At 32.1% G+C, this 115343-nt stretch carries 106 protein-coding genes, 1 rRNA gene and 2 pseudogenes (1 of these 109 running past the window's edge); 71 read left to right on the top strand and 38 right to left on the bottom strand.

Annotated features, from left to right (window positions below; translation table 11 throughout):
* The 3 genes in view from IAI10_RS09235 to IAI10_RS09225 are tightly spaced (at most 19 nt apart) and all read right to left on the bottom strand, a layout consistent with a single transcriptional unit that may run on beyond the window.
* Nucleotides 1-311, bottom strand: partial view of an ABC transporter ATP-binding protein gene (locus IAI10_RS09235; protein ID WP_315673020.1) — the 5' end (the start) only. Its footprint begins 484 nt before the window's first position; only the first 311 of its 795 coding nucleotides appear in the window; its start codon is at nt 309-311; its stop codon lies off the left edge, out of view.
* A gap of 6 nt (nt 312-317) precedes the next feature.
* Entirely contained in the window at nt 318-1061 is a 744-nt protein-coding gene (locus IAI10_RS09230) for an HlyD family efflux transporter periplasmic adaptor subunit (RefSeq protein WP_315673019.1), read from the bottom strand.
* A gap of 19 nt (nt 1062-1080) precedes the next feature.
* Nucleotides 1081-1695 carry a TetR/AcrR family transcriptional regulator gene (locus tag IAI10_RS09225; RefSeq protein WP_315673018.1) on the bottom strand — a complete coding sequence of 205 codons (615 nt, stop codon included), beginning with the start codon at nt 1693-1695 and terminating at the stop codon, nt 1081-1083.
* Between the two features lie 206 nt (nt 1696-1901).
* Between IAI10_RS09225 and IAI10_RS09220 the strand changes: the two genes are divergently transcribed.
* The 4 genes from IAI10_RS09220 to IAI10_RS09205 all read left to right on the top strand — a co-directional run bounded on the left by IAI10_RS09220 (nt 1902) and on the right by IAI10_RS09205 (nt 6190).
* Entirely contained in the window at nt 1902-2468 is a 567-nt protein-coding gene (locus IAI10_RS09220; RefSeq protein ID WP_315673017.1) for a CDP-alcohol phosphatidyltransferase family protein, read from the top strand.
* Nucleotides 2469-2479: 11 nt separating this feature from the next.
* The gene (locus IAI10_RS09215; RefSeq protein WP_315673016.1) at nt 2480-3748 is read left to right on the top strand and encodes a ferric reductase-like transmembrane domain-containing protein; all 1269 of its coding nucleotides are present in this window, start codon (nt 2480-2482) and stop codon (nt 3746-3748) included.
* Between the two features lie 31 nt (nt 3749-3779).
* Nucleotides 3780-5051, top strand: coding sequence for a ferric reductase-like transmembrane domain-containing protein (locus IAI10_RS09210; RefSeq protein ID WP_315673015.1), 1272 nt, complete (start codon nt 3780-3782; stop codon nt 5049-5051).
* Nucleotides 5052-5188: 137 nt separating this feature from the next.
* Nucleotides 5189-6190 carry a rhodanese-related sulfurtransferase gene (locus IAI10_RS09205; RefSeq protein ID WP_315673014.1) on the top strand — a complete coding sequence of 334 codons (1002 nt, stop codon included), beginning with the start codon at nt 5189-5191 and terminating at the stop codon, nt 6188-6190.
* Nucleotides 6191-6200: 10 nt separating this feature from the next.
* Here IAI10_RS09205 and IAI10_RS09200 read toward each other — a convergent pair whose 3' ends face one another.
* Entirely contained in the window at nt 6201-6941 is a 741-nt protein-coding gene (locus IAI10_RS09200) for a YoaK family protein (protein ID WP_315673135.1), read from the bottom strand.
* Nucleotides 6942-7079: 138 nt separating this feature from the next.
* Between IAI10_RS09200 and IAI10_RS09195 the strand changes: the two genes are divergently transcribed.
* The 3 genes from IAI10_RS09195 to IAI10_RS09185 all read left to right on the top strand — a co-directional run bounded on the left by IAI10_RS09195 (nt 7080) and on the right by IAI10_RS09185 (nt 10052).
* Nucleotides 7080-8042, top strand: coding sequence for a LysR family transcriptional regulator (locus IAI10_RS09195; RefSeq protein WP_315673013.1), 963 nt, complete (start codon nt 7080-7082; stop codon nt 8040-8042).
* Between the two features lie 149 nt (nt 8043-8191).
* Nucleotides 8192-8641, top strand: coding sequence for a DUF6323 family protein (locus IAI10_RS09190; RefSeq protein ID WP_315673012.1), 450 nt, complete (start codon nt 8192-8194; stop codon nt 8639-8641).
* A complete protein-coding gene (locus IAI10_RS09185) occupies nt 8634-10052 on the top strand; it encodes a DUF6179 domain-containing protein (protein WP_315673011.1) in 1419 nt (472 codons plus the stop codon). Before IAI10_RS09190 ends, IAI10_RS09185 begins: the two co-directional genes overlap by 8 nt.
* Nucleotides 10053-10136: 84 nt before the next feature.
* Here IAI10_RS09185 and IAI10_RS09180 read toward each other — a convergent pair whose 3' ends face one another.
* The 3 genes from IAI10_RS09180 to IAI10_RS09170 all read right to left on the bottom strand — a co-directional run bounded on the left by IAI10_RS09180 (nt 10137) and on the right by IAI10_RS09170 (nt 13898).
* Nucleotides 10137-10616 carry a YbaK/EbsC family protein gene (locus tag IAI10_RS09180; RefSeq protein WP_315673010.1) on the bottom strand — a complete coding sequence of 160 codons (480 nt, stop codon included), beginning with the start codon at nt 10614-10616 and terminating at the stop codon, nt 10137-10139.
* 197 nt (nt 10617-10813) lie between these two features.
* The gene (locus IAI10_RS09175) at nt 10814-12844 is read right to left on the bottom strand and encodes a thioredoxin domain-containing protein (protein ID WP_315673009.1); all 2031 of its coding nucleotides are present in this window, start codon (nt 12842-12844) and stop codon (nt 10814-10816) included.
* Nucleotides 12845-13439: 595 nt separating this feature from the next.
* Nucleotides 13440-13898 (bottom strand): peroxiredoxin, encoded by a 459-nt coding sequence (locus tag IAI10_RS09170; RefSeq protein WP_315673008.1) that lies wholly within the window; start codon nt 13896-13898, stop codon nt 13440-13442.
* Nucleotides 13899-14078: 180 nt separating this feature from the next.
* Here IAI10_RS09170 and tlp point away from each other — a divergent pair, with 180 nt between their 5' ends.
* The 10 genes from tlp (at nt 14079) to IAI10_RS09120 (ending at nt 25892) form a co-directional block, all read left to right on the top strand.
* Nucleotides 14079-14309 carry a small acid-soluble spore protein Tlp gene (gene tlp / locus IAI10_RS09165; protein WP_315673007.1) on the top strand — a complete coding sequence of 77 codons (231 nt, stop codon included), beginning with the start codon at nt 14079-14081 and terminating at the stop codon, nt 14307-14309.
* Between the two features lie 225 nt (nt 14310-14534).
* Entirely contained in the window at nt 14535-15608 is a 1074-nt protein-coding gene (locus IAI10_RS09160; protein ID WP_315673006.1) for an iron-containing alcohol dehydrogenase family protein, read from the top strand.
* Nucleotides 15609-15957: 349 nt separating this feature from the next.
* Complete coding sequence (locus IAI10_RS09155; protein ID WP_315673005.1) at nt 15958-16632, top strand: DUF5680 domain-containing protein; 675 nt, start codon at nt 15958-15960, stop codon at nt 16630-16632.
* 249 nt (nt 16633-16881) lie between these two features.
* Nucleotides 16882-18756, top strand: a complete 1875-nt coding sequence (gene htpG, locus IAI10_RS09150) for a molecular chaperone HtpG (RefSeq protein WP_315673134.1) — start codon at nt 16882-16884, stop codon at nt 18754-18756.
* A gap of 338 nt (nt 18757-19094) precedes the next feature.
* Complete coding sequence (locus IAI10_RS09145; protein WP_315673004.1) at nt 19095-20150, top strand: HD-GYP domain-containing protein; 1056 nt, start codon at nt 19095-19097, stop codon at nt 20148-20150.
* Nucleotides 20151-20179: 29 nt separating this feature from the next.
* Nucleotides 20180-21112 carry a LysR family transcriptional regulator gene (locus tag IAI10_RS09140; RefSeq protein ID WP_315673003.1) on the top strand — a complete coding sequence of 311 codons (933 nt, stop codon included), beginning with the start codon at nt 20180-20182 and terminating at the stop codon, nt 21110-21112.
* 19 nt (nt 21113-21131) lie between these two features.
* Complete coding sequence (locus IAI10_RS09135; protein WP_315673002.1) at nt 21132-22241, top strand: 5-methyltetrahydropteroyltriglutamate--homocysteine S-methyltransferase; 1110 nt, start codon at nt 21132-21134, stop codon at nt 22239-22241.
* Nucleotides 22242-22343: 102 nt separating this feature from the next.
* Nucleotides 22344-23480, top strand: coding sequence for a 5-methyltetrahydropteroyltriglutamate--homocysteine S-methyltransferase (locus IAI10_RS09130; RefSeq protein WP_315673001.1), 1137 nt, complete (start codon nt 22344-22346; stop codon nt 23478-23480).
* Nucleotides 23481-23767: 287 nt separating this feature from the next.
* The gene (locus IAI10_RS09125) at nt 23768-24997 is read left to right on the top strand and encodes an NAD(P)-dependent oxidoreductase (protein ID WP_315673000.1); all 1230 of its coding nucleotides are present in this window, start codon (nt 23768-23770) and stop codon (nt 24995-24997) included.
* A gap of 205 nt (nt 24998-25202) precedes the next feature.
* Nucleotides 25203-25892: a GNAT family N-acetyltransferase gene (locus IAI10_RS09120; RefSeq protein WP_315672999.1), complete on the top strand. Its 690-nt coding sequence runs from the start codon at nt 25203-25205 to the stop codon at nt 25890-25892.
* A 13-nt stretch (nt 25893-25905) separates the two neighbouring features.
* Here IAI10_RS09120 and IAI10_RS09115 read toward each other — a convergent pair whose 3' ends face one another.
* Entirely contained in the window at nt 25906-26313 is a 408-nt protein-coding gene (locus IAI10_RS09115; RefSeq protein WP_315672998.1) for an NUDIX domain-containing protein, read from the bottom strand.
* A 234-nt stretch (nt 26314-26547) separates the two neighbouring features.
* Between IAI10_RS09115 and IAI10_RS09110 the strand changes: the two genes are divergently transcribed.
* From IAI10_RS09110 to IAI10_RS09050, 13 genes are all read left to right on the top strand, one after another.
* Entirely contained in the window at nt 26548-27183 is a 636-nt protein-coding gene (locus IAI10_RS09110) for a GyrI-like domain-containing protein (protein WP_315672997.1), read from the top strand.
* A gap of 30 nt (nt 27184-27213) precedes the next feature.
* Entirely contained in the window at nt 27214-27885 is a 672-nt protein-coding gene (locus tag IAI10_RS09105) for a DinB family protein (RefSeq protein WP_315672996.1), read from the top strand.
* A gap of 145 nt (nt 27886-28030) precedes the next feature.
* The gene (locus IAI10_RS09100) at nt 28031-29119 is read left to right on the top strand and encodes a GerAB/ArcD/ProY family transporter (protein WP_315672995.1); all 1089 of its coding nucleotides are present in this window, start codon (nt 28031-28033) and stop codon (nt 29117-29119) included.
* Complete coding sequence (locus IAI10_RS09095; protein ID WP_315672994.1) at nt 29116-29292, top strand: hypothetical protein; 177 nt, start codon at nt 29116-29118, stop codon at nt 29290-29292. The genes IAI10_RS09100 and IAI10_RS09095 overlap by 4 nt, the downstream gene beginning before the upstream one ends.
* Before the next feature lie 52 nt (nt 29293-29344).
* Nucleotides 29345-30952 carry a spore germination protein gene (locus IAI10_RS09090; RefSeq protein ID WP_315672993.1) on the top strand — a complete coding sequence of 536 codons (1608 nt, stop codon included), beginning with the start codon at nt 29345-29347 and terminating at the stop codon, nt 30950-30952.
* 13 nt (nt 30953-30965) lie between these two features.
* Nucleotides 30966-32135: a Ger(x)C family spore germination protein gene (locus tag IAI10_RS09085; RefSeq protein WP_315672992.1), complete on the top strand. Its 1170-nt coding sequence runs from the start codon at nt 30966-30968 to the stop codon at nt 32133-32135.
* A 268-nt stretch (nt 32136-32403) separates the two neighbouring features.
* Nucleotides 32404-33489 (top strand): endospore germination permease, encoded by a 1086-nt coding sequence (locus IAI10_RS09080; protein WP_315672991.1) that lies wholly within the window; start codon nt 32404-32406, stop codon nt 33487-33489.
* Between the two features lie 107 nt (nt 33490-33596).
* Nucleotides 33597-34301, top strand: coding sequence for a M15 family metallopeptidase (locus IAI10_RS09075; protein WP_315672990.1), 705 nt, complete (start codon nt 33597-33599; stop codon nt 34299-34301).
* A gap of 81 nt (nt 34302-34382) precedes the next feature.
* Nucleotides 34383-35093, top strand: coding sequence for a response regulator transcription factor (locus IAI10_RS09070; protein ID WP_315672989.1), 711 nt, complete (start codon nt 34383-34385; stop codon nt 35091-35093).
* Between the two features lie 115 nt (nt 35094-35208).
* A complete protein-coding gene (locus IAI10_RS09065; protein WP_315672988.1) occupies nt 35209-36195 on the top strand; it encodes a HAMP domain-containing sensor histidine kinase in 987 nt (328 codons plus the stop codon).
* A 36-nt stretch (nt 36196-36231) separates the two neighbouring features.
* Nucleotides 36232-36873 carry a lactate utilization protein gene (locus tag IAI10_RS09060; RefSeq protein ID WP_315672987.1) on the top strand — a complete coding sequence of 214 codons (642 nt, stop codon included), beginning with the start codon at nt 36232-36234 and terminating at the stop codon, nt 36871-36873.
* A gap of 39 nt (nt 36874-36912) precedes the next feature.
* Nucleotides 36913-37716, top strand: a complete 804-nt coding sequence (locus IAI10_RS09055) for an MBL fold metallo-hydrolase (protein WP_315672986.1) — start codon at nt 36913-36915, stop codon at nt 37714-37716.
* A gap of 272 nt (nt 37717-37988) precedes the next feature.
* Complete coding sequence (locus IAI10_RS09050; RefSeq protein ID WP_315672985.1) at nt 37989-39239, top strand: arylamine N-acetyltransferase; 1251 nt, start codon at nt 37989-37991, stop codon at nt 39237-39239.
* Nucleotides 39240-39275: 36 nt separating this feature from the next.
* Here IAI10_RS09050 and IAI10_RS09045 read toward each other — a convergent pair whose 3' ends face one another.
* The 4 genes from IAI10_RS09045 to IAI10_RS09030 form a co-directional block, all read right to left on the bottom strand.
* A complete protein-coding gene (locus IAI10_RS09045; protein WP_315672984.1) occupies nt 39276-40514 on the bottom strand; it encodes a HAMP domain-containing sensor histidine kinase in 1239 nt (412 codons plus the stop codon).
* Complete coding sequence (locus IAI10_RS09040) at nt 40501-41190, bottom strand: response regulator transcription factor (protein ID WP_315672983.1); 690 nt, start codon at nt 41188-41190, stop codon at nt 40501-40503. The genes IAI10_RS09045 and IAI10_RS09040 overlap by 14 nt, the downstream gene beginning before the upstream one ends.
* A gap of 100 nt (nt 41191-41290) precedes the next feature.
* A complete protein-coding gene (locus IAI10_RS09035) occupies nt 41291-41764 on the bottom strand; it encodes a DUF4342 domain-containing protein (protein ID WP_315672982.1) in 474 nt (157 codons plus the stop codon).
* A 195-nt stretch (nt 41765-41959) separates the two neighbouring features.
* Nucleotides 41960-42271: a hypothetical protein gene (locus IAI10_RS09030; RefSeq protein ID WP_315672981.1), complete on the bottom strand. Its 312-nt coding sequence runs from the start codon at nt 42269-42271 to the stop codon at nt 41960-41962.
* A 73-nt stretch (nt 42272-42344) separates the two neighbouring features.
* On the opposite strand from IAI10_RS09030, the gene IAI10_RS09025 reads away from it, so the two are divergent.
* Both IAI10_RS09025 and IAI10_RS09020 read left to right on the top strand, forming a co-directional pair.
* Nucleotides 42345-42806: a hypothetical protein gene (locus IAI10_RS09025; protein WP_315672980.1), complete on the top strand. Its 462-nt coding sequence runs from the start codon at nt 42345-42347 to the stop codon at nt 42804-42806.
* Between the two features lie 84 nt (nt 42807-42890).
* Entirely contained in the window at nt 42891-43307 is a 417-nt protein-coding gene (locus tag IAI10_RS09020) for a hypothetical protein (protein WP_315672979.1), read from the top strand.
* A gap of 399 nt (nt 43308-43706) precedes the next feature.
* On the opposite strand, the gene IAI10_RS09015 is transcribed toward IAI10_RS09020, so the two are convergent.
* From IAI10_RS09015 to IAI10_RS08995, 5 genes and pseudogenes are all read right to left on the bottom strand, one after another.
* Entirely contained in the window at nt 43707-45119 is a 1413-nt protein-coding gene (locus tag IAI10_RS09015; protein ID WP_315672978.1) for an aspartate ammonia-lyase, read from the bottom strand.
* A gap of 338 nt (nt 45120-45457) precedes the next feature.
* Nucleotides 45458-47284, bottom strand: coding sequence for an LTA synthase family protein (locus IAI10_RS09010; RefSeq protein ID WP_315672977.1), 1827 nt, complete (start codon nt 47282-47284; stop codon nt 45458-45460).
* A gap of 136 nt (nt 47285-47420) precedes the next feature.
* Nucleotides 47421-48299, bottom strand: a complete 879-nt coding sequence (locus IAI10_RS09005) for a VIT1/CCC1 transporter family protein (RefSeq protein ID WP_315672976.1) — start codon at nt 48297-48299, stop codon at nt 47421-47423.
* 123 nt (nt 48300-48422) lie between these two features.
* Nucleotides 48423-49468: pseudogene (locus IAI10_RS09000) on the bottom strand (PocR ligand-binding domain-containing protein).
* A gap of 123 nt (nt 49469-49591) precedes the next feature.
* On the bottom strand, nt 49592-49900 hold the full coding sequence (locus IAI10_RS08995; RefSeq protein WP_315672975.1) for a helix-turn-helix domain-containing protein: 309 nt from the start codon (nt 49898-49900) through the stop codon (nt 49592-49594).
* A gap of 229 nt (nt 49901-50129) precedes the next feature.
* Between IAI10_RS08995 and IAI10_RS08990 the strand changes: the two genes are divergently transcribed.
* The 4 genes from IAI10_RS08990 (at nt 50130) to IAI10_RS08975 (ending at nt 54149) form a co-directional block, all read left to right on the top strand.
* A complete protein-coding gene (locus IAI10_RS08990; RefSeq protein WP_315672974.1) occupies nt 50130-50756 on the top strand; it encodes a nitroreductase family protein in 627 nt (208 codons plus the stop codon).
* A gap of 155 nt (nt 50757-50911) precedes the next feature.
* Nucleotides 50912-51811: a hypothetical protein gene (locus IAI10_RS08985; protein ID WP_315672973.1), complete on the top strand. Its 900-nt coding sequence runs from the start codon at nt 50912-50914 to the stop codon at nt 51809-51811.
* Nucleotides 51812-51885: 74 nt separating this feature from the next.
* Nucleotides 51886-52785, top strand: coding sequence for a M15 family metallopeptidase (locus tag IAI10_RS08980; protein ID WP_315672972.1), 900 nt, complete (start codon nt 51886-51888; stop codon nt 52783-52785).
* A 263-nt stretch (nt 52786-53048) separates the two neighbouring features.
* Nucleotides 53049-54149: an amidase domain-containing protein gene (locus IAI10_RS08975; RefSeq protein WP_315672971.1), complete on the top strand. Its 1101-nt coding sequence runs from the start codon at nt 53049-53051 to the stop codon at nt 54147-54149.
* Between the two features lie 97 nt (nt 54150-54246).
* Here IAI10_RS08975 and IAI10_RS08970 read toward each other — a convergent pair whose 3' ends face one another.
* Nucleotides 54247-55572, bottom strand: a complete 1326-nt coding sequence (locus IAI10_RS08970) for a replication-associated recombination protein A (protein WP_315672970.1) — start codon at nt 55570-55572, stop codon at nt 54247-54249.
* 228 nt (nt 55573-55800) lie between these two features.
* Here IAI10_RS08970 and IAI10_RS08965 point away from each other — a divergent pair, with 228 nt between their 5' ends.
* From IAI10_RS08965 to IAI10_RS08935, 7 genes are all read left to right on the top strand, one after another.
* Nucleotides 55801-56625, top strand: a complete 825-nt coding sequence (locus IAI10_RS08965; RefSeq protein ID WP_315672969.1) for a hypothetical protein — start codon at nt 55801-55803, stop codon at nt 56623-56625.
* Entirely contained in the window at nt 56594-57613 is a 1020-nt protein-coding gene (locus IAI10_RS08960; RefSeq protein ID WP_315672968.1) for a spore photoproduct lyase family protein, read from the top strand. Before IAI10_RS08965 ends, IAI10_RS08960 begins: the two co-directional genes overlap by 32 nt.
* Nucleotides 57614-57616: 3 nt before the next feature.
* On the top strand, nt 57617-58312 hold the full coding sequence (locus IAI10_RS08955) for an SDR family oxidoreductase (RefSeq protein WP_315672967.1): 696 nt from the start codon (nt 57617-57619) through the stop codon (nt 58310-58312).
* A 12-nt stretch (nt 58313-58324) separates the two neighbouring features.
* A complete protein-coding gene (locus tag IAI10_RS08950) occupies nt 58325-59275 on the top strand; it encodes an alpha/beta hydrolase (protein ID WP_315672966.1) in 951 nt (316 codons plus the stop codon).
* Nucleotides 59275-60207: an alpha/beta hydrolase gene (locus tag IAI10_RS08945; protein WP_315672965.1), complete on the top strand. Its 933-nt coding sequence runs from the start codon at nt 59275-59277 to the stop codon at nt 60205-60207. Before IAI10_RS08950 ends, IAI10_RS08945 begins: the two co-directional genes overlap by 1 nt.
* Before the next feature lie 187 nt (nt 60208-60394).
* Nucleotides 60395-61273 (top strand): NAD(P)-dependent oxidoreductase, encoded by an 879-nt coding sequence (locus IAI10_RS08940; protein ID WP_315672964.1) that lies wholly within the window; start codon nt 60395-60397, stop codon nt 61271-61273.
* Between the two features lie 191 nt (nt 61274-61464).
* Complete coding sequence (locus tag IAI10_RS08935; protein ID WP_315672963.1) at nt 61465-62202, top strand: CpsD/CapB family tyrosine-protein kinase; 738 nt, start codon at nt 61465-61467, stop codon at nt 62200-62202.
* A 144-nt stretch (nt 62203-62346) separates the two neighbouring features.
* On the opposite strand, the gene IAI10_RS08930 is transcribed toward IAI10_RS08935, so the two are convergent.
* Nucleotides 62347-62724: a PH domain-containing protein gene (locus IAI10_RS08930; protein ID WP_315672962.1), complete on the bottom strand. Its 378-nt coding sequence runs from the start codon at nt 62722-62724 to the stop codon at nt 62347-62349.
* 144 nt (nt 62725-62868) lie between these two features.
* Between IAI10_RS08930 and IAI10_RS08925 the strand changes: the two genes are divergently transcribed.
* From IAI10_RS08925 to IAI10_RS08905, 5 genes are all read left to right on the top strand, one after another.
* Nucleotides 62869-63513 (top strand): hypothetical protein, encoded by a 645-nt coding sequence (locus tag IAI10_RS08925; RefSeq protein WP_315672961.1) that lies wholly within the window; start codon nt 62869-62871, stop codon nt 63511-63513.
* A 149-nt stretch (nt 63514-63662) separates the two neighbouring features.
* Nucleotides 63663-64007 (top strand): PadR family transcriptional regulator, encoded by a 345-nt coding sequence (locus IAI10_RS08920; protein ID WP_315672960.1) that lies wholly within the window; start codon nt 63663-63665, stop codon nt 64005-64007.
* Nucleotides 64008-64011: 4 nt separating this feature from the next.
* Complete coding sequence (locus tag IAI10_RS08915) at nt 64012-64569, top strand: DUF2812 domain-containing protein (RefSeq protein WP_315672959.1); 558 nt, start codon at nt 64012-64014, stop codon at nt 64567-64569.
* A gap of 12 nt (nt 64570-64581) precedes the next feature.
* A complete protein-coding gene (locus tag IAI10_RS08910; protein WP_315672958.1) occupies nt 64582-65313 on the top strand; it encodes an ATP-binding cassette domain-containing protein in 732 nt (243 codons plus the stop codon).
* The gene (locus IAI10_RS08905) at nt 65306-66484 is read left to right on the top strand and encodes an ABC transporter permease (protein ID WP_315672957.1); all 1179 of its coding nucleotides are present in this window, start codon (nt 65306-65308) and stop codon (nt 66482-66484) included. The genes IAI10_RS08910 and IAI10_RS08905 overlap by 8 nt, the downstream gene beginning before the upstream one ends.
* A 97-nt stretch (nt 66485-66581) precedes the next feature.
* Here IAI10_RS08905 and IAI10_RS08900 read toward each other — a convergent pair whose 3' ends face one another.
* Together IAI10_RS08900 and IAI10_RS08895 are read right to left on the bottom strand one after the other, a co-directional pair.
* The gene (locus IAI10_RS08900; RefSeq protein ID WP_315672956.1) at nt 66582-67937 is read right to left on the bottom strand and encodes a PFL family protein; all 1356 of its coding nucleotides are present in this window, start codon (nt 67935-67937) and stop codon (nt 66582-66584) included.
* A 31-nt stretch (nt 67938-67968) separates the two neighbouring features.
* Nucleotides 67969-68238, bottom strand: a complete 270-nt coding sequence (locus IAI10_RS08895; protein ID WP_315672955.1) for an ACT domain-containing protein — start codon at nt 68236-68238, stop codon at nt 67969-67971.
* A 469-nt stretch (nt 68239-68707) separates the two neighbouring features.
* Between IAI10_RS08895 and IAI10_RS08890 the strand changes: the two genes are divergently transcribed.
* Nucleotides 68708-71038 carry an AAA family ATPase gene (locus IAI10_RS08890; RefSeq protein WP_315672954.1) on the top strand — a complete coding sequence of 777 codons (2331 nt, stop codon included), beginning with the start codon at nt 68708-68710 and terminating at the stop codon, nt 71036-71038.
* Between the two features lie 90 nt (nt 71039-71128).
* On the opposite strand, the gene nadC is transcribed toward IAI10_RS08890, so the two are convergent.
* From nadC to IAI10_RS08860, 6 genes are all read right to left on the bottom strand, one after another.
* On the bottom strand, nt 71129-71968 hold the full coding sequence (nadC, locus tag IAI10_RS08885) for a carboxylating nicotinate-nucleotide diphosphorylase (RefSeq protein ID WP_315672953.1): 840 nt from the start codon (nt 71966-71968) through the stop codon (nt 71129-71131).
* Nucleotides 71925-73262 carry an L-aspartate oxidase gene (locus IAI10_RS08880; RefSeq protein ID WP_315672952.1) on the bottom strand — a complete coding sequence of 446 codons (1338 nt, stop codon included), beginning with the start codon at nt 73260-73262 and terminating at the stop codon, nt 71925-71927. Before IAI10_RS08880 ends, nadC begins: the two co-directional genes overlap by 44 nt.
* A complete protein-coding gene (gene nadA, locus IAI10_RS08875; protein WP_315672951.1) occupies nt 73252-74157 on the bottom strand; it encodes a quinolinate synthase NadA in 906 nt (301 codons plus the stop codon). Before nadA ends, IAI10_RS08880 begins: the two co-directional genes overlap by 11 nt.
* 101 nt (nt 74158-74258) lie before the next feature.
* On the bottom strand, nt 74259-74501 hold the full coding sequence (locus IAI10_RS08870; RefSeq protein WP_315672950.1) for a hypothetical protein: 243 nt from the start codon (nt 74499-74501) through the stop codon (nt 74259-74261).
* 2 nt (nt 74502-74503) lie between these two features.
* The gene (locus IAI10_RS08865) at nt 74504-75007 is read right to left on the bottom strand and encodes a dihydrofolate reductase (RefSeq protein WP_315672949.1); all 504 of its coding nucleotides are present in this window, start codon (nt 75005-75007) and stop codon (nt 74504-74506) included.
* Nucleotides 75007-75801 (bottom strand): thymidylate synthase, encoded by a 795-nt coding sequence (locus tag IAI10_RS08860; RefSeq protein WP_315672948.1) that lies wholly within the window; start codon nt 75799-75801, stop codon nt 75007-75009. The genes IAI10_RS08865 and IAI10_RS08860 overlap by 1 nt, the downstream gene beginning before the upstream one ends.
* A gap of 695 nt (nt 75802-76496) precedes the next feature.
* Here IAI10_RS08860 and IAI10_RS08855 point away from each other — a divergent pair.
* From IAI10_RS08855 to IAI10_RS08845, 3 genes are all read left to right on the top strand, one after another.
* Complete coding sequence (locus IAI10_RS08855; protein WP_315672947.1) at nt 76497-77414, top strand: tetratricopeptide repeat protein; 918 nt, start codon at nt 76497-76499, stop codon at nt 77412-77414.
* Nucleotides 77415-77480: 66 nt separating this feature from the next.
* Nucleotides 77481-78362 (top strand): SDR family oxidoreductase, encoded by an 882-nt coding sequence (locus IAI10_RS08850; RefSeq protein WP_315672946.1) that lies wholly within the window; start codon nt 77481-77483, stop codon nt 78360-78362.
* Between the two features lie 106 nt (nt 78363-78468).
* Nucleotides 78469-80247 carry a M3 family oligoendopeptidase gene (locus IAI10_RS08845; protein WP_315672945.1) on the top strand — a complete coding sequence of 593 codons (1779 nt, stop codon included), beginning with the start codon at nt 78469-78471 and terminating at the stop codon, nt 80245-80247.
* Between the two features lie 45 nt (nt 80248-80292).
* Here the strand turns inward: IAI10_RS08845 and IAI10_RS08840 are convergent, their stop codons facing one another.
* Nucleotides 80293-80880, bottom strand: coding sequence for a GDSL-type esterase/lipase family protein (locus IAI10_RS08840; RefSeq protein ID WP_315672944.1), 588 nt, complete (start codon nt 80878-80880; stop codon nt 80293-80295).
* A gap of 184 nt (nt 80881-81064) precedes the next feature.
* Here IAI10_RS08840 and IAI10_RS08835 point away from each other — a divergent pair, with 184 nt between their 5' ends.
* Together IAI10_RS08835 and IAI10_RS08830 are read left to right on the top strand one after the other, a co-directional pair.
* Nucleotides 81065-81337 carry a hypothetical protein gene (locus IAI10_RS08835; RefSeq protein WP_315672943.1) on the top strand — a complete coding sequence of 91 codons (273 nt, stop codon included), beginning with the start codon at nt 81065-81067 and terminating at the stop codon, nt 81335-81337.
* Between the two features lie 136 nt (nt 81338-81473).
* On the top strand, nt 81474-86777 hold the full coding sequence (locus IAI10_RS08830) for a diguanylate cyclase (protein ID WP_315672942.1): 5304 nt from the start codon (nt 81474-81476) through the stop codon (nt 86775-86777).
* A 170-nt stretch (nt 86778-86947) separates the two neighbouring features.
* Here the strand turns inward: IAI10_RS08830 and IAI10_RS08825 are convergent, their stop codons facing one another.
* Together IAI10_RS08825 and murI are read right to left on the bottom strand one after the other, a co-directional pair.
* Complete coding sequence (locus tag IAI10_RS08825) at nt 86948-87250, bottom strand: STAS-like domain-containing protein (protein ID WP_315672941.1); 303 nt, start codon at nt 87248-87250, stop codon at nt 86948-86950.
* Nucleotides 87251-87559: 309 nt separating this feature from the next.
* Entirely contained in the window at nt 87560-88339 is a 780-nt protein-coding gene (gene murI, locus IAI10_RS08820; RefSeq protein WP_315672940.1) for a glutamate racemase, read from the bottom strand.
* A gap of 336 nt (nt 88340-88675) precedes the next feature.
* Between murI and IAI10_RS08815 the strand changes: the two genes are divergently transcribed.
* From IAI10_RS08815 to IAI10_RS08795, 5 genes are all read left to right on the top strand, one after another.
* On the top strand, nt 88676-90766 hold the full coding sequence (locus IAI10_RS08815) for a glutamine synthetase III (protein WP_315672939.1): 2091 nt from the start codon (nt 88676-88678) through the stop codon (nt 90764-90766).
* Nucleotides 90767-90961: 195 nt separating this feature from the next.
* Nucleotides 90962-91624, top strand: coding sequence for a hypothetical protein (locus IAI10_RS08810; RefSeq protein ID WP_315672938.1), 663 nt, complete (start codon nt 90962-90964; stop codon nt 91622-91624).
* 24 nt (nt 91625-91648) lie between these two features.
* Nucleotides 91649-92167 (top strand): peptidylprolyl isomerase, encoded by a 519-nt coding sequence (locus tag IAI10_RS08805; RefSeq protein ID WP_315672937.1) that lies wholly within the window; start codon nt 91649-91651, stop codon nt 92165-92167.
* 16 nt (nt 92168-92183) lie between these two features.
* Nucleotides 92184-92567: a DUF3783 domain-containing protein gene (locus IAI10_RS08800; protein WP_315672936.1), complete on the top strand. Its 384-nt coding sequence runs from the start codon at nt 92184-92186 to the stop codon at nt 92565-92567.
* A 1-nt stretch (nt 92568) separates the two neighbouring features.
* Complete coding sequence (locus IAI10_RS08795; protein ID WP_315672935.1) at nt 92569-93255, top strand: helix-turn-helix transcriptional regulator; 687 nt, start codon at nt 92569-92571, stop codon at nt 93253-93255.
* Nucleotides 93256-93277: 22 nt separating this feature from the next.
* Here the strand turns inward: IAI10_RS08795 and IAI10_RS08790 are convergent, their stop codons facing one another.
* Nucleotides 93278-95098 (bottom strand): SpoIID/LytB domain-containing protein, encoded by a 1821-nt coding sequence (locus IAI10_RS08790; protein ID WP_315672934.1) that lies wholly within the window; start codon nt 95096-95098, stop codon nt 93278-93280.
* A 246-nt stretch (nt 95099-95344) separates the two neighbouring features.
* On the opposite strand from IAI10_RS08790, the gene IAI10_RS08785 reads away from it, so the two are divergent.
* Complete coding sequence (locus tag IAI10_RS08785; protein ID WP_315672933.1) at nt 95345-97144, top strand: heme NO-binding domain-containing protein; 1800 nt, start codon at nt 95345-95347, stop codon at nt 97142-97144.
* A gap of 79 nt (nt 97145-97223) precedes the next feature.
* On the opposite strand, the gene IAI10_RS08780 is transcribed toward IAI10_RS08785, so the two are convergent.
* Nucleotides 97224-98144 carry a radical SAM protein gene (locus tag IAI10_RS08780; RefSeq protein WP_315672932.1) on the bottom strand — a complete coding sequence of 307 codons (921 nt, stop codon included), beginning with the start codon at nt 98142-98144 and terminating at the stop codon, nt 97224-97226.
* A 109-nt stretch (nt 98145-98253) separates the two neighbouring features.
* Nucleotides 98254-99315 carry a transporter gene (locus IAI10_RS08775; protein WP_315672931.1) on the bottom strand — a complete coding sequence of 354 codons (1062 nt, stop codon included), beginning with the start codon at nt 99313-99315 and terminating at the stop codon, nt 98254-98256.
* Nucleotides 99316-99453: 138 nt separating this feature from the next.
* On the opposite strand from IAI10_RS08775, the gene IAI10_RS08770 reads away from it, so the two are divergent.
* From IAI10_RS08770 to IAI10_RS08740, 7 genes are all read left to right on the top strand, one after another.
* Nucleotides 99454-100554, top strand: coding sequence for a hypothetical protein (locus tag IAI10_RS08770; RefSeq protein WP_315672930.1), 1101 nt, complete (start codon nt 99454-99456; stop codon nt 100552-100554).
* Between the two features lie 123 nt (nt 100555-100677).
* Nucleotides 100678-101607 carry a TIGR01212 family radical SAM protein gene (locus tag IAI10_RS08765; RefSeq protein ID WP_315672929.1) on the top strand — a complete coding sequence of 310 codons (930 nt, stop codon included), beginning with the start codon at nt 100678-100680 and terminating at the stop codon, nt 101605-101607.
* 92 nt (nt 101608-101699) lie between these two features.
* Entirely contained in the window at nt 101700-102797 is a 1098-nt protein-coding gene (locus IAI10_RS08760; protein WP_315672928.1) for a sn-glycerol-3-phosphate ABC transporter ATP-binding protein UgpC, read from the top strand.
* A 224-nt stretch (nt 102798-103021) separates the two neighbouring features.
* Nucleotides 103022-103963 (top strand): helix-turn-helix domain-containing protein, encoded by a 942-nt coding sequence (locus IAI10_RS08755; protein ID WP_315672927.1) that lies wholly within the window; start codon nt 103022-103024, stop codon nt 103961-103963.
* A gap of 1 nt (nt 103964) precedes the next feature.
* Complete coding sequence (locus IAI10_RS08750) at nt 103965-104672, top strand: 2-phosphosulfolactate phosphatase family protein (RefSeq protein WP_315672926.1); 708 nt, start codon at nt 103965-103967, stop codon at nt 104670-104672.
* A gap of 14 nt (nt 104673-104686) precedes the next feature.
* Entirely contained in the window at nt 104687-104872 is a 186-nt protein-coding gene (locus tag IAI10_RS08745; protein WP_315672925.1) for a hypothetical protein, read from the top strand.
* Nucleotides 104873-104900: 28 nt separating this feature from the next.
* A complete protein-coding gene (locus tag IAI10_RS08740; protein WP_315672924.1) occupies nt 104901-105356 on the top strand; it encodes a hypothetical protein in 456 nt (151 codons plus the stop codon).
* Nucleotides 105357-105415: 59 nt separating this feature from the next.
* Here the strand turns inward: IAI10_RS08740 and IAI10_RS08735 are convergent, their stop codons facing one another.
* Complete coding sequence (locus IAI10_RS08735) at nt 105416-106591, bottom strand: class I SAM-dependent rRNA methyltransferase (RefSeq protein WP_315672923.1); 1176 nt, start codon at nt 106589-106591, stop codon at nt 105416-105418.
* Between the two features lie 234 nt (nt 106592-106825).
* Between IAI10_RS08735 and IAI10_RS08730 the strand changes: the two genes are divergently transcribed.
* Nucleotides 106826-108379 (top strand): ABC-F family ATP-binding cassette domain-containing protein, encoded by a 1554-nt coding sequence (locus IAI10_RS08730; protein ID WP_315672922.1) that lies wholly within the window; start codon nt 106826-106828, stop codon nt 108377-108379.
* Between the two features lie 32 nt (nt 108380-108411).
* Here the strand turns inward: IAI10_RS08730 and thrS are convergent, their stop codons facing one another.
* Nucleotides 108412-110322 (bottom strand): threonine--tRNA ligase, encoded by a 1911-nt coding sequence (gene thrS, locus IAI10_RS08725; protein WP_315672921.1) that lies wholly within the window; start codon nt 110320-110322, stop codon nt 108412-108414.
* Nucleotides 110323-110749: 427 nt separating this feature from the next.
* Nucleotides 110750-110806 (bottom strand): hypothetical protein, encoded by a 57-nt coding sequence (locus IAI10_RS24660; RefSeq protein ID WP_396334361.1) that lies wholly within the window; start codon nt 110804-110806, stop codon nt 110750-110752.
* On the opposite strand from IAI10_RS24660, the pseudogene map reads away from it, so the two are divergent.
* Nucleotides 110781-111632: pseudogene (gene map, locus IAI10_RS08720) on the top strand (type I methionyl aminopeptidase); the annotation flags it as partial. The gene IAI10_RS24660 and the pseudogene map overlap by 26 nt on opposite strands.
* 70 nt (nt 111633-111702) lie before the next feature.
* On the opposite strand, the gene IAI10_RS08715 reads toward map, so the two are convergent.
* Together IAI10_RS08715 and IAI10_RS08710 are read right to left on the bottom strand one after the other, a co-directional pair.
* Nucleotides 111703-112125, bottom strand: a complete 423-nt coding sequence (locus tag IAI10_RS08715) for a hypothetical protein (RefSeq protein ID WP_315672919.1) — start codon at nt 112123-112125, stop codon at nt 111703-111705.
* 123 nt (nt 112126-112248) lie between these two features.
* A complete protein-coding gene (locus IAI10_RS08710) occupies nt 112249-112992 on the bottom strand; it encodes an NAD-dependent protein deacylase (protein ID WP_315672918.1) in 744 nt (247 codons plus the stop codon).
* 620 nt (nt 112993-113612) lie between these two features.
* Between IAI10_RS08710 and IAI10_RS08705 the strand changes: the two genes are divergently transcribed.
* Both IAI10_RS08705 and IAI10_RS08700 read left to right on the top strand, forming a co-directional pair.
* Nucleotides 113613-114584: a GNAT family N-acetyltransferase gene (locus tag IAI10_RS08705; RefSeq protein ID WP_315672917.1), complete on the top strand. Its 972-nt coding sequence runs from the start codon at nt 113613-113615 to the stop codon at nt 114582-114584.
* Nucleotides 114585-115236: 652 nt separating this feature from the next.
* Nucleotides 115237-115343, top strand: a 16S ribosomal RNA gene (locus tag IAI10_RS08700); the annotation flags it as partial.

The raw sequence follows: 115343 nt of genomic DNA, 5'->3' as shown, positions 1-115343 counted from the left end.
TAGAAATTTAGATTTTCATTAACGGTAAGATCCTCATATAAACTAAATTTTTGCGACATATAACCTATTTTCGCTTTAATTTTTTCTCTATTCTTTCTTACATCGTAGCCAAGAACATAGGCAGTGCCGCTGGTAGGAGGAAGAACACCGCAAAGCATTCTTATAGTAGTAGATTTTCCAGAGCCATTAGGTCCTAAAAAACCATATATTTTTCCTTTTGGAACATTGAAGCTTATATTATCTACAGCGGTAAAATCAGCAAATTTTTTAGTAAGGGACTTTATTTCAATAGCATTAGTATTAGAATCCATAATAAATCACCTTACCTCTACATCTATAAGAGTTCCAGGGGAATATTGAAAATCATTAGGAAGCTTTACCTTTACTTCAAATACGGTATTATTTTTTTCATCCTTGGTTTCTGTATTTTTAGGAGTAAATTCCGCTTCGGGGGATATAAAGGAAATTTTGCCAGTCCCAACTTTGGAAGAGTTGTAATATAGATTTAATTTATCATTGAGCTTTATTGCATTACGTTTTGATTCTTGCACATATATTTTTATATATTTGCTGTTTGTATCTAAAACTTTAGCTATATTGCTGCCAGCTTGAACTATTTCACCCGCATTAACCAAAACATCAGCAACTATTCCATCATTTTGGCTTTTTATAACGCTTTTAGAAAGATTTAAATCTGCTAAATCATAATTTGCCTTTGCCTGCTTCAAAGAGCCTTCAGCCTGTTTCTTTTTATTATCATCAACAGAAGATGTCAGACTGTCGTATTGAGCTTGAGCTGCTTCTAGTGCTCCTTCAGCTTGATTCTTCTGCAACTGTAAGGCATCGGGATTTATTTTTGCAGCAATGCTATCTTTCTTTATATCGCTGCCTTCCTGTAAATCTACTTCATTTAATTTTCCGCTTATCTCAGAGGTTATATAGTAGCTGTTGCATTCTACAGTACCTGTGTATTTATCCTTATTTAAGTCTTTATTTGTACATGCTGCTAAGCTAAAGCATATGGAGACCAATAGAACATAAACTATCTTTTTATTTGCCAATTTAAACAACTCCTTTAAATTATTGCTTAGATATTCCGTGTAAAAACAAATCTACCATTTCATCTACTTGTTCTTCAGTGTTGAGCTTTACTAAGCCAGGAAAGAGGTGATTTTGAATTAAGTACATGCCAACCATTCCTATTAAAGTTCTTATCGCTATAAGTACATTGATGCTTCTGAAATTTTCCGAAACTATACCTTCTTCAATGAATTTTGCCAGTACATTTTTGCCAGCATGAACAAAATGCATAGTTACTGCTTCTTTTAGCTCTTGCTGATACTGTATTTCTGTCAAGATTATCCTATATACATCAATGTTTTTTTCAATTAATTTTATTCTGTCTAAAATTAGAATTTTTAATATTTCTTTTGGTGGCTTATCTTTGTTCTCAATTAATATATTTCCGACTTGTTTTTTTATCAATTCATCTGATAGCATTTGGGAGTAAGAAACAAATACTTTATTTAATAACTCTTTTTTATTTTTAAAGTATCTAAACAAGGTTCCTTCAGCTATGCCTGCCTCTTTAGCTATTTCACTGGTAGTAGCAGCATTAAAACCTTTCTCAGAAAATGTTTTAACCGCCGCTCTTAAAATTTCTTCTTCTCTGTTTTCCGCTGCTTTTCTTGCCATAGGGTCTAAAAGCCTCCTTTAGAATTAATGAGTGAGCACTCACTTATTATTATTATATATCTTGGTAGACATTTGTAAATACATTTTATGAAAAAAATTAACTTTTTTCTCAGCTTTTTTTAAGGAAACTCTCAGCTTAGATTAAATAAGGTTTTATATACTTTATCTATAAATAAAAAGTGTTTTTGTATAAGGGAGTTAGAAAAATGAGAAAGTTAATTAAATTTTTGCCTAATAGTATTACCGTTTCTAGAATTTTAATGACTTTTGTATTTGGATATAGTGCGTATTTACATGGGCATAATATTTTTTTATTAGCATTATTTTTAACTATATGCATATCTGATTTGTCAGATGGTAAAATAGCTAGAAAATTTCAGATTACTTCCGTTTTGGGAGCTAAATTGGATGTATTTGCAGATTTATTTTACATGTTAGTAGCCTATTCAGTATTTATAAGCTTGAAAATAATACCAGTGTGGTTTTTAACTTTTATATGCATTAAATTTATAGAGTTTACTATTACATCAAAAATAATAAGATTTTATGATACTACATCAGAAAATCCTTTTGTATTTGACAAAGTAGGAAGAATAGTTGCAGCAGTATTTTATATAATCCCTGGATTAGCTTGCATGTTTGATAGCTCAGCATATTTTATTAATTTAATTTTATATGTTACTTTAGCGGCTGGAATATACTCCTCTTATATGAGAATAAGAAGATGCTTTGTCCTATCTCCAATAAAAACTGTAGAGTTAACTATTAAATAGAGGTGTATGATATGAAAAAAAAATTAGGAATTTTAATAATTTTATTAAGTGTAATAATAACATATGTTTTTTGGTCCTTTGAAACTCCTACAAGAGTTATACCGTTGGTAACACAATATTCTCAGTTGCTTGCATCAATTTCTATGATATTCTTTGCAGCAATTAACTTTATATCTACTAGACATGAAGTTTTAGACAAGCTATTTGACGGAATGGATAAATCCTATATTTATCATAAATACCTTAGCATGTCAGCTTTGCTGTTAGTATTTATGCACGACTTAACTATAAGCATAGGAAAAAGAGTTCAGCATCAAGATGGAATAAGAATACCAAGAGATCCATATGCCATGTTTGGCAGCTTTAGCTTATATCTATTTATAATTTTAATTGCTACTGCTATTTTAGCTAAGAAATTAAATTACAGCAGGTGGAAGAACATTCATAAATTTATGATTTTTGCTTATGCTATGGGTATATATCACTACTATGGGAGTGCAGATTATGCTACATTAGGGTTAAGTCCATACAGTTTATGGATGGATGCTGTGAATTTAATAGGAATAGCTTCAGCTGTATATAGCGTATTTTTATATGAAATTATTGCTTTTAAATACAGATTCAAGGTTTCAAGCTTAAACATAGTGGCTAAAGATACTCTAGAGATTACAGGCAAGAGCTTAGGAAACAGCATAAGCTTTAGACCAGGACAATTTGCATTCCTAAAAGCAGTGAATGAGAATAATAAGTTTCTTTCCCATCCATTCACTATAAGTGAGGCACCTATCGAAGGAGAGATACAATTTACTATAAAAGGACTTGGAGATGACACAAAGAAGCTATTCGAAACCCTTAAGGTTGGAGACGAGTTTAAGGTAGCAGGACCTCATGGTAAATTCAATTACAGGGAAGGTGTTAAAAATCAAATCTGGATTGCAGGAGGGATTGGAGTTACTCCATTTAGAAGTTTTATGCAAGCTGGAGTTTCACAAAATTATTCTGTAGATTTCTTCTATGCTTATAATAATCCGGAGGAAGGTGCTTATACGGAAGAATTAGAAGCTTTGGCAGAAGATGAAAATGTGAGATTGCATTTATTTAATTCAAAAGAAAGAGGGTATGTAACTGTAGAGGCTATAAGCAATTATGTGAATAAGAATGAACCTATAGATGTTTATTTCTGCGGGCCAAAGCCTATGAGAGAAATACTTAAAAAGCAATTTAAAAATAGCGCACTTAATATAAAGGGCTTTCATTATGAACATTTTCAATTTAAATAAATAGCTATGTTTTAAAATTAGGGAGGTTAACATGAAAAAGAAATTTGGAATTTTGGTAATTATCTTGGGCATAATAATAACTTTTGATACTTGGATTTTCACAAAGCCTAATGAGAATATATCAACGATGTCTCAGTATTCTCAGCTTATAGCTTCTATAGCCCTGGTGTTATTTGCCATGATAAACTTTATATCCACTAGGCACAAAAGCTTAGATGATATATTTGATGGAATGGATAAATCATATATATATCATAAGTATCTAAGTATTTCTGCACTTTTACTAGTCTTAATCCATGATATAACAATCTATATAGGAGAAGGCTTTGCATTTGGAGATATGCTGAAAGCTCCATTAGACAAATATGCTTTGCTTGGAAGAATAAGCATGTATCTCTTTATATTCTTAGTTATAATCGCTATTGTAGCTAAAAAGCTAAATTATCAAAGATGGAAAAATATCCACAAGTTTATGATTTTAGCTTATGCTATGGGAATATATCATTATTACGGCAGTGCCAATTACGACACGTTTTCTTTAAGTTCCTATAGCATATGGATGAATCTAACTAATCTAATAGGTATAGCCTCTGCTATATATAGTATATTCTTATATGAAGCTGTTGCCTTTAAATATAGATTTAAAGTTGAAAAGCTTCAATTAGTTGCAAAGGGCACTCTTGAAATAACAGGAAAAAGTATAGGAAGAAGCATGAAGTTTGTACCAGGCCAATTCGCATTTTTGAAAATACCTAATGGGAAAAGCAAGTTTAACTCTCATCCCTTTACTATAAGTCAAGCTCCGAGAAAAGGACAGATACAATTTACTATAAAGGGTCTTGGAGATGATACCAATAAATTATTTAAGACTATCAAGCTTGGGGATGAATTTAAAGTGGCTGGGCCTCACGGAAAATTTGATTATAAGGAAGGAAGAAAAAATCAGATCTGGATTGCAGGAGGAATTGGAGTTACTCCTTTTAGAAGTTTCATGCAGGCTGGAATCCCTAAGAATTACTCTGTAGATTTCTTCTATGCTTATAATAATCCAGAAGAGGGAGCTTATACTGCAGAACTAAGTTCTTTGGCAAATGATGAAAATGTAAGATTACATTTATTCAATTCACAAAAGAATGGGTTCCTTAATGTAAATGCAATAAAAAAATATATGAATAACATAGGAGCACCTATAGATGTATATTTCTGCGGACCCCAGCCTATGAGAAACAGCCTAATGCAGCAATTTGAAGATAGTGATCTAAACATAAATGATTTTCATTACGAACATTTTCAATTTAAATAATAAGCTATGCTTTAAACACAATTCATAACTTTAATAATAATTTTTATCAAATGATATAAATTATTATTTACAATTCCGTATTATTAATATATTATATATTCTGTATTAAATGAAACGGATAAAATGAGGTGAGAGTTATGAGTGAAAAACCATATAGGGTTTTATTGTATTATAAATTTGTAACAATAGAGGATCCGCAGAAGTTCGCTGAGGAGCATCTAGCTTTCTGCAAGAAGCTTGGTTTGAAAGGCCGTATATTAGTGGCAAAAGAAGGTTTAAATGGAACAGTATCGGGTACTTATGAACAGACTCAAATATATATGGATGTGCTTCATGAGGATCATAGATTTTCTGATATGGTGTTTAAGATAGATGAAGAGGATAATATGGCTTTTAGGAAAATGCATGTTAGAGCTAGAAAAAGCATTATAACCCTTCTTCCAGAGGATGATGTTAATCCTAATGAAAAAGTAGGAACTTATCTTAAACCAGAGGAATGGTATGAAATGCTTCAAAGGGATGATGTAGTCATAGTGGATGGAAGAAATGGCTATGAATATGATCTTGGACATTTCAGAGGAGCCATAAAGGCAGAGGTGGAAAATTTTAAGGAATTTCCTGAATGGATTGATGAAAATCTATCTGAACATAAGGATAAAAAGATAATGACCTACTGCACTGGAGGCATAAGATGCGAAAAGCTTACGGGGGTGTTTTTAGAACATGGTTTTAATGAAGTTTATCATCTGGAAGGCGGCATAGTGACTTATGGTAAAGATGCAGATATTCAGGGAAGACTATGGGATGGAAAATGTTATGTATTTGATGATAGAATAGCTGTACCAATAAACCATACTGAGGAGGATGTTGTTATTTCAAAATGCATCCACTGCGGTGAAGCTACAGACAGATATATTAATTGCACTAATGACGATTGCCATCATCAGCATTTTTGCTGCGAAGCTTGTGAAGAAAAATATGAAGGCTTTTGCTCAGAGGAGTGCAGAGAATATATAAAAACTCACCCTCAGCGGGATGCTAGGGTGAGACTTAAACAAAAGCTAAAAATGTATAATGCTTACGGACAGCATCATCTTAAAGCTAAAGAAGTATCTGAAAAATTGAAGAAGCTAAGTTAATAAATTTTTGTTAGGAAGCCTTGGAGTTATCATCCATGGCTTCTTCAATTTCTGTTTCATTTATATTTAGTAATATGAATGAAAGTATAAGCACAATCACCGCAGCCCATATGGATTTAGCACCAACATTAAGAGTGAGGATTCCCCCCACAATAGCGCCTATGAAAAAGAAAAATATGACAGTAAAATATCTAGCTGATTTTATTAAAGCTTCTCTATCTTTTTTGGTAAAGGCAGAATAAGCAGCGATGGAAGCTGAACGAAGATTACCTGTGCAAAAGGTAGTAGCAAAAGGTACGTTAATCAATTTCTTAAAGGCGCAATATTGAAGAGACGCCACAAAAGAAATGCTGATATTTACTATATCATTTGGTACAGTATTTGGCACAAAACCTATTATAAAAAGAATTGCAGCTTCTATTATTAGCGTAGTACAAGGCAAGTCTCTTAAAAGTACTAAAGGAGGATGTTCTCTTAAAGTTTCAGACACAATGACACCGACAATAAAGGCTAATATAGGAAGTACATGAGTAAGGCTTTCTCTCCAGTTTCCGCTGATAGCACTTGAAGCTACCATGATTATATTACCTGTCTGTGCATTGGCAAAGACACCACCTCTGCCTATAAAAGTATATGCGTCTAAAAATCCTCCTACCGCTGCCAGTAGTATTCCAAGAGTAAGCGATTCTGCAGTTATCAAAGGAATATTTAGTTTCTTTTTTATATTAAAATGTATATTATTAACCAAAATTAAGGACTCCTTTCAGAGATGTAAACAAAAATTAGACCATAATTATTATACATCCCTTTTTGCTATATGTATAATACTATTAATATTATATAATTAATAGTATAAAGCTATAATCACTTTAGGAAGGAAGGATTTTTTATGGATTTTCATCAATGGGAATATATAATAGCTGTGGCTGAAGAGAAAAGCATTTCCAGAGCGGCAGAAAAACTTTATATATCACAGCCTTCTCTAAGTCAATATATAATAAGATTGGAAAACAGCCTGGGAGTAAAATTATTTAATAGAAGAGGAAATTCGATAACTCTTACCTTTGCAGGAGAGAAATACATAAGAACTGCTAAAAATATTATTAATTTAAATGAACAGCTGCAAAAGGAATTAAGCGATATCGTTGATTCTAAAATGGGAAGAATAAGGATAGGAATTCCAATACAAACTGGAAGGTATGTACTCCCTCTAATATTACCTGAGTTTCACAAGCAGTTTCCTGAGGTGGAAATAGTTATAGAGGAGGATGTTAAGGCTAAACTGGAGGAGCTTTTGATAAGTGATAAGATAGACATAGCCATAATATATCTTCCTATTCAATATGAACAGCTGGATTATGAAGCAATAACCCGAGAAAAAATATTTCTTGTAGCTCCAGAAAGGTATGAAAATTACATAAAAAATGATGGAAACAAAATTGGAAACATTAATTTTGATTCCTTCAAGCAAGAAAATTTTATACTTTTTAGGGAAGGTCAAAAAATGCGAGAAGCCTCTGATGAAATATTTAAAAAAGCTGATTTCAATCCCAAAGTACTTTTTGAGGTTACTAATCTTGATACGGCTCATAGAATTGCGATTCAGGGGATGGGATGTACTTTTATACCAGAGAATATTTTAAGTATTTTAAATATAGAGAAAGATAACAACTATTTTCTTATGGAGGATATAGAGTTTATTCTTGCTATAGCTTATAGGAAGGGAGAATATATATCTAAGGTTACCCAAGGCTTTATAGATATCTCAAAGAGTATTATGGCTAAAAAGTATGAAGATAAGATAGCTTATGAAAATTATATAAAAGTTTATATAAAAAATCGCAATAAATAAAGCAAGCTAAAAAATAGCTTGCTCTTTTTTATTGCAATCGAATTTGACAAAAATTAAATAAGTCATTATAATATATAACACAATATAAAATACCAATTATATCATAGCATATAACAAGAAAAAAGTCAATACTTTTGAGGAGGATTTTTATGAATCTGCCAGATTTTTTTAATCCACAAAAACTTTCAATAAGCCAGAGAAATATTGATGAAATACTTTCTTTAAATAAAGAAATGCACAAAGATTCTTTAACACTTGCAGAAGATGATGCCAAAGCAATTCTTAAAACTAGAGACAAATTACTAAACAACCTAGGAAGAGTTGATATTAACCTTGATACAACCAAAAAGATAATTATTTCCTTTAGCAGTTCTGCTTTTATCAATGATGAAAATTACTTATTTATATTAAATGATCTTCAAGAAGCTTTTTACTATATAAAAAATGAAACGGAAGATGCTATAGGAGATGATAAAATAATTGGATTGATGAAAGATGCTTTTGAAAATCAATGTGAAGGCTCTATAGAATTATTGAATGTAAATTTGGAGAAGTTTGCAAGAAATTTTAGAAGTGGAAGGATAAGTGATAATGAATAATATTGCTTGCGATAAAGATATTTTTAACCTGCAGAACATGGATAAAAATCAGTATGTAGTTTCATTAATAAAATCAGGGATGAAAATGGGGAAATTAGAGAATGAGGGACTGATGAGAATTCAGCTAGAGTTAATGGAATTACTTAAAGAGCATATAATGGACTACACCAATGGGGAAAGTTCATCCGTTACTGTTGAAACTACAGAAAGTCTTATGAACTCAATTTTATACGGTTTAGATTTTTACCTTTTAAGAATTAATGATCATCAACAGGCATTGGAAGAACTAAAAGAGAAGAATATGAAAAGTATGTATGAAAACGCATTAATAATGCTGCAGGATTATGTTAGGGACACAAAACAGCTTTATCTAAGGACAAAGAGAGACAGATTAAAAGTTGAAGTTGAAGCCTACAATTCTACGATAGATGAAGGTATAGAGATTTTTTTTCAAAAGTATAATATAGTTTTTTCCGCTCATAATGCCATGGCTAGTATTGATTATCCCTTAGTATTTGATGATATGAGGGTTAGGGGAATATCCTATATGGGTAATTATTTAGAAAACCTCAACATAGAAACAAAATTTTGCAAATTGTTTTCAGAGGAAACTATAAATAAGCTGCTTGAAGGCTTTGGAAGATTATGCAGGCTCAATCATAGAATCGAATTGATAAATATCTTTGAAGTTTTACTGAATAACTCTATATTTTCGGGTATGTGTGGAAAAAATGCAGATGAACTTTTTATTTCATATGAAGAATTCTATCAATTAAACAAGAGGATTATAAATATTGATGTCTTTTCAGTAAATTTACTTGTAGATAAAGCTGTGGAAAAAATAATTATTGATATGAAAATAGAGGATAAGAAGCTTATTGATTATATAACCAGCTACAAGGAATTATTTAAGAAGCGAATAAGCAACGCACTTAAAAATAATTGTTTGAATTCACTTGTTGTTATAGAGCAAGCTGAAGCTAAGAAATGTGAGTTTACTTTCGATAATGGACAAAGAATGGAGGATGCAGCTTTTAAGAAAATAATTAACAAACTATTAGAAGCGGGAAATATAGAAGAAAAAATTGATATTATAGATTCTGAAATTAATTCCCTTCAAGATTTTATTGATATGTTAGAAGGGGACTGTATTTTTGAAAATGAATATATGGAAATATTTAAGGCTTTGGGAGACATAGAATTAACCATATTGACAAAGATTGTTTTTTATGAGGAGCTTAGAGATTTTTCAAGGGATTTTAGGTGGCTTCTATCAATGGGAGATAGTAGTATGAAAGAAGAATGGAAAAGATATTTTACTAAATTTTTGGAGAGTCTGGATGAGAAAAAAGTTAAAAACATTGAAAAACTAATTAATGAAGTGGATTATGAGGAAATTAAGTTTTATTGATAAAATCATAATAATATTATAAAAAAGTTTTAAATAAGCTAAGGGATATAACTTATCTAAAACTTTATTTTAAAGTTAGCAATTTTACTTGATGCAAATTATATCACCGTTTGTGATTTCTTTTAATATACTTGGAGTCAATTTGAAAACTGCATGTGGAGTACCAGCTGCCGCCCATATTTCATCATATTGAAATAAATCTTCATCTATTACTGTGATGATGGGTTCCTTGTGGGCTATTGGCGGTATTCCACCTATTACAAAGCCTGTGTGCTCTAGGACAAAATCTGCATCAGCCTTTTCAAGCTTTTCACCTAGATGCGCTTTAACAGCTTTTTCGTTTACTCTATTAGAGCCGCTGGCCACTATTAGTATCGGCTTGCCAGATACCTTGCCTTTAAATATCAAGGATTTAGCGATTTGACTTACGGTGCAGCCTATGGCATCAGCTGCTTCCTGAGCTGTACGAGTGGAATCTGAAAGTTCTACTACATCTAGCTCATAATTAAATTTGTTAAGTACCTCCTGAACTTTTTGAGCGCTTTTACTTAATACAGATGACATGCTTATGCTGTTGTGGAAACCTTATGAATTTAAATAAAGGTTTTACAACAATTCACCTCCCTTATCTTAAACTAATAGCTGTATTGATATAGTAGTATGAAAAAGCCTAAATTAATAATAAATTTTCAGCTTATAGCTTTATTATACAACTAAATTAGCAAAAATAAGCAATAAATTTTGATAAAATGTGTTACTGATTATCTGATTAGCTTTTTTAAATCTTCCAGCCTTGTAACAGGTTCACTGCAAGTATAATTTTCACATACATAAGCTGTTGATTTACCATCTACAGCGGAATAATTTGAAATAAAATTAGATATTTTCTTGATTTTTTCATCTTCTAGAGAATAATATATGGAAGAAGAGAATGGGGAGTAGATGCTGTTTATATAATTTATAAATTCCTTTGAAGTTTCTTCATTTTCACCTTTGACTATTACTATTTCCTTTGTCTTGCTGCGAGATAGCAGAAATGCTGTTAGACATAGAGAATAAGCCATAGGATGGCTGGATATTTCTCTTCCAAAGGCTTTGAAGACTTCTTCTGCCTTATCCTCTAAATCATATCTGCCTGTAAGCCTAGATAAATTTATAAAATTTAAAGCGGCAGCAGAATTAGCGGATGGGATAGCGCCGTCGTATATTTCCTTTGGTCTTGAAATAAGTTTTTCTCCGTGACTTCCATAAAGAAATAATCCTCCGCTTTTCTCATCCCAAAAGTATTTGATGAGATCTTCATTAAGCTTCAAAGCTTTTTCCAGATAATCAGAATTATAGGTAGCTTCATATAATTCTATAAGTCCCCATATTAAAAAGGCGTAATCTTCTGCATAGGCATTAAGAGCTGAATTGCCATCTCTATACCTTGCCATAAGAAGTCCGTTTTTATCTATTAAATTTTTAAATATAAAATTCACTGATTTCTCGGCAGCAGAAATATACTCATCTTCCTTTAGTGTCCTTCCGCAATAGGCTAGAGCGGCAATCATAAGCCCATTCCAGGAAGTGAGAATCTTATCGTCCTTGTGTGGATGAACTCTTTTTTCTCTATATTTAAATAATATATTTTTACAGCTTTTTATAAATTCAGCGTCTTCTTTTGGAATAGATTTTTTTATTAAATTAGGAATGTTTTTTCCTTCAAAGTTTCCTGTTTCGGTTATATTGAAATAATCAGAGAATTTGTTTCCAGCTTCTCTTCCGAGTAAATCAATTATCTCAGCTAAGCTCCATACATAAAACTTACCTTCAATGCCTTCTGAATCAGCATCTTCTGCACAGTAGAATCCTCCCTCTTCTGAAGTCATATCTCTTAATATATAATCTATTATTTCTTTAGCAATACCCGAATATTTTCTATCTCTAGTGGCTTTAAAGGCTTCAGTATAGGTAAAGGCAAGCAGAGCATTATCATACAGCATCTTTTCAAAATGGGGAACAAGCCATTTCCTATCTGTAGAATATCTGCTAAAGCCTCCTCCAATGTGATCATAGATTCCGCCAGAATACATAGAATCCAGAGTCTTAGTGGCTATTTTTAAAGCATCTTCATCTTTGAAGGCATGAGAGTATCTCATGAGAAAAATTAAATTATGCGGTGTTGGAAATTTTGGAGAAGAACCAAAGCCTCCATAATAATTATCAAAATCATCTTTGAATTGATTAAAGGCTTCGCCAAAGATTTTTTCAGCTAGCTGTCCTTTTGAGCTCGCATCTGTAACTAATGCATTGGCTATTCGCTCACTAGACTTTAATAAAGCTTCTTTATTTTTTTCCCAGGTGTTAGTCACCTCGTTAAGAATATTTATTAAGCCCTTCATTCCCATTCTTCTATTTTTAGGAATATAGGTAGCAGCAAAAAACGGCTTTTGTTCTGGAGTCATAATTATGGTTAGCGGCCAGCCTCCGCTGCCTGTAAGAGCTATGCAGGCGTTCATATAGATTTGGTCTATATCTGGTCTCTCTTCTCTGTCCACTTTTATAGCTATAAAATTTTTATTTAGTATATCAGCCACTTCATTATCTTCAAAGCTTTCGTTTTCCATTACATGGCACCAATGGCAGGTGGAATAGCCTATAGAAAGAAATATAGGTTTATCTTCTGATTTAGCCCTGTCAAAGGCTTCGTAATTCCAGGAATACCAATTCACAGGATTATAGGCGTGTTGGAGAAGATAAGGACTTTTTTCATTAATCAATGGATTCGGCATTTTATTTTTAATAGGCATATCATCACATTCTTTCATAATATTTTGGATCTGTTTTAAAATGTTGATATTATCTTTGGAGTTTCAGAGCAATCAAAGTCTTTATCAACATTTTTTTAAAATATAGCCAACATTTTTAGTAGTATTTCCATTTAAATTAGAATTAACTAATTTAATTGAATGTATGTATGCTAAAATAAATAATAGTTTATAATGAATTATCATAAGCACTTAAATTATAATAAATTGCAGAATATTACTGTAAAAAGCATAAATATATTAATAATTGCTAGTAGAAATACTATTAACAGTCTATTAGATGAGTTAGTATGCTTTAGCTTTATACATATCCTAATGCTAGAAAACAGCACCACTAAATATAGAACTATCAAGATGAATCCGAACATATAATTTTCACTCCTCACAAGTAACTAAAATTTGAAATTATTTTAAAATAATACTTCTTAATATAACATTTACTTATTTTATAAGTAAATGCGATTGCAAAAAAGTATAAAATTAGCAAAAATCCTATTTAGATTTAATAGCGGAGAAGATGAAAAAACAGAACTATCATAAAAAATAGTTCTGTTTTTTATATGTAGATTTCAAAGAATTACTTTAGCCTGCTTAGGATATCATCTATATGACCATCTACTTTAACTTTTCTGTATATTTTAAATACTATGCCAGTTTCATCTATTAGAAAGGTACTTCTTTCTATTCCTATACTTTTTTTCCCATACATATTTTTTTCTTTTAATACCTCATAGAGATTACATACTTCCTCCTTTTCATCTGAAAGAAGAACAAAAGGTATATTTAATTTATCAATAAATTTATCGTGAGAGTTTAGGCTGTCACGGCTAACACCTAGAATAACAGCATTTAAATCGTTAAAATCATCAAAATTGTCTATAAAGCATTGCGCTTCCTTTGTACAGCCTGGAGTATTATCCTTTGGATAAAAATATAATACAACCTTTTTACCTGCATAATCTTCTAGGGAATGCTCTTTTTTATCAGATCCTATTAGTGTGAAATTAGGAGCCTTTATGCCTTCTTTAATTTCCATATAAATCACCGCCTTAAAATATTACTATAATTATTATATAATAATAATTATTATTTATCAATATGCTTAAAAAAATTTGATTTATGAAAAAACAGAAAAGCATAATCAGAAAAACTGTTGAACATAATAAGAAATAAAGGAAGACACCTTTAATAATTTTTACGAAGGAGATGTGGATTCATGAAAAGCAAACCAGATGATAGACGGGACAATGTGGATAGAATTCAAAGAAACATAAGTAATACTATAGAAAATATTCATTTAACAGATGAAATGATAGAAAAAACAGATGATGCTAAAACAAGACAGGATTTAGAAGAAAAAAATGATAGAAGACAAGAAGCTTTGGATGGAATGCGAGTAGAAATAAAAGATGAAGCAATAGCTAAAAAAAGAGGATATAAATGTTAAAGCTCCGCTTAGCTGGAGAGGATATGTTTTAAAATGTTGATATTATCCTTACAGGTTCTTAACGATTATAAATCTATATCAACATCACTTTAAAATATAGCTTTATTAAAAAATGCGTATAAATTCTTTGAATTTTATATGCATTTTTTATTTTTGTGATAATATTGGTATTAAATTCGCAATTATGTTAGAATGGTAATATTAAGTAACGAAAGAGGGGCTAATATGGGGAATTATAGTGTTTTTTTGCCAAGTTATACAGTCGGTACAGATGCTTATGATGAAGTCAAAAAAATTTGTGTTAACTTTGGAAAAAAGATAGTTGTCATAGGAGGAAAAACAGCTTTAGAAAAGGCAAAGCTGAAGCTTCAGGAATCAATTTTAGGTACTTCATTAGAGATAATCGACAGCTTATGGTATGGAGGAGATTCTTCCTATGAAAATGTGGAACTTCTAAAAAACAATTCTGTAGTACTTGAAGCAGACATGATTTTTGCTGTAGGCGGAGGAAGAGCATTAGATACCTGTAAGGTACTAGCTGATCAATTGGGTAAGCCTATATTTACCTTTCCTACCATAGCATCTAATTGTGCTGCCTGTACATCAGTGTGTGTTATGTATGACAGCGAAGGAGTATTCAAGGAATTATATTTTCCAAAGAAACCTGCTAATCATGCTTTCATATGTACTGAAATAATTGCAGAAGCACCTAAGGTATTTTTGTGGGCTGGCATTGGGGATGCCTTAAGCAAACAATATGAATGTACCTTTTCTTCTAGAAATGATGAGCTTGAGCATTTTAATGCTCTTGGAGTTCAAATAAGCAGAATATGCACCGAACCTTTATTGAAAAATGGTGAACAAGCTCTGAAGGATTGTGAAAATAAGGTTGCCAGCTATGAGTTAGAGCAGGTAGCGCTAGACATCATAATAAGTACAGGACTTGTATCAAATCTTGTTATAAATGATTACAACAGCTGCTTAGCACATTCGATATACTATGGTATGACTCAGTTAAAGCAGATTGAAAAAAATCATTTGCATGGAGAAGTTGTTTCTTATGGAGTTTTAGTTATGCTTCTGTGTGATAAACAGTTTGATGAATTAAAAAAAGTATATGAGTTTAGCAAAAGAGTTGGACTTCCTACTAAGCTATCAGATTTAGAGGTAAATGAGGATGAATTGCCTATAGTAATTAATAAAGCCCTTGAAACTGGAGATATAGTTCATGTGCCTTATAAAATTACTTATGAAATGATAGAAGCTTCAATTTTAAAATTGGAGGAATATACTTTATAGCGTTGCAAGGAGCTGTCGCAAAGAGATTATTTATTCTATCCAATTAAGAAGCAAGAGGTAAAAATTAATAGTTATTGAGGAAATCGTCTCTTTGTGAGTCGATTTTTTTTACCTTTATTTTTACTTATCTATATAACTAGCTATCGCGATATCAAGATAGCTAGTTTCCTTTTTCTACCGTTTTATCTACAGATATGCTTATAATTGACGTAATTTCGCTACAGCTTCAATGTTTTTGGAGTAGTTCTGTAGCAGTTTTTTATTGCAACTCTAGGTTGTCAAATTTGCAAATTTTGCTTTATAGAAACAGCAAATATATATTGGTATACTTTAAGCAGAGGTGATTTAAATGAGTTTTCAGGAAAAATTACAGAAGCTACGAAAAGATAAAGGATTTTCACAGGAGGATTTAGCAGAAAAATTAGGAGTATCCAGGCAGGCTGTGGCAAAGTGGGAAAGCGGACAGTCCTATCCTGAAATAGATAAAATTATTTCCATCAGCAAGCTTTTTAATATAACTATAGATAATTTGTTAAAGGATTTTCAAAAGAAATGTGAAGAAAATAAAGCAGAATCAATTAATAAAATAGATGATGCCATGCTGGAATTTTTGTGTAGAGCTAAGAAGGCCACTTATGCAGGAGAAATGAACGAAGCTGAAAGTTCAAGGCCTAAATCTAAGGATTTTCAATATTCTGAGGGAAGGTTTAAATATATAGATACTTATCTAGGAGGAGAAAAGTTTGCTGGAGAAGAGGCAGTTTGGAAGGAGGGTGACCCAATATGGGCAATGAATTATGTAGGAAGAATAGTAGCAGAAGGGTTTTCTGGAAAGTTCCTAAAAGAAGCCTTAAAGCTTTCGAGTAAAGAAAGACCTTATAGGGGGCCGGCTATATACGAAAATGGAGATTATAAATATCACTGCATTGTTACTGGAGATATGGAATGGTTTCAAGGCTATGAGGAAATTTATTATGCAGATATAAAGGTGTATGAATGTTTTTTTCATGGAGGAAGCATCTAAAGTTGTACTTTGGTGTGGAAACCTTAAATTGTTAAAAATACATATTGACAAAGAAAAAATAATTGATAAAATAAAGTTAGCACTCAATAGTTAAGAGTGCTAATAACAAGAATCTTAATGCTTGCTATAATGCTATTTAATTGAACAGAAAAGTAGTAGCAGCGGCTTATTTAAGTACAATAACCACGCCATTACAATTCTGGGCGTGGTTTTATTTTGAAAATATTTAATAAGAAAGGACATGGTAAAATGGCTTTAAAGGAGTTCCAAGCAGAATCAAAGAGACTTTTAGATTTAATGATTAATTCAATCTACACTAACAAGGAAATATTTTTGAGAGAGCTTATATCAAATGCCAGTGATGCTATTGATAAGAGCTATTATCGCTCACTAGTTGATGAGAATGTAAGCTTTAATAAGGACGATTTTTACATAAGAATAACAGCAAACCAAGAGGATAGAACCGTAACTATTACAGATACAGGCATAGGAATGACCAAGGAAGAATTAGAAAATAACTTGGGAACCATAGCTAAAAGCGGATCTTTTGCTTTTAAAAATGAAAGTGAAGCAAAAGAAGGAGTAGATATAATAGGTCAATTCGGAGTAGGCTTCTACTCAGCCTTTATGGTGTCAGATGAAATTGTCGTAAAGAGCCGTTCTATAGATTCAGCACAAGGCTACAAGTGGCAATCTAAGGGCGCTGAAGGTTATGAAATAGAGGAATTAGATAAACAGGAAATAGGAACTGAGATAATCCTAAAGCTGAAGGCTGATACAGAGGACGAGAAGTATAGCGATTATTTGGAAGAATACAAACTTAGAAGCTTAATTAAAAAATATTCGGATTTTATAAAATATCCTATTAAGATGTTAGTAAAAAAGAGTAAATTAAAAGAAGGCAGCGATAAGGAATACGAGGATTATTTTGAGGATGAAACCTTAAACAGCATGGTGCCAATCTGGAGAAAGAACAAAAATGAGCTTACTCAGGAAGATTACGATAGATTCTACATGGATAAACATTTTGGTTTCGATAAACCTCTTAAGACCATACATGCCAGCGTGGAAGGTTTAGCAAGCTACAACACTATATTATTCATACCAGCTAAGCCTGCTTATGATTTTTACACAAAAGAATTTCAAAAGGGCTTAGAGCTTTATTCTAACGGAGTATTAATAATGGAGAAGTGTGCAGATTTACTTCCAGATTATTTCAGCTTCGTGCAAGGTTTGGTCGATTCTGCAGATCTTTCCTTAAATATTTCAAGAGAAATGCTTCAGCAGGACAGACAGCTTAAATTTATTGCTAAGAGAATAAAAGATAAGATAAAGAGCGAGCTTTTATCCATGCTTAAGGATGAAAGAGATAAATATGAAGAATTCTATAAGAGCTTTGGAAGACAATTAAAATATGGTGTGTATTCTGACTTCGGAATGAACAAAGAAGATTTACAGGATCTTATAATGTTCTATTCTTCTACAGAAAAGAAATTGGTAAGCCTTGATGAGTATGTTTCACGCATGAAGGAAGATCAAAAATATATATATTATGCTTCTGGCGAAAGCGTAGAAAGAATAGATAGACTTCCTCAGACTGAAGTAGTTAAGGATAAAGGTTTTGAAATATTATATTTCACAGATGATGTAGACGAATTTGCTATAAGAATGCTTATGAAATATAAGGAAAAAGAATTTAAGTCCGTGTCCAGCGGAGATTTAGGCTTTGAGGCTGATGAAAAAGAAAGTCAAAAGGAAACAGAGGAAAATAAGGACGTATTTGCTTTCATGAAAGAAGCTTTAGCTGGCAAGGTTAAAGACGTTAGAGCCTCTAAGAGATTAAAGAGCCATCCTGTATGTATATCTAATGAGGGTGAAGTTTCAGTAGAAATGGAAAAAGTTTTAAATATGATGCCCGATAATAATAATGTCAAGGCAGATAAGATACTTGAAATAAATACAAGTCATGAAGTGTTTAATTCTATTAAACAGGCTTATGCTGAGGATAAGGATAGATTGAAGCTCCTTTCTAATTTATTATACAATCAGGCATTACTAATTGAGGGATTAACTATAGAAGACCCTGTACAATTTGCTAATGATGTATGCAGCTTAATAAAATAAAGCTATGTTTTAAGAGGGAATCAGCACTGATTTAAAACAGATTCTAAAATAATTACAAATAAATATATTACTTGAGTTAAAAAAACTGGGTTTCTTAAATTGTAGAAATCCAGTTTTTTTAAGTATAGGCTAATATTAAAACATTGACAACGTTGTCATATAAGCGTAAGTATATAAAATACATAATATTACAATTTTATGTATTTTTCTTTGTATGAGTTAAAAAATGGGTAGTATATTTCCAATATATATGATATCATTTTAAATATAAAAATATATATAATTATAAAAACAATTTAAATTTGATATTATTTGTTGAATTTGGAGAGGTGTAGCATATGATTGAAGCTCTAAAGCAAAGTAAACCAGTTATTAGCTGTAAAGCAGGAGACATTATAGCGGAAGATATTTTAATTAATGGAGTAAAGCTTTTAGGAAAAGATACTTTACTAAATAATTACATTATTGATAAACTTAGGGATAATGGAATTTACAAAATATGTACATATAATTTGCAGGAAGATCTTAATTTAGAGGATTCAAGTATTATATTATCTAGTTTGACACAACAATATAAATTGTATATAAATGCTATAAGGGATATTTTTAAAGATTTGGTTACGAAAAATGAAGTGGATTATGATACAATTGGAAAATTAGCTGAATCTATATCTGAAAATTTGAAAAATAGCACTTATATAGTTCAATGCCTTACTTCACTTAGAGAAACGGATGAATACACTTACTCTCACAGCTTAAATGTGGCTTTTTATTGCATGCTTACAGCAAAATGGATGAATATGAGCATGGATGAAATTTTGGAAATCATAAAAGCTGCATTGCTCCATGATATAGGAAAGATGAAAGTTCCTAACGAAATTTTAAACAAACCTGGAAGATTATCTAGCAGCGAATTTGACGAGATGAAAAAACATACTATTTTTGGATATGATATTATTAATGATTGTGATGAGATATGCAGAAATGTGAAGCAGTCAATATTGATGCATCATGAGAGAACAGATGGATCTGGATATCCTTTTGGAAAGGTAGCTGAAGAAATTCCTACTTTTGCCAAGATTATTGCTATAGCAGATGTATTTGATGCTATGACAAGTAATCGTGTATATAAGAGGAAAACTACTCCGTTCAGTGCCTTTAAAATGTTTTCTTCAGAGGGATTAAAGCTGTTTGATATAAAAATAATGCATACTTTTATGGAAAAGGTATCTGTTTATTACATTGGAATGAAAGTTAAGCTTAATAATGAAAAAGAAGGAGAAATAGTGTACATACCTCCTAAAGATATATTATATCCTATAGTAAGGATTGATGATGAATTTATCGATTTTAGAGCAAATAAGGAATTATGTATCACAGATATATATAATTAAAATATAGCTTGCATTAAAGGGGTGATATTTTGACGCTTCAGCAAATTAAATATGTTATAGAGATAGCTAATTGCGGTTCCATGAATGAAGCGGCAAAACATTTATTTATCTCCCAGCCAAGCCTTTCGAATTCTATAAGAGATTTGGAAGAAGAACTTGGAATATCAATATTTGAACGTACTAACAGAGGAATCAGCATCTCTGAAGAGGGAGCTGAATTTTTATTGTATGCCAAACAGGTATTGGAGCAGACAGAATTTATAGAAAATAGATATCATGGAAGCAACAGAAAGCCTATAAGGTTTTCTATAGCTGCTCAGCATTATGCGTTTATCGCGGAGGCTCTTATTAATTTAATCAATGAAAGAGCTTATAGCGAATATGAGTTTAAGCTAAAAGAAATGCGAACTTATGAAATCATAGAAGATGTGAAAAACCTGCGCAGTGATATAGGAATTTTGCAGCTTAGTGATACAAATGCAAAAATTATGAACAAAATTTTCAGCGACAATAACTTAAGGTATACTCCATTGTTTAATACAAATCCTCATATTTTTATAGGTGATCAGCATCCACTAGCTGATAGGGAAAGCGTAAGTTTAGATGAACTTGTAGAATTTCCTTATATAGTCTTTGATCAAGGAAATAGTTCTCCCCTGTATTTCTCTGAAGAGATGGTGAATATAAATATACCGTCTAAGAGTATAAAGGTAACAGACAGAGCTACCTTATCAAATTTATTAATTGGAACTAATAGTTATACAGTAGGTACTGGCATCGTTGTTCCAGCTTTAAATGGTGATAGAATAAAGTCTATATTGATAGAAGATACTCCAATTGTTACTATAGGATGGATCACGCATAAAGATATAAAACTTAAAAAAGCTGCTATAAGGTATATAGAGATATTGAATGATGTAGTTTCATCTAATTATTTTGATTTAAATAATTGTTTGCTTTAAGTTAAGGGAGGGGTTTAATTTGGAAAAGAAAATTAAGAAGCTTCCCTTTCACTATGATATAGTAGGAAGTTTTCTTCGTACGGAGGAAATAAAAGCTGCTCGTTTTGAATATGAGAATAAAAATATTACGGCTTCAAGGCTTAGGCAAATTGAAGATATAGAAATTATGAAGCTGGTGGAGAAGCAAAAACAAATAGGGCTTAAAGCAGTGACTGATGGGGAATTTAGAAGATCTTGGTGGCATCTGGATTTTTTTAAAGGGATTAAAGGTGTAGAAAAGATAAGCTTAAACCAAGGGATAAATTTTAAAAGCCCCAAAACTAAGGCAGAAACCGTTAGAATCAAGGATAAGATTTACTATGAAATCCACCCAATGCTGGAAGACTTCAAGTATCTTAAAAGTATAGCAGGGGAATGCATACCTAAATTTACTATTCCAGCTCCGTCTCTGTTTCATTTTGTGATAAGCAATAATGAAAACAAAGCATATAGAGATAATGAAGAACTATTCAGTGATATAGTTAAGGTTTATAGTGAGGCATTGAAGGATTTTTATGCTGCCGGCTGCAGATATATACAGTTAGATGATACTACCTGGGGAACACTTTGCAGCGAAAGACATAGACAACATTTCAAAAGCAAAGGAATCGATCCAGATACACTGGCTAAAGAATATAGTTCATTAATTAATGAAAGTATCAAGGAATGTCCAGAAGATATGCTCATAGCAATGCATGTATGCAGAGGAAATTTAAGGTCAGCTTGGTTTGCTTCTGGAGGATATGAACCTGTAGCTAAAGAGCTTTTTGGTAAGGTAAATGTGGATGGCTTTTTTCTTGAATATGACGATGAGCGTTCGGGAGACTTCGCTCCTTTAAGGTTTATTAAAAATCAATTTGTAGCTTTGGGGCTCATAACCACTAAGCATGGCGGCTTGGAAAGCAAGGAGCATATAAAAGCAAAAATTTCAGAGGCGGCTAGGTATGTGGATATAAAAAACCTTTGCCTAAGTCCCCAGTGTGGCTTTGCATCAACAGAAGAGGGAAATCTAATAACTGAGGAAGAACAATGGGATAAAGTTAAACTTGTAATAGATACTGCTAATGAAGTTTGGAATGACCTGCTATAGTTAATAGCTATAGCAGGTCATAGTTTTTTGGAGTTACCTTGCTTTAGGCTGCTTGTGCTATGATTAATGTAAATTAAGATTTGAGAATAAGGAGAAAAGACAATGAGTAAGGTATTTGAAAATGCAGTGAAAAGGAATAAGACACCTTTTAGATATGATATAGTTGGAAGCTTTTTAAGACCGGCAGAACTAAAAAATGCCCGCCAGGCTTTTAAAAATGGTGAAATATCCGAGGAAGCTTTGAAGCAAATAGAGGATAAAGAGATTGTAAAATTGGTAGAAAAGCAAAAAGCTGTGGGGCTAAAGGCGGTAACGGACGGGGAGTTCAGGAGATCCTGGTGGCACCTTGATTTTATGTGGGGTTTGGATGGAGTAGAAAAGCTTGTTATTGAACAAGGTTATAGATTTAATGGACTTGAGACTAGAGCTGAAACTGCAGGACTAACTGGAAAAATAGATTTTTCAAATCATCCTTTTGTAGAGCACTATAAGTTCTTGAAGAGCATAGCTGGAGATGATGTGATAGCGCGTCAGAGCGTACCAGCTCCAGCACAGTTTTTGTCAGAGCTTCAGAGAGCTGAAAACAAGGACAAAACTAGAGCAATATATAAAAATATAGAAGATTTAGTGGCAGATATAGCTGCAGCTTACAGAAAGGCAATAAAGGCTTTTTACGATGCTGGCTGCAGAAGTCTTCAGCTAGACGATTGTACTTGGGGAATGTTTTGCGACAAGAAGTATTGGGAGGCTAGACAACAGGAAGGTGTGAGCATAGAAGATATAGCCAAGCTTCATGCTCGTGTAAATAATGAGGCTATAAAAGATCATCCAAGTGATATGGTGATTACTATGCATGTGTGTAGAGGAAATTACCATTCTACCTGGGCTGCTTCAGGCGGTTATGAACCTATAGCAGAGATATTATTTGGCGGAGTTAACGTAGATGGATTTTACTTGGAATTTGATACAGATAGAGCTGGCGATTTTAACCCTTTAAGGTATATAGGAGAAAAACAAGTGGTGCTTGGACTTGTAAGTTCTAAAATTGGCCAGCTTGAGGATAAGGAAGAGATCGTTAAACGCATAGAAGAAGCTTCTCAATATGTGAATATAAATAATATTTGCTTAAGTCCCCAGTGCGGCTTTGCATCAACAGAAGAAGGCAATATTCTGACGGAAGAGCAGCAGTGGAATAAATTAAGATTCATTAAAGAAATTGCAGATGAAATTTGGAAGTAAAAACCATTAAGATTATAAGTAATAAGTAAGAGAGAATAAGTAAGAGTTAAAAGTTATGATTAAAATCGGCTTCTCCCAAAGACGATTTCTTACATAAACTCTTCACTGTTCGCTCTTACTTTTTAATTTTTACTTATTAACTGTTTAAAAAATTTCATATTACGAATTGCAATTATCTATATTAAGGCTTTACTTATGTTTTATAATCGGCTACAATTTCTATAGATATTTTAAGTTTGTACAATTTTAATTAGGGTATACTTTAATTTAAAAGAGAGGGAAATAAAATGAATTTATTGGATGAAGCTAACAGATGTCTACTATGTAAAAATCCTATGTGCAGAAAGAACTGCCCTATAAATACTCCTATTCCGGAGATTATAGATCTTTACAGAGAAGGAAAGCTTAAGGAAGCAGGAGAAATACTATTTGACAACAATCCTCTTTCCGTGGTGTGTGCTTTAGTTTGTCCACATGAAGATCAATGCAATGGGCATTGCGTGAGGGGAGTAAAGAGTGCACCTATAGATTTCTTTAAGATAGAAGAGGAGATATCTAAGGAATATTTAAAGAGTGTTGAATTTGAAAACATACCTAAGAAAGATGATAGAATAGCCATTGTTGGTGGTGGACCAGCAGGTATAACTGTAGCTTTTATACTTGCCAGAAAAGGATATAAAGTAACTATTTTTGATTCACATGATAAAATAGGTGGAGTTTTAAGATATGGAATACCAGCTTATAGATTGGGTAAGGATTTTATTGATACCTTTGAAGAAAAATTAATCAGCTTAGGAGTTAAGATAAGACCAAATACTCTAATTGGACCAGTCATAGGGATAGATAGACTTTTAGAGGATGGATATAAAGCGGTATTTATCGGTACTGGAGTATGGAATCCTAAACCTTTAAATATAAAGGGCGAAACCTTAGGAAATGTACATTATGCCATAGATTATTTAAAGTCTCCTAGCGTATATAGACTAGGAAAAAAGGTTGTAGTAATAGGAGCAGGAAATGTGGCAATGGATGCAGCTAGAACTGCTAAGAGAAATGGTGCTGAAGTTACTATAATATATAGAAAAGGCTTGGAAAATATGCCGGCTACTAAAAAAGAAATAGCAGAAGCCAAAGAAGATGGCGTAGAATTTTATTTATTTAAAGCGCCTAAGGAAATAACAGAAGAAGGAATAAAGCTGGATGCAACTGAGAATGTAGTAAATGAAGCTACAGGGAGAATAGAAACAAAAATCATGGCTGGAAAAGAAGAATTTTTCTCCTGTGATTCAGTAATCATTGCAGTTAGCCAAAATCCAAGGACTAATATAGTATCAAATACTACAGAACTTAATACGGACAAATATGGATTAGTTATAACTGATGAAAAAGGAAATACCACTAAAAAAGGAACCTTTGCGTCAGGAGATGTAGTTACAGGTGCCAAGACCGTAGTTGAAGCAGTAGCAAAAGCAAAAATAGTTGCTGATACTATTGATGAATACTGTAAAAACAATTAATTGAAATTATAAAATTTGCTGAACTAAATCTATTTTAGTTCAGCTTTTTACGTGGATAAACTTTATTCTTGCCAAGAATGGAATATAAATATAAACTAAAGACATATTACTAAGGATTTAAATAAGAGTTTATTTTGGAAAGTGCTGATTATTATAAATTTTCAAGGTGAACTTAATTATGCGAATGTAAGGAGACAAGAAAAATATGCTGGAAAATAACTTTTTGCTAAATGTGGATATGCTGGAGTGCATAAGAAAAAATACAGCGGATGTAATTTTTTCCTCGGAAAAAGGAACCCTTATATATGATAAAGTATCAAAAATTTATATGATGTCTACTGAGGAGATAAAAACAGCTAAATTAATCATAGAAAAAATAGCAGAGGATGTTCAAGAAATAGTATCCCATCAGAAATTTTATAATGATCTGTTAATAGATAAATTTAATTTTACTAGAGAAACTCCCTGCTATAATTCTGTATACACAAATAAAAAAGCTATAGAGATAGAAAACATGGATATTCAAATAAAAACTCTCACAGAAGAATACATAGAAGAAATTGAAAATAATTATTCGGGTAAGGACTTATGCTCCAGCGGATATGTAGAAAGAAGAATAAAGGCTGGTGCAATGGAAGGCGCCTTCCTCGATAGCAAGCTATGCGGTTTCATAGGAACCCATATGGAAGGTTCTATAGGTATGCTGGAAGTGCTGCCGCAGTATAGAGGAAGAGGCATAGGCAAAGCCTTGCAGGCAGCAGCTGCAAACAAAGCGCTGGAACATGGAAGATACGTATATGGACAAGTAGTTGAAGGAAATAGTGTATCAAGAAAGCTTCAGGAAAGCTTAGGCTTTGAGCTTTCTGTAAGTAAGGTTTATTGGCTTTCTAAATAAGAAAGCCTTGTACTTAGAAGTTATCCTTAAAGTGCTTAAATAAAACAGGGGTTATAGCTGGATAAGTGAGATTTTCAGGCAGCTCATCAAAGCACTCAACTCTTTCCATTTCACTTTCAGGCAATTCTCCGAGTTCTTTTATATGGGCAAAAAACACCATCCCATATCCAGTGGAATCATCATCTCCAGCCCAGTAGTCAAATACAGGTTTTATGTCGTAGGAGACAGCACCAGTCTCTTCAAATAATTCTCGCTTTGCAGCCTCTAAAGGAGTTTCATTTAATTCTATGTGTCCACCAGCTGTTTCAAAGGTAGTCCTTTTTTTATGTTTGCACAAAAGCCATTTATCATTGAGTTTAGCTATTATAACCACGTATTTATATTTTTTTAAAGAATTCAATTCACATGCATGACATTCCATAGCATTCACCTCATCGCTAAAATCTTATGTAATTAATTTATATAGTAACCTATAAACTTATAATTGGCAAACCACAGTAAGCACTGATTTAAAACAATCCTTAGAGTTTTAGAGCCATCAAAGCCTTTATCAACATTCTCTTAAAACATAGCTTTTTAATATGAAGTGCTGTTGTCATATTTTGTTTGGTAGTATTGATATATAGTTATGATTATTATAAGGAGTTGAATTTGTATGGGAGAAAAGTTTGATTATAAAAAAGAATTTAAGGATTTATATTTGCCTAAGGTTAGACCTTCCTTGGTGAATGTACCTTCAATGAATTTTATAATGCTGGATGGTAAAGGTGACCCCAATGGAGAAGAATATCAGGCGGCTATACCAGCACTTTATTCAGTGGCTTTTACAATTAAAATGAGCAGAAATCCTTTCATTAGAAAAGAAGATTATTTCGATTATGTAGTTCCGCCTTTGGAAGGATTATGGTGGATAGAAGGAAAGGAATTTTCTTTTGACAAAAGAGAGAATTGGCTTTGGACCTCTATGATAAGGCAACCCGAATTTGTTACAGAGGAAATATTTAAGGCAGCGCTAGAAGAATGTAAAAATAAGAAACCTGAGATAGATTTATCTGGGGTTAGATTTGAAGCTTTTAATGAAGGTGATTGTGTACAAATGCTCCATGTGGGACCATATTCTGCAGAGCCAGCTTCTCTAGGCACTATGAGGAAGTACATGGAAGAAAATAATTTGAAGGATGCTACAGGAAAAATAAGAAAGCATCACGAAATATATCTATCAGATCCAAGAAGAACAGCCTCAGACAGCTTAAAGACTGTTTTAAGACATCCAGTGGAAAAAATAGATTAGAAATAATGAAAGAGAAAAGTGGTGAGAAGTGTGGATTTAAAGGAGTGGAATGACAAATTAAAATATCTAAAAACCATTGTGAAAACAACAGAAGAGTTTGATAATGCTATAAATTTATTTTTGGAACTACACTCCATGGTTTTTCCTGGGGAAATGTCTGATACCAAAGAGCATACTTTTGAAGACGAGCTGTGGCAGGGGCTTGAGGAAGACAGAGTTAGAAGAGCTGTCAATGAAAAAGGAAGAACCATAGCGTATGGAATATGGCATTCTTCAAGAATAGAAGATATAACTATGAACATATTAGTAGCAGATGGGGTGCAAGTTATAAATAAAGATAATTGGCTTGAAAGAATCAATGCTTCCATATGCGATACGGGAAATGAGCTAAGCTCAGAAGAGATACTTGAGTTTAGTAAAAATATAAACATAAATGAATTAAAAAATTATAGGATAGCTGTTGGAAAAAGGTCTGAGGAAATAATAAGAGGTCTGAGATTTGGGGATTTCGAGCGAAAAATACCCAAGGAAAGGCTTGAGAGGGTTATGGATGAGAAGGCCGTAGCAAATTTGCCTAGTGCTAACTGGCTTATAGATTTTTGGGGTAAAAAAGATGTGGCTGGAATTTTATTCATGCCTGTTACAAGGCACCATGTAGTGCATTTAAATGAAAATATGAGAGCTAAAAAAGCTAAATTTTAAAAAAGAGTGAAATTGAAAACATTTGGTTAAGAAAAGGAATTCTACAGGGATTCCTTTTTTATGTATACATATTTTTATATTATATTGTTAAAAATAGATATTGATATATATTTTACAGAATATATGTGTTAAGAAGGAATTATATATGGTACGAATAAGCAGTCATCAGTTATTTACCTTAGCTTTAGCTTTTGAGATAGGAAGTACAACTATTTTTGTATTAGGGATTGAAGCAAAACAGGATGCATGGTTGGTTATTATACTAGCTACCCTTATAGGAATAGCATCTACCTGGATTTATACTAAACTGCAAAACAACTTTCCTAATAATAATTACTCTGAAATAATAATTAAGATACTGGGAAGTAAGCTTGGAACTCCATTAGCTGTTTTATACTGCTGCGAGTGGTTTTGGCATTCTGCGAGAAATCTTAGAGAATTTGGTGAACTCATAATAATAACTACTCTGCCAAATACTTCTCTGATTTTGATATGCTCTCTGATTTCATTAGTAAGTGCATATACACTTACTAAAGGAATTGAAAGTTTAGCTAGAGCCAGTGAAATACTCCTTCCAATCATAGTGATTTTTCTTATTACTTCTTATATTCTTATATTTATTTCAAAAAATGCAGATTTGAAAAATATTACTCCATTTTTTGCTGGAGGCTTGAAACCTATAATTAAAGCTGTACCAGAAGTAGTCATGTTCCCCTTTGGAGAAAGCTTAGTATTTAATATGTATTTTAACTTAGCAAATAGAAAAGAAAAAGTAAGTAAAACTATGCTGCTAGTTATTTTGCTGTCTGGAATAATTCTATGCTGTTCTACAATTGTTATTATATTGTCACTTGGAGCTAAGTACGCTTCTATAGCAACTATACCCTTGGTGGAAGCCATAAGGCTTGTCAATATAGGAGACATAATAACTAATATTGATGCAGTTGGAGTAACAATTATATTCTTAGGTGGATTTTTTAAAATATGCACTTATGCTGGGGGAACTATAATGGGGATAAACACTATATTTAATATAAAAAATAGAAAAGTAACTGTAGTAGTGTTTCATTTAATATTGTTAGTATTCTCTATAAAATTTGAACCAAGTTATGCATATCATAAATGGATGTTTCCTTTTGATATTAATAATTTTGCAATTTATTACTCAAATCTATTTCCACTTTTATTGATTGGTATACTTTGGATAAAGAAAAGAAGGGCAAAACAAGGATGAAAATATTAGAATACTTTAAGACCCTATTGGAAGGAAGAGGGTGGTACGCAGCTTTCATGGTTATATCTGCATTGGTGTATACATGTATATTAATATTATATTTCGCAATGCAGCTTCTATTATTGATTTTAGGAGTCAAGATTAATAATAAAGCTGATGGTAAGAAAGAATAGTATTAATCTGTTAAGAAATATTAATGATATAAATTAAAGGCAGGTATGTTTTATGTTTAGATATTTGTATAAAAAAATAAATTTTTTTAAGTTAAAAAGAGAAAACGAGGAGCGCTTTGATTATAGGAATGATAATTCTAATGGAAAGGGCATAAAACTATCAACAGATTTGAAGCAGAACTTAGTAATGCTTAAAGATATACTTGGAAATAGTACAGATATAATCTATAGGGAATTCTACTTTGGAGAAAACAGTCAAGTGCATGGTGCACTAATATTCCTTGAAGGCTTGTCTAATAAGCAGATGATTAATAACAATATAATGAAGCCCTTAATGTATGATTTGAAGCTTTGGAATGTAAGTAAATCTCTTTCTAAAAACTTAGATTACATAGAAAATACCATGGTTTCAGCAGGAAATGTGAAAAGAATATGCTATATAAATGAAATAATTGACGCTTGCTTATCTGGTGATACTATTTTTTTAATGGAAAGCTGTAATGAGGCCATAGACATACATTCTAAGGCATGGGAGGGCAGGGGAGTTGAGGAACCAAAAACAGAAGCTGTGGTAAGGGGGCCTAGAGAAGGTTTTACAGAAACTATGGCTACTAATATGGCGTTGATTCGAAGAAAAATAAAAAATCCTAATCTTGCCTTTGAGACTATGCAAATTGGTAAGCAAACTAATACAAGTGTATGTTTAATTTATCTTAAGGGGGTAGTAAAGCCTAAATTAGTCACTGAAGTAAAAAATAGATTAAGAAAGATAAACACTGATGCAATCTTAGAATCTGGATATATTGAGCAATTTATAGAAGATGATTCATCATCTATTTTTCCCACCATAGGAAATTCCGAAAAGCCAGATACTGCCGCTGCTAAGATACTGGAGGGAAGAGTCTGCATTTTAGTAGATGGTACTCCTTTTGCGCTTACTGTTCCCATGCTTTTTGTAGAGGGTTTTCAAAGTGCTGAGGATTATTATTCAAGACCGTTTTTCGCAAGCATGTTAAGAGCTTTAAGATTTATTTGTTTTGAAATAACCGTATTGGCTCCTGCTACCTATGTTATGCTTACAACCTTCCATCAAGAATTAATACCTACAACTCTGCTATTTACAATGGCTGCAGGGAGAGAAGGAGTCCCTTTCCCTGCAATAATGGAAGCTGGATTAATGGTTATCACTTTCGAAATACTTAGGGAAGCTGGAGTTAGGCTGCCAAGGCCTGTTGGTCAAGCGGTTAGCATTGTAGGAGCTCTAGTAATAGGTGAAGCTGCTGTTTCGGCAGGTTTAGTAGGTGGATTGATGGTTATTGTAGTGGCTCTTACAGCAATTGCTAGTTTCGTGGTCCCAGTATATACGGATGTGTGTGCTATCCTGCGAATAGTGTATTTGATATTAGCTGGGACTTTAGGGATTTTTGGAGTAGGAGTAGGCATGTTGGCTATTCTTGTACATATAGTATCTCTAAGATCTTTTGGCTCACCATATTTATCTCCATTGGCACCTCTTACTGATGAGGATATTAAAGACAGTTTTTTCAGAGCACCTTTATGGAAGATGAATACTAGACCTAGAGTGATAGGATGGCATAATAGCACAAGGGAAGAAGAGGGCTTTGAAGCAAACTCATCCAGTAATAAAAATTCAAATTAGCAGGGAGAAACCAATGAAAAGATATATTAAATTGATAGCTTGCATATTGATAATAGCTAATCTTACAGCTTGCTCCAGTGCACAGGAATTAAATAAACTGGCAATAGTGACTGGAGTGGGAGTGGATAAAAGTAATGAAGAAAATAAAATAAAACTTACAGTTCAAGTGCCTAAAGTAGCTAATTTTAATATTACATCTAAGTCAGGTGGGACTACTGGAGCAGAAAATGCTTCTATAAATTTAACAGAGGAAAGTAAAACCATATCTGGGGCATTAAAAGATTTTAATAGAGTTATGAATAGAAAACTGTTTTTTTCACACAATCAGGTTATAATATTTGGAAACAAAATGGCTGAAAGCGGAATAGAAGAATATATCGACTTTTTTTTGAGAAATAGAGAAACACGGATATTAGTATGGATATTGGTGTCAAATGGAGAAGCGGATAAGATATTGGATGTAAAGCCTTCCTTAGATATGACTTCTGGACGAAACATAGGAGAACTTATAAAAAATGAACAAAAAGCATCCCAGGTTCCAGCAGTAGATTTAAGAGAATTTACTTCTAAGCTTATAAGTAAAACCACTGCGCCTATTGCACCAATCATTGAGATAGATGAAGAGAAAAAAAATAAGGGCGTTATTATTTCAGAATCTGCAGTATTTGATAAAGGTAAGATGGTAGGCAAACTAAATTACAAAGAAACCAGAGGGTTATTATGGGGAGTTAACAGAGTAAAAAACGGTATCATAACAGTAAATGCAAAACAGGATGAGAAAGAAGCTGTCCTAGAAGTCACAAAATCCAAGAGCAAAATAATACCTAATATAAAGGATGGAATAGTATCCATGAACATTAAAATTGAAGCTGAGTGCGATTTAGGTGAACAAACTTCCTCAGAGGATTTAAGTACGCCTAAGGGATTTAATATGCTTGAAGAAAAGGCAAGTGAAGAGGTAAGAAAAGAGGTTATGTCTGCAGTAGATAAATCAAAGCAGTTAAAAGCAGACACCTTCGGATTTGGGGATATTATATATCAGCACTATCCCAAACAGTGGTCCAAAATGGAATCAAATTGGAGTAAGATTTTTCAAAATATAGAGGTTCAAGTGGATGCAAATATAAATATAAGAAGATCTGGAAGAATAACAAAGCCTGCCACCTATAAGGGAGAATCATAAGAAGAGGTGATTTTTAATGGTATTAGCTATTATAGTGTTTTTTCTGATTTCTGCTGTAATGGAAACAAAAAAATTAATTATTAAATGCTACTACAGAGAACTAAAGTTTTTTTATGTATTTTTAGCTGCGGCTTTTATTATTAGCATACTATTTACTCAGGGAATTCACACCCCAAGTCCGGAAGTACCTATTCAGCATTTAGTAAAGGATATATTACACCTAAATTATAAATAATATTTTTAACATAAATCCATAGGAGAAGTTGCTATGAAAATTGAAAAGGGTATAATTTCTGTTTCACAATTAACATTTTTGATTATAGGGCTTTTGCAGGCAGCTACGCTTACTGTATCTTTTATTGGCGGAATTGCCAAGCAAAATATATGGTGGATATGTATTGTTGCTTCAATACTCACCTTAGCATTATTATTAATATACCTTTCCATAATAAGCAAATACTCAGATAAGAATATCATAGAAATAAATGATATAGTATATGGAAAATATCTAGGGAAAGTAATATCTATTAATTATATAATATATTTCACATTTATAGTAATTGTTAATTTAAGATATATAGCAGATTTTTTTAGCACGTATCTTTTTGCAGGTACACATATAGTAATATTTATATTAATTATGGCCGCATTATGTGCTTATGCAGTAGAAAAAGGCATAGAAGTAATAGCTAGAATTGCTCCGATAATAGCAATTATAGGCTTTTTCATATATATAGTGGTTGCAGCACTTAACATTAAGCAAATGAAATTAAGCAATTTTCTTCCTCTTTTTCAAATAAATCTAAAAGATTTCATACAAAGTGTAAATATAATTGTCAGCATTCCTTTTGGTGAGATTTTTGTATTTACAATGATTTTTAACTGTACAAATGATAAAAGTAAGATAAAAAAAGGAGCTATAATTGGTGCAATAATTGGGTTTGTATATGCATTCTTAATAATTGTAAGAAATCTAGGCGTATTGGGTGAACTAGGAAGCATGGATATAGCACCTTCCTATCAAGTAGCAAAATTAATAAATATAGGTGAAGTTATTACTCGGGTAGAAATACTGATAGGTGTAATATTAATGTTTGTTATATTTTTAAAGACCTCTATATTTTATTATGCTTCTGTTATAAGCCTGGCTCAATTGTTCAAATTAAGAGAATACAATATATTCATTATTCCCATAGGTGCTATTAGCTCCGTTTATGCCTTATTAGTAAACCAAAATCAAGCTGATTATTCTTATTATGCCTCTAATATATACCCAATACAAGCATTGCCAACCTTAGTTATCATACCTATAGTCACTTTAGTTGTGATGTATGTGAGAAAATTACCTAGTTAATGTAAGTGAATCTTTAGGTTTCTTAAGATTTATTTATAAATATCTTAAAAAAATGCCTCTAAAATTTAGTTATAACATTTTATGACTATTTATTTGGAGGTATTTTAATGAAGAAAAAATGTAGTATGATAAAAGTAGTAATATTACTTTTCATGGTTATTTTACCACTAGCTTTGCTTATTGGTAACCAACTTAATAATATTCTATCGGGTGATGATGAGAAAAACATGCATGTTATTAACCAAGATAGTAATTTAATATTAGTAAACAAGGAAAATCAGTTACCATCAAATTACATACCGAATGATTTAGTGAAAGTTAATATCAATTTTTATAAAACTGCTGCGGATGAAGAGAAACATATGAGAAAAGAAGCAGCTAAGGCTTTGGAAGCTTTATTTAATTCAGCTAGTAAGGATGGAATAATTCTATATGGAGTAAATGGATATAGATCTTATTCTACTCAGAAAGCTTTGTATAAGGAAGAAATGCAGAAGAATGGTAAGGACTATGCTGAAGAGTATGTGGCAAAGCCTGGAGATAGTGAGCATCAAACAGGCCTTGCCATGGATGTAACCAATAAAAATTATTCTACCAGCTTTGAAACGACTAAAGAGGGAAGATGGCTAGCAAAAAATTGTTACAAATTTGGATTTATAATAAGATATCCACTGAATAAACAAGAAACAACTGGGTATAATTATGAGCCATGGCATATTAGATTTGTAGGCATTGATGCTGCTAAATATATTTTTGACAAAGGACTTGTTTTGGAGGAATATCTTAAACAAAAAAATAGCCTCCCGAACTGAAGGAAGTTTTAAATTAGTGTAAAAATCAACACTGATTTAAAACAGAACCAGAAATGAAAATTGAAGCAAAGGGGGATTTATATGAACGAGAAAATTTTGGTGGTAGATGATGATAAGGAGATATTAAACCTGGTGGGGATATATTTAAGCAATGAGGGTTATGAGGTATATAAAGCTTTAAGCGGATATGAGGCTCTAAACATAGTGAAAAAAGATAAATTGCACTTAGTAGTTTTAGACATCATGATGCCTGACATGGATGGTATGGAAGTATGCAGGCAAATAAGAAGGGAAGCCAATATCCCTATTATAATGCTTAGTGCAAAGGGCCAAAACACTGATAAGGTAGCAGGACTACTTACTGGTGCAGACGATTATATCACTAAGCCTTTTGATCAATTGGAGTTTATTGTTAGAGTAAAAACTCTCCTAAGAAGAGCTTATCTGTTTGATAGGGTAAACAAGGCTCCTAAAGATGAGGATTTGATTCAGCTTGGACTATTAACTATAAGAAAATCAACCCACCTTGTTTTTGTAGAGGATGTTAAGATAAATCTTACTGCTAAGGAGTTTGATATATTAGTACTTCTTGCAAGCAGTCCTGGAAGAGTTTTTAGTGCAGAAGAAATATTTGAACATGTATGGAAGGAAAGGTATTTCCAAAGCAATAATACGGTAATGGTTCATGTTTGCAATCTTAGAGACAAGCTTCAGGATAAGCTAAAAGGAGAAAGCATAATTCATACTGTGTGGGGAGTTGGGTATAAAATTGAAAAAGACAGAGATTTATAAAATAGAAGGTCGAATCCTATTAATGATTTTTTACTGTTTTTTATTAACAATCATAACCTATTTTGTTTTTTTGCGAATTTACGATAGAGTTATAACAAGAGTCATTATGCAATATATGCCAAGCTTAATGGAGAATTTATATAGAGTAAAAAATCTATTTGATTTTGTGTTTAACAGCTATGCTTTAGGAATTATTATTTTTATACTGTACTTCCACATATTATTTCGCAAAAAAATAATTTGTTTTTTGAAAATAAATAAATCAGTAAAGCTAATGTCTCAAGGAGATTTTGAAATTAGAATAAATGGAATTGATGATGAAAACTTCGGAGATTTAGCGAAAAGTATAAACGATATAATGAATAAGTTTAATAATAGCTTGCAGGAGGAAAAAAGAAGTGAACAGACAAAGATAGATCTTATAACCAGCGTATCTCATGACTTAAGAACTCCATTAACCTCTATACTTGGATATCTGAATCTAATAAATGAAGATAAGTATAAGGATGAAATAGCTCTTAGGTATTACGCAGATATTGTATATTCCAAAGCTAAAAGATTAAAAAATCTTATTGATGATTTATTTGAATTGACTACTTTAAATAATTATGGATTCAGAATCAATAAAGAAAAAATAAATTTAGTAGAATTTATAAATCAGCTTATCATGGAACATAGATTAGAGTTTCAAAGTATGAATATGGAGTGCAGAACCTATTTTCCCCAAGCGAAAGTGGAAATATTCGGTGATGGTAATAAATTAGTAAGAGCTTTTGAAAATCTCATTTCTAATAGCATAAAATATTCTAAATGCAGTCCTTTCATGGATATCTATGTTAATACTGAAGAAGATTTTATAAGGATAAGCTTTATAAATTATGGTGATCCTATACCTCCACTAGATATTCCATATGTATTTGATAGATTTTATAGATCTGAAAAATCAAGATCTGAGGCAACAGGAGGCTCAGGTTTAGGATTAGCAATAACTAAAAATATTATTGAACTTCATGATGGAAAAATAGAAGTTAAGAGCAGCGCTGAAAAAACAACTTTTGAAATACGTCTTCCCCTAGTTTTGCAAGAGAATAATAAAATATGATAAAATAAGCTAAGAAGTAAGAAGGAGGATTTTGTAATGGATTCAAACGTAAAATGGTGCAATGAAATGACTATAGAACGGACAATAAAGGCTTTAGAAAAGAATAATATGAATGGATATTACATTAATAGCAGAGACGAGCTTATAGAAAAGATAAATTCTCTTATTAATGAAGGAGATATGATAACTGTAGGCGGCTCTGCTACATTAAATGAAACAGGAATACTTGAATTATTAAGATCAGGTAAATACAATTTTTTAGATAGATACAAGGAAGGCCTCTCAGGAGAAGAAATAGGAGAGATATTTAGAAAAGCCTTTTTTTGTGATGCATACTTTACAAGTACAAATGCATTGACAGAAAACGGTGAATTGTATAACGTAGATGGTAATGGGAATAGAGTGGCTGCAATGCTTTTCGGGCCTAAAAAGGTTATAGTCATCTGCGGAGTAAACAAGATTGTTAAAAACATAGAGGAAGCTGTAGAAAGAAATAAAAGATGCTCTGCTCCAATGAACGCTAAAAGGCTTAATAAACCTACTCCTTGTGCAAAGGTAGGCTATTGCATGGATTGCAGCAGCAGTGGCAGAATATGCAATGAGTATACAGTGATAAAGAGGCAAAGCAATAAAGAAAGAATACATGTATTAATACTTAATGAAGCGTTAGGATACTAATAGCTATAACTACAAAAGCGAAAGAAGATGATTACTTTCATGGAAAAAATAAATATATTAGGTACAGGCTCTGCTATGGTTACAAAATGTTATAATACTTGTTTTACCATAAGCAGGGGGGGAGAACATTTTTTGGTGGATACAGGAGGGGGAAATACTGTATTAGCTAATTTGGAAAAGCTGAATATACCTATTGGAAGTATTCATAGTGTATTTATATCCCATAGGCACAATGACCACATAACAGGCATAGTTTGGATAATAAGAGCTGCAGCTCAGCAAATAATAAATGAAAAGTATGAAGGAAATTTGACTATATATTGTCACAAAGAAAATATTGATGCAATAAATACTATTTCTAATATACTTCTGGAAAAGAAATTCACAAAATACATAGGAAACAGAATAATATTCTCTGAAATATCTGATGGAAGTAAAAAGCATATATTAGATTGGAAAGTGGAATTCTTTGATATAAAAAGCACTAAGCAGCTTCAATTTGGTTTTAGTACAATTTTAGAAAATGGTAAAAAACTTACCTTTTTAGGGGACGAGCCATATAGGGAATCAGAGCTAAAGTATGCAGAAAAAGCTGACTATCTCATGCATGAAGCCTTTTGCCTATACTCGCAAAAAGATATATTTAAGCCCTATGAGAAGCATCATGCAACAGTTAAGGATGCTTGTGAAAATGCAGCAAAATTAGAAGTTAAAAGTATAATCTTATACCATACGGAAGATAAAAATATGGAGAAAAGAAAGGAGCTGTATATTGCAGAGGGAAAACAATACTTTAATGGCAATATAATTGTTCCTGAGGATCTTGAGATAATAGAGCTTTAAATTGGAAAGGCTATGTTTTAGCATAGCCCTAAAGGTGATTAAAAACCCGTACTTATTGAAAATAGGTATGGGTTTTTATATTAATTTTAGCTTCTATACTTTGGATTTTAGAAACAGTATTTTCAATAGTAGGTCATAATTTATACTATTTCATAGTTGGAGTTGTTTCGAATTTTGTGGTAAAATTTATAATTATAGAAACAATTGTAGAAATTTAATTTAAATATATATGTAAATTGCAGCACAATTTATTTTATAGAGGTGAAATACTAATGAATACTAAGCGTGTTTGTAAAGAGATGGGGGTTTCCAGCAAAGCATTAAAGATTTATGAAGAGTATGGAGTTATAGTGCCTGAAAGAGACGAAAACGGATATAGAGATTATAGCGAAGAAAATTTATTGAAGCTAGAACAGCTGCTTATATTAAAAGAAATGGAAGTGCCTTTAAAGAGAATAAAAGAGCTGTTAGATACAAATGCTACAAAAGAAGACAAGCATAAGAGAGATTTACAGATACAACTAATAGCTGCGGATAATAGAATTAAGGAACTAGAAAACATAAAAGAAATTTTATATGAGGGTATTAAACAAATATCTGAGAATGAAAGCGGCTATAATCAAGATATATTATTAAAAAGAATCAAGGGGTGCATAGAGGCAAACAGAGAGAATAGGGGAAACTGGGTAGAGAAATGGAAGAAGGATGAATATAAAGAACTACCTGAAATAAAAAGAGAGGATTCCATTTCTACCTTAGATGATGACACTTTTATAAAGAAATATTTGGAGAGAATAAATTATGAAGGATCTGTAGATTGTGATATATTTACGCTTAGAAAGCTTCAAATACAGCATCTTTTAAATGTACCTTTTGAGAATTTAAGTATGTTTTACAATAGAAAAATTGAATTTGACGTAAATGAAATGTGGAATAAGGTTGTTATTCAAAGACGAGGGGGAGTATGCTACGAAATTAATGGATTATTTCTGCATCTTCTTAAAAAGCTTGGATTTAATGCAAAGTATATAGCAGCTAAAGTTACAGATACAGGAAGTGAGCATGATCATGTTTTAATTATGGTAAACATAGATAATCAAGATTGGCTTGTGGATGTAGGGTTTGGAGATAATTTCTTTGAACCAATAAAATTGGTGGCTGATGAAGTACAGGAAGATGACAAAGGATATTTTAAGATAGTGAAAGCAGGAGAGGACTCCTATAAATTGTTAAAATCTATAAATAATGCGGATTACTCTGTTAGATATATATTTAACCTTGAAGAAAGAGACTTAGAGGAATTTAGAGAAAAATATGAGTATTTCGCTACATCACCAGAATCCAGGTTCAGAAAAAACAGACTTTGTTCCATTGAAAGAAAAAACGGAAGAGTCTCTCTTACAGATAACTATATAATTGTTACTGAAGATGGAAAGTATACTAAAAAACAAATAAAGAATGAGAGAGAATTCATAAACAATCTAGAGAAGATGTTTGGCATATCCTTGTATGCTGAGGGGTAAAAAGGATGCTGCTTTAAGTGGTATTGAAAATTAATATTAATTTAAAGCAGCACTTAATATTATAGTTACTTTTGTGCCTTTACCAATTTGGCTTTCAAGTTTTATGTGTCCGTTATGTTTATCAATAATCCATTTAGCTATGGACAAACCTAAGCCGGTGCCACCTGTATTTCTTGTTCTTGATTTATCAGCTCTATAAAATCTATCAAAAACATGGGATAAGTCTTCCTTTGAGATACCTATGCCAGTATCTCTGATTTCAATATTGATCTCATTATCTATATTGTAGGAATTTATTTCAATAATTCCGCCATCAGTAGTATATTTAACACTATTATCTATGAAAACTCTTAGTGCTTCCTTAATAAGTTGTCTGTCGCCATAAAAAAATACTTTATCATTGCGATTCATTAAGATAGAGTGCTTTTCATCAATTAAGAGTGTAGCTTTAAACACTTCATCTATAACATCTGAAAATAAAAATTTACTCTTTTCAATTTTTTGAGTATTTTTATCGCTTCTAGCCAGAAATAATAGTTTTTCAACTAAGTCTTTCATGTCTTCAGCTTCACACTTTATGGAAGCTATAGCTTCTTCTAAAATTTCTTTATCATTTTTTCCCCATCTATCTAATAGATTAGCATAGCCTTGTATTACGGATATAGGAGTGCGCAGCTCATGGGAGGCGTCTGAGACAAATTGAGTTTGACTCTCGTAGGTGCTTTGTATTCTATCCAACATTTCGTTGAAGGTTTGAGCTAAGTCTTTGAGTTCATCTTTTGAACCGCTTATATCCAATCTGGTGTTTAAATTTTCACCGGAAATTTTCTTTACAGCCTCATCCATTTTTTTTACTGGCAAAAGCAACTTTTTGCTTAGCTTTGAACCTAGTAATAAAATAAGAATTAAAAACAATAAGTCTGCACAGAGGATTACCAAAAATAGAATAAATGAATAATGATTGATCTCTATGGTTTCAGATGTAAATTTAACATATAGATATCCGTTTTTTGCAGTAGAGCTGGCTACGTTTCTCCAAATAGAAAAATAGAAACCAGATACCATAATAATGTTTGAAATTAATATAAATAAAGCAAATATTAAGGCATAAAAAGTTGTTATCTTAAAGGTTATGGAAAAGTGAAGTTTCTTACTTATATATTTAAAAAACTTTATTAACAGCTTAGGGATAAAAACTATTGAAAGCCAAGAGAATTTAAATATATATACTATAGAATACTTAATAAATTTAAATGCATTATTATATTTTTTCATCTTTAACCATATAACCTACCCCTCTTACAGTGTAAATAAACTTTTTTGAATACTTATCATCGATTTTGCTCCTAAGATAACGTATATATACATCTACCACATTAGTGTCACCCATGTAATCAAACTCCCATACGGACTCAAGAATTTTTTCTCTAGTTAGTACTATGTTTTTATTATTCATCATGTAGCATAGGAGGTCAAATTCTCTCTTTGTAAGATCTATTATATTATCATCATAGGTTACCACATATTTATCGAGATCTAGGCATAAATTTTCTATTTTTAATTTTTTTGAGAGACCTGATGTTTTGCTATTTTTCCTTAAGGACGCTCTTATTCTAGCAAGTAATTCTTCTATGGCAAAGGGCTTTGTAACATAGTCATCAGCACCATTATCCAGTCCCATAACTTTATCCATAATATCATCTTTAGCAGTGAGCATAATGACTGAAACCTGAGAGCTTTGCCTTAACCTTCTTAAAACTTCGATTCCATTCAATAAAGGAAGCATTATATCTAAAATAATTAAGTCATAATCATTTGCCTCAGCCATGCTAAGCCCTTCTCTTCCATCAAAAGCTTTTTCAACAATATAGCCTTCATGCTTTAGCTCCAGTTCAACAAATCTAGCTATATTTATTTCATCTTCAATAATAAGAATTTTTTCACTGCTCATATAAATTACCTCTTATAAACATATAATAAGCAGCTATATATGAAAATAAAATATATAAAGCTGCTTATTTAAATTATACACTATTTTTTAAAACCGCGGATTATTTTATAGATTCACTATTAACTGCATAATTAACTAAATCTTTTCCTGTGCTGCTTATGCTATCTGATATTTTAGTTAAGGATTTGTTGAGCTTCTCATATTCATTTTCTTTGCCTTGAAATCTTATTTTATGACCAGTAATGAAAGCAAGTAGAATAGACAATACTGCGGCATGTGGAGCTATTATTGCAAGTATAACTGCTAAAGTTACAGATATATTAAGCCTTATATCTTCCTTTTTCTTTATTATGAATTTGGTGGTATTGCCTTTAGTAATTATACCTTTGATAGAGGTCCAGAGTGAATAATCCTTTGTTGTTTCTTGTGGATTTTTAATTTTATTTTGTTTTTCTAAATAAACTATAGCTTCCACAATATCACCATTGGATTTTTCTAATGCTTCCTTAGCATCTTCGTAGCTTACATTTGTTCTTTTTCTCAATTCATCAATACTCTCTAACATAGTTGACATTTTAAATCCTCCTTTAAAATCCTCATTAATTCTTTTAAAACTATGTTTTTAGTATATAAGCTTTGTATTAGAGGTAAATTAGCGAAAGATTAAAATTGGATTAGAAATATACTTTTGAAATTCATTATCGTATAATTTATATGAGGTTAAATTTAAGAGGATATGAAAGAAGATAGAGGGAAAATATTTAAATTATTAGCGTGGCATATTATTTATTAAAAAATCTTGGAAAGCTTTTAGACCATTAAATTTTTTTATATAAATTTGGTTTTCTTCTTTTAGGTTGTTCAAATCATTTTCAAGTGTTGAAGATTGCTGTTTGATGCTTTTTAGTTCTGAAAGAAGTGAAGCTTTTTCTTGAACTTTGCTTTCAATCAAAGAGTCCAGCATAACTTTTATAACTTCATTTTTATTTCCTTGAAATTTAAAGCTATTTCTAGACTGAAGAGCAAAATATTTAGTATGCTTGAAGAACTTTATAATGGTATCTAATATTAATTGCTTCAAAAAAATCACCTCTTTAATATATATTAAAACATAATGCATATTTTATAAAGAGCAAAAGCAAGGAGAAGTTAATATGAATAAAAATTATTTTGTAAACTTCAAGTTTTTAAGTAAATTATATCTGAAGCTTAAGAAAAACAAGTTGAAATCTACAGAGGCAGATATTAAAAATTTGAAGCTTCAAATAGAAAAGGAAAAAATAATAATTGAGCAAACCAGTCAGCAACTAGATAAACTAGTATCAGAAAGAGATAATTATAGAGCAAATGCAGATAAGCTAGATAAAATGCTTGAAAATAAAACCTACACCATAGGGCTGAAAAACAATAACTATGCTTTGAAGCCATGGGATAACCTTACGATTAAAAAAATATTTTCAAGCTATGCGATAATAGATAAATCTCAACAAACTATTTATATATTTGAAGAAACCATGAAGGAGTTTATAGAATATATTTTAACTATAAATCACAGCATAGTAGTGCTTTCTGTAGATAGAAGTAAAATACAACTGGCTATCACATTCTCTAAATAAAAATTTACTATAGTTTTTTGACAAAAAATGGTGTAAAATATTATGGTATGCGTACATGATTAAGCATTTAAAAGGGGGATTTTTATGCTACTTGCTACTTTAACAAAAATAATAGGAGTTATACTATTGATTTTTTATGTAGGTTTTTTTATAAAAAATGTTTTTATGGATTTTAAAGAAAGCGATAATCCTGCTAAAACCTACTTTGTAGTTATAATTGGGGCACTGGCTTTGCTTGCAGCTGCTGCTATGATTGGAGAAGGAACGGATTTAGCCAGTATAATAAATTATATTAAGGAAGAAGGATCTTCTTTAAGTCAGTCAAGCATTGAAGTATTAAAAGCTCAGGAAGCTAGAACAAAAAATATAATAGCTGTTATTTACCTAGTGCAATGCGTGATTTCCGTATCATGGAGTATTGTGTTTGTAAGCATAAATCGTGAAGTAAAGGCTAGAAGAGCAGATAGAAATGGCGGATGGAACTGGAGTAAATTAAATTAAGGCTATGTTTTAAAAGAATGTTGATAAAGGCATTTTTCGTAATGGCATGGTTTCTTTCAGAACCCATGGGATGAACTCTAAGGGCTGCTTTGTTATAATTGACTACCAATTTTAATGCGCCCTCCGTGGCGCTAAAATTGCTTTGCCCGTCCTGGGCAAAATTACGCCAATTATAAGTCGCAATCCCTAAGAGTTCCTAGAACTCAAACGATAATATCAACATTTTAAAACATAGCCTACCGAACTGAAGGAAGTTTTAAATCAGTGTAAAAATCAACACTGATTTAAAACAGAACCTAAATTAAAATTTTCATAAATAATTTTAGAACCGAGTATAACAATATACACATATAATAAAAAAGTAGGGAATTTATTGCTTCTCTACTTTTTTGTTACTTACTATTGGGTAATAAGGTGTTTGGATTTCTTTTTAGGCTCTGTCATGCTGACAGGATCAAGTATTTCATCAATTTCATTTTCTTTCAATATGCCTTCATCCAGCACTATTTTCTTTACAGGTTTTCCGCTTTTTATTGCAGTTTTAGCTATTTGAGCCGCTTTTTTATAGCCTATATATGGGCAGATAGCTGTGACTACGCCTACACTGTTATCAACTAATTGCTGACATCTTTCTTTGTTTGCAGTTATGCCGGATACACAATTATCGATAAAGGTGTTTATTCCATTAGTAAGAGTTTCTATGGATTCAAAAAGTTTATAAAATATTATAGGTTCAAAGGCGTTTAGTTCAAGTTGTCCAGCCTCTGCAGCCATAGTTATAGTCATATCATTTCCAATGATATTAAAGGAAATTTGATTTATCACTTCAGCAATTACAGGATTCACTTTTCCAGGCATTATGGAAGAACCATTTTGTCTTGCAGGTAAATTTATTTCGCTAAAACCTGTTCTAGGACCTGATGACATCAATCTTAAATCATTTGCTATTTTAGAAAGGTTAACTGCACAAGTTTTAATGGTTGAAGATACTGCCACAAAACAATCTAAATTTTGTGTAGAATCTATTAAATCCTCTGATCGTGTAAGAGACAAATTAGTTATGGAATTCAAAATCGGAACTATATTTTTTAAATATTGTTCATCAGCATTTATGCAGGTGCCTATAGCAGTACCTCCAATATTAATGCTTCTTAGCTCCTCTTGAATTTTTTCCAATCTTAAGATATCTCTTTTTATAACTGAATAGTAAGCGTTAAATTCTTGACCTAGTCTTATTGGAACTGCATCTTGCATTTGAGTTCTTCCCATTTTTATAACATCATTGAATTCTAGAGCTTTACATTTTAAAGCAGTACATAGCTCGTTAAGCTTGTTTATTGCTCTAGGAAGCAATTTTAGCAGGGTGATTTTACCGGCGGTAGGTATAACATCGTTCGTAGACTGACACATATTTACATGATCGTTGGGATGTACTATTGAATAATCTCCTTTATTACCATTTAGCAATTCTATTGCTCTGTTGGCAATTACTTCATTAGCATTCATGTTTGCAGAAGTTCCTGCACCACCTTGAATGGGATCTATAATAAATTCTTCATGCAATTTACCATTTATAATATCATCGCAAGCTTGCATAATAGCTAATTGAAGTTCCTTTTTTAGAATTCCAGCATTTCCGTTAGCCATGGCAGCAGCTTTTTTTATCTGGGCAAGGCTTATGATAAAATCTTTATGCAATCTAAGCCCCGTGATATTAAAGTTTTCGGAACCTCTTAAACTTTGAACACCATAATAGGCATTTTTCGGAACTTGTTTTGTACCAATAGAATCGCTTTCTAATCTAAAATCCATTACTTAATCCCTTCTTTGTAAACAAAATTTAAAAATATTTGTAATATGAAATTTTAAATGCAAAATATAATAAAAAGTAATAACAAATGAAACAATTATTTCATTTGTTATTATAGTATCCTGTAAAAATGAATACAATAAATTCAAAACAGAGTTGTTATTTTATACTAATACTCAATAAAAATGCAGGAAATATTGCAAAAATAATAAAAAAAAACCATTACTTTTACAAAATTTAAGGCGGTAATGAAAACAAGAAAACTCCTACCTTAAAATTTAAAGATAGGAGCTTCATAAATTTTTTAATAGACTGAGTTTATTTAGTAGGCAGTCTGCGCTTATTTGTTTTTAAAATAATTGGTTCTAACTAATTTGTCAGAAATATCGAAGGAATCATTTATGTGGTTAATATCATTTTGACTAAGCGAATCTTTTCCGATTATTTCTCCATCTGCAAGTAAAGCAAAACTTTTTTTTGTATTTAATAAATTTCTCCCAAGAGCAGTATTTTTGTATTTATCCTCTGGTATACCAAAGGCATAAGCTAAAGTTGGAAGCAAATCTATTTGTCCGCCGTTAATTTTAAATTCTTCTGGTTTCATACCTTTACTGTATATTATGAGAGGGATTCTTTTGCCATTATCCCACCATTTCTCCTGAGGCTTTATTTTAGCAACTTCGTCACTATAATATTTATGAACAGAGGTATGATCTCCGTATATCACAACCACGGTATTATCTAATAACCCGGAAGCATCCAGTTTATTTAAAAACATTCCAATCTGTTTGTCCGTATAGTTTACACTTTGAAAATATCCTCCCATATAAGTGTCATCGAAGCTTTTATCTAACTTAAGATTTTTGAAGCTATCGGGCATTTTAAAAGGCATATGAGAAGTTACTGTTACAGCGAATCCATAAAAAGGTGCTTTAGTATTTTTTAGTTCATCAGCAGTCTGACTTAAAAAACATTCATCTGTTAATCCCATCCAAAAGGTCTTTTTTACTGGGAAACTGTCTAAATCCATAAATTTATCAAAGCCAAAGTTAATCAATGCATTATGTACATTCCAATAATAACCATAATCGGAGTGAAAAGCTTTGGAGGTATATCCTGCTTGATTCAATATTTTAGGAAGAGTGTTGTAGCTGTTGTTAGGAAATCTGAAAAATGTACTTCCGCTTCTTACTGGATATACGGAGGCGTTAGTCATAAGGTCAGCATCGGAGCTTGTACCATTATAGACCTGCTCATAATAATTAGGAAAGTACAAGCTATTCTTTAGCAATTTATTTAAGTTTGGAGTTATTTCCTGATTTTCGTACTGGTTGTTTAGAACAAAATTTTCTAAGGATTCCACCTGTATTATAACCAAATTTTTTCCTTTAAAAATGCCTTTGTACTGGTTGTCAGGAAGATGTTCATCTTTATTAGCATACCAATTTTGTATTTGTTTTTTTTCACCATTGCTGAGGTGATATGGCCTATAATCATCTATGAAATTATAAGTATCGTATACGTGATAGCCTATGGGCGATAAATCTCTCATTGTAGCATATGCAATCCACTGAGTCTTAAAGGAAATACCGCTTTTTAAAAGAAGCAGCAAAGGCAAAAAGAACATAACTAAAAAAATCCCTCTAAGCTTTGGTAAACTCTTATAGTATTTATTTAAAAAAATAGAAACTATTATAAGTATAATAACATCTACAATGAAGATAAGATCTATTGGTCTGTACATAGACATTACGCCGCCGGAAAGGTGATTAAGGTTTTGAGTTTCTTTTAAAAGATGTAAACTCAAAAATGAATTAAAGCTTCTGTAATACCATAAATCACCTATGAGCACTATAGAATATATCAAATTCAGTGCTGTCAAAAACCAAAGATGAGCTCTATTATAAAATAAAAAAGCGAAGCTTATAAAAATTAGTATAAAATATGTGAAAATATGATTCGAAAAAAGATTTCCTAAATCAAAGCCAGAATATATACTGGAAGCTCCATGACTTTTAAGTATACTTAAAAATAATTGGTTTTTTATACAAATAGCAAGAAAAATGTATATTCCAATAAAATCTTTAAATAAGTATTTGAACCTGTTTTTTAATCCATTAAGTAAATTAATAAAAAGATTTTTATTAATTTTGGACGATAATAGCATATAGTGATCCCCCTAATAAGTTACAATTATTGTATAGCACCATCATTTATACGTATACAATAGAAAAATGTTTCTATAAATAAAAAGGAAGGCTGTTAACCTTCCTTCATCAGTCCTCTTTTAAAGCATAGTCAAATTAAACCTCTATACCTAAGAATTTTTTTACTAATAAACCAATTATAAAGGATATAGCGGCAACGCTTAAGCTTATACCTGACATTTCAATAAACCTTTTTTTAAAAGACAAGTCTTTTGCCACTGAAATATAGTAATTGAAGGCAGCTATTATAACTAAGGCTACCAGCAGCATTATGACTAAAGCGGCACCATACATGTTTGAAGGCAGCAATAAGTAGGGAGCAATCAATAGTGCCACAGTAATAAGATAAGCTACTCCTGTATAAGCAGCAGATTTAGCTGAATCTTCTTCGCCGTCAGAGCGGGAAGACAAGAATTCAGAAGCTGCCATAGATAAGGTAGCAGATATGCCAGTTATTAAACCAGCTAAGGAAATCAATTTATTGTTTTGCATTGAGAAAGAGTATCCAGCTAATGCCCCTGTAAATTCAACCAAGGCATCATTTAAACCAAGCACCATGGAGCCTACATAATGGAGTTTTTCTTCGTCTATGAGATTTATTAGTTTATTTTCATGGACAAATTCTTCCTGCTCTATAGTTTTTATTTCGGGGACATACTTATTAATTTCATTATCGGATTGATAGGTGGAGTGGACTTTATTTAAAGAACGTTCCATCTGCTTAATCGAGAAAGTATATCCAAAGACTCTTGCTAAAAATGTGAAGAAGAACACTTTCAGCTTAGAAGGCTTTAAATCAACATTGGTATATTTTTTCCATATATTATAATGTTTTTTTTCTTCCTCAGCTATTTTTAGCAAAGTATCTCTATTAGTTTTATCCTTTATGTATTTGGCTATTCTGATATATACGGAGTATTCAGTTATTTCGCCAACTTGAAGCATTTTAATCAGGGATGTTATTTTTGCATCCATCATATCCCTCCTAATTTAATAATTATAATTAAATAGTAGCAGATATTTATATAAAAATAAAGATAGGCAACCATATTAATTAATGACTGCTTATCTTAAATTATTCCTTTTAATTAAAGAATTTTAAATCTTAGATTTAGCCATATCCCACAAATCTTCTGCAAGCTTTGTTACAGATAGCAAATTTGATGTGGTTTCTTCTATGGCTTCAGATTGCTGCTTTGTAGTTTCAAGAGTTAAATTTGCTGTATCTAAGGTCTTATCTACAGAAGCAGATATTTTGGAAGTAAGCTCTGAAATTTTATTCGCAGTATCTTTAGAGCTTTGAGAAAGACTTCTTATTTCAGTGGCAACTACGCCAAATCCTCTGCCGGCTTCACCAGCTCTAGCTGCTTCTATGGCTGCATTTAGTCCTAGCATTTTAGTGGCATCAGCTATAGATTTTATAGAATTTAGTACTTGATTAATTTCAATAGATATATTTTTTACATTTACTATTTCGGTATTTAAAGTATTTTGATTATTTGTAACATCACAGGAGGAAGCTGCTAATTCCTCCATAACAGAAGAAATCTGAGTGAAGCTATCATTTAATTTATTTGAAGCCTTTGATAACAATATTCTTTCATAGCCTATTTTGGAAAGAGCATTTGTAACTATAAATAGGACCTCTGCAGCAGCTCTTACATGAGCTTCATTCGTAATTTTCACTTCATCAGCTGAGCAACTAATCCATCACCATCTACACCTATTTCTTCGGCAGTGTTTTTTAGTGTTAATGTGTCTGGTTTGGAATAGAGAATTTGTCCACCTAAAATAGTACCTATGGATTTTCCTTCCACAATAATTGGAACAGCAAAGTCTATTAATCCAGCATGACAAGTGTATATATAAGGCTTTCCTAGTTTAGTAGCCTGTTCACCTCCATCTCTGTGAGATTTTGCACATCTGTCATCTCCTGTTTTGCTAGAGTGAATAAAAGCATCACAAAATTTTGTATATGAACTAGGTGCTGTTACAGGATTACCACTAATATCCACAGTTACGCTGGCTATGTCTATTCCTTTTGCAAAGTTGTCCTGAAAATTTTGCAGGGTATCAATATTGATAACATCTTTAATTTCAAATAGATCAATGTTTAAGGCGCCATCTGAAGTAAAACTAATCATAAATAATTCCCCCAAAAATATAATTTAATTAACTTATCGAAAAAATTTAATTAAACTTTACTATTATAATATCGAAAAAAGGCAGTAACTCACAAGTGGTTACTGCCTTTTTCCATACAATAATTAGGACCATTTTTCTGCCCATTTTTGAATTTCGTCCATACAAGCTTCTAAGTCTCTACCTTTATCAGTAAGAGTATATTCTATTCTAACAGGCATTTCAGGATAAACCTTACGAAGTATTATACCTTGATCTTCAAGCTCTTTAAATCTCTCAGTTAACATTCTTGCACTTAAATTAGGTATTATTTCTTGAATATCTGAAAAACGTTTTGGACCAGTAAGCAGAGAACGAATTATTAGACCAGTCCAGCGTTTACCTAGCAGTTGAAAGGCGGATTCAAATTTGGGACACAAATGAAATTTGTCCATATACTCACCTCCTGTTTCTATAATAACACATTTACTTGACAAAAGTAAGTGGGTTATTATATTATAGTAACATAAAATAGCTTAATTACCCAAAAATTAGCTTGTGATTAAGCATGCAAGAAGTATTATATAGCACTATATATAAAAATTAAAGAGAAATTATATATTATAATTAAACTATGTTTAAAAAGTAGGTTGTTATACCTATATCTAGTGGAGGTAACATGTGATGTCTGAATTAAAAAAAGTAATAGAAGATAGAAGATCAGCTAATAACTTTGTGGAAGGCATAAAAATACCAAAGGAAGATTTTATAAATATATTTGAATTACTGAAATTAGCTCCATCCTGTTTTAATATACAGCATGCCAGATATTTAGTGGTGACGGATGAAGAAAAGAAAGAAAAATTGAGAGAAGCAGCTTTCAATCAATATAAAGTACATACGGCTTCAGCAGCCATAGTTGTTCTTGGTGACAAAAATGCCTATAAGGATGCAGATAAATTGTATTCAGGTATGCTTCAGCTTGGAATGATAACTAAATTTGATTATGACAAAATGATTAATGACATTAATTCTATGTATGATGGCAGAGGATATATCTTTAAGAGAGATGAGGCTATAAGAAATGCATCTTTGTCAGCTATGATGTTCATGCTTATTGCAAAAGATTTTGGGTGGGATACATGTCCTATGATAGGATTCGATGGAGATCGTGTAAAAGAATTATTCAATATACCAGATAGCCTAGAGCCGGTTATGCTTATAACAATGGGAAAAGAAGATGTGAAAAAGAGGAGAATGAGAGGATACAGAAAACCAGTAGGGGAATTTGTGACCTTTGAAAGTTTTTAATTTACTGTGTTTTAAACAAATATTGATAATTTCGGTATAGGGGTTTAAACTACTAATAGTTAGTGAAACTATAGTAGTTTATTTTTTAGTTTAGCTACTATTTTTATTTTTTGAACGTATTATTATATATTCAAACAATACAAAGGAGCATAGATATGCGTGTGAAGATAAGAACTTTTATATTAATTATAAGTATTATAATTGCTGTGATTGCAATCTCAAATAATATTAGTAAGTTCACTACAAATGCTAGTATGGAAAGTCTTATAAAAGCTCCTGTTTCTCAAAAAACGGAAAGTTATAAATTGACTAACGATAATACAGAAGTTTCAGAAAGCAGTAATGAAAGCAATAAATCAACTTCAAGCAATTTGCTAGAGCAGGCTTACTATGATTATGAAGGAACAATAGATAAGCAAATAAATATTCATATGAGCATTTATGCTAAAGATGGTAAAGTTACAGGGACTTATTTCTACGATAGATATGGAGAAGAAATAAGTGTTACGGGTAAAACTGATTGGAGAGCGATTACTCTTACTGAATATGATAAAAGCGGACGCAAAACTGGAACCTTTGAGGGGATTTTGGACAATAATGATAAAATCCAAGGCAATTGGAAAGATAGTTCTGGAAAAAATACTTATCCATTTTATCTTGAATTAAAGGATATAGTATATGGAAATGAGCAGAGCAGGTATTCTGCTGCCACTAAGAATAAATCAGATAGTGAAGTGGAGAGCTTTGTTAGCAACATTAAAGCATATATAAATTCCTCTGATGCGAATCACTTAGCCGATAATATTTGCTATCCTATAGTAATATATAATCATCAGGAAAGGATTACTATAAATAACAAAACAGAATTTATGAGAAGATACAATGATATTTTCAGTAATGAGTATAAGGATGCCATAAATAAAACTTTCGCTAAATTTATGTTTGCAAATTCTAAAGGAATAATGTTTGGAAGTTCATACTACAATATGTGGATAAATGATATCAAAAATCCAGATGGATCGTATCAACTGAAGATAACTACTATTAACGATTAGAAGGCAGATGAATATATTCTTCACTGAAGGAAACCATATGAATATCAAATATAATAAGAGTGTGGTGATATGAGGTGAAAAGGTTTACTTGTGTTTTGTGTATCTTTCTGTTTTGCATTGGATATAATGCTAGAGCAGGTGAAGCAGAGGAATATAATATTACAGCTAAGCGAGACATTTTATGTATCATGATGGGCTATCCTGAGGATATTGCTGGAGTTGAAAAAGGCTCAGGGGATAGATTATATCTAGTCACTAAGTCTAATCGTAAAATCCTATATGATGATAAGAAAGAGAAAAACTTTGATTCAAAATTTTACTCTCCAGATATACAGGATATGATGGAGCAGGTATACCCTCTTCAGACTATTTCAAAAGTTATGGATAAGAATTTTGACCCAGGGAGAATAAGAGTTTATTCTTTGCTTTCAGAGGTATATGGAGCAAGTAAAAGTGCTTCCTCTAAAAATCTAACTAATGTTAATTTAGGATTTGGAAGTTTCCAATTTAATAAAAGAAATAATGCTGCCGCCTCTCTTAAAAAAGCTGTAGAAGAAGCTAGTGCTGCTGCAAAGAGTGATCCTAAAATCTGGGGATGCATGGCACCTAGCAGCGGCACCTACAACTATAGAGTTATATCCGGTACTGGGCAGCTGAGTCCTCATGCCTTTGGAATAGCTATCGACTTAGCAAGAGATAGAAGAGATTATTGGAAATGGGCTTCCATAGAGCAAGGCAGTGCTAGAATTAAAGAATATTCTCCTCAATTAGTAAGTATATTTGAAAGTAATAATTTTGTTTGGGGAGGAAAATGGTCTCACTTTGATATATTGCACTTTGAATATAGGCCAGAGATAATTTTGAAAGCCAAATATTTTGGCGATAAAAATTTTAATAGGTCGGTATGGTATGAAGGTGTACCCCATAATGAAAAAATAGATAGCTATATTAAAATTATAGATGAAAATATTTGAAATAATTTAAAATATAAAAGCTAAAAGTTAATTGGCTATAAAGCTTTATTAAAAAGGCTCTAAATCCTCTTCTAAAGGTGGATTTAGGGCTTTTAATTATAAAATTTTATATAAAATCTATTGGATAATATTCACAGCATAGTTTTATTTGATTTTAGGAAACACTAAAATTAGTCTAAGCTATTTTAATAAAAGGAATATTTTAAATCAGTGTAAAAATAATATTGATTTAAAACATAACCTAATAAAAAGGGGTTTTTGGTATGCATAAAAATATAAAAAATATGATTAAAAAAGTATGTATATCTGTATTAGCAATAATATTAGTGAACAATTTTTTACAAGTTATAGCTGTGGGTGAAGAAAAAAGTAAGAATGAAATTGCTAAAGTGATAAACGATATGTTTATGGCTAGAAACAAAGCTATTTTGAATAACGACTTGGAAAATATAGCTAAGTATTATGACTTAAGCACTAAATATGGAACTTGGGCATATGAATATGAGGTAAGAAAGGTAAAGTATATTCAACATTGGCAGGATAAACAGAATGCTAAATTTATAGAAATAGTTCCTAATGTAATGATAAAAAGGATTAAAGGAAGTGGAGATACCTATTCTGCCATACTTACCTGCTGCACAGAATATAAATATGCATATAATAATACTCCAGAGATTATTAATACTTGCAGAATAGGAACCTATCATACATTGAGATTAAATGAAAAGGATGGAGAATGGGTACTCAATAAAGAGTGGTATAAGGATCCATTCGCAGATTCTTTGAATTTAGATAATATAAAATATGACAGCATAAAAGAGTATATAGCTTCTCAAGCTGAGAGAGATTTATCTGCAATAAGCGATAGGAGAAAGGCTGCAGTGGAATATGCAACTAAATATTGCGGCTTAGCTGGCTTTGAGGAAAATGGATTTAAGTATAACAAAAAATACAGAGATTATAATCCTATGGGAGGAGATTGCGCTAATTTTGCTTCTCAGATATTGTTTGAAGGAGGAAAGTTTAAAAAAAATTCTGCATGGAATTATGATGGCAGAGGTGCTACGGCAGCATGGCTTAATGCAGATTCCTTTAAAAGATATATGGTGTATAGCGGAAGAGCCTCTGTGATAGCTTATGGAAATTATGATAAGGTTTTTAAAGCAGCCTATAAGCTTCTGCCAGGAGATTTTGTAGCCTATGAGAAAAAAGGAGATATAACACATATATCTGTAGTAGCAGGTGCGGATTCAAATGGCTACTCTTTGGTAACCTGTCATAATACAGATCGTTATATGGTACCTTGGGATCTTGGCTGGAGTGATAAAAAAATAAAATTCTGGCTGGTAAAGGTTAATTACTAAAACATAGTTATAGATTTGTGATAAAATTTATTAAATATCAGCTAGATATATAGTTAACTATATATCTAGCTCAATCAAAGTTTTTATCAACATCATTTTAAAGCGTGGACTTGTTTTTGAACTCTTTTATCTTCTCTAACTTTTCCTTTAAAAAACTTTCATCTCCCTGTTCTGTAGGAGTATAATACTCTCTTTCCTTCAAATTGTCAGGTAAGCACTGCATATTAGTGATTTTTTCTTCGGTGTTGTGAGCATAGACGTAACCCTTGCCGTAATTTAGGTTTTTCATGAGAGAAGTAGGAGCATTTCTAAGCTGCAAAGGAACTCCTTCGGCTAAGGTGTTTTTGGCATCCTCAGAGGCTTTTGTATAAGCTTTGTAAAGAGCGTTTGATTTAGGGGCTAAAGATAGATAGGTGACAATCTGAGTAAGATTTAGGGTGCATTCAGGCATACCTATATAATGGCAGGCATTATAGGCAGCAACTGCTTGTTCCAAGGCCTTAGGGTCAGCAAGACCAACATCTTCAGAAGCAAACCTAATAAGTCTTCGGCATATATATAATGGATTTTCTCCACCCTCAAGCATTCTGGCAAGCCAGTATATGGCGGCATCACAGTCACTGTTCCTCATAGACTTATGCAATGCCGAAATTAAATTATAGTGTTCTTCTCCATCTTTATCGTATAATAAAGCTTTATTTTGTATACAGCCTTCTATAATAGCTTTATCTATGGTAATCATTCCGTTCAATGGCTTAGCGCTGGAAACTGCCATTTCTAATACATTTATTGCTGTTCTAGCATCACCATTAGCATAGTTAGCTATGATTTTAAGCATTTCTTCATCTATATTTATTTTTTTAGTTCCAAGGCCTCTAGGATTTGTTAGAGTATTTTTTAAAAGCTTTAATATGTCATCAGCTGTGAGGGGATTTAGAACGAATACACGGCTTCTTGACAAAAGAGCTGAATTTACTTCAAAAGAAGGATTTTCAGTGGTAGCGCCTATTAAGGTTATGTTTCCCTTTTCCATATGAGGGAGAAATGCATCCTGCTGTGCTTTATTGAATCTATGAATTTCGTCTACAAAGAGCACAGTTTTTGTACCAAATCTTTTATTTTCTTCAGCTTTAACCATAACTTCCTTGATTTCTTTTATACCTGAAGTTACAGCACTGAAAGTAATAAAATTTGAATGAGTAATAGAAGCAATAATCATTGCTAAGGTAGTTTTGCCTACTCCAGGAGGTCCCCAAAATATCATAGAAGGGATATTGTCCTTCTCTATAAGTTCTCTTAAAACTTTACCTTTTGCTAATATATGTTCCTGCCCTACATATTCATCCAAGGTCTTAGGACGAACTCTATCAGCTAAAGGCACTTGTTTAGGAGCATTAAATAGCGAGCTTTGCGTAAAATCCATGCTTTCACCTTCATCTTTCTACTAGGTTCTATTATAAATAAGTATTTGCCCAAATGTTTATTTTTATGATATTGTACGTATATATGTTCTTATTAATTATAAGTCTATATTCTCATAACTTCAATAAAGTTTTTTCAATGAAATAGTCAATTTTATGGTAGTTTCTACACCTGTGTATAGAAAAACATAGGAATTTAGTATAGAATTTTATAGAGGAGGTAATAGAAGATGGTGTATATTTGTACAGCACTATATGAGGAAGCAGAGCCTTTTATAGAAAAGCTAAAGCTAAAGAAAAATTTGAATATAACAAAATTTCAAGTGTTTGAAAGCGATGAATATAGACTTATGATATGCGGAGTAGGCAAGATTAAAGCTTCAATAGCTGTTACTTATATGCTTTCAATCTTTAAACCTAGTCATCGAGATGTATTTATAAATGTTGGTATTTGCGGGACTTCAAATATGAATTTTCAAATTGGAGAAATTTTTATTATAAATAAAATACTAGATAAAGATACCTATAGAAGCTATTTCCCTGATATTATTTTTAAACATGAATTTAAGGAAAGCCAATTAGTAAGTGCATCTGCAGTTGAAAAAAATATTATGGAAAAAGATAAATTTGATTTAGTAGATATGGAGGCGAGCTCAGTTTATGAAGCCGCTGTAACCTTTATGCAAACCAATCAAGTGATTTTTATAAAAATTATATCAGACTATTTAGAAGTAAATAATTTAGATAAGAGTTTTATTTGCTCACTTATGAGTGGAGCCAGTGAAAAGATATGTTCATGGCTGCAAAGTATAAAGTCTTGGAACCAATATATTCCTTCCTTCACGGAGGAAGAAAAAAATATAATTGAAAAAGTAACTCTTAATCTAAGGCTTTCGGAAACTATGAAAAATGAATTTATACAATATACTAAGTATTACCGTCTTAACCACGGAGAAATATTAAATGTATTAGAGACTTACAGGAGCATGGAATGCAAATCTAGAAATGAAGGGAAGAGATATCTTGCAGAAATTAAACAAAAACTTATTAGCTGATACTTTTTCCCATATCTACATAGAGAATTCTGCAAGAGATCATGAAAATACAAAGCGTATACTGGAAAAATTAGAAGGAAAAGAGATAGTATATATAAATCATTATAAAGATGTTTTTTCAAGGTCAAATCAAAATTTTGTTATTCAAAAGCAAAGTCCTAAGCTTATACTAGCAGTGAAAAAAGATAATTTGATTTATAAGGGAGCAGAGGTATGTGATGATTTTGGAAATGAAAATTTTTATTATACCTCTACCATGATGAACTGCTTATATGATTGTGAATATTGCTATTTGCAAGGCATGTATACTTCTGCTAACATTGTAGTTTTTGTAAACATAGACGATATATTTAAAGAAGTTGAAAAACTCTTAAAGCTTCATTCCGTATATCTTTGTATATCCTATGATACGGATATGCTGGCTCTTGAGCATATAACAAACTATACAAAACTATGGATTGAATTTTGCAGGAAGCACCCAAATCTTAAGATAGAACTGAGAACTAAAAGTTCTAATTTCAATGCAATTAAAGAGATAGCTCCTTTAGACAATTTTATATTAGCTTGGACACTTTCGCCTGAGGGAATAATTCATAAATACGAGAATAAAACTCCGAATCTGGAGTTAAGACTTTCAAGCATAAAAGCTGCTTTGGATAAGGGTTGGAATGTGAGGCTGTGCTTTGATCCTATGCTTTATATTGAAGGATGGGAAGAAAAATATGCTAGCCTTGTGAAGAAAATATTTTGCAGTATTTCGGGAAACGATATTTTAGATGTAAGCATAGGTACCTTTAGGGTATCTAAAGATTATATAAAGCGAATGAGAAAACAAAGGCATGATTCCATAATCCTAAATTATCCTTTTGAAACTATAGAAACCGTGAGCTCTTATCCAGCTTATTTATCGGATAAAATGGTTAAATTTTTATGTGGGAAGGTAAGCGGTTATGTGTCTAAAGATAAAATATATGTAAGAGGAGAATAATAGATGAGGTGTGCATTAGTAACAGGAGCATCATCCGGTATAGGACTTGAAATATGCAAAAGCTTAATTTTATCAGGCTTCAAGGTATATGGAATAGGAAGAGATTTTTCAAAGTCAGAATTTGAAAATAATAATTTCAATAAAATTGTGTGTGATATGAGGGATATTTCAAGATTGTGCACTATTGTTGAAGAAATAAACAGAGAAGAAGATATATATGTTATGGTTAATAATGCGGGAGTGGCATATTTTGGACCGCATGAAGAATTGAATCCATCCAAAATACATGATATGGTCACAGTGAATTTTGAAGCTCCTCTTGTATTAACTCAGCTTTTATTAAGAAAACTAAAAAATAATTCAGGTTACATAATTAACATATCCTCTGTGGAAGCTAAAAAATCCAGCACTTATGGCTGTGTATATGGTGCTACCAAGGCAGGCATATCAGACTTTGCTAATAGCTTGTTTGATGAAACCAGAAAGTATGGAGTAAAGGTGGTGACCATTCATCCTGATATGACAAAAACAAAGCTCTATAGACATGCTAATTTTAGAGAGGGAGATAGTGAAGATACATATATAAACCCTGAGGAGGTTGCAAAGGCTGTAGAATTTGTATTAAGTCAAAGAGAAGGAATGGTAGTTACTGATATCACATTAAAACCGCAGAGACATAAATTGGGTAAAAGTTTATAGGGAGGTGATAGGGTGTTAATAGAAATTATATTAATTTGCTGCTTGATATTATTTATAATTTTATATTCCATGGGGGTATATTTTTATAAGGTAGCTTTTAAACGAGGGAAGAAAGATGTTATAAGTAATGATGAAGATTATCCAAGTGGAATGGAAGGAAAAGAAGGCTGGGAATGGGGAAAAGCTGAAGGAAGAAAGTGGCTGTCTGAAAAGCAGTTTCAAAAGGTGAAAATAAAATCTGAGGATGAACTAAGGCTTGTAGCACATTATCTGCCTAGCGAATCTATAAGTGAGGTTACTGTTATCCTTTTACATGGATATGGCAGCACAGGACTTGATATGGGTACTTTTGCTAAGTACTATAATGAAGAATGGAGCTTTAATGTTCTTATGCTTGATTGCAGAGGCTACGGAGACAGTCAAGGGTTATATACTGGTTTTGGCTGGCATGACAGAAGGGATATAATTAAATGGATAAACTATTTAATGGAGAGAAATGGCGACAAATCTAAAATTATTCTTCATGGGGTATCTATGGGTGCAGCAGCGGTACTCATGACTAGCGGAGAAGAGCTCCCTGAAAATGTTAAGTTTATAATTGGAGATTGCGGTTATAGTTCGGTAAAAGATATATTGGCTTATCAGCTAAACAAAAAGTACAAGTTACCTGCTTTTCCAATATTAAATATAACAAGCTTAGTATGCAAAATGAAAGCTGGGTATTTTATAGGAGAGGCATCAGCAGTAAAGCAGGTTAAAAAGAGCAAAACTCCAATACTTTTTATTCATGGCACTGAGGATAAATTTGTGCCTGTATACATGGCTAAGGAATTATATGAAGCAGCAGAATGTCCTAAGGAGCTTTTGCTTGTAGAGGGCGCTGTACATGCAGAAGCTTACTACACAGATAAGGAAAATTATAAAAATAAAATAAGAAGTTACATTGAGAGGTATTTAAAATAATGATAATTTATATTGTGATAGCAGTTGTAGCAGTATTAGCAATAGTATTAGCAGCCGGAGGGACATATTTTTATAATGTGGCAATCTTAAGAAGAAGAAAAGAGTTTCTTGAAAATGATCAGGATTTATCTAATGGAACTTCTGGAAGCTATAAAGAGTCCAAACAATGGATTATAAATCAAAATAGCGAGAAAATAAAATTGCTATCTGAGGATGGTTTAAAATTGAACGCAAGATATATCGGCGGTAAAAATGAAGGAAACATAAATGTTATATTAGTACATGGCTATAGCAGCTATGGCTTAGAAATGGCAGAATATGCAAGATATTATAATGAAGAGCTTGGTTATAATATCTTGGTGCCAGATTTAAGAGGACATGGAGAAAGTCAGGGTAATTATATAGGATTTGGCTGGCATGATAGAAAAGATATAATTAAATGGATAAATTATTTAATAGAGAGAAATGGTGAAGATGCTCAAATAATTCTTCATGGAGTTTCTATGGGAGCAGGTACTGTGCTTATGACCAGCGGAGAAGAACTTAATAAAAATGTGAAGTTCATAGTGGCAGACTGCTCTTATACCTCCGCAAAAGCCATACTTAAATATCAGCTTAAGAGAATGTATAGATTGCCGTCTTTTCCTATAATTCAAATAACTAGCTTAATGTCTAAATTTAGGGCTAGGTACTTTTTCGGTGAAGCCTCCGCACTTAACCAGGTTAAGAAGAGCAAAGTACCGATACTTTTTATTCACGGAGATTCTGACAGGTTTGTGCCTACTGATATGGTACATGAGCTCTATGAGGCAGCTGCCTGCGAAAAAAAGCTGTTAATTATAAAGGGAGCTGCACATGCTAATGCATTTTGGAAGGACTCAGAAGGCTACAAAAAACAGGTGGGAAATTTTATAAATGACTATATTTTATAACATAGCCTCTACCCACTGAAGGAAGTTTTAAATCAGTGTAAAAATCAACACTGATTTAAAACAGAACCATAAATATTATAAAAGCTAAGAGTGTTTTTATAACTTATAGGAAAAATTTTAGATAGTATTTCTAGAACTTGACTTTGTTTAAAACTAAGCTATACGATTTTAGTAGGAGATGATATATATGATAGAAAAAATGAAAGTAGGATTTGTAGGCACAGGAGTTATGGGAGCCTCTATGGCTATGAATATAATGAAGGGCGGATATGAAGTAAATGTATATAATAGAACTAAAGAAAAGGCCGAAAAGCTTATAGAAAATGGTGCAAAGTGGCATGATTCTATAGCAAGTCTTTCAAGGTGTTCTGATGTTGTTATATCAATAGTGGGTTATCCAAAAGATGTAGAGGAAGTTTATTTAGGAAAAGAAGGTATCTTAAATAATATTAAGCCACGAAGTTATGCTGTAGATATGACAACTTCCAAGCCTTCTCTTGCAAAAACTATTTATGAGGAAGCTAAGAAAAAGGGTATATATGCTTTAGATGCTCCAGTATCAGGTGGAGATGTTGGAGCAGCAAATGGAACTTTAGCTGTAATGGTGGGGGGAGATGAAGAAGCTTTTAACACTTTACAGCCAATTTTTCAGCTTATGGGAAAAAATACAGTGCTACAGGGTGGAGCAGGTGCTGGGCAGCATACTAAAATGTGCAATCAGATAGCTATAGCCGCCAATATAATGGGAGTTTGTGAGGCTCTTATATACGGAGAAAAAGCTGGTCTTGATATGGAAAATGTGCTTAAATGCATAGGGACAGGAGGAGCAGCAAGCTGGCAGCTTTCAGCTTATGCACCTAGAATACTTAAAGGTGATTACGAACCAGGTTTTTATATAAAACATTTTGTAAAAGATATGAGTATTGCTTTGGAAGAAGCAGAAGCTATGAATTTAAATATGCCCTCATTAACTTTAGCTAAGCAGCTTTATGATATATTAATTAAGCAAGGGAAAGAAAATTTAGGCACACAAGCTCTTTTTAAGCTTTATGAAAAGGGTCTGTAGCAAAAGGAATATTTATTGCGTGTAACAGCTCACATATATGTTTTAATTAAGATTTTAATACTATAAGATTTTGCGAAATTTTATTGCAGAAAATGCGATAAGTAATTGATATACCTATATTGACGTATACTATATATAACCATATAATGTAAATAAATATAAAAAATGTATATTATATATCGAGGTGGGCTATGTCTAAATTATTTATTCGAGATGACCCTAAATCCATTGCAGCAGAGGCTTTTAGAACCTTAAGAACCAATATGCAGTTTTTAAGCGCAGAAAAAGACATAACTAAGATTATGATCACAAGTGCTATACCTGAGGAGGGGAAGACCACAATTTTATGCAATCTAGCCATTGCTATGGCTCACTCAGGGAAAAATATTTTGATTATAGATTGTGATCTTAGAAGACCTAGCGTACATAAGATGTTTGATTTATCTAATGATAAAGGAATAGTGGATATATTTATGGGAGAAATTAAAACTGAGGAAGTCATATTTAAGCCATACGAAAAGGTTAGTGTAATTACTGCTGGAAGCAAAATCATGTACCCTTCTGAATTTCTAAACGCTAACTATGTAAGAAATTTCATAAAAAAACAGAGTGATGTATATGATTATATATTTATTGATACTCCTCCTATAGTAAATTTTACAGATGCTCAGATAGTATCAACTATAGCAGATGCAGTAATACTTGTTGTAAGCGAAAAGCAATCTGAAAAAAACTTATGCAAAAAAGCGGTGGAACTTTTAAAGTTTGTTCATGCTAATATTTTAGGAGTAGTATTAAATAAATATGAGTATAGAAGCGAAAACTTGTATGGAAAGAAGTACAACAGATATATTCAGGAAGATAATAAGAAAAAGAGACTTAGGCGGGATAAGAAGAAAAAAAATAAAGATGTGGAAATTATGGCATAATAACATGTAGCTATTTCATAATATCTTTAAGCTAAACATAAATATTATGATGCAATAGGGACGAGTGAAATATATAGCCCATAAAATGACTTTTCACTCGTCACTATACTAGAACACAGAGTAACAACATAAGTATGATAAGATTTAAAGCTGATTATTATCAGAAAAATCTATTGGAATATCAGCAGCTCCATAAAGTTCCTTTCCTTTTATGTTCAATCTTCCTCTTTCATCTTCTGCCAATTTGCTTATTAAGTCACGTACTTGCTTTGGATTTTTTACTTTTTCAATTAAAAGTTCTCTGTCAGTTTCATCAGCAGTATATAGAGTTATGGTGCCAACTCGAAAAATTTTATCTAGTAAAGATCGACTTAAACGTACGTCTAGAACTCTATACATAACAAGTTCATCTTCAACAGTATTAAATAATCCTTTGCTTACATATAGTCTAGTGCCTTCTAATTTATATCTAGTAAAACTTATAGGAAGTCCCAAAATTCTTTTTCTATCATTCCATTCCATAATATTGTATCCCACCAATCTTTCAATTATATAACTTGATGAAAAAAAATAAATCGCTTATTATTGTTATTATAATTTTATATTATTTTGAAAAAAATTAAAATAGAATTATAATGAAGGATACATTTAATTAGGAGGTATAACATGAAAAGATTAAAAAGGGTGTTTTTAGCTGTTATATTGATAGCAGTTATTTTGATTGGAGCTTTTGCATATTTGATAAGTCCTGTAAAAAGTTTTCAGGCAGAGAATATACAAGTAGAAAGCGGAAAAGAGTTGTTAGCTTCTAAGCTTATTGATGCAGTGAAATCAAAGATATCAAATAAGAATTTAACCATAGATACGGATATATCTGAGCAGGAATTAAATGGTTTACTTGCTAGTGAAGCAAAAGGTAAAGATATACATGCTGTTATAGATAAGGATCAAATCATAATATACATTAATGATAAAATTCTACAGCTGCCAACTCAATACATAATATATTGCAGCTTACTTCAATCTGATGGTGATATTTATCTGAAAATAAATAAATTTTATATGGGAAGGCTTCAAATCCCTGAAAAAATGATAGTAAATAAAATGAAAAGTAAATTTCCAGAATTAAACTTTACAAATGACAACTCTATAAAAATTACTTCAGGTATACCTAAAGCCTTATCTATATCAGATATACAAGTTGATAATAATATAAAATTTAAGATACAAATTTCGGTTAACTCAAAATTAGAGCTATTGGAACTCCTCATATATTTATATCCTAAAAACTATAATAATTTTATAAAGTAGCAGTAAAAGGCTATATTCTAAATTTTTTTAGAATATAGCCTTTGTTAAAATTTACAGAAAAGGTTGACTTTTATGCTGGAATAATTTATTATATCAATATACGATATATCGCAATTCGATATATCGATGGACGTAATAGAGGTGATAATTTGGATCTAGAAGATAAAGCTAAAAAATATATACCACTTACTGAAGCTACTTATTATATACTTATTTCACTGACAGAGCCTCTTCACGGATATGCAATAATGCAGAAAGTTGATGATATGACTGAAGGGAAAGTGAAGCTTGGACCTGGAACCTTATATGGTGCTATAGGGAAATTAGTAAAACAGGGCTTTATAATAGAAGCAGCAGAAGATGACGATGAAGGAAGAAGAAAGAGTTATAGACTTACAGAGCTTGGTAAAATGGTTATTATGCTGGAGCACTCAAGAATAAAACTTCTTTATGATAATAGCAAAAAGGCATTGGATTTATTGAAAGGAGAATAACTAAATGGATGCAAATTTAAAAAGGGTGTTTAAATTTTTTTGGGCCTGGGATATGGAAAAAGAAGAAGACTGGCTTAATGAAATGAGTAAAAAAGGCTACAAGCTAGAAAAAGCCAGATTAGCCGTTTTTACTTTCAGGAAAGCAGAGAAAGACGACTATATATACAAATTATCCTATAAAAGAGTAAGAGGAGCTAAAAGGCAGGAATATAATCAATTATTTAAAGATTTTGGCTGGGAATACGTCACTTACTGTAATTGCTGGAATTATTTCAGAAAGAAGGCCAGCGATTCAAATGAAGAGATATATACTGACAACGAATCCAGGGCAGAAATATTCAAAACATTACTAATATTTATAGTTTTAATGACGATAGTATGTGTACCTATGTCTGTAATAAATTTAGGCTATATAACCTATGATGTATTAGAAAATGGGATGAATAAATTTTATTATTACTTAACAGATGTATTTATTTATATATTTGATATAGCATTATATACATTTGCTACAGTAAAGCTTACTAAGAAATATAAAAGTCTAAAAAGAGATATTTTATAGGGAGGTTTATATATGTTAGAAGTAAAAAATATATCCAAAAGCTTTGGAAACACAAAGGCTGTAGATAATGTAAGCTTTTATGTGAAGGAAGGAGAAATAGTAGGGCTTCTTGGTGAAAACGGAGCTGGAAAAACTACAACGCTTAGAATGCTGGCTACTATTTTAAAGCCAACACAAGGGACAGCAGATATTGATGGAATGGACGTAAATAAAAACCCAGCACAGGTAAGAAGTAAGATAGGCATTCTTTTTGGAGGAGATGTAGGGCTTTATGACAGGCTTACTGCCAGAGAAAATATAAAATACTTTGCTAATTTGCATGGAATAGATTCAAAAGAAGCAGATGCAAGAATAGATGAGCTTGCAAAAGAACTTAATATGGAAGACTATATAGATAAAAAGGTAGGAAAGTTCTCAAGGGGTATGAAGCAGAAGGTTTCCATAGCTAGGGCTATTGTTCACTATCCATCTGTGATGCTGTTTGATGAACCCTCTACAGGACTTGATGTTAGTGCTTCAAGAATGGTACAAGATTTCATATTGAAGTGCAAAAAAGAAAATAAGACAATATTATTTTCAAGTCATTCTATGAAGGAAGTAGAAAAGCTCTGTGATAGAGTAGTTATAATAAATAAAGGGAAAGTGATTGAAGGCGGAACTATAGAGAAACTTAAAAATAAATATGGTAATACTGATTTGGAAGAGGTATTTATATCCTTAATAGGAGGAGAAAGCAATGAATAATTTTTTAGTGGTATTGAAAAAAGAGTTAATTGATATCTTTAGAGATAAAAAAACTATAATATTTAGTTTGCTTTTACCGATTTTAATATATCCAGCTATGTTTGGAATAATGGATTATGCTATGAAAGACAGCCAAAATGCTATACAGAAACTTAGTGTAGGAATTGTAGACAGTGGAAAGTCACAAATCGAAAATGTGCTTGAAAACAGCGGAAAATTTAAAACAGAAACTACAGGAGATTTGAACAAGGAGTTAAAGAGTGGTAAGATATCTGCCATTATTCAAATTCCAGATAATTTTGATACAGATGTGTCTAACGAAAAAAGTACAAATATTAAGATAATATATGATGAGACTTCTACTAATTCCATGTCAGCATCAGACAGTATAAAGGCTTTTTTAAATACTTATTATAATGAGATAGTAAATCAAAGAATTGAAAAGAGAGGCTTAGACAAAAATATAATAACTCCTTTTACAGTAGATACTGTAAGCAATAATAGTAAAGCACAAAATGATGATGGTGGTATAAGCACCTTCATATTAGGATTTATTCCTACCATGATAATTATATTTATTTTCGTACCAACTATGGCAGTATGTGCAGACTTAGGAGCAGGAGAAAAAGAAAGACAAACTCTTGAGCCGCTTCTTACTACTAGTGCCAGCAGGTCAGCTATAATGTGGGGAAAAGTAGCAGCTACTTCTGTGGTGGGTTTCATTACTTTGATAGTAAGCCTTATAGCCATGTTCATGTCAATTAATTTTGTATTCTCGGGAGCCGCTAAAGCTGTGCATTTAAATATTCTATCAGCTATATTAATAGCAGTATTTTCATTAATAATATTAATTACAATAGCATCTATAGAGATAGCTATAAGCATATATGCAAGATCTACAAAAGAAGCAAATTCTTATCTTGGGGGATTAGTAATTGTAGTATTTATACTAGCGTATCTTCCCTATATGATGGATGCAAAAAGCATAAAATTTCTATATTTTAATGTACCTATAACTAATGTGGTATGTGTCATGAAGGAGTTTATGGTAGGAATGTATAATATTACGCATATATTAGTGGTAGCAGCTTGGGTATTAGTTTATATAGCAGCATCAGTGGTATTTGCTAGCGCCATGTTCAATAGAGAAAAAATTATATCTAGAACCTAAGAATATATTTAATAAGTAAGAATGAAGAATGAATGTAAAAAATCGGCTCATAAAGAGCCGATTTTTTCAATATCTCATATTTCTTCACTTTTAATTCTTAATTTTTGAAGGAATGTATAGGAGCAGGAATTCTGCCTCCTCTTTCAATGAAAGCTTCGCTTGAAAATGGATTGACCTTCATGATAGGGGCCATTCCAAGCAAGCCTCCGAATTCTACACTGTCACCTAAAGATTTACCAGGCACAGGTATCACTCTTACAGCAGTTGTCTTATTGTTTATCACACCTATGGCAGCTTCATCTGCAATGATAGCAGAAATAGTGGAAGCTGAAGTGTCTCCAGGTATAGCAATCATATCGAGACCAACAGAACATACGCAGGTCATAGCTTCTAGTTTTTCTAAAGTGAGAGCACCTTTTTCAACAGCATGAATCATTCCTATATCTTCACTTACAGGAATAAAAGCGCCGCTTAATCCGCCTACGTGGCTACAAGCCATAACTCCGCCTTTTTTTACAGCATCATTTAATAGAGCTAAGGCAGCGGTTGTACCAGAAGCACCACAGCTTTCAAGGCCCATTTCTTCAAGAATGTGAGCCACACTATCTCCAACCGCTGGAGTAGGAGCTAGTGACAAGTCCACTATACCGAAAGGCACATTAAGGCGCTTAGAAGCCTCAGCAGCAACAAGCTGGCCCATTCTGGTAATTTTAAAGGAAGTCTTTTTTATGGTTTCTGCAACTATATCAAAGCTTTCTCCTTTAACTTTTTCTAGAGCACATTTCACCACTCCAGGTCCGCTGACTCCTACATTTATAATGCATTCTGCTTCACCTACCCCGTGAAAAGCTCCAGCCATGAAAGGATTATCCTCTACAGCATTGGCAAATACCACAAACTTAGCACAGCCTATTGCATCCCTTGCTGCTGTAAGTTCAGCACATTTCTTTATAACGTGGCCCATTTCTCTTACAGCATCCATATTTATTCCAACTTTGCTTGAACCTATATTAACGGAAGAACAAACCTTCTCTGTAACGCTTAAAGCTTCAGGGATAGATTCAATTAAAATTTTATCTCCCTTGGTGTAACCCTTATGAACTAATGCTGAGAAACCTCCTATAAAATTAACGCCAACAGTCTCAGCGGCTTTATCTAATATACGAGCATAATCAACATAGTCTTTATCGGAAGACGCACCAGCTATTATAGAAATTGGAGTCACGGAGATTCTTTTATGTATTATAGGAATTCCATATTCCTTTTCTATGTCTTCACCTACTTTAACAAGATTTTCAGCGTATTTAGTAATCTTGTCATAAATTTTATCTCTTGATTTTTTACCATCGGAATCACAGCAGTCCAAAAGTGATATTCCCATAGTTATAGTTCTTACATCAAGTTTTTCTTTTTCAATCATATCAATGGTTTGGATAATCTTATCAGTATTCATTAGCTCCTCCTGAATTCAACAAATTAGATTCTTATACTTCATGCATTGAATTAAATATGTCTTCATGCTGAGCTCTTATAGTCACCCCAAGTTCAGAGCTTTTTGCATCTAACCTTTTAATTAATTCATCATAACTAACTTTCATATCCCCAATTTCTACGAGCATTATCATAGTGAAATACTCTTGAAGTATAGTCTGACTTATGTCTAAGATGTTGATGTCAAGATTGGCAAGCTCAGAGCTTACACCAGCTATGATCCCTTTCTTATCTTTTCCTATTACTGTTATAACAGCACGCATATAATAGCCCCCTTAGTAATGCGAATATTTAGATTTTTGTTTATTATACTATTTTTTATACCCTATTTCTATAGTATAATTCTAAAATAGAAAAAATAAATTTAATTTAAATAATAATTCTTTGTGATACATATTCATATTATGGTATACTGTTATTACAATAAAAATAGAATAAATTGAAGCATTATACAATAGGAAAGAAAATAACAATACATAAAATGTAAACATATATAGATGTTAAAAAATTTCAACTGCAAGTTTATACTTTATCATTAATTGAGAATTATAAAACTATAATGGAGCATATTAAATTATAGTAAAAATTAAAAAACATTGTATTGGGTATAGATTTAAGTATTGCGAATTTGCAGACAGAGAAATTGCAGAATTAAAATATTTTTATTGGAGATATCCATAAAAGTATTTTGTGCAAAATCTTGAAACTAGATTGAAAAATGGAGAGGTTTCTATGAAAAAATGTTCGATATGTAATAAAAATATAGCTGTGATATTTACTACTAAAATAGAAAATGGAAAAACTGAGACTCAAGGAATTTGTTTGGATTGTGCAAAAAAAATGGGGCTTCCTGTGGTAGATCAGTTGATGCAACAGGCTGGAATATCTCCAGATGAGCTTGAAAATTTAAATGAACAAATGAATAACATGCTGCAGGATGTAGAGATGGATGACTTCATAAATAGTAATATGATGAATCTTATTAAAGGAGAGCTTCCTGTGGAAGAAACTGAAGAGACTGAGGAGCATGAAGAACCAGAAGAGCAAGAAAAGCCTAAGGATGTTAGACCGATTAGAGCTCAATATAAGGAGCCTAATGAACAAAGCTTTGATATAAGTGAAAGTGTTGGAAGAAAAGAGAAAAAAGAAAAAAAAGGTAAGAAAAAGAATTTAGACAGATTTGGAATAAATTTGACTCAGAAGGCTTCAAATAACGCAGTTGATAATGTTATAGGAAGAAATAGAGAAATTGACAGGGTGATTCAAATACTTAACAGAAGAACTAAGAATAACCCTATCCTTATAGGAGAGCCAGGGGTTGGTAAAACTGCAATTGCTGAAGGGTTAGCAGTTAGAATATCAAAACGGGAAGTTCCAGCCAAGCTATTTGATGCAGAAGTATATCTTTTGGATTTAGCAGCTGTAGTGGCAGGAACTCAATTTAGAGGTCAATTTGAAGGAAGAATGAAAGCAATAATAGATGAAGCTAAAGAACTTGGAAATATAATTTTGGTTATTGATGAGGTTCATAATATAATAGGAGCAGGTGAAGCTCAAGGCGGAGCTTTAAATGCGGCAAATATATTAAAACCTGCATTGGCAAGAGGCGAAATTCAGGTTATAGGTGCAACTACTCTTGAAGAATATAGAAAATATATAGAAAAAGATGCAGCTTTAGAGAGAAGATTTCAACCTATTATCGTAGAGGAACCAAACGCTGAAGACACTATTGAAATACTGAAGGGCATAAGAGGATATTATGAGGAATATCATAATGTTAAAATTTCAAATGAAGTCATAGAGGCAGCAGTAAATTTATCTCAGAGGTATATAACAGATAGATTCCTTCCAGATAAAGCTATTGATGTTATAGATGAAGCGAGTTCTAGATCTAATTTAAAGAACAAAGGACTTGTAGAATTGAAAGCTCTTAAAAATGAATTGGATATTATATATGATAAGATAGATAATGCTGCTATAAGCAACGATTTTGAAAGGGCTGCTGAATATAAGGTAGAGAAGTGTCGAATAGAAGATCGAATAAATGCTTTACATGAAAATGTGGATCAGCCTTTAACCATAGAAGATATAGCTTATGTTATTGAAGCATGGACTAAAATACCTGTACAGAAGATAACAGAGGAAGAGGCATCTAAGCTTATGAGCTTAGAGCAAAGGCTGCATGGAAGAGTTATAGGGCAAGATGAGGCTGTAACTAATTTAGCTAGAGCAATAAGGAGAAACAGGCTTGGCTTTAGAAAGAAAAGAAAACCTGCATCCTTCATATTTGTAGGACCTACTGGAGTTGGAAAAACAGAGCTTGCAAGAGCTTTATCCTATGAGCTTTTCGGTACTGAAGATGGACTTATAAGAATAGATATGTCTGAGTATATGGAGAAGCATACTGTATCTAAGTTAATAGGAGCACCTCCTGGATATGTTGGATATGATGAAGGCGGACAGCTTACAGAAAAGGTAAGAAGAAAGCCATATTCGGTCATATTACTGGATGAAATAGAAAAGGCTCATCCCGATGTATTTAATATGCTCCTTCAGGTTTTGGAAGACGGAAGGCTTACGGATAACCAAGGAAGAACTGTTTTCTTTGAAAACACGGTGCTTATAATGACTTCAAATGCAGGAACAAATTATAAGGGATATGGAATTGGATTTGCCAGCAAGGAATACGATGCTGTGGAGAATACAGTAAAGGAAGCTCTTAAAGAGACCTTTAAGCCGGAGTTTTTAAACAGGATAGATGATATCATAGTATTCAAGAGCCTTAAAAAGGAAGAGCTTTATAAGATAACAGATTTGATGCTTAAGGAAGTAGCTAATGAAGCTGAAGAGAAGCATATGAAGGTAGAATTCACAGAAGCGTTAAAGAACTTTATTTTAGAAAAGGGTTATGATTCAAAATATGGAGCTAGACCGCTTAGAAGAACTATAGAAAAATATGTGGAGGATGAGATAACAGACAGCTTCCTCACTAAGAAGATAGCAGAAGGTTCAAGCTTTACAATAGATGTAATTGATGGAAAAGTTCAAGTTATAGCAAAATAAAAAGGAATGTTTTAAATCAGTGTAAAAATTAGCACTGATTTAAAGCAGAACCAAATAATAAAAGGCTCCTATGAAAGTAGGGGCCTTTTATTAGCATATAGGAGTAAGATTTTTCAAAGAAAAATCAAGAATCTTAGCAGAATGAGTAAGCTCTCCTACGGATATATAGTCTACACCTGTAGCTGCCAAGGTACCAATGGTTTCTAAATTGACATTTCCAGAAACCTCAGTAATAGCCCTTCCGGCTATTAATATCAAAGCTTCTTTAATTTTATCTAACTCCATATTATCTAGCATTATAATATCTGCTTTAGCCTCCAAAGCTTCTTTTACCATGGCTATAGTTTCTACTTCCACCTCAATCATTTTTCCATAGCAGCCATAAGCTCTTACTGCTTCTATGGCATTCTTTACTCCTCCGGCGGCATCAATATGATTATCCTTGAGTAAAAAACCGTCTGAAAGACCAAATCTGTGATTGCAGCCTCCTCCAAGCTTAACAGAATACTTTTCAAGTATTCTCAGCCCTGGGGTGGTTTTTCTAGTATCTAAAAGCTTTGTTTTTGTTCCTTGAAGCTTTTCAGTAAATTTATAGGTTAGAGTAGCTATTCCGCTCATTCTCTGAAGTAAGTTCAAGGCTGTTCGTTCTCCTAGAAGAAGGTTATGGGTATTTCCTTCAAGAATGGCTACTATTTCTCCCTTTGAAACTTTTGAACCATCTTCCTTAAGAAGATTTACTTTTACCTCTCCTAGCAGATCAAAGACTCTTTTAAAAACTGTAAGCCCAGCGGCTATTCCATCTTCTTTTGCAATAAGATTTACAGAAGCTCTAGAGCTTTTACTGACTATAGCAGAGGTGGTTATATCACCTAGTGGAGCATCTTCCTCAAGGGCATTTAATATAATCTTGTCTATAGCTGAATAATTCATCGTATAAATCACCATTCCTTTTTTTAAGCTCTTCAATAACCAGCAAATGATTATCAAGCTGACTATTTTTCTTTGAATTATTTTCATAAGAAGAAGCCTTTGCTAAACTCTTTTTGTCTATTTCAAAGTTAATTTTATCAGCAGCTCTTTTAGAAAATACCAGTGCTTCTAAAAGAGAATTGCTGGCAAGTCTATTACTGCCATGAACTCCAGTGCAGGAGCTTTCTCCTACAGCGTATAAATCTTTCATGGAGGTTTCGGAGTTATGGTTCACTTTTATACCTCCCATGAAATAGTGCTGAGCAGGGGATACAGGTATGGGTGCTTCAGTTATATCTATTCCATGCAGCAAACACTCGTTATATATCATGGGAAATCTTTTTTTAATATAGGTTTTGCCCATAAAGGAAATATCTAAAAAAACATAAGGGATACCTGTCTTTACAATTTCTTTATTAATTGCTTTTGCTACCACATCTCTGGGAAGGAGTTCATCAATAAATCTTTCGCCTTTTGAGTTAAAAAGCTTACCCCCTTCACCTCTGACAGATTCAGATATAAGAAATCTTCTGCTGTCGCTGCTTTCATCGTATAGTGCAGTAGGATGAAATTGAATATATCCAACATCTTTTAAGGCTATATTATGAGCTAAGGCTAAAGCTATAGAATCTCCAGTAAGAGTTCTCTGATTAGTGGAGTTTTTAAACAAACCTCCAATTCCTCCGGTAGCAAGTATAGCAACCTTAGAATATATGTTAAAGTTTAAATTTTCTGCTCTTAAAATAGCACCACAGACTTTATTATTCTCAGAGATTATATCTATGAGAGCAGTGTGCTGAAGAATGGTTATATTGCTTGAATTTTTAACGTTCTTAAGCAAGGTTTCAACTACAGTTTTACCGGTGCTGTCGCTGCAGTGAACTATTCTATTTACTCGGTGAGCACCTTCTCTTGTATATTCTAAGCTGCCATCTTTTTTATCGAAAGGAGTTTCTAAAGCTATTAAATTATCTATGTTTTCCCTAGATTCTTTACACAAAATCTCTACTGATTTTATATCATTTTTATAGTTTCCTGCCTTCATGGTATCTTGTACAAATAAATCTATATCTTCATGGTCTAGAGCAGTGGAAATACCACCTTGAGCAAGATAGGAATTACTTTCTCTAACATGACTTTTGGTAACCATAATTATATTTAGGTCTTCTCTTAGATTTAAAGCACAGTATAGAGCAGAAGCCCCTGTGCCTACGATTAGGACATCACAGCTAAGGTCATTTAGATTAGCACGCATATTCATGCATATTAGTCAAAGCTTTTAAAGCCCTAACCCGTATCTCCTCATCTATTTCAATTGAGCCTTCCATATTAATCAGAGAAGAATGGATATCCTCAAGTCTTGTTTTTTTCATGTTTACACAAGTCATGGTTTTTCCTGGTATATAGAAATTTTTATCAGGGTTTCTTTTATTTAATTCATGGAGAATTCCTTGCTCCGTTACTATGATAAAGTCTTTTATTTCGGATTTTGTGGCATAATCCAGTATTTCACCAGTGCTGCCTATAAAGTCCGCCAAATCTCTCACTTCTTTTTCGCATTCTGGATGAACTAGGGTTTTTGCATCAGGTTTAATTGCCTTTATTTCTAATATGCTTTGTGGATTAACTTTTTTATGAGTTATACAAAAGCCGTTCCAGAGAATAAATTTTTTTTCTGGAAGCTGCTCTGCAATGAAAGAGCCTAAATTTTTATCTGGAAGAAATATTATTTCAGACTTATCTATTTTTTTTAAAATCTTAAGAGCGTTAGAGGAGGTCACAGTTATATCACATTCAGCTTTTACTTCAGTGCTGGAATTGATATAACAAACCACAGCGGCATTGGGATGCGCCTGCTTTAATTTAATAAGTTCATCTGAATCAGCCATATCAGCCATAGGGCATCCGGCATCCCAAGCAGGGAGAAGGATAGTCTTTTCGGGAGATAGTATTTTAGCACTTTCAGCCATAAATTTTACTCCGCAAAATACTATAAGCTGATTTGGAGAATCTTTAGCTATCTTACTTAAATAATAAGAGTCGCCAACGTAATCTGCTATTTCCTGTACTTCAGGTCTTTGATAGTAATGTGCCAATATAAGTGCATTCTTTTCTTCTTTTAGTTTTAATATTTCATCTGCTAACAACATGCAATCACTTCCATTATCTTTATAGTGTTTTACAAGTGTATATACACTTGTAAAAAGTATAACATCAAAGTAAAAGCATATCAATAAGCTTTTAAGGTATATTAATTCCTTATTATTCTAAGAATTCCACCAAAAAGTAAACCGAGACCCAGCAGAGCAATAGGAACGTAGAAAAGTACACTTACTACAGTGAAATTAAAAAATATTGAGTAAAGCGCTGGTATAAGCAATATGATTCCTACGGGTATAAGCACATAGGGTTTTTTAAATACTCTTCTCATAAAAAACTCATCTTTAAATTTGTTATTTTCCTGTTCCTTGAAGGTTGTTTCTTTATTATCCATAATTAGCCTCGCTTTTTCTTAATTAGGGTAATGAATTTATGGGCATATTTATTTTTTTCATCTACAATTCCATTTTCTTCATTAATAATTTGCCAATCATTCATATCAATATTAGGTAAATATACGCTGCCTTCAAAATTTCCTTCTACTAGAGTTAAATATATTTTTTCAACATATGGGAAAAGAAGCTCAAAGATTTCACCGCCACCTATAAGATAATATTCCTCCTTTGAGTTTATGTAAGGAGTAAGCTCGTCAACATTATGTAGGATAACCACATTTTCGTCTTGAATGTGTAAATTAGCATTTCTAGTAAGTATTACGTGCTTTCGCCCTGGCAGAACTTTTTTTAAGGATTCAAAGGTTTTTCTGCCCATTATCATGGTTTTACTGCCAGAAGAGGTTATATCCTTAAATTTTTTTAAGTCATTTGGAAGATGCCAAGGCAGAGAATTATCTCTGCCTATAAGATTATTTGAATCTGTTGCTACAATAATACCAAGCATTATACCGATACCTCCATTTTTATTGCATCATGATGTTTGTAATCAATTAATTTTATATCATCTATTGTGAAATCATAAAAATTATTTATCTCATGATTAATCCAAAGCTTTGGAGCAGCATAAGCTTGAGCTTCTCTTGTGAGCTGGAGCTTCATGCCTTCTACTTGATTTTCATATATGTGAGCGTTGTTTATTACATGAGTGAATATGCCTGGCTTATAACCAGTTACTTTGGCAATTAAATGAACTAATACTGCATATTGAGTCATGTTAAAGGGGATTCCCAAAGGAACGTCACCTGAACGCTGGACAAGCATGCAGTTAAGTTTATCGTCTAATACGTCCCACATAGTTAAAAATGCGCAAGGGTAAAGAGCACCTCCCTGAAGATGCTCATCTTGCCATAAGCTCATAACATGTCTTCTGCCCTGAGGGTTGTTTTTAATTCCTTCTATTAAATTATCGATAAGATTGTATTTTTTTACTATCCACCCATAGGCGGTTCCTATGCTTCCGTCTTCCAGCATCCATTCATCCCAAATATGCACATTTTGCTGTTGAAGAAGCTTTACATCATTGGATTGATCCTTGTATATCCATAGCAGCTCTTTCACAGCTGTCTTGAAAGCTACAAATTTAGTCGTCAGTATTGGAAATTCCTTTTCAAGATTGAATTGAAATATTTTATGAGGAAGCTTGTATGTAGGCATACCAGTTCTATTTTCAGTCTCGTAACAACCATTGTCTAATATATCTCTAACTACGGCTAGATATTGTTTATCAGCAGTATTCAAAAAAATTCCTCCTTGATATAAATGTTTTATAATCAGGCTATATTTTAAAAGGATGTTGATAAAGGCGTTTTTCGCAATGGCATGGTTTCTTTCAGAACCCATGGGATGGACTCTAAGGGCTACTTTGTTATAATTGGCTACCAATTTTAATACGCCGTCCATGGCGCTAAAATTGCTTTGCCCGTCCTGGGCAAAATTACGCCAATTATAAGTCTCAATCCCTAAGAGTTCCTAGAACTCAAACGATAATATCAACATTTTAAAACATAGCCTCCCGAACTGAGGCCACTGAAAAAGTCCCCATATTTTTTGCACAAATTGTTTGGTAAAATAAGTAAGGCGTCAGAAGGCCTTCTAATAGCCTTGTAACAACTTTTTAGACATAAATCACCTGCGAAAATATACAAATATATCTAAATTAGTAATATTTTTTAGTTTTTCAGTGGCCTCCCCGAACTAAAGGAAGTTTTAAATCAGCGAAAAATCAACACTGATTTAAAGCAGAACCTATAATTATTATATAATAACACACCAATATATAAAAAGCATAAATTCCTAAAAAATTCTTTAGATTAGCTTATAATACAAATTTGAAGATTTATATGTGGTATAATAATCTCATAAATTAACCTTGTTTTTTTAAAAGAGATTAAATTACTGCAATTATAATTATGAAATTTAAAAGGAATGATTTTATGCAATCAGATAGATATAAATTAGAAAATTTTAAAACTATGGGAAAGATGTTCTACAGCAAAAGAGAGCTGGAAAGAGCATTAGAAATGTATGAAAAGGCCTATGCCATGCAAAATGGAAAGTCAGATGGTGAGCTGCTCATAGACATGGCGCTTCTATATGACGAGATGGAAGATGTAAAAAATGCGGAAGCTAAATATAAGGAAGTTATTAAATTAAACCATAATGATGCTAGGGCTTATTATGGTCTAGGAATAATATATGATGAAAGAAAGGATTATAAAAAAGCTGTAGAATATTATGAAAAGGCTATAGAATTAAATCCTAATTATAATAAGGCCTACTTTTTTGCAGCCAATGCTTACATCGATTTAGAAAATTACGGAAAAGCTGAAAAATATTTTAAAAAGGTGCTTGAATTAGACGAAGATGATTTTTGGAGCTACATAAATTTAGGCTCAATGTATGAGGAGCAGAATTGCTATATCAAGGCTTACAAGATGTTTAAGGAAGCTCTTAGAGTAGATCCATATGATTATATTGCTTTATTTAATATGGCTGTGGTCTGCAGAAAAATTAGCAATGAGGAAGAAGCTAAAAAGTATTACAGGATGTCCATAAATGAAAATAACAAATATCCATATAGCTATTTAAATTTATCCATAATATATAAAGAGAACGAGGAATATGTGAAAGCTGTTGAAATCATAAGCAGCGGGATAAAAAGTAATCCAGAAGAAGGATTCCTTTATTATAATAGAGCTTGTTTCTATGTTTATATTGGTAAATTTGATGAAGCTGTAAATGACTTAAAGATAGCTGTAAAAAATTATTCGGGATTTAAAAAGTGTATTAAGGAAGATGATGAACTGCTAATTCTTAAAGATCATCCAGGCTATGATGAAATATTTGATTGATTATTCGAGTATAGAATATCTTCAGTTACTAATAATATTATTGTTATATTAATTGGAGGTGATACTGTGTCAAATAGTTTTCCAGGAGAAAATTTTCCTAAAGGGTTTCCGCTTCAAAAACAGGATTCGGAACCAGGTATAGAAAGTGTTATGAAGCCTAAACCCATATTTGAAGATCCTGAATATGGAGTAACAGATGGTAAATTAAAAGGGAAGGTTGCTATAATCACCGGAGGAGATAGCGGAATAGGAAGAGCTGTTGCAGTGGCTTTTGCTAAAGAAGGGGCAGACATAGTAATAGTATATTTGAATGAAGACAGCGATGCAAATGAAACCAAAAATTTTGTAGATAAGAAATGTAAGAAGTGTACTTTAATAAAAGGCGATATTGGAGACGAGCAGTTTTGTATAGATGTGGTTAATAAAACCATGCAGGAGTTTGGAAGAATTGATATAGTGGTTAATAACGCAGCTGAACAGCATCCAGCTAAGGCATTAGAAGATATAACAGCTGAGCAGCTTGAAAAAACCTTTAAAACTAATGTGTTTGCCATGTTTTATCTAACTAAGGCTGCTCTTTTCCATATGAAGGCTGGAGCTTCAATAATAAATACTTCCTCAATAACAGCTTTTAAAGGAAGTCAGGACTTATTAGATTATTCTTCTACAAAAGGAGCTATTTCTGCTTTTACCAGATCTCTATCCACCAATTTAGCTTCTAGAAATATAAGAGTAAATGCTGTGGCACCAGGACCTATATGGACACCTCTTATACCATCTACCTTTCAGGCGGAAGACAGTGCTAAATTCGGAGCGGATACTCCTTTAGGAAGAGCTGGGCAGCCAGTGGAAGTTGCAGGAGCCTATGTATACTTAGCTTCAGCGGATGCCTCCTATGTAACTGGTCAAACCATACATGTAAATGGTGGAACTATAATTAATGGATAGATATAAATATTGTTGAAAGGACTATGTTTTTTGGCATAGTCTTTTTAATTGTTATTTAATTTGATATAATCTTAAATATACTAATTTTAGGCAGGGAGGATATAAAATGGATTATTCATGGAGTTTGAAGGAACTTTACTCATCTTTTGAAGGTGAAGATTTTAAAAGTGATATGAAAGCCTGCGATGCTTTTATAGAAGAATATAAAAACTGGGTAGACGATATTACTTCGGATTATTCTAACGTTAAAGAAAAATTAGAAAAGTACATAGAGATTAACAGCAGAGGAAATGCTCTATTGTTTAAATTATATGCATTCTCAGAGCTTACCCTGAGTGTGGATACAAAAAATGAAGCTGCATTAAAAAGCTCAGAGGTTTTGCAAAGCAAATCTGCTTCTATGGCAGAGTGGGAAGCAAAACTCAATAAATGGATAGGAAAGATGCCTAATATAGCAGAAGTTATAAGTTCTTCTGATAAGTTGAAGAAATTCAGTTTTCACTTTGAAGAGATTGTAGAAAACAGTAAGCATATCCTTAGTGATAAAGAAGAATCTGTAATAGCTCAAATGAGAAATACAGGCTCAAACTCCTGGAGTAAGTTGAAGGATCTTTTAACTTCTAACTTAAGAGTAGATATTGAGCTAAAGGGTAAAAAGGAAGAATTGCCGCTTACAGTTGTAAGAAATTTGGCCTATGACGCAGATGTAAAGGTAAGAAAAACTGCTTATGAGGCAGAGTTAAAATCATATTCTAAGATTGAAGATTCTGTGGCAGCTTGCTTAAATGGCATAAAAGGTGAAGTTATAACAGTAGCTAAGCTTAGAGGTTATGAGTCGCCACTTCACGAGACTTTGGCAAAGTCTAGAATGGATAAGGAAACCTTGGATGCTATGCTGGAGGCAATGAAAGAAAGCCTTCCCGCTTTCAGAAAATATTATAAGAGAAAAGGTGAACTTTTAGGACATAAAAATGGGCTTCCTTTCTACGAACTATTCGCTCCAGTAGTTAAATCTGATAAGAAGATACCTTATGAGGAAGGTCAAAAATTTGTTATAGATAACTTCAGAACTTTTAGCGATAAGCTTGCAGATTTTGCTAAGAAGGCTATAGATAAGAGATGGATAGATGTAAAGCCAAGAGAAGGAAAAGTAGGCGGTGCCTTCTGTGAAAACATAATACCTATAGGTGAAAGCAGAATAATGCTTAACTACGGAGATAATTTTACAGATGTAGTTACTATGTCCCATGAGCTTGGACATGGATACCACGGTGATTGCTTAAAGGAAGAAAATATACTAAATACCAACTATCCAATGCCTTTGGCTGAAACAGCATCAACCTTTTGTGAAACTATAGTTAAAAAAGCAGCTATAAAAAGTTCAGGTAAAGAAGAAGCTTTTTCAATACTGGAAACAGAAATAAGTGACTGCGGACAGGTAATAGTGGATATCTACAGCAGATTTTTATTTGAAAGCAAGGTATTTGAATTAAGAAAAGAAAGTTCAATGAATGCAAAGAAGCTTAAGGAAATAATGATAGAAGCTCAGAAGGAATCCTATGGAGATGGATTAGACGAGAATTATCTTCATCCATATATGTGGGCGTGTAAGCCTCATTACTACTATGCATCTACTAATTTCTACAACTTCCCGTATGCTTTTGGCCAGCTTTTTGCTAAAGGTTTATATGCAGAATACCTAAAAAGAGGAGAAGATTTTGTTAAACAATATGATGAACTTCTTAAGGTAACTGGAAAAGCCAAAATAGCAGATGTAACAAAGCTTATGGGGATAGACGTTCATAGTGTTGACTTCTGGAGAAGCTCTTTAAAGATAATAGAGGAAGATATAAATGAATTCTTAGAATTAAGCAAAGAATTTTAGAGTATAATATTAAACAAAAGCTATCAATATCCAAGTTATCTTCAACTAACGAAGAAACTTGGATATTTTATCTAAGAGAAATTGTATATTTTCTGCTATAAGCTTATGTCCTAAGGCGTTTGGATGTATACCATCAGTATATAAATCTTCAGCCAAGGAATCCCTTTTTATAAAAACTTTATATAAATCAATGAATAATATATTTTTTGAAACAGATAAATCCTTCAGCATAGAATTTAGTTTATTTAATTTATTATTTACTAATTCATAGTCTATACTGTCATCCCAATATTTCTTAGCGAGAATGGGAATCGTAGGTATAGGGGACCCTATAATGGGTATATATTTATTTTTAATACAATCTGTTGCAAGCAGAGATATATTTTCAAAAACATACTTTGTAGATCTGCCCATAAGAAAATCGTTAGTACCAGCTAGTATTATGCAGTACTCTGCGTTTAAAGTTAAAACATCTCGCCATAATCTTTCCAGCATAGAGGCTGTAGTATCTCCATTTATACCTTTATTTATTAAAGCATATCTATCAAGAGAATTTAAAATACTCACCCAGCACTCATAATTCTTAACTCCAAAACCTCTAGTTATGCTGTCTCCTAAACAAATTACTGACATAGTATCATCTCCATAAGATATTAATATGTAAATTATAATAGCATATTCTTAGGGAGCTTTAAATATATATAGTGTGAGAGTTAAAGAAATATTGACATGGGAACATTTGTTCGTTATAATTGATTTATGCAGAAACGATAAGATATAAATCATAATTTGCCATTAATAAAAAGGGGTGTTTTAAATGACAAAAAAAGATGGATTATTTGTAAAGATCAATTACGGAAATCTTAAAGGTATAAATGATAAGCAAAAGCAGGAAAATATAAATAAAAATAGAGAGCTGAAAAAGTTTTTATATTGTGCTGGAGTGCTTAATAAAAATGGAGGAACTATGATATTTAGGGCTGACAATATAGATGAGGCAAATTACATAGTAAGCAATAATCCTTTTGTGCATTGTGAAGCATATAAATATGAAATATTAAATAATAACGTAATAAAACTAACCATGTAAGATGCATCACTTTTCATATTATATACATTATTTACGTCAATTGTTTTGTGTTAAATATATTTATTTGATTATATGTTAATATGTTACAATGTGATATAATTAAAATAATTATGGTTATTCTGGAGAAGTGATGTAAATGGAGCTTATAAATAACAGATATAGAGTTATAAAAATCCTATCTGATGATTATTATATCACTAGGTATCTTGTGTGCGACGTATTAAATAAAGCTGAAAAACTTTGCATAAATATTATAAATAAGGATTATGTTTCTGAAAAATTTATAAAATTTTTAAAAGAAGATTTTATTCGACTAAAAGCTGCAAATGGAAGAGGAATAGTAAGCATATATGATTTTGGCATAATAACTAACATAGATAACTCTAAAACTGACGAGCTAATATACTACTACTCTTCTGAGTATTTCGAAGGAAATAGGGAATTAAATGACTATTATAATATAATTTCTAATGATGATAAGCTGGATATGTTCAGTCAAATATGCAGTACCATAAATACTTTGTATTTAAAGGGATATTTTTACGATGATATAAGAATAGAGGATATATATATTAATAATAAAGATGGTAATTATATATATAAAATAAAGGATATAGTATCTTTTTCCCTTTATAAATACAAAAGCGGTAAGATGTATGAGCGGTTAAAATATACTAAATTAGAATATACAACGAATTATTTAAAGGAAGAAATACAGGCTTTAAGTAATTTGTTTTTTAAAATATTCGATAAGGATATAAAGTTAAATAATGATGATAGAATAAACTCTATACATAATTATATTGAAAAAGCTCACAAATATGGTGAGAATATAGATATTTTTAGTTTAATACATAATATAGAAAATGCTTCGAATAAAAAAATCCCTGCATTTTATATTGATGAAATAAATAAATTAAATATAAAGCACGAGATTATAGGAAGAGAGAATATAAAAAAATATGTATTTGAAAAATATAAGAATATCATAGCTAGAAAAAATAGAGGCAGTGTAATAGGAATACATGGGGAAACCGGTATCGGAAAAACTAGGGTTTTACAAGAAATAATTCATTTATTTAAGCTAGAAGGCTGTAATGTATTCCAGGATGGATTTCAGAAAAATATTGGTGTTAATAGTAACCTTTTAAATATAATAAAGAGAATGATCGGCGAACTTGAAGAAGAGAAGGTTAATAAGTATAAAAAGCAATGGGAACATATAATTTCTAAGGACGCGCAAGATGACAAGGAATATTTTGATTTAATAATGCATGAAAAAATGGAGAAATATAAAATAATAAATAGATTTTCCAGTATGGCAGCAGAACTTTCTAGGATTAAGCCTATAGTATTTGTTATAGATGATATTAATTCTTTCAATGAAATTTATATGGACATAATAGAGTATCTTTTTTCAGAGGATGGTATAGATATACTTATCCTGTTTTCTTATGATGACAAATGTTTATTATATGATAATAAATTTATTAAATTTCATAATAGTATGATGAAAAATGAAAATTATACTGAAATAAAGCTTTGCGAATTAAATTTGGAAGATTCTATTGAGATGCTAACAAGCATATTAAATGCTCCATATGACCTTAATAATCTTGGAAGCAGGATACATTCTGTAACCTATGGCAATCCTCTTTTTATAGAAGAAGTAGTAAAAAATTTATTTTTAACAAAAGAGATATACATAAATAAACATAATGGCATATGGTCAACTGATCATGATAAAGTTATGGAAATTCACATACCTACGGATATGGAACAAGCTACCTGGAATCAAATAAAAGAAATAGATTCTAAGGACTACGAAATATTAAAAAATATATCTCTATTTAAAGCAGATGTGAACATAGATATAATAGAAAAAATAAAAGGAATAGATAAAGCTTATGTAAAGAGTATGCTAGAGAATTATGTGAGTAAAGGGATTATAGTTAAAAGAACAGATGAGGAAATTTATTACGATTTTCACAACAAAATTTTAAAAAAGTTGATATATAGAAAACTAGAAAAAGAAGAGAAAAAGAACAAGCATCTATTCGTAGCTGATGCGCTTAAGGATTATACGAGTAATTCTTCTAATGAATATTTAGATGAGCTTATTTTTCATATGGAGATGAGTGAGCAATATGGAAATGTAGTAGATTTTTGCTTGCGGTATGCTGCTCAATTTGAAGCGGAGAATATGGTGGATGCTGCAATTAAATATTTAAAAAAAGCGGTAGAGGCAGTAGAGAGGGAAAACAAGGATTCAAGGCTGGGGGATATACTAATAAGGCTGGGTAAGTTATATAAAATTCAGGGAGATGTTGAAAAGTCTATTTCCTGCTATGAGAAAAGCTATGAAATTGCTCAGAATTTTAATATGGAAGAATTAAAAATAAAGGCTTTGATTAAAATTGGAAATTTTGCTTTTAATAAAAAAGAAATGGGTAAATGCGAAAAATGCATAAAGAATATAGATGAGTTGAATAAAAAGGTTAGCTCCGAAAAATTTACATTAGATTCTAATTTATTGAAGCTTAGATTATATGACTTGAGACAGGAATATGATGCGTTATTTAAGTTATGCATGGAAAGTATAGAGCTATGTGGGGAAAAACATTTTAAATATAAAGGGAAATTATATTCATTTTTAGGAAACTTAAACTTTGATAAAGATAATGTAGAAGAGGCAATGAAAAACTATGAGGAAAGCATTAAGTATTTTGAAAAAGCTAAAGATTTTAAGGGTACGATAGGGCCTCTAAATAGCATAGGAATAATATGGATAGAATCTTATCAGGACGAGGCTAAATCCATGGAATGCTTTCTTAAAGTAAAAGAAATCACAGAAAAAAATAATTATTATGAATCTAATGTAGTTGCTTTGGCCAATATAGGTGAAAATTATTTATGTATGCTTAAGTATGAAGATGCTCTGAAGCATTTTAAGGATGGGTTAGAAAAATCAAAAAAAATATATATGGAAGGCGCAGTATTTTATAATTATATTTATATGACTGTAACCCTTTCTAGATTGCAAGACTATAAAAATGCATTAAAGCTTTTAAAAATAACTAATGAAGAGCTTATACAGCACCCTGAGCAGGGAAGTACATTGATGGATTATTATGCTGGTATGGCAGAAATTATGCTCACTATGGGTAAAATTGATAAGGCAAGAGAGCTGATTAAAAAGGCCATAGAAAGATCAGTTGTAGATAACTCCATAAGCAAGTGGAATATGAAATTTATTAGAGAAAAGATCAATTTAATGAGCCTTGATAACGGAGATATTATTCCATTGGTGCTTAGTATAAAAGAAATTATAAACGGAGTATCTATGAAAGATAATAGAACTAACATGATATTAGAGTTTTCAGAGATACTTTTAAAAAAGGGGTACTATAACGAAGCAGCAGAGATAATGGCATTTCAAACTGAAGAAATACAACTGGATAGATTAAAGATTAGAAAGCTTTATGTGGAAGCGCTTATAGGAGAATGGGGAGAAAGATATGATAGATTAATTAATGCATTAGCCTTGACTAAAAGCTGCGATGACAAAGAGATGAAATGGAAAATTTGCTTTGAAATCGGAAATTACTATTATTCTATAGGTGAGCACTTTTATGCAGTAAATTATTATTTTCAATCTGCTGAGACTATAAAAATCTTAACTGAAAGTGTAGAAGGTCAATATAAAATAGATTATTTTAATTTTAATCATATGTATGAGCCTTTTTCTAAGCTAATAGAAATTAGTAATATATATAATGAAAAAGAATATAATGAGGATTGTAACAAAATAGCATTGGACGAGGCAGCATTAAAAAATCTTTTTATGTATGAAAATTTAAAAACCATATTTAGCAATCCTAAGTTTATAAAATCTGCACAGGACATTTTTGATTATACTCACAGTATAAAAGCTAAGGATAAAAAATATATATTGAGAAATTTATGCAATGATATGATATATAATTTAGCAATGATAGTTGAATACGTGGCTAGGGAAATACTTGCTAAGAATGCCTACATTATCCTTGAAGAATATAAAAAAGAAGTAAAGGTGCTAGCCGGAAATGAAATAAGTTTTGATAAATTTGTAAATAAGCCGGCTATAGATAATGTTAGAAGCAGTAAGAAAACATTTTTTACAATGGATTTAAATTATAGTGAAAATAGTGAGGATACCAATGCAAAGGATGTAGTAATGTGTATACCTGTAACTCAAAAATTAAAGATAGATCATATAGCTGTAAGTGAAGAGAAGAGAGAACATTTAAGAGATAGAAAACAAATATTAGGATACCTATATATAGAAGCAGATAGAGTTTTAAATAACTTAAATCAGCATACTATTAATAAGGTTTATGATGTATTACCTCTGGCTGCTTTATTAATTGAAAAATATCAATTGCAAATAAGCTCCTCCATTGACAGACTTACAGGTGCATTGACAAGGAAAAGCTTAGAAGATGTACTTGAAGAACAATATTACGACTGTAAAAACAATGGAAATATATTTTCTATAATAATGTTTGATATGGATCATTTCAAAAGCATAAATGATAAATATGGGCATCAAAATGGTGATGATGTACTTCAAAAAGTAGGAGCAATAATTAGTGATAATATAAGAAAAATAGATTATTTTGGTAGATACGGCGGAGAAGAATTTATAATAGTGCTTCCAGATACTAATTTGCAGGGTGCTGAGGCAGCTGCTGAAAAATTGAGACTTAAAATCGAAGGAGCTAGACTTCTTGGAGAAAAAATGAATGTTACTGTAAGTATGGGAGTGAGCAGCTGTTTTCAAGCTTCTTCTATAAAAGAATTAGTAGAGAGGGCGGATAAATCTTTATATCTTGCTAAGAAGCTTGGAAGAAACAGAGTGCAGGTGTGGCAGGAAGAATTTAATGAAAAAATTGATACCTCAAATAAACTTACAGGTATAATTACAGGGAATGATGTTCAAGATTATAGAAATGTATCTGTAATCGTGGAACTGATTGAATTATTAAAAAATAAGGGTATGAAAGAAGACAAGATATATAGTTTTCTTGGACGAATAATTGAAATAACGGAGGCTCAGCAAGGAAGTTTTATTGTTATAAAAGATGGAAGAATAAAAGAGACTTTTGGGAGAAAGATATTTACTGAGGGATGGCAAAGATGTATCTATAATGAAGAAATTATAGATGAAATATTAAAAACGGGAAAAGGAAGATGTCTAATAGACTGGGATGGTATATATGATTATGATAGCATGAAAGGAATTCCGGATTGGAAATCCATACTTATAAGTCCCATAATAAATAATGGGGAAGTAAGAGGGATCATATATCTTAGTGTATCTTCAAAAACTAAAGAATTTGAAGCAGAAGATCTAAACTATGTAGGAATGCTGGCACAAATAATGATCTCTATAATTTAATATTAGACTATGTTTTAAAAGAATGTTGATAAATAATATGAGTCCTAGGTATGGTTTTTTCAAAATCCACGCCTGGGACTCAAAATATATTATTCGCATTTTAAAACATAGCCTTTCGCATTATATGAAGTTTTAAATGGTGCCATTTTTACACTTAAATAAAACCAACATTAATTTAAAAGTGATGCCATGGTATCTTCGTCAGTAAAAGCTGTACCTAAAAGCACTCTTGTAAAGTCATTTATATTTTCAAGATTTTTGATTTTTATATGTGAAGCAATGAAATCTCTACCTTTAGAATTTATTAAGTTGGTAAATAAGCAATATAAGAATGATGTTGGAACTGTATTTATATCAGCAAAGTCTAAAACAACATTTTTATCGATAGAATTCTCAATATAATTTCTTAGTAATATAGCATCCTCACACTCAAAGTTCGTTCCAATAATTTCCTTAACTTTAATTGCCTCCATGTAACTTCACTCCTTAAAATAATATTTTAATATTTATTATGGCAATGAAAGATTGTTTACTTTCTATATATAATATAACAAAACCATAAAAGATTGTCAAGTATTTAACAAAGTAATTTGCAAAATAAATGCTGTTTTAATACAGAGCTATACTTATATTAAAACAGCATTTCCAACTTGGCTTAAATGTAGATATATCATTGCTTAAACGAGATTGTTATAATTATCACAGACTAATAAATTTGATAAAACTAGCAATGTAAACGGTATAAAAACAGGGAAGATAAGAAAAAAATAAATTAAAAAATGTTATAAATTTAACAAATGCATACTTAAATCCATAATTTCTTTTGTATTTAATGAATTAAAAATTGATATTTTACCTTCTGTATTTTTAGAGCTTAATAGTGCACGCTTTGAAAGCAATCTTTTTAATTGATAGGATGTACCATAGCTTCCATCTATTATAGCTACTTCCTCTCCAACTAATTTGAGCAATTCTTTTTTTATAAAAGGATAATGCGTGCATCCAAGTACTATTGAAGCTATAGGAGTACTAAGATGATCATTAAGAATATTACATAAGTAGGTATTTATTTTTTTACCAGAGGTTTCACCCTCTTCTACTAGTTCAGCTAGTCCAGCACAAGGTACAGGGATTATATCAGAATGCTTTCCGTATCTTATCATAAGGCTATTAAATTTCTTTTCCGCTAATGTAACAGGGGTAGCCATCACTAAAATTTTACCATCCTTGTTTAATTCCACAGCTGGCTTTAATGCTGGTTCTATTCCTATAATGGGAATTTCACTATAGAAATCTCTAAGATCGTCTATGGCTGCACTGGTGGCAGTGTTGCAAGCTACGACTATAGCTTTAACCTGCTTCTTTAACAAAAATTCTGCAGCTGCAAAAGAAAGATCTCTAATTTCATCTATTGATTTTACTCCATAAGGAGCGTTTAATGAATCTCCAAAATAAATGAAATCTTCTGCGGGCATAAGTTCTTTAGCCGCCTTTAAAACACTCAAGCCGCCTACACCAGAGTCAAAAAAGCCTATAGCGGCCTCTGGGTTTAGATATGTCATATACATCACTCCAAATTATAAAATGTTTTACATAAGAAAATTAGCAATTACATTTTAACATATTATTAAGTCATATACATGATATTAAATCAAAAATATATTAACTAAATAAGCATAAAACTAAATTAAATGTCAAAAAGTAAACGTTTATAGCTGATAAAATAATAATAATAGTAAAAAGTATTGAATTATAAAAAAATATATAATATAGAATGTATAATGATTGAGAAAGATCATATATGGATGTATTTACTGTGAGAGCTTATTTTTATTGATTTTATTTAGTTTATATCCATAGTTCTCACTTATATATAATTATGTGAAAGGGGTACAAAGATGAGTAACTTGACTGAGATTTTTGGTTCGTATGTTTTTAATGATGCTGAAATGAAGGAACGCCTTCCAAAAGCAACCTACAAAGCTTTAAAGAAAACAATAGAAAAGGGAGCACCACTTACATTAGAGGTAGCAGATGTAGTAGCTGCTGCTATGCGAGATTGGGCAGTGGAGAAAGGGGTTACACACTTCACTCATTGGTTCCAACCATTAACTGGAATAACTGCTGAAAAACATGATTCTTTTATAGCACCAACTGGGGATGGAAAAGTTATACTTGAATTTTCAGGAAAAGAATTAATAAAAGGAGAGCCAGATGCATCTTCATTTCCATCAGGCGGAATAAGAGCTACTTGTGCTGCTAGAGGATATACTGCATGGGATTGCACTTCACCAGCTTTTATTAAAGATGGTACATTATGCATACCAACAGCTTTCTGTTCATATACAGGAGAGGCTCTTGATACAAAGACTCCTCTATTGCGTTCAATGGAAGCTTTATCCAAGGAAGCTGTAAGAGTTTTGAAGGCACTAGGAAATACTACTGCTAAGAAGGTTATTACAACAGTAGGACCTGAGCAGGAATATTTTATAGTTGATAAAAAGTTATATGAAAAGCGTAAAGATTTAATATATACTGGAAGAACATTATTTGGAGCAAAACCTCCAAAAGGACAGGAGTTAGAAGATCATTATTTTGGTGTAATTAAAGAAAGAGTTTCTGCTTTCATGAAGGAAGCAGATGAAGAGTTATGGAAATTAGGTGTACCGGCAAAAACTAAACATAACGAAGTTGCACCAGCTCAGCATGAGTTAGCTCCTATCTTTGGAACTACTAATGTAGCAACTGACCAGAACCATCTTGCAATGGAAATAATGAAGAAAGTTGCATTAAGACATGGTCTTGTTTGTCTTCTTCATGAAAAGCCATTTGCAGGAATAAATGGATCAGGTAAACACAATAACTGGTCTATGTCAACTGATGATGGTGTTAATCTTCTTGATCCAGGTGCTACACCACATGAAAATACTCAATTCTTAGTATTCTTATGTGCTGTAATTAAAGCTGTTGATGAATATGCAGATTTGCTAAGAGTATCCGCTGCTAATGCTGGTAATGATCATAGACTTGGAGCAAATGAAGCACCTCCAGCTATAATCTCAATATTCCTTGGAGAACAATTAGAGGATATATTTGAACAGTTAGCAGATGGAAAAGCAGTAAGTTCAAAAACTGTGTCTGAATTATTATTAGGAGTATCAACTCTTCCAGCACTTGTAAAAGATGCAACTGATAGAAACAGAACTTCTCCATTTGCATTCACTGGAAATAAGTTTGAATTTAGAATGGCTCCTTCTTCAGCATCCATTGCTGCTCCAAACTACACTTTGAATACAATAGTTGCTGAGGAATTAAGCGAAATAGCTGATAAACTTGAAGCAGCTTCAGACGTAGATGCAGAAGTACAAGCTATATTAACAGATATAGCTAAAAACCATAAAAAGGTTGTATTTAATGGAAATGGATATTCAGATGAATGGGTAGCTGAGGCTGAAAAGAGAGGCCTTCCAAATATAAAAACTACAGTAGAAGCTACAAAAGCATTAATTGCAGAGAAAAATGTAGCTGTTATGGCAAAGCACAATATATTTAGTGAAATAGAAATGCATGCTAGATATGAAGTTTCATTAGAAAACTACAGCAAGGCTATAAATATAGAGGCTTTAACTGCAGCAGAAATGGTAAAGGTTCAAATATTACCAGCTGTTATTAAATTCGCTACAGGCTTAGCAGCATCAATAAATACAATCAAAGCAACAGGAGTTGCAGCAGACTTAACTGTTCAGACTGAACTTTTAACTGAGGTTTCAGCTTTGGCTGCAGAATTAAAAGCTAAAGTATCTGATCTTGAGACAGCAACTGAAAATGCTGCTGGACTTGAAGAGGCTTATGCTCAAGCAGAAGCTTACAGATTTGATGTATTTGAAAAAATGGGAGAAGTTAGAGAAGTGGCAGACAAGTTAGAAACTTTAGTTGATAAAGAATTGTGGCCATTCCCAACTTACGGAGAATTATTATTTAACGTTTAATATACAAAATAAAAGACCTGGCTTTGGCTGGGTCTTTTTTTATAGTCATTAAAAAATATGTTTGTTTTTAACGCTTTATGAAGGAATGAGAATTATAAGTATGTATTACTATATTTACCAAATTTAAAAACTAATATTCCCTAAAGGCTTAAAATAATATATAATGTTTTTATGATATATGTAGGAGTGAAAAGGATGGTAGGGAGTACAAAGGTTAATACTATTAAGCAAAACGCCAGAATGAAGCAATTTATAGGATGGACAACGGCAGTGGTTTTTCCTATTGCTATACTAGGAACAGAAAAATCCTATATTCCGCCAATAGCAGCATTAATAATTTATTGGATATTTGGGGGCATAGTAGTAAGAAATATGCTAAGTAATAAGTTGCCCTACTTGGAGATGAGGATTAAAGGCGCTAAGAGAGAATTGATTATTACGCTTATAATTACGTTGGCAGCAGTGGTAAATTGCTTTATATCTGGAATTAAATTTAATATGAGCATGAATAACTCTTTGTTAGCCATATTTATATTCTGTTTATTAAATAGTATATTAGAACCACTTATACTAGCTAATATATATGATTTAGCCGGCTGCAGAATAAAATTTCTTGGATACGCAGCAGTTGGAATAAACATCATCATGATGTATGCTCTTTTTTGGAGCAAATACACAGTGCTTTTTAATGATGCAGGTATGGTGACTTGGATATTACAAGTTGTAGGCTTAGGTATCCCCATATTAATTTATGAAAAAACCGAGGATATAACTATATGGAATATTCAAAGAATTATATATAATTTAATTGTTTTATATTTTGGTGGATTTGATATAATAAAGCTATTACATATATAAATATTCTTGAGAGGAGAAGGTTTTATGAATCCAATAGTTACAATAAAGATTAAGCAAGGTGGAGTTATCAAAGCAGAATTATATTCCGAGGTGGCTCCTAATACAGTAAAGAATTTTATCAGCCTTATAAATAAAGGATTTTATAACGGACTAACATTTCATAGGGTTATACCTGGCTTTGTTATACAAGGAGGATGTCCTTTAGGAAATGGTACAGGGGATCCAGGGTACAGCATTAAGGGAGAATTTAATGCTAATGGCTTAAAGAATGATTTGAATCATACAAAAGGAGTATTATCCATGGCAAGAGCAGGTCATCCTGATTCTGCTGGAAGCCAATTCTTTATTATGACAGGAGATGCCCCACACTTAGATGGGCAATATGCAGCCTTTGGAAAGGTTATAGAAGGAATAGAAGTAGTTGATGAAATTGCTGCAGTAAAGACAGATTTTAGAGATAAACCTTATGAGGACGTCATAATGGAAGAAGTAACAGTAGACACCTTTGAAACGGAGTATACTGAACCAGAAGTAATTCATTAAGAGAGGAGGGTGTGCTTTGAAAAACAACAAATGCATGCTTATATATGGATTTACTGATGATGAAAAAGAGATCTTAAATGCTATAATAAAGGATGTTAAGGAATCAAAATTAATAGAAATATCCGAAACAATGACACTTATGACTCTAAAAGATATCATTAATGGACTTAAAATAGATGTGGTTTCCGGCAGTGTGCCAGATGAAAAAGTGATTATCTTTAATAATTACAGCGATGAAGAATTAGAAGCTACCATAAAGGCAATAAGAACTAATTTGAAGAGCAGACCTATAATGGCGGTTGTTACAGAAACCTCAATTAACTGGACATTTTCTGACTTGATTAAGCATTTGATAGAGGAAAGAGAATGGTATAAATCAGAACAAAACCGGAGGGAATAACTTGAGCAGAGTAGGAGAAAAAATTAAGGAAATAAGAGAACGGGCTGGGCTCTCTCAAAAAGCTTTTGGAAAGAAGCTAGGAGTAGCAGAATCTTTTATTAATGATGTTGAACTAGGAAGAAAGGTAGTTAATGAATCCTTTATAAATAGAGTATCAAAGCTATTTAAAAGTGATATAAATGATATTTCAATGTCAGAAGCAGCAGATGACAAAGAAGAAAAAACATTTATTCCAAGTACAACTTCTTTTAAAAAGAAAGAAGTATCTCCTAAAGCAGAAATAAATGATGCTTGGAGCGGAGCTTTTGGATCTGTGCTTAAGGGAGTTTCAATTTATTCTTATGATATGAAGAATGTAATTGGAACTAAGCTGATGCCTATACAAAACAATAAAATTGAAGGACATGGTCAGGATAAAGTTTTCTACATAAAAATAGAAGATGAAGATATGAGCGGCTTTAGAATATTAAATGGTGACTTAGCTTTTGCTTATAGCATAAATGAAGTTGAAAATAATGCTATATGTTTAGTTGAATACAAGGGTGAAAGAAAAATCAGACAAATTAAAAAACTAGATAGCAACAAGCTGCTTTTAATAAGCAATCACGGTTCTGTTAGAACTGAGACTATGCCTATTAAGGAAGTTAAGGCTATAGCTAGAATTAAAAGAATAGAATTTGAAATTTAAAAAATCCACATATGTGGATTTTTTAAATTTGTGCAAATTGTATTCCTTTGTAGAAGGTGTTTAAAATATTTGAATAGCTTAAACCGTTTTTTCCCATCTCTATAGCAGCATACTGGCTCATGCCTACTCCATGACCATAGCCGCCTCCGTAAAAAGCATATCCATCATTGTTCTTTTCAAAAGAAAAGAAGGAGGAGGGCAGTGAATCACTATTTATAGCAATTTTATTCTTCACAGAAATGATGGGAATAGTAGTGTCAGAATATTGTTTGCTGGTTTTTATGGAGCCACGTACATACATATCGCTAGATACATCTATTTCTATATCTCCATCAAATAAAAATCCTATTGTTATTATATTTCCAGCTGAACCTCGTTTAAGGACCTTAATATCATTTAATTTTGTTAATGAAGGTAAATTTTTAATAGTTTTGCCTTTTTTCTTTATTACTAAATATTTCCTAACATCGTCGTTATTATAATATTTATTTAAAGTCTTACTAAGTGTTTTTGTAAGAGCCTCTGAAGGGTAGGATACTTTCCATCTAAAGTATTGAGAACTGCTGTCAAGTGCAGCAACTGAAGTATCTTTGTAATATGAAAGCCACTGATCTTCAGAAGTTGGAACATTACCGCTGCTAGTGAGATAGGTGCCAAATTTAAGATATTTATTAGCAATAGTGTTACTGTCTCCAAGCCATATATCACTGAAATTAGCCCCGAAACCATTGGAGGTTGAATAATATTTAGCATCTATAGGAGTGCTATTGTAGGTCATGATAATGCTCTTAGTAGAATTTACAGCCTCAGTGGTGGAAGTTTGGGCATAGACATTATTGTAAACTTGACTTTTGGTACTATCATCTACATAGTACCCTTCATCTGCAAATCTATTTGAAAGCATATCAGAAATAGCATAAGTTCTTGCAGCTATAGCCTGACATTTTAATGCTTCCATTGGACTTTTTGATGGCATCTCTGATGGAACGACTTTTGTAAGGTAGTCCTCCAGAGGAACTTCATTAATTAATTCTAAGCCGCTACTGTTATTAGATATATCTAATGAACCATTATATGTTGGAATCATATTGCCGTCAGCTCTTTTAATCGAGGTAACAGATATTCCATCTCCAGATATGTATAGCCTATTTGAAAAGATTCTAGATAATCCATTGATTGTTAGATTTATTCTGCTGCCATTTTTCTCAAAAGAAATTTTAGTCTTTTCAGGAATATCAGCTGAATAATTTTCGGTTTTACTGTACACTTTTAAAGGAGATTTTGCTTCTATTTCTATAGTCTTATGATAAACACTTTTAAAATCAGTGTCTGATATGGCCACCATCATGGTTGAGTAATCCACGGGAGTCATAATAAAAATATTAAGCAATCCCTTTTGGTTTTTGTAGGATGTAATATTATCCTTACCAATTATGAGCTTAGAAGGATCAGATACAGAAATTTTATTGTTTTTATCAACATAGTAATAGTAAGTTTTTTTGGCTAAATTTTGATTGCCGGACAGTTCCATATCGTAAGAATCAGACTGCTTTTTCATCACTCTTTCTTTTTTACCATCAACAGTTTTAAAGTCATAAGCTTTAAATAGGTTGTATTTAAAATTTACCACAGAAAGCTTATTTAATGATTGAACATCCTTGGTTTTAAATCTTTTTTCCTTATTTCCAATGAAAAATGAGGTGTAGGATGAAGAAGTATCGATTACTACAGCATTTTCAACAGTTCTAGGGTAAAGCAGAACAAGTGCTAAAATCAGTAGCAACAATGAAAAAAAAGCTGAAAGTATGTAATAAAATCTTTTATTTATAATCTTTATTTTCATAGTTATCCACTCCTTTATTATAGTTTTTCGCTATTATTATTTTATGATGAATACACATAATAATGCTCAATACACTATTGTACAATAATATAGTATATAATATAATTATATATTATATTATATAAAGTTCCATCAAAATATTACAAAAAACTAAGGAAAATCTTATATATTAACAATTCTCTTACTCTATTGTATAATATAAAGAAAGTATAAAGGCTCGAATAAAAATAATTGGAGGTTTTAGATATGAAAGGTACAGTAGTAGCTACATGGCTTAAAACGTGTAGGAAGTTGTACGACGACTCAACTGTGGACAAGGCTATGATTTCTGTGGGGTGGAAGCCTGAAAAAATATTTACACCTACTGAAAATGTAGAAGACAGTCAAATAATGAAAGCAATAGAAACCGTTGCCAGCAGTAAAAATATTTTAGTTAAAGATTTATGGAGAAGCATTGGGAGGGACAATATTCTTGCCTTTCATAGAGATTTTCCAGCGTTCTTTAAGCAAGAAAATTTATATTCATTTTTTAAATCACTTTTTGATATTCATGTAGTTATGACTAAGAAATTTGCAGGTGCAAAGCCTCCTTTGGTAGATATAAAACCTATAAGCAGCAGAGAAGCTGTCTTTAGCTATAACTCAAAAAGAGGAATGTTTGATTATTGCATGGGATTAATAGAGGGCAGTGCAGAATTTTTTAATGAAAATATAGAATTGGAAGAACTTGAAAGAACACCAGATAGCATGAAACTTAAAATTAAATTTGACAAAGATATATATTTTAAAAAGAAATATTTATTCAATAGTATACTTTCTTTAGGATTCATAAAAAATATATCTGGCAAAATAGGAATTTTTACTTTTATAGTATCCACATTATCTTTGCTTGCAATTGTCGGAACAGGAAATATCATAAAAGTATTTGCTGGTTCAGTCATCGCTTCTTTAGCAGCAGTTTTATCCTCTTTGCTTTTAAATAGACCAGCTAAGATGATATCTGAAGAGATGAATAGAATTATTAAAAATGAATACATGGTGGATAGTGACATAGTTACTAAGGATGAGCTTGAAAGAATCTTCAAGCTTATAAATGACCATAAAAAAGTTATTAAATCTGATTTTATAGGATTTAAAGGTGTAACTGATGAAATGAACACTTTTGTACAAACTATAAATGAAATAGGCAAGGATATGAGTACTACATCTAATGAAATTGCTGGAGTAGTGGAACAAATGGCTGATGGAGCTGTTGAGCAGGCAGAAAATACTGGCGAGGCAGTGGCAAAGCTTAACAAAAACATAGAAGCACTAAAATCAATAGTGGACAATGAAAATAGAAATAAAAATGAACTTGAAGCTGCAATGTCTAAGATTAATGATAGCTATTCTGGAGTTGATACCGCAAGTAACAACATAGTAAGTACTATGGAAAAATTTGAATTGGTTAAAGAAAAAGGAAATGAACTAGAAGAAAAAGCTGGAGATATTAAGAGCATAGTAGGAATAGTTCATGGCATTTCTGAACAGACTAATCTTTTAGCACTTAATGCATCCATTGAAGCTGCACGAGCAGGAGAGATGGGGAAAGGCTTTGCTGTTGTTGCAGAATCCATAAGAAAATTAGCTGAACAGTCTAATGAAGCAGTAGGAGATATAAATAAAAACTTAGAACAGTTTGTTAGTGAAATAAAATCTTTAGTTGAAAGTATTGCTTCTCAGTATGATGTATTAAATCTTGAAACTAAAAACCTTGAGAATGTAAGAAATATAAGCTTTGAAGCAAATAAATCAATTAAGTCTGTAGCTGCATCAACTATAGAAACTATAAATGACTTAAATAGAGAATCTGAATACATTTCAGCAGTATATGATAAAATAGAATCGCTTGCAGCAATTGCCGAAGAAAATTCTGCGGCAACAGAAGAAGTAAGCGCAAGTATAGTTAATTATACAAATGATACAAAGAAACTTATAGATAACATAGAAGAGTTCCAAAAGATAACCGAAACCTTCAAATCAGATTTAGGTAAATTTAAGATATAGTATTACTTCAATTTTGGCTCTGTTTTAAGTCAGTGTAAAATCAACACTGATTTAAAACAGAGCATTTATTACTTTTAATCTAATTAACCCCATCCAAATTAAAGCTGGGAATGAATACTTTTGATTGAGTTCCTTCGTCTTGAATAAATCCATTCTTTACGCCTAAATTTAATGCGTAATCTATTAATGCATCATAGTGCTCAGGTTTTAAAGTTTTATTTATTTCAGGATATAATTTACAGTTTTCCATTGGAGTGTATTGATTCATTATACTTATATATATCTCATCTTTAAAGGTGTTATATAGAAAATCTATTATTTTTTTAGAGTCAAATAGCAAACCTGGAAGCATCAAGTGCCTTACAATCACACCTTTTTTTATAAGTCCGTTTTCAAACTTTGGACTTCCAACCTGATTAACCATTTCTTTTATTGCCTCGGAAGCTTTTAAAAAATAATCAGGAGCCTTTGAATATTTAGTAGAATACTTACTACTGTAATATTTTAAATCAGGGAGATAAACATCTATTGTTCCTTTAAGCAGCTTAATAGTTTCAATATTCTCATATCCGCTGCAATTATATAATATAGGAATAAATAAGCCGCTTGCTTTGGACATGTTTACAGCAGCAACTATCTGAGGAACATAATGAGTAGGCGTCACCAAATTTATGTTATTAGCTCCAGAAGCTTGAAGCTCAAGGAATATATCCGATAGTCTTTCAATGGAAATTTCTGTACCAGCACTTTCTTCACTTATCTCATAATTTTGGCAAAACACACATCTTAAATTGCAGTTAGAAAAAAATACTGTACCTGAGCCTTTTTTTCCAGAAATACAGGGTTCTTCCCAATGATGCAGAGCAGCCCTGGCAACCTTAAGCTTATAGGATGCTTTGCAGTAACCTTTTTTTCCAGCTAGTCTATTTACACCACAGTTTCGTGGGCACAAATTACAATTTTCTAAAGTGCTTCCTTTAAGCAAAATTAAATCATCCATAGTCTTAATCCCCTTATACATTTACAAATAATCTGCTGTTTATTATATTACTTATGTATTTTTTGTTCAAGTGTAAATGCATGCTTACCTTAAAGCATAGACAAAAAAATTAAAAATTTTTTAGATAAAAAAAGGTGCATTGTATTAAAAACAGCAAGCTTATGATACCGTAGCCTGGGTATAAAAAGCTTATAAGATTTGAAAAACCTATTTGCGAGATAGGCAGTGCAATTAATGCTACCAGAAAAATAGATTTCTTATATGAAAATTTAAATAAATTACTTTGGCTATTTGAGCTTTCAAGAGCTTTAGCTACGCTATATATATCAGAAATAACAGTAGAGAACATTTCCATCCAAATTATTATAAGAAGCAGTATTTGAATGGATTTTCCAAACCGGTTGGATATGTATAATAAGGGGATTTCATATTTGTATATATAGGGTACATTTAGGAGAAGCATAAAATTGATAGCTAGACATAATAAAGTCAGAACCACCGCGCCTAGTGTTACTCCGCTTATTAAAGTAAACTTATTTTTATATTCATGGCATAAAGGGACTATGACTCCTGAGCAGCTTAGCATATTAAAACCAGTATATAGTAAAGTAAAAAAGAACCAATAATTTTTTGATTTTGGAATTAAAACTAAAGTATAAATATTAAAGCTGTCTTTAGAGAATAATACATATAGAACAAAAATAATTGTGATTATTGTGACCAAGGAGGGAACTATAATGGAATTTACACTAACAAGACCTTTTGTATTTTGCATTAATACTACAATAGTAGGAATTAACATCACAAGAATACCAAGCCATTTAGAAACTCCAAAGTATTGGTTTATGAGAGCACCACTGCCAGCAAGTATTATTGCACAGCCGCTTATTAAAAAAAATCCTGTTATATAGTCTATAGCTTCACCTAGTATGCCTGGACTAATTAACCTTATAAATTCAGTATAGGATTTTAAATCATATTTAAGTGAAATTTTTATAAACATAGAACATAAAAATATGTACAATAATCCACAAATTAATATTCCAATAAAGCTTATATATCCATAGCAGGTAAAAAATTGTGAGATTTCTTTACCTGAGGCTAGTCCGGCTCCAACTATGGTACCTATAAAAACTGAGCTTACTTGTAGCATTTGCCATAATTTGTTCATAGAATTAATACCTCCTAAAATATCCCTATATTTAAATATATAGTGGTAATAAAGATTTTATAAATTAATTTTTAATTTTGTGAAAAAATATAATTAGTTTTTAAATAAAGAATTGAAGAAAGTTGGAGGTGGTTTGACTTGAAAAAATTTATTTCAGCAATATTACTTTTAATACTATGCTTAGGAACAGCAGGCTGTAAGTCAGAAAAATCTGAACAAAGCCAATCTGGAAGTCAAGAAAATTTTGATATAAAAATAGCAGCTAATATATTAGATTCATACATGAAGGTTATTCAGAGCGGAGACGAAAAAAGCGCTGAAAAGTTTTACGGAGATGAGTTGGCTAAAAATAAAATAACATCATCTAACACAGATTTGAAAATACAGGGCTATAAGACGGAGGAAATAAATGAAGTAGGAAAGAGCGGAGTGTTCAAAGTTAAAGTTGTAAAATCTGTTTCCAATAAACCGTTAACTTTACTTGATGATTATAATATAAAAATTGAAAGTGTAAAAAATGAATATAAGATTACTAATATAGAAAGCAACAATAATAAAGAAGCTTTTGTGGAAGATAATGCTATAAGGTTAAGAAGTAAAAATGAAGTAAAAAATAATTTGGTCATGGATTTGGGAGGACTGCCAAAATACGCTTATCCAAGTGAGGATATGGCAAAACTTAATAAGGTACTTGTACCAAAGGATAGATTTGGAATGATGTGCTTTGATTATTCAGGTGAGAAGATTGCCATAACTACCAATGCCGGTGATAACTATCTAGGAGTGATTAAAATAGATGAAAGTATGTCTCAGTCCGGGCAGGGAGGAAGTTCTGGAGGAGGAGGTAGTGCTGGAGGAAGCTCAGGGTCCTCTGGAGGATCTGCAGTAAATATAAAGGAACCTCCTATTGGCAAGGAGATAGTCTCTCTAGATATTATTAAAAATTCATCAATTGATTTAATGAATTTTTCTTTAGAAGAAAAAAGTATAGTGGTTCAATTTAAAAATAGCAGTAAGGCCACTGCAATAAGATTATATGATGCTGATACTGGAGAAATAAGTGATTATGACTTTGAAAAAAATTTTTCATCAGATAAATTCGATGTATTATTCTCCTCCTTCGATAAAGAAGTGCTGAATTTTGAAGTAAAAGATAGAGGAAATGCCGGTAAAGGAAATGCAGATAAGATTGGTAAATGGCAGCTTAGCTTAAAAGAAATGAAGGCTAAAAAAATATAGATATATTTTATTATCACTCTGTGTTGTGATAAAATGAATTATATTGACTCTGTTTTAAATCAATATCGATTTCTATACTGATTTAAAACACATTCATTATCTAATCAGACATGGAGTGATAATTTGAAACAGTGGGGAGATAAAAGATATTATAGTTTAAATTATTTTTTAAGGGAAAAGTTTGGAGAAAAAATATTTAAAATATCTCTGGATGCAGGTTTTTCATGTCCCAATAGAGATGGCAAAATCAGCAGGGGAGGCTGCATATTTTGCAGTGAAAGAGGTTCAGGAGACTTTGCAGGCTGCAGAGATTTTTCTATAACTAAGCAATTTCAAGATATAAAAGTCATGATGAATAAAAAGTGGAAGGAAGGAAAATATATATCTTATTTTCAAGCCTATACTAACACTTATGCAAATGTGAGCATACTTAGAAAAAAATATGAAGAGGCTATAAAGCAGGAAAACGTAGTTGGGCTTGCTATAGCTACAAGACCAGATTGCATAAGCGATGAAATCATAGAACTTTTAAAGGAATTGCAGAAAAAAGTATATATATGGATAGAGCTTGGACTTCAAACAGTAAATGATGAGGTAGCAAATATAATTAATAGAGGATACAAATTAGAAGTGTTTGAAAAAACACTGAGCAGGTTGAGAAAAGCAAACATAGATGTGGTTGTGCATACTATATTCGGACTTCCTAATGAAGAGAAAAAAGATATGCTTAATACAGTGAAATACTTATCAGAGCGCGATATTCAAGGAATCAAATTTCACTTGCTGCATGTGATGAAAGACACACCACTAGAGAACTTTTATGATTCTGGAAGGCTTAAACTTATGAGCATGGAGGATTATATAGCTACAATATGTGATGCCATAAAGCTTTTAAGGGAAGACATAGTTGTGCATAGGCTCACTGGAGATTCTCCAAGAGCGCTGTTAGTAGGACCGGAATGGAGTCTTAAAAAGTGGGAAGTGCTTAATTCAATAGATAAACGATTGTCTGAAAACAACTGGTATCAAGGTTTGGATTTTCATACAAATTAATATTGAGAGTTTTGTGATTTTTACGTATAGATAAAACCATTACATAGCGTTAAAATTAAGATAGTAAAAATAATGAATTCGGGGTGAATATAATGGCAAATTTATCATTAAGACATATTTATAAAGTATATACTGGTAATGTAACTGCTGTAAAGGACTTCAATCTTGAAATAGAGGACAAGGAGTTCGTAGTATTCGTTGGACCATCTGGCTGTGGTAAGTCAACTACTCTAAGAATGATAGCTGGACTAGAAGAAATATCACAAGGTGAACTTTATATAGGAGATAAGCTAGTTAATGATGTAGCTCCTAAAGACAGAGATATCGCCATGGTTTTCCAGAACTACGCTTTGTATCCACATATGAGTGTTTATGATAACATGGCATTCGGACTTAAGCTTAGAAAAATACCTAAAGATGAAATCGATAAGAAGGTAAAAGAAGCTGCTAGAGTACTTGATATAGAGCATCTTTTAGACAGAAAGCCAAAAGCTCTTTCTGGTGGACAGAGACAAAGAGTTGCGCTCGGAAGAGCTATAGTAAGAGAACCAAAGGTATTCTTACTTGACGAACCTTTATCAAACTTGGATGCTAAGTTGAGAGCTCAGATGAGAACTGAGATATCAAAACTTCATAAGAAATTATTAACTACTTTCATATATGTTACACATGACCAGACAGAAGCTATGACAATGGGTAGCAGAATAGTTGTTATGAAAGATGGACTTGTTCAGCAGGTAGATACTCCACAGTATATATATGATCATCCAGCAAACATATTCGTAGCAGGATTCATAGGAAGCCCACAGATGAACTTCCTTGATGCAAAGCTAGCTGAAGTAAACGGAAAAGTTTCAGTTACATTTGGAGAAGACGTTATTCCTCTTCCAGATGATAAAGCAGCTGCACTTAAGGAAAAAGGATATGTAGGAAAAGATATAATAATGGGTATCAGACCTGAAAACATAGATGAAGCTGTAGGCAGTGAAAGCGTACTTGTAGAAGCAACTGTTGAAGTAACTGAATTAATGGGTGCAGAAACTTATATTTATCTACAAAAAGGTAAAGGAAATTTAGTTGCTAGAGTTAATGGTACTTCAAAGGCTAAACCAGGAGATAAGCTTAAAATAACTTTAGATGCTACAAAGATTCATGTTTTTGATAAAGAAACTGAAATAACAGTTATTTAGTAGCTTATAAAGCATAGATTTAAATTTAATTTCTAGAAATTTATAATCATAATAACAGCAAGGAGTAACGATTTTTGTCGTTGTTTCTTGCTGTTAATATTATAGCGCATTTTTCAAAAACTTGGTATAATTTATATGTATTATAAAAACTGTATGATTTTTATGATGTTGTAGTATTAATTATTTATTTTGTTTGTAAATTAACAGCATTGGAGAGAATAGCAATGTATAATTTTAAAAATTATTTACAAGATTTAAGTGAAAATAGTGGTATAATTTTTGATCTAATAGGTGAAGATGGAACGATTTATTTTGGCAATAATTCATCCGATAGAGGAAATAGTATTTCTTTGCGTGTAAAATTAGGAAAAAGTAAAGCAGATGTTATCTTAGATAAGAAATATGAGCTCTGTATACCTATTTTAAAGTACTCCATTGAAAATAAATATAAAGAGCTATTTTCATTGAGAGAGCAGTCCCTAATAGATATACTAGAAGGCAAAGAAGTAGGCATAACAGGATTAGACAGAAACCTTCCTTTTATACCAAATGGCTGTGTGCTTTTTCTTGTTAACGTGGATGGAAGCAAGTATGAAGCACTAAATATTATTAAACAGCTGTATAATGAACAAGATATAGTAAGTATAATATATGGAGATAATATTATTATACTTGGAAAGTTTGAAGAGATTATAGAACATGCAAACAGTATAAAGGAATCAATAGTATCGGATTTATATTGCAAATGCTATGTGAGCTTTTCTGAAGTAGCTTATAGCGCTGAAGGAATAAAGAAAGCTTACGAAGATGCAAAGGAATGCATGGTTTTAGGAAAAAAATTTGGCATAAAAGGCGAAATATATGACTATAATAATATGATTTTCGAAAAGCTTGTTTACAATATTAATGAAAGAGTGAAGACAGAGCTCTTTGAAGAATTTAAAGAGAAGTTTGGCGTATTTGATAATGAAATGATAAATACCATAGAAGAATTTGTAAGCAGCGGTTTAAACATAAGCGACGCTTCTAGAAAATTATATATTCATAGAAATACATTAATATATAGACTGGATAAAATAAACAAGGACACAGGATATGACATAAGAAATTTTAAACAAGCCACTATATTTATAATAGCCTTTTTAGTATGGAAGGAAAAAAGATAATATGAACGCTGATATAATTATATCTGCAGATGATATAAAGGAAAGCAAAATTCGGGATAAGGTAGTTATTGTGATTGATATGCTTAGAGCTACTTCTGTTATAACTACTGCCTTTATGAATGGCTGCAAAAATGTAATACCTGTACTTACAGTAGAAAGGGCTTTAGAAATAGCAAAAGATAAAAAGGGATGCATATTGGGCGGAGAAAGAAAGGCTGTTAAAATAGAAGGCTTTGATTGCTCTAACTCGCCTTTAGAATACACTTCTGATATAATTAAAAATAAAGAACTTATCATGACTACCACTAATGGAACAAGAGCTATAAATGAATGCAAAGCTGCTCATAAAATTTTAATCGGTTGTTTATTAAATGCCAAGGCTTGCTCAGAAGCAGCATCGAAATATGACAGGGATGTAGTCATAGTGAATGCTGGAACCTATGGACAATTTTCTATGGATGATTTTATCTGCAGCGGATATATCATAGAGTGCATGACAAAACAAGAAAAAATAAAATTAACGGACATAGCTTTTACTGCAAAGCACATATATAAGCAGCATGAAGATATATTAAGCTTTATAAAGGATGCTAACCATTTTAATGTAATTAAATCCCTGGGACTTGAGGAGGATTTAAATTACTGTATTCAAAAGGATATAACTGACGTGGTGCCTTACTTGCAAGGGGAAATAATATTAAGTGATTAAGGTAGGAATATAATATGGGTATATCAATTATTTTTTTGATTATTTATTTAGCTGTAATAGTTGGTGCAGTATATTTTGTAATCAAGATTGCAGTGAAACACGCAATAGACGAGTCTATGGAAGATTTACAAAGAAGCCTATATCATGTATTAAAGCAAATTGATACTGAGAAAGAGTGGAATAAAAATAATACTAAGTGAGAATGCTATAGCATGAGGTGATGATAATATGAAGGTTATCAGCAGCATGCTATTTTTTATTATGCTTATAAGCAATCAATTCAGCAATCATAGAACCTATGAGTTTTCTTTAGGTAAGCAAAAGTATAGCATAGAATTACCTAGAGGATTAGAAATTAGTAATGATAATAGAGCAGAGCGAGCCGTTAAATTCACCTTAAAGGGTAAGGATATACTATATTTAGAGAAAATAAGTTCCTTGCATAATCACTGCGAAATAATAGAGTGCTGGAATATAGAGGGGATGGATGGCATAGGAAAAGCCTATGTATTAAAATGCACTTTACCGGCATCGGAGGAGAGCAATAAATGCTGGTATCAGATTGCAGGAAGTTTGGCTCTAAAAGGAGATAAACTACATGTATATATGAATACAGAAGAAAAGGATATAGCAGCAAGTATAGGTGCGTTTGAAGAAATACTGAAGAGTATTAAACTTGCATAGTATTGCTTGCTTTAAAGGATTTATAATTTGCAATTAAAAAAAGTGGCCTGTGCCACTTTTTATATAACCTGGAATATATAGAACTTTAAATAATAGGATTCATCTGAAGTCCATAAAATAGGATGATCAGGGGCCTGAGTTTTAAATTCCACCTGTCTTAATGTCCTTCTAGCATCGTGAGCTGCATCTGCTATAGTTTTTGAAAAAAGCTCAGGAGTCATAAAATGTGAGCAGGAGGCAGTTACTAAATAGCCGCCGGATCTTACCATTTTAAGACCTCTTAAATTTATCTCCTTATAACCTCTTATGGCTCCCTTAACTGCATCTCTGGATTTAGTAAAGGCCGGAGGATCCAGAATAACTACATCAAATTGTCTATCTTCCTTAGACCAGCGCGGAAGTACGTCGAAGGCATTGTGACATTCAAATTTAGCAATGTCTGATAAGCCATTTAACTCCGCATTCTTTGTAGCGAAATCAACTGCATGTTGAGATACATCTATTCCTAGGACGCTTTTTGCTCCTGAAATGGCAGCATTTAAAGCAAAGGAACCAGTGTGAGTAAAGCAATCTAATACCTCTGCATCCTTGCATATTTTATGTATGGCTTTTCTATTTTCCTTCTGATCCAAAAAGAAACCTGTCTTCTGTCCCTTTTCTATATCCACATAGTATTTAACTCCATTTTCTACTATTTGAACCATAGTATCGAAAGGTTCTGTCAGAAAACCAGTTTTAAGCTCCATGCCTTCAAGCTCCCTAACATTTGCATCACTTCTCTCATATACTCCTTTGGCAGCATACTCTTTTACAAGAATATCTACAATGATGGATTTATATCTATCTATGCCAAGTGCCAGAGACTGAATAACATAATAATCCTCAAATTTATCTATTATTATACCTGGAAGAAAATCTGCTTCTCCAAATATAAAACGGCAGCTGGAGGTATCTATAACCTTTTTTCTATAATCCCAGGCAGCCTTTAATCTTTTCTTAAAAAATTCTTCATCGATTTCTTCATTTATATCACGAGTCATTATTCTTATAGCTATCTTAGATGCATCGTTAATATAGCCCTTTCCTATAAATTCGTTTCTGAAATTATAGATTTCTACTATATCTCCGTTAACGTAGTCACCATCATATTGCTCTATTTCATCAGTATATATCCAATTGTGTCCGTTCTCTGCTTTCTTTCCTTTACCCTTATATAGATAGAACTTTGCAGCCATGTAAAATAGACCTCCTCAAAATATGTATATCTTTATATTTAGTATTAAATTACATATTTCCTCAATATGCAAAATATCCATTTATAAATCATATCTATTGTATTACATAATTTATAAATATTCTATAACAATTTTAGATAAAATATACTTTGACATGGGGGACTTGCTTGCTTTAAAATATAAATCAGATTGTGTAATTAAAGTGAAAAATTATAGATGTTATGGGAGATGGATATGAGTATATTAACAGTTAAAAATATAAGCTATGGTTTTGGAGACAGGGCTATTTTTGAAGATGTTTCCTTTAGACTTCTTAAGGGTGAGCATGTTGGTCTTATAGGTGCCAACGGGGAAGGTAAATCCACCTTCATGAATATGATAACTGGCAAGCTGACTCCAGATGAAGGCAAGATTGAATGGGCAAGCAGAGTGAGAGTTGGCTATATGGATCAGCACACTCAATTAGAAAAAGGAAAAACCGTAAGAGATGTGCTAAGGGATGCTTTTAAATATCTTTATGATTTAGAAGAGGAAATGCTTAAGATAACTGATAAGATGGCAGAGGCTTCCGAGACTGAGCTTGAAAAGCTTCTAGAAGATATGGGAACAATACAGGATATACTTGATAACAGCGGCTTTTATGTGATAGATATAAAAATAGAAGAGGTGGCTTCAGGTCTTGGCATAAAGGATATAGGACTTGATAAAGATGTGGATGATCTAAGCGGGGGACAAAGAACAAAAATTCTTTTGGCTAAGCTGCTTTTAGAAAATCCAGATATTCTTCTTTTGGATGAGCCTACTAACTATTTAGATGAAAAGCATGTGGAATGGCTAAAAAGATTTCTTCAAAACTATGATAATGCATTTATATTAATATCTCACGACATACCATTTTTAAATAGTGTTATCAATCTTATATACCATGTAGAGAATAAAAAGCTTAATAGATATGTAGGAGACTATAATAATTTTGAAAAGCAATATGAAGCTACAAGAAAGCAGGTAGAGGCAGCTTACGAAAGACAGCAGCAGGAGATAGCAAAGCTTGAAGATTTCATAGCTAGAAACAAAGCTAGAGTTGCTACTACCAATATGGCTAAATCCCGACAAAAGGTTTTAGATAAAATGGAAAGAATAGAGCTTCCAAAGGATAGAATAAAACCTGAGTTTAACTTTAAGGAAGCTAGAACTTCAGGAAAGGTAATATTTGAAACTAAAGATTTAGTTATAGGCTATGATAAGCCTCTTACTAATTCATTAAATTTGAGAATGGAAAGAGGACAAAAAGTAGCTTTAGTAGGAGCTAACGGTATAGGAAAGACTACACTTTTGAAAAGCTTGATGGGAATTATTAAACCAATTTCCGGTGAAGTGGAAAAAGGCGATTATCAATATGTAGGCTATTTCCAACAAGAGATAAAGCAAGCTAATTACAATACCTGTATAGAAGAGCTATGGCAGGAGTTCCCTTCCTTTACTCAGTATGAAGTAAGAGCAGCTCTTGCAAAATGCGGACTTACTACAAAGCACATAGAAAGCAAGATGCTTGTGCTAAGTGGAGGGGAGCAGGCTAAGGTTAGACTATGTAAGCTCATAAATAAAGAAACCAATATATTGATACTAGACGAGCCTACTAACCATTTAGATGTGGATGCTAAAGATGAGCTTAAAAGAGCTATAAGAGAATATAAGGGAAGTGTGCTTTTAGTATGCCATGAACCTGAATTTTATCAGGATGTAGTAACAGACATATGGAACTGCGAAGGCTTCAGACTTAATAGCTGATGAAAAAAACGTGGCGTAAAGCCACGTTTTTGTTATACTAGGGATCTGTTTGCTATTTCAGACTTTATCTTTGAAATTATTTCATCCAAATTGGAACTGCCTTCTTCTCCGTTTTCTCTGCTTCTTATAGATACAGTACCCTCAGACTCTTCCTTTTCACCTACAATAAATAGGTAAGGAACTCTTTCATTACGTCCTTCTCTGATCTTGTAACCTATTTTTTCAGCTCTGTAGTCAGTTTCAACTCTTATGCCTTCAGCTTTAAGCTGATCTTCTACCTTTTTTGCATAATCATAGAATTTATCTGAAATAGGTAATATTTTAACCTGAGTAGGTGCAAGCCAAGTTGGGAACTTGCCTTCAAAATGTTCAGTTAATATTCCTATAAATCTTTCTATGCTTCCTAAAATTGCACGATGTATAACTATAGGCTGATGTTTTTCTCCATCCTTGCCTACATAAGTAAGCTCAAATCTTTGAGGAAGCTGGAAGTCAAGCTGTATAGTTCCGCATTGCCACTGTCTGCCTATACTGTCTACAAGGTGGAAATCTATCTTAGGACCGTAGAAAGCACCGTCTCCAGGGTTTATCTTATAAGGCACACCGCTGGCATCTAAAGCTCCCTTAAGAGAACTTTCAGCATTTTGCCAATCCTCATCACTGCCCATGGAATCCTCAGGTCTAGTAGATAATTCCACAGTATATTTAAAACCGAAGCGAGTGTAGATTTCATTGATTAAATTCATTACACCAATTACTTCATCCTTTATTTGATCTGGCAGTATGAATATATGAGCATCATCTTGAGTGAACGCTCTAACTCTCATAAGTCCATGAAGAGCACCAGAAAGCTCATGTCTGTGAACCTTACCCATTTCAGCCATTCTAATAGGGAATTCTCTATAGGAATGTATTTCATTTTTGTATACAAGCATACAGCCAGGGCAGTTCATTGGTTTTACTGCATAATCTTCTTCGTCAATTTGAAGGGTATACATGTTTTCTTTATAATGATACCAATGACCGGAAGTTTCCCAAAGCTTTTTGTTTAATATTAGAGGAGTTTCAATCTCTACATAATCATATTTCTTGTGAAGCTCTCTCCAGTATTTTGCTAGTTCATTTTTTAAGGTTACTCCCTTTGGAAGGAAGAAAGGAAATCCAGGACCTTCGTCCATAAGAGCAAAGAGCTTTAATTCTTTACCAAGCTTTCTATGATCTCTCTTTTTAGCTTCCTCTAATCTTTGCAAATATTCATCCAAAAGCTTTTTCTGAGGAAATGAAGTTCCATATATTCTTTGAAGAGTTTTATTATTGCTGTCTCCTCTCCAATAGGCTCCTGCAACACTCATTAATTTAACAGCTTTCACATACTTAGTTGACGGAATATGAGGTCCGGCACATAAATCTGTAAATTCACCCTGCTTGTAGAAGGAAAGAACAGCATCTTCTGGTAAATCATTTATAAGCTCAACCTTGTAATCTTCATTTTTTTCCTTCATGAACTTTAGGGCTTCTTCTCTGGAAAGTTCAAATCTCTCTACTTTTAAATCTTCTTTTACTATTTTCATCATTTCCTGCTCAATTTTATCAAAATCTTCAGCAGTAAATACATGTTCACATTCTATATCATAATAGAATCCATTTTCTATAGCAGGACCTATAGCGAGTTTAGCGGATGGATATAATCTTTTAATAGCCTGAGCTAATATATGAGATGTAGTATGCCTTAGGGCATCTTTACCTTTTTCGTCCTCAAAAGTAAGGATGTTCACTTGGTCTCCGTCTTTTAAAGTGTAGGTTAAATCAACTACCTTCCCATTAACTTCTGCAGCTAAGGCATCCTTAGCCAGCTTATTACCAAGCTTTTCAGCAAGGCTAAAAGCTGAAGAGTTATCTTCTATTTCTTTTTCCACTTCATTTTTTAGCAATACTTTAATCATTTTTATCATCCTTTCATATTATGAATTTAAATTGTTCTCTTTAAGCATAAACGAGTTTTTGCAATAAAAAAAACAGACATAGCCCCATGCTGGGACGAATGTCTGCTATCCGCGGTTCCACCCAAATTGAAAATAAATTCCTCTTTGACATATATAACGGCATTACCGGTGGTATTTTACCATTGAGGCTACTAAACCACAGCTAGTGGGTAGTTTTCTCACAAGATTGATGGATAAGCTTTCAGCTGGTAACAAATCCTCTCTTTAATCAATGACCTTGTAATACTGTTCCACATCATTGCTAAACTTATTTTTACTAAATTGTAGTTCAATTAATAAAAGCTGTCAATAGAAAAATTTTGTGAATTATTAATAAAAATATGATACAATTGTTTTTGAAGACGTATAATATAATTTCAAGAACAATTTAAGGAAGTGTTACAATGCTAAGATTAAATAGAAATGACCTATGCTGGTGCGGCAGCGGTAAGAAATATAAAAAATGTCACATGGAGGAAGACATGAAATTATATCAGTATGAAGAAAAGGGATTTTTGATTCCTCATCCTAAGTCATTAAAGACTCCTGAAGAAATAGAAAAAATAAAAAAGAGCGCTGTAGTTACAAAAGGAATACTGGATATGGTAGGAGAAAAAATAAAGGAAGGGGTCACTACAGAAGAGATAAATACCTGGGTACATGAGTATACAATATCCCATGGTGCTATCCCAGCAACTCTTAATTATCAAGGGTTCCCTAAGAGCGTATGTACCTCTATAAATAATGTGGTTTGCCATGGTATACCAGATCCAAATACCGTATTAAAGAGCGGAGATATTGTCAATATAGATGTAACAAGTATAGTAGACGGATACTATTCAGATGCCAGCAGAATGTATAAGATTGGTGAGGTCAGTGAAACGGCTTCAAAGATTGTTGATGTAGCAAAGGAATGCCTTTATAAGGGTATAGAAGCAGCTAAGCCTTATGGAGCACTTTTAGATATAGGAAGAGCTATAGAACCTTATGCTAAGGAAAATGGATTTTCTGTAGTAAGAGATTACGGTGGTCATGGTCTAGGAAGAAAATTTCATGAAGATCCCCATGTAGATCATTATGCTAGATATGGCAAAGGTATGCTATTGGCACCAGGTCTTGTATTTACAATTGAACCTATGATAAATGAAGGAACCTATAACGTAAAGGTTCTAGATGACGACTGGACAGTTGTAACTAGAGACGGCGGACTATCAGCACAGTGGGAACACACAGTAGTAATGACTGAAAATGGGTTGGAGATAATAGTTTAGTATGCATAAAAAATGCTGAATAAGATTTATATTATAAGTCTTGTTCAGCATTTTTATTTTTCATTTTGTTTTACTGTGATGAACTAGCTGCTTCGTCAACTACAAATTTAATATTAGAATCTTTCATCCAGCCCTTGATATAGCTGTTATTAATTTGTAAAGACACTAGATACCAGGTAGTATTTAATATCTCTGCGCAGTCTGTTATAGATACTCTTACTGGTTTTACGCATTGAAATACTATAGGCGCATTTTCTAGAGGACTAAGGTATATATAACAATTTTCTGTGGTATATCCATTAGGGTATCGAGGAAGAGAATAAGCTATATTAACTGTTGAAAAATAATTTGCCTGTTTATTGCTCTTACTCCTCAGGGTTTCATTTTGTTTGGTAAGCAGCATTACAGTTCTCTTTTGAGTCTCCATTCGCTGGGTAAAAAATATATATTCGCCTGCAGCAGCGATGACTGCCAATAAAAAGAGAATAAGCAATAAGTCCATCTCCTACAATACAGATTTATTACTATTGTATTTATTAGGATAGAAAAATATGATGAAAAATAAAACATATACATAAAAATATTAATGATAATAGAGGAAGGCTAATTATTAAACTTAGGCTGTAATAGCATTTACAGCTTCACTCATAACCTTGCCAAAAGAATCATTAATGACTAAATCTGCTTTTGAATCTGCAGAAGTAGCACTTTTATTTATAAGTATAAGATTTTTGCCATTAAAATAATTTATAAGCCCAGCAGCAGGGTAAACCACAAGAGAAGTTCCGCCGATAATCAGTGTATCAGCTTTAGCAATTGCTTTTACAGCTCCATTAATAACCTCTTCATCTAAATTCTCTTCATAAAGCACCACGTCTGGCTTGATGGTTCCGCCACATTTAGTACAAGTTGGAACCTCTTTAGCGGATAAAATAAAGTCTGAATCATAAAATGCATGACATTTAACGCAATAATTTCTATGAACAGAGCCATGAAGCTCGAAGACATTTTTACTTCCTGCCAGCTGATGAAGTCCGTCTATATTTTGAGTTATTATAGCCTTTAATTTTCCCATTCCTTCAAGTTTGGCTAAAGCTAAGTGCCCACCATTAGGTGTGGCATTAGGGTATATGAGCTTTGATTTATAAAATTTATAAAATTCTTCTGGATATCTAACATAAAATGAATGGGATACTAATTGCTCTGGAGAGAAAGTAATATTCAATTTTTCATTAAACAATCCTTTTGAACTCCTGAAATCTGGAATTCCTGATTCAGTACTAATGCCCGCACCTCCAAAAAAGACTATATTGCTGCTGTCTTTTAAAATCTGAGTTAATTTTTCTATTTCACCACTCATGAAATCATCTCCCAATATTTAATGGTTTGGCTGTGTTTTAAAAGAATGTTGATAAAGGCGTTTTTCGTCTAGCATGGTTTCTTTCAGAACCCATGTAAGTAACTCTAAGGGCCGCTTTGTTATAATTGGCTACCAATTTTATTGCGCCATCCATGGCGCTAAAATTGCTTTGCCCGTCCTGGGCAAAATTACGCTAATTATAATTCACAATTCCTAAGAGTTTCTAGAACTCCAAAGATAATATCCCCCACTTTTTAAACATAGCCTACCGCACTAAAGGAATGTTTTAACTCAGTGTAAAAATCAACACTGAGCTAAACAGAACCAATGGTTTTATTATGGCACAAATAATAAAAAATGAAAACATCAAGATAGCTAGTTATCGCGATATCAAGATTTCTAGTTTCATCTTGGACTTTAATCTTTTTTAATTGGCAATGTAAATATTATTATGATACTATATTGATGTAAAAAGTTATAAATATGAATGATTTTACCATTAAGATTAAATATTGAAATAAGAAAGGGTGATTAGATTATTATGAAAACAGAAAAATTTTTTACTAATAATTTGGAGGGAAAAGAGAAGTAACCCTCCAAGAAAAATTGAGGAGGATTAAATGGAGTTTATAAAGGTAGATTCAAATTATGTGAGTGAAGCAGTTGCATTAGCTATGACGGAATATGATAGAGAATGCACAAAATGTGGACAATTAATAAAAAGTAATTATAAAGAAAAATTACAAGAGTTAATTGAAAATCTTTTTCAAGCCAAATATGGCATAATGGCACTTGAAAAAGGAAAATTAATAGGATATTTGTGCTTTTATGGACCATGGGATGGCTTTTTCGGTGAAGTAAAGGGAGCTTTTTCACCTCTGGGTGGAAGCGCATTTACTGGGAATGATAGAAACAAGATGGCTTCATTATTATTTGAAAAAGTATCAGAAGAATTAATAAAAGATGAAATATGTAGTATGGCCATATGTATATATGCCCATGATGAAGAAATTGCAAAGTCATTTGTTATGAATGGATTTGGAATCCGATGTAGTGACGCAATAAGAGATTTGAAGGTTAATACGTATATGCATATGAAATTTGATAATATTTCCTTTTCAGAATTAGAGAGAGGTAAATATAGGGACATCAGATTATTAAAAGTAGAGTTAGCAAAACATTTAAGCAAAGGACCTATTTTTTTACTAACTCGTATAAGTACAATTGAGGAATGGCTTAATAATGATGAAAGGCGAATCTTTGTTGCCAAAGAAAATAATGAAATTATTGGCTATATTGAAGTTGGCGATGAAGGTGAAAATTTTATTACTGAGAATAAATCCATGAGAAGCATATGCGGTGCCTATTTTATGAAAGAATATCGCAATAATGAAATTGCTGCAAATTTATTGAATTATATATGTGAAGTACTTAAGTCAGAAGGTATATGTCATTTAGGCGTAGATTGTGAAACCTTAAACCCCAATGCGTTAAGATTTTGGGGAAAATATTTTCAGAATTACACGTACAGCTTTCATAGAAGGATTGATGAAAGAATTATAGGATACAGTAAGTACTTAGATAGAATATAGTTTTATAATAAGAGTACTGCGAAATGAAGAAAGTTTTAGATGATCGTGAAAATTAATATTTGATTTTTAACCGAGACAGGTATTTACAAGAAGTTAAGGCTTTGGAGCGAAGACCTGTCCCGGTGTTTTCTGAAACAGATTTTCTTTTAAGACTGAAGAAGGGAATAACTTCTCTTCTTTAAAAGCTAATTAGTTCAGTACTCTTCGGGACAGTCAATAACCCTAGATACTGCATAAGGTGATTGACTGTCCCGTTTCAAAAACGTAGAATTTTCAGCAAATCTTTATAAACCCAACCTGGTGTATCAATATGTTAAAAATGGCGAAAAAGATAGAAAAAGAAAGTATAAAGAGATTAGTTAAAATATATAAACTATAATAAATATGGAGAATATATTAAACCGTGATACTATATCTAAGTCGCAACTGACAAGTATAAAAATTCAAAAGTAGAAAATACTAAATCAATAAAAAAACTTGAAAAAAATTGTTGACAGATTATCGGTAAAATGATAATATATAAAAGCTGTATGAATGCAGCAAGGTCTTTGAAAATTGAACAGAAGGAAAAATATCAATTCTTTGATATAAAGTAAATCCAGCGAATCTCGAAAGAGATTAGTACAATTAGTAATGAGCAATTCAAACTTTTTAAATTGAGAGTTTGATCCTGGCTCAGGACGAACGCTGGCGGCGTGCCTAACACATGCAAGTCGAGCGAGGAACTTCGGTTCCTAGCGGCGGACGGGTGAGTAACAC

The sequence above is a fragment of the Clostridium sp. 19966 genome (assembly GCF_032335695.1).
Taxonomy (GTDB): Bacteria; Bacillota; Clostridia; order Clostridiales; family Clostridiaceae; genus JACTOJ01.
Note: the sequence above shows the minus strand (reverse complement) of the source record. Positions and strands in the feature narration are given on the sequence as shown.

Bases quoted from the DNA above. Each gene is read 5' to 3' on its own strand.
- IAI10_RS09025 (WP_315672980.1), top strand. From the start codon at position 42,345: ATGAATAAAAATTATTTTGTAAACTTCAAGTTTTTAAGTAAATTATAT.
- IAI10_RS09115 (WP_315672998.1), bottom strand. From the start codon at position 26,313: ATGGAATGTCATGCATGTGAATTGAATTCTTTAAAAAAATATAAATAC.
- IAI10_RS08870 (WP_315672950.1), bottom strand. From the start codon at position 74,501: ATGGATAATAAAGAAACAACCTTCAAGGAACAGGAAAATAACAAATTT.
- tlp (WP_315673007.1), top strand. From the start codon at position 14,079: ATGAAAAGCAAACCAGATGATAGACGGGACAATGTGGATAGAATTCAA.
- IAI10_RS08910 (WP_315672958.1), top strand. From the start codon at position 64,582: ATGTTAGAAGTAAAAAATATATCCAAAAGCTTTGGAAACACAAAGGCT.
- IAI10_RS09080 (WP_315672991.1), top strand. From the start codon at position 32,404: ATGAAAATTGAAAAGGGTATAATTTCTGTTTCACAATTAACATTTTTG.
- IAI10_RS09120 (WP_315672999.1), top strand. From the start codon at position 25,203: ATGCTGGAAAATAACTTTTTGCTAAATGTGGATATGCTGGAGTGCATA.
- IAI10_RS09145 (WP_315673004.1), top strand. From the start codon at position 19,095: ATGATTGAAGCTCTAAAGCAAAGTAAACCAGTTATTAGCTGTAAAGCA.
- IAI10_RS08810 (WP_315672938.1), top strand. From the start codon at position 90,962: ATGGTAGGGAGTACAAAGGTTAATACTATTAAGCAAAACGCCAGAATG.
- IAI10_RS09015 (WP_315672978.1), bottom strand. From the start codon at position 45,119: ATGGATTTTAGATTAGAAAGCGATTCTATTGGTACAAAACAAGTTCCG.
- IAI10_RS08985 (WP_315672973.1), top strand. From the start codon at position 50,912: ATGCGTGTGAAGATAAGAACTTTTATATTAATTATAAGTATTATAATT.
- IAI10_RS09050 (WP_315672985.1), top strand. From the start codon at position 37,989: ATGAATACTAAGCGTGTTTGTAAAGAGATGGGGGTTTCCAGCAAAGCA.
- IAI10_RS08990 (WP_315672974.1), top strand. From the start codon at position 50,130: ATGTCTGAATTAAAAAAAGTAATAGAAGATAGAAGATCAGCTAATAAC.
- IAI10_RS09055 (WP_315672986.1), top strand. From the start codon at position 36,913: ATGGAAAAAATAAATATATTAGGTACAGGCTCTGCTATGGTTACAAAA.
- IAI10_RS09160 (WP_315673006.1), top strand. From the start codon at position 14,535: ATGGGGAATTATAGTGTTTTTTTGCCAAGTTATACAGTCGGTACAGAT.
- IAI10_RS08825 (WP_315672941.1), bottom strand. From the start codon at position 87,250: ATGGAGGCAATTAAAGTTAAGGAAATTATTGGAACGAACTTTGAGTGT.
- IAI10_RS08750 (WP_315672926.1), top strand. From the start codon at position 103,965: ATGAACGCTGATATAATTATATCTGCAGATGATATAAAGGAAAGCAAA.
- IAI10_RS08900 (WP_315672956.1), bottom strand. From the start codon at position 67,937: ATGAATACTGATAAGATTATCCAAACCATTGATATGATTGAAAAAGAA.
- IAI10_RS09020 (WP_315672979.1), top strand. From the start codon at position 42,891: ATGCTACTTGCTACTTTAACAAAAATAATAGGAGTTATACTATTGATT.
- IAI10_RS09220 (WP_315673017.1), top strand. From the start codon at position 1,902: ATGAGAAAGTTAATTAAATTTTTGCCTAATAGTATTACCGTTTCTAGA.
- IAI10_RS08780 (WP_315672932.1), bottom strand. From the start codon at position 98,144: ATGGATGATTTAATTTTGCTTAAAGGAAGCACTTTAGAAAATTGTAAT.
- IAI10_RS08890 (WP_315672954.1), top strand. From the start codon at position 68,708: ATGAAAAAATGTTCGATATGTAATAAAAATATAGCTGTGATATTTACT.
- IAI10_RS08945 (WP_315672965.1), top strand. From the start codon at position 59,275: ATGATAATTTATATTGTGATAGCAGTTGTAGCAGTATTAGCAATAGTA.
- IAI10_RS08730 (WP_315672922.1), top strand. From the start codon at position 106,826: ATGAGTATATTAACAGTTAAAAATATAAGCTATGGTTTTGGAGACAGG.
- IAI10_RS09065 (WP_315672988.1), top strand. From the start codon at position 35,209: ATGCCAAGCTTAATGGAGAATTTATATAGAGTAAAAAATCTATTTGAT.
- IAI10_RS09040 (WP_315672983.1), bottom strand. From the start codon at position 41,190: ATGAGCAGTGAAAAAATTCTTATTATTGAAGATGAAATAAATATAGCT.
- IAI10_RS09045 (WP_315672984.1), bottom strand. From the start codon at position 40,514: ATGAAAAAATATAATAATGCATTTAAATTTATTAAGTATTCTATAGTA.
- IAI10_RS08740 (WP_315672924.1), top strand. From the start codon at position 104,901: ATGAAGGTTATCAGCAGCATGCTATTTTTTATTATGCTTATAAGCAAT.
- IAI10_RS09190 (WP_315673012.1), top strand. From the start codon at position 8,192: ATGAATCTGCCAGATTTTTTTAATCCACAAAAACTTTCAATAAGCCAG.
- murI (WP_315672940.1), bottom strand. From the start codon at position 88,339: ATGACATATCTAAACCCAGAGGCCGCTATAGGCTTTTTTGACTCTGGT.
- IAI10_RS08710 (WP_315672918.1), bottom strand. From the start codon at position 112,992: ATGAGTGGTGAAATAGAAAAATTAACTCAGATTTTAAAAGACAGCAGC.
- IAI10_RS09035 (WP_315672982.1), bottom strand. From the start codon at position 41,764: ATGTCAACTATGTTAGAGAGTATTGATGAATTGAGAAAAAGAACAAAT.
- IAI10_RS08735 (WP_315672923.1), bottom strand. From the start codon at position 106,591: ATGGCTGCAAAGTTCTATCTATATAAGGGTAAAGGAAAGAAAGCAGAG.
- htpG (WP_315673134.1), top strand. From the start codon at position 16,882: ATGGCTTTAAAGGAGTTCCAAGCAGAATCAAAGAGACTTTTAGATTTA.
- IAI10_RS08935 (WP_315672963.1), top strand. From the start codon at position 61,465: ATGTCTAAATTATTTATTCGAGATGACCCTAAATCCATTGCAGCAGAG.
- IAI10_RS08905 (WP_315672957.1), top strand. From the start codon at position 65,306: ATGAATAATTTTTTAGTGGTATTGAAAAAAGAGTTAATTGATATCTTT.
- IAI10_RS08965 (WP_315672969.1), top strand. From the start codon at position 55,801: ATGGTGTATATTTGTACAGCACTATATGAGGAAGCAGAGCCTTTTATA.
- IAI10_RS09085 (WP_315672992.1), top strand. From the start codon at position 30,966: ATGAAAAGATATATTAAATTGATAGCTTGCATATTGATAATAGCTAAT.
- IAI10_RS08855 (WP_315672947.1), top strand. From the start codon at position 76,497: ATGCAATCAGATAGATATAAATTAGAAAATTTTAAAACTATGGGAAAG.
- IAI10_RS09070 (WP_315672989.1), top strand. From the start codon at position 34,383: ATGAACGAGAAAATTTTGGTGGTAGATGATGATAAGGAGATATTAAAC.
- IAI10_RS08785 (WP_315672933.1), top strand. From the start codon at position 95,345: ATGAAAGGTACAGTAGTAGCTACATGGCTTAAAACGTGTAGGAAGTTG.
- IAI10_RS09095 (WP_315672994.1), top strand. From the start codon at position 29,116: ATGAAAATATTAGAATACTTTAAGACCCTATTGGAAGGAAGAGGGTGG.
- IAI10_RS09215 (WP_315673016.1), top strand. From the start codon at position 2,480: ATGAAAAAAAAATTAGGAATTTTAATAATTTTATTAAGTGTAATAATA.
- IAI10_RS08995 (WP_315672975.1), bottom strand. From the start codon at position 49,900: ATGGACAAATTTCATTTGTGTCCCAAATTTGAATCCGCCTTTCAACTG.
- IAI10_RS08955 (WP_315672967.1), top strand. From the start codon at position 57,617: ATGAGGTGTGCATTAGTAACAGGAGCATCATCCGGTATAGGACTTGAA.
- IAI10_RS08790 (WP_315672934.1), bottom strand. From the start codon at position 95,098: ATGAAAATAAAGATTATAAATAAAAGATTTTATTACATACTTTCAGCT.
- IAI10_RS08830 (WP_315672942.1), top strand. From the start codon at position 81,474: ATGGAGCTTATAAATAACAGATATAGAGTTATAAAAATCCTATCTGAT.
- IAI10_RS09180 (WP_315673010.1), bottom strand. From the start codon at position 10,616: ATGTCATCTGTATTAAGTAAAAGCGCTCAAAAAGTTCAGGAGGTACTT.
- IAI10_RS08975 (WP_315672971.1), top strand. From the start codon at position 53,049: ATGCATAAAAATATAAAAAATATGATTAAAAAAGTATGTATATCTGTA.
- nadC (WP_315672953.1), bottom strand. From the start codon at position 71,968: ATGAATTATTCAGCTATAGACAAGATTATATTAAATGCCCTTGAGGAA.
- IAI10_RS09060 (WP_315672987.1), top strand. From the start codon at position 36,232: ATGGATTCAAACGTAAAATGGTGCAATGAAATGACTATAGAACGGACA.
- IAI10_RS08815 (WP_315672939.1), top strand. From the start codon at position 88,676: ATGAGTAACTTGACTGAGATTTTTGGTTCGTATGTTTTTAATGATGCT.
- IAI10_RS09110 (WP_315672997.1), top strand. From the start codon at position 26,548: ATGGGAGAAAAGTTTGATTATAAAAAAGAATTTAAGGATTTATATTTG.
- IAI10_RS09195 (WP_315673013.1), top strand. From the start codon at position 7,080: ATGGATTTTCATCAATGGGAATATATAATAGCTGTGGCTGAAGAGAAA.
- IAI10_RS09185 (WP_315673011.1), top strand. From the start codon at position 8,634: ATGAATAATATTGCTTGCGATAAAGATATTTTTAACCTGCAGAACATG.
- IAI10_RS09100 (WP_315672995.1), top strand. From the start codon at position 28,031: ATGGTACGAATAAGCAGTCATCAGTTATTTACCTTAGCTTTAGCTTTT.
- IAI10_RS08840 (WP_315672944.1), bottom strand. From the start codon at position 80,880: ATGTCAGTAATTTGTTTAGGAGACAGCATAACTAGAGGTTTTGGAGTT.
- IAI10_RS08745 (WP_315672925.1), top strand. From the start codon at position 104,687: ATGGGTATATCAATTATTTTTTTGATTATTTATTTAGCTGTAATAGTT.
- IAI10_RS08705 (WP_315672917.1), top strand. From the start codon at position 113,613: ATGGAGTTTATAAAGGTAGATTCAAATTATGTGAGTGAAGCAGTTGCA.
- IAI10_RS09170 (WP_315673008.1), bottom strand. From the start codon at position 13,898: ATGGAAATTAAAGAAGGCATAAAGGCTCCTAATTTCACACTAATAGGA.
- IAI10_RS09175 (WP_315673009.1), bottom strand. From the start codon at position 12,844: ATGCCTATTAAAAATAAAATGCCGAATCCATTGATTAATGAAAAAAGT.
- IAI10_RS08775 (WP_315672931.1), bottom strand. From the start codon at position 99,315: ATGAACAAATTATGGCAAATGCTACAAGTAAGCTCAGTTTTTATAGGT.
- IAI10_RS08805 (WP_315672937.1), top strand. From the start codon at position 91,649: ATGAATCCAATAGTTACAATAAAGATTAAGCAAGGTGGAGTTATCAAA.
- IAI10_RS09005 (WP_315672976.1), bottom strand. From the start codon at position 48,299: ATGGATGCAAAAATAACATCCCTGATTAAAATGCTTCAAGTTGGCGAA.
- IAI10_RS08895 (WP_315672955.1), bottom strand. From the start codon at position 68,238: ATGCGTGCTGTTATAACAGTAATAGGAAAAGATAAGAAAGGGATCATA.
- IAI10_RS08930 (WP_315672962.1), bottom strand. From the start codon at position 62,724: ATGGAATGGAATGATAGAAAAAGAATTTTGGGACTTCCTATAAGTTTT.
- IAI10_RS09010 (WP_315672977.1), bottom strand. From the start codon at position 47,284: ATGCTATTATCGTCCAAAATTAATAAAAATCTTTTTATTAATTTACTT.
- IAI10_RS09075 (WP_315672990.1), top strand. From the start codon at position 33,597: ATGAAGAAAAAATGTAGTATGATAAAAGTAGTAATATTACTTTTCATG.
- IAI10_RS09210 (WP_315673015.1), top strand. From the start codon at position 3,780: ATGAAAAAGAAATTTGGAATTTTGGTAATTATCTTGGGCATAATAATA.
- IAI10_RS09130 (WP_315673001.1), top strand. From the start codon at position 22,344: ATGAGTAAGGTATTTGAAAATGCAGTGAAAAGGAATAAGACACCTTTT.
- IAI10_RS09155 (WP_315673005.1), top strand. From the start codon at position 15,958: ATGAGTTTTCAGGAAAAATTACAGAAGCTACGAAAAGATAAAGGATTT.
- thrS (WP_315672921.1), bottom strand. From the start codon at position 110,322: ATGATTAAAGTATTGCTAAAAAATGAAGTGGAAAAAGAAATAGAAGAT.
- IAI10_RS08940 (WP_315672964.1), top strand. From the start codon at position 60,395: ATGATAGAAAAAATGAAAGTAGGATTTGTAGGCACAGGAGTTATGGGA.
- IAI10_RS08845 (WP_315672945.1), top strand. From the start codon at position 78,469: ATGGATTATTCATGGAGTTTGAAGGAACTTTACTCATCTTTTGAAGGT.
- IAI10_RS09225 (WP_315673018.1), bottom strand. From the start codon at position 1,695: ATGGCAAGAAAAGCAGCGGAAAACAGAGAAGAAGAAATTTTAAGAGCG.
- IAI10_RS08760 (WP_315672928.1), top strand. From the start codon at position 101,700: ATGGCAAATTTATCATTAAGACATATTTATAAAGTATATACTGGTAAT.
- IAI10_RS08925 (WP_315672961.1), top strand. From the start codon at position 62,869: ATGAAAAGATTAAAAAGGGTGTTTTTAGCTGTTATATTGATAGCAGTT.
- IAI10_RS08755 (WP_315672927.1), top strand. From the start codon at position 103,022: ATGTATAATTTTAAAAATTATTTACAAGATTTAAGTGAAAATAGTGGT.
- IAI10_RS09090 (WP_315672993.1), top strand. From the start codon at position 29,345: ATGTTTAGATATTTGTATAAAAAAATAAATTTTTTTAAGTTAAAAAGA.
- IAI10_RS08970 (WP_315672970.1), bottom strand. From the start codon at position 55,572: ATGGATTTTACGCAAAGCTCGCTATTTAATGCTCCTAAACAAGTGCCT.
- IAI10_RS08915 (WP_315672959.1), top strand. From the start codon at position 64,012: ATGGATGCAAATTTAAAAAGGGTGTTTAAATTTTTTTGGGCCTGGGAT.
- IAI10_RS08880 (WP_315672952.1), bottom strand. From the start codon at position 73,262: ATGCGTGCTAATCTAAATGACCTTAGCTGTGATGTCCTAATCGTAGGC.
- IAI10_RS09205 (WP_315673014.1), top strand. From the start codon at position 5,189: ATGAGTGAAAAACCATATAGGGTTTTATTGTATTATAAATTTGTAACA.
- IAI10_RS08835 (WP_315672943.1), top strand. From the start codon at position 81,065: ATGACAAAAAAAGATGGATTATTTGTAAAGATCAATTACGGAAATCTT.
- IAI10_RS08865 (WP_315672949.1), bottom strand. From the start codon at position 75,007: ATGCTTGGTATTATTGTAGCAACAGATTCAAATAATCTTATAGGCAGA.
- nadA (WP_315672951.1), bottom strand. From the start codon at position 74,157: ATGTTGTTAGCAGATGAAATATTAAAACTAAAAGAAGAAAAGAATGCA.
- IAI10_RS09125 (WP_315673000.1), top strand. From the start codon at position 23,768: ATGAATTTATTGGATGAAGCTAACAGATGTCTACTATGTAAAAATCCT.